We start from the raw sequence: 111,278 nt of genomic DNA, 5'->3' as shown, positions 1-111,278 counted from the left end.
GCTTAACCGCACCGACGAAGCCCAGTTGGCGCCAGGCTTCAAAGACCACAGCCGCACAGGCGTTGGAGAGGTTCAGGCTGCGGCTGTCGGGGCGCATGGGTATGCGCAGCCGCTGCTCCTCGGGCAGAGCATCGAGCATCGCCTGGGGCAGGCCGCGGGTCTCGGGGCCGAATACCAGGGCATCACCCTCGCGGTAGGCGGGCTCATGATAGCCAGTCCGGCCCCGCGTCGAGAACGCAAACACCCGGGCCGGTGCCACCTCGGCCAGAAAGCTCGCCCAGTCGGTATGGACCCTGACCCGCGCCCACTCGTGATAGTCGAGTCCGGCGCGCCGCAGGCGCTTGTCATCCAGCACGAAGCCCAGCGGCTCGATCAAATGCAGCCGGAACCCGGTGTTCGCGCAGAGGCGGATCAGGTTGCCGGTGTTAGGGGGAATCTCGGGTTGGTAGAGCACCACATCGAGCATCAACGACTCCTGATATGAAGGGCTCACAACGCACTCGGGCCCCGTGCGGGGCCCGAGAGACGACTGGCAAGCACCGGCAGCACGCCGCGTGACGCTCAGTCGCCTCCCTCACCGTAGCGAGCGCGATAGGTGCGGATCGCCTCGGCATGGGGCCGCATCACCTCGCCGGTATGCTCTTCGAGATACTCGAGCACCAGGTCCAGGGTGACAATGCTGACCACCGGCATCCCATAGGCAGACTCGACCTGCTGGATGGCGCTGCGCGGATCGCTGTCGTCACCACCACGCTCCTGACGGTCCAGGGCGATCAGCACTCCGGCCGCTCGGGCACCCGCGGCCTCGATCAGGCCCATCGCCTCGCGAATGGCGGTGCCGGCGGTGATCACGTCGTCGATGATCAGGACCCGCCCCTCGAGCGTGGCACCGACGATGTTGCCACCCTCGCCGTGGTCCTTGGCCTCCTTGCGGTTGAAGGCGTAAGGCAGATCACGATCATGGTGGTCGGCCAGCGCCACGGCGGTGGTAGCCGCCAGCGGGATGCCCTTGTAGGCCGGACCGAACAACACGTCGATCTCGAGGCCACTGGCCTGGATGGCACGGGCATAGAAACGCCCCAGTCGTGCCAGGGCACCACCGCTACGGAACAGGCCAGCGTTGAAGAAGTAGGGGCTGACCCGGCCGGACTTCAGGGTGAATTCGCCGAAACTCAACACGCCCTGTTCGATGGCAAACTCGATAAACTCCCGCTGGTAGTCTTGCATGCGCTGCTCGCCCGGCTGGTCCGCCACAGGGCCTCCTCTTCACGGTCAAGGACCCATTATTTCTCGATCAAGGGCCTATATCACGCCTATCGACCGGGGCCATTTACCCAAACGTCGAAACGTCGGGTATCATACATGCGCGACGCAAAAGGGACCATGTATGAAAATCGCCACCATCAATGTGAACGGCATCCGCGAGGCCGTAGGTCGAGGCTTCCTCGACTGGCTGGCCGGCCAAGACGCCGATGTCGTCTGCGTTCAAAATATCAAGGCCAAGAGCTTCGAGCTGGACGACAGCATCCTCTACCCGGAGGGCTACGAGGGCTATTTCCTCGATGCCGAGCAGGACGGCTTCTCTGGGGTAGGCCTTTACTGCCGCAAGATCCCCAAGGCGATCATGTACGGGTTGGGGTTTCCCCAGTGCGATCACGAGGCACGTTTCCTGCAGGCCGACTATGACCGCTTCAGCATCGCCAGCTTCCTGATGCCCGACGGCAGCGACGTTGCCGCCAAGCAGGCCTTCATGGCTCAGTATCAGGAATACCTGTCGAAGATGGCCCGCAAGCGCCGCGAGTACATCATCTGTGGTACCTGGCACATCGCCCACAAGACCCTCGACCTGGAGAACTGGGCCGACAACCAGACCACGCCCGGCTTCAAGCCCGAGGAGCGCGCCTGGATGGACCAGGTGTTCGGTCCCACCGGCTTCATCGACACCTTTCGCGAGATCAACCGCGATGCCGGCGAGTACACCTGGTGGCCCAAGCTCGACCAGGAAGTGCCGCGCTCCCGCCAGGAAGGCTGGCGCATCGACTATCAGGTGGTGGGCCCCGAGTTCCGCCGCCATGTGGTGGACGCCTGGATCGACTACGATGCCACCTTCTCGGAGTTTGCCCCGCTGATCGTCGAGTATGATCTGACGCTCTGAGCCCGCTCCCTTCGTCGCCGTTCTGGTCCGCCGGAACGCACAGTGCCGGCCACATAGGCCGGCACTGTGCGTTAGGGGGAATGGACAGGATCAGCGAGGCATGCCCAACGCCTCGCGCTGGTGCTCGAACAGCTCGTTGCCGGCCTTCTCGGCCAGGTCGAGCATGGCGTCGAGCTGGGCACGGCTGAAGGTGCCAGCCTCGGCGGTGCCCTGCACCTCGATCAGCCCGCCTTCCTCGGCCATCACCACGTTCATGTCGGTATCGGCGCTGGAGTCCTCGGGGTAGTCCAGGTCGACCACCGGCAGCCCCTTGAACAGCCCCACCGAGACCGAGCTCACCAGCTGATGGAAGGGGTCACCCTTGATCAGCTTTTCGCGCTGCAGGTGACGAATGGCATCGATCAGCGCCACGCAGCCGCCGGTGATGGAGGCTGTGCGGGTGCCGCCATCGGCCTGGATGACGTCACAATCCACGGTGATGGTGAATTCGCCGAGCTTCTTGAGGTTCACCGCCGCCCGCAGCGAGCGACCGATCAGCCGCTGGATCTCCAGGGTACGGCCGCCCTGCTTGCCGCGGGTCGCCTCGCGGCTGCCCCGGGTGTGGGTGGCCCTGGGCAGCATGCCGTATTCTGCGGTCACCCAACCCTGCTTCTTGCCACGCAGCCAGCGCGGCACGCCAACCTCGACGCTGGCGTTGCACAGGACCTTGGTGTCGCCGAACTCCACCAGCACCGAGCCCTCTGCGTGGCGGGTATAGTCGCGGGTGAGACGAATCTCGCGAGACTGGTCGGGGGCGCGTCCGCTTGGACGCCGGATCTCCGAAGACATGGCACCTCTCTTGAATCGGGATGGTGACGAGACGTCACGTGATGGAAGAGGACCATTCTACACGCTCTGATCTACACGGTCTGGGCGGGGAATCGGTTACACTGCCCGGCCCACAGAGATCACGGCGCATCGGGAGGCACCATGGCCCACAGCATGACCGCCTTTTCACGCCAGGATAGCGACACCGCCGCCGGCACCCTGCAGATCGAGCTGCGCTCGGTGAATCAGCGCTACCTCGAACCCCACTTCCGCCTGCCGGAAGCGCTGCGCGACCTGGAGCCGTTGTTCCGCGAGGCTCTGCGCAATCGCCTGGCCCGCGGCAAGCTCGAATGCACGTTGCGCTTCGAGCCCGCCGGCAACGAGGCTGCACTGACCGTCGACCGCCGTCGCCTGGCGGCGCTGGCCACGGCCCTGGGAGAGATTCGCGAAAGCGTGCCGGAGGCCGCCATGCCCGATGCCCTTAGCCTCCTCGACCACCCCGGCGTGCTGGACCGCCGCGGTCCCGACATGGAAGCCGTCAAGCAGGAGGCGCTGGCGCTGTTTCAGGCCGCCCTCGCCGACCTGGTCGCCGGCCGTGCCCGGGAGGGAGATAAGCTCGCTGCACTGATCCGCGAACGGCTGACCGCAGTGAACGCCCAGGTGGCCGAGGTGCGCCGGCTGATGCCGCATATCCTCGAACGCCAGCGGGTCCAGCTGTTGGAGCGGCTGGAAGCGATGCGTGCCGAACTGGAGCCCCAGCGGCTGGAGGCCGAGTTGGTGCTGCTCGCTCAGAAGGCCGACGTCGACGAGGAGCTCGACCGCCTGGCCACTCACGTTGCCGAAGTGGAGCGCCAGCTCGACCAGCCGGGCCCGGTGGGGCGCCGCCTGGACTTCCTGATGCAGGAACTCAACCGCGAAGCCAACACCCTCTCGTCCAAGTCGGTGGTGGCGGCCACCACCCGCTGTGCCGTGGAACTCAAGGTGCTGATCGAACAGATGCGCGAGCAGATCCAGAACATCGAATAGGCCTCCGCTACAGGCCGGCCGCCATTCTGTGCGATAATCCGCCCTCTCTGCAGCCGCTCACCATCCGTTGTAATGTCAGGGACCCCCGCTCATGGCCCAAGGTACGCTCTTCATCGTTTCCGCCCCTTCCGGCGCCGGCAAGACCAGCCTGGTGCGCGAGCTGGTCGAGAGTCTAGACGGCATCCAGGTCTCGGTCTCCCACACCACCCGGGAGCGCCGCGAAGGTGAGGTGAACGGCGTCAACTACCATTTCGTGGACGTGCCGGCCTTCGAGGCGATGATCGAGCACGGCGATTTCTTCGAATATGCCCGGGTCTTCGACAATTACTACGGCACTTCGCGCCACAGCGTAGAGGCGATGCTCGCCGCCGGCCAGGACGTGATCCTGGAGATCGACTGGCAAGGTGCTCGCCAGGTTCGTCAGCAGCTGCCCGATGCTGTCTCGGTGTTCATCCTGCCCCCCTCCCGGGAGGAGCTGGAGCGCCGACTGGCCAGCCGTGGCACCGACGAGCATGCGGTGATCGCCCGACGCATGCGCGATGCGGTGGACGAGATGTCCCACCACGACGAGTACGACTACCTGGTGATCAACGACGACTTCACCACCGCGCTGCGCGAGCTGCAGTCGCTGGTCATTGCTCGTCGTCTGACCTGCGACCGGGTAAGCGAGCATCACGCCCCGCTGCTCACGGCGCTCTTGGCCTAACTCCAGCCGCGGCGCTTGTCAGGGTAACCGGGCGTCGAGTAATCTATCTGGTCTACTCATTGGTGGAATTCCCGGGGCGCTCCCACGTCAACCGGGGTTTTGCCCGTCAGCATTATTCAGGAAGGCATCCATGGCACGTGTCACCGTCGAAGATTGTCTGGAAAACGTCGAAAACCGCTTCAAGCTGGTGATGATCTCCACTCACCGTGCTCGCCAGCTGGCCCGCGGCTCCCGCGATGCCCTCTTGCCCTGGGAGAACGACAAGCCCACGGTCATGGCCTTGCGCGAGATCGCCGACGGATTGGTGGACGTCAGCGTGCTCGACGAACCGATAGAGGCCGCGCCGGTACGCGTGCGGCCCGAGTTCGAGCCGGGCACCCACGTCGAGGAGTGATCCTGCCCCTCCCGACGCAGGAGCGCTTTCCCTCGGAGCCATCACGCAGCAGTCAGGGCGCGCCGCATGTTCACCATCGATGACCTGGCCGACCGACTCGGCGGCTACCTTCCCCAGGACGAGATCCAACAGGTCAAGCGCGCCTTCTACTATGCCGAGCAGGCCCATGATGGTCAGCGCCGTCGTTCCGGCGAGCCGTATGTCACGCATCCCCTGGCGGTGGCCAACATCCTGGCCAACATGCACATGGACCATCAGAGCCTGATGGCCGCGATGCTGCACGATGTGATCGAGGATACCGGCGTCTCCAAGACAGCCCTGGGCGAGCAGTTCGGCAAGCCCGTCGCCGAACTGGTCGACGGTGTCTCCAAGCTGACCCAGATCGCCTTCGAGGACAAGGCGGTCGCTCAGGCCGAGAACTTCCAGAAGATGGTGCTGGCGATGTCACGCGACATCCGAGTGATCATCGTCAAGCTCGCCGACCGCCTGCACAACATGCGCACCCTGGGTGCCCTGCGCCCCGAGAAGAAACGCCGCATCGCTCGCGAGACGCTGGAGATCTACGCCCGTATCGCCAGCCGGCTGGGCATCAACACCATCCGCGTCGAGCTCGAGGACCTCTCCTTCCAGGCCCTCTACCCGATGCGCGCCGAACGCATCAAGCGCGCCGTCTCCAATGCCCGGGGCCACCGTCGCTCGACGATCCGCCAGCTCCAGACCAGCCTGCAGCAGAGTCTCGACGACGAAGGCCTGCCGGGCACGGTGATCGGCCGCCAGAAACACCTGCTGTCGATATATCGCAAGATGCGCGACCAGCGGAAGTCCTTTGCCGAGATCATGGACGTGTTCGGCTTTCGAATCCTCACCGAGGACGTCGACAGCTGCTATCGCATCCTCGGGGTGGTTCACAACCTCTACAAGCCGGTACCGGGGCGCTTCAAGGACTACATCGCCATCCCCAAGGCCAACGGCTACCAGAGCCTGCACACTACCCTGTTCGGCCCTGGGGGCATGCCCATCGAGGTGCAGATTCGCACCCGCGAGATGGAGGCCCTGGCCAACAATGGCATCGCCGCACACTGGCTCTACAAGGCCGGCCAGACCGAGCACCCCATCGCCCAGGGCAGCCATGCCCGGGCACGGGCCTGGGTCAAGGGGCTGCTGGAGATGCAGCGCCACGCCGGAGATTCGCTGGAGTTCATCGAGCACGTCAAGAACGACCTCTTTCCCGATGACATCTATGTGTTCACGCCCAAGGGCGACATCATGGAGCTGCCCCAGGGCGCTACGGTGATCGACTTCGCCTACAGCGTACATACCGACATCGGCAACAGCTGCATCGCCTGTCGCATCGACCGCCACCTGGCCCCGCTCTCCACCCGCCTGGAGAGTGGCCAGACCCTGGAGATCATCACCGCTCCCGGAGCGCGACCCAACCTGGCCTGGCTCAATTTCGTGATCACTGCCAAGGCCCGTTCGGCGATCCGCCACGCCCTCAAGCATCAGCAGCATACCGAGGCGGTGCAACTCGGCCGGCGCCTGCTCAACAAGGCCTTGGCCCCCTTCGAGACCAGCCTCGAGGAGCTGCCAGAGGGCCTGCTCGACAGCCTGCTCAAGGAGCATTCACTGAAGGCAGAGGAGAGCCTGCTGGAATCCATCGGGCTGGGCACTCGGGTTGCCCATGTGGTAGCTCGCCGGTTGATTGACCTGCAACAGGGCGAGACGAGCGAACCCATGCAGCATCAGGGGCGTGCTCAGAGACCCATCGTGATCAGCGGTGCCGAAGGCATGGTGATCAAGTTTGCCCGCTGCTGCCGTCCACTGCCCGGCGACCCGGTAGTCGGCCACCTGTCGACGGGCAAGGGCATCGTGGTTCACCGCACCGAATGCCGCAATCTGGGCGAACTCAAGAACGACCCGGACAAGCTTTTCGCCCTGGAGTGGTCCGACGACATCGAGGAGGACTTCCCTGCCGCCCTGCGCCTGGAGATGGAGACCCGTCGCGGCCTGGTGGCGGAGCTCGCCGCCCTGGTCACCGATGCCGGCGCCAACATCGAGCGCATCGGCATCGAGGAGCGCGACGCGCGGCTGTCGATCGTCAATCTCGTCCTCTCGGTACGCAACCGCGTGCACCTGGCACGCATCATCAAGCGCCTGCGCAACCTCGCCAACGTAGGCCGCATCACTCGCCTCGGCAACTGAGTCCTTTCCGCTCGCTGGCCCCATGAAACGGTTGGCGGGCTGTTTTCCCATTTCGAGAAGCTGGACCGCAAGGAGAACCACCATGAGCAACAAGGCCGTTATCAACACCGACCAGGCTCCCGCCGCCATCGGCCCCTATTCCCAGGCCATCAAGGCCGGCAACACCGTGTATCTTTCCGGGCAGATCCCGCTGGACCCGGCCACCATGGTGATCGTTTCCGACGACATCGAGGCCCAGGCGCGCCAGGTCTTCACCAATCTCAGGGCCGTCTGCGAGGAGGCAGCTGGCACTCTGCAAGATGTGGTCAAACTGAACCTTTATCTGGTCGACCTGGAAAACTTCGCGGTGGTCAACGAGGTGATGGAGGAATTCTTCGAGAAGCCCTTTCCGGCCCGTGCTGCGGTAGGCGTCAAGGCGCTGCCCAAGGGAGCCCAGTTCGAGGCGGAGGGTATAATGGTCATCGGCGACTGAGCGGAAGGACGATCTTTTTGCGTTTATTCCTGGCGCTGGAGCCGCCTGATTCACTGCGCAAGCGGCTGGGGGAACTGGCCGATCTCGCCCAGGCCCACTGCGGTGGGCGACGCATGCCGGATGCAAGCCTGCACCTGACGCTGGCCTTCCTCGGCGAAGTCGAGGAGGAGCGAGCCGACGAGCTGTTCCAATGGGTCGTTGACATGACGGTACCTCCGGGCGAGTGGCGACTCGATTCCTGGGGCACCTTCCGTCGCCCCGGCATCGTCTGGGTAGGTGGCCGCTCGCCGGCGCTGGAGCAGCTCCATGCATCAGTGTGGGATAAGCTGGCGTCGTTCGGTTTCAGCGACAGGCCAGGGCACTTCGTGCCTCACATCACCCTGCTGCGCCGAGCCCGCCGACTGGAGACCCAGGACCTGTCCGAGATCGACCTGACCTGGCCCTACCGGCGGCTTTCGCTGGTGCGCTCCTTCACGGAGAATGACGGAGCCCGCTACGAGACCCTGGCCCGATCCCGAAACCACTAATTCCTAGCCACCGCGCCGGAACCCTACCGCCATCTTGGCCCTATTCATCTGGAAGAACATCTCATGACATCACGACGCCATCTAGCTGCCATCATGACCGCTGCGGCCCTGTTTTCCAGCGGCTCGGCACAGGCCGTCAATTGGGCCCTTGAAGCAGGTGCCACAAGCGAAGATACCGCAGCACTCGGCGTGATGGTGCATAACGACGAGTCACTGCTGTCGGACTGGCTCTCGGGAGCCTGGCGCCTGGGCCTTTCCACCGGCGTGCAGCTTTACGAGGGTGACCGCGAATCCGACAATGCCGCCTGGATAGTGAGACCTGCACTGCGCTACACCGCTCAGGGCGGAATACCCTGGTTCGCCGAGGCTGGCATCGGCGCGGCCCTATTTCTGGATACCCGCCTCGAGTCGCGGGACCTTGGCAGCGCTTTCCAATTCGAAGACCGACTGGCGCTAGGCATGCCCCTCGGGTCGGGCGAGCTCAGACTTAGTGTCAGGCACTATTCCAATGCCGACATCAAGCTCCCCAATGAGGGCTTCGAGGTTCTGTCACTGGGGTATCGCCTGGGCAGTTTCTGAGCCCGGCTTAGGTCTTCTGCGTCTCGAGAAAACCGCCAGCCTTCAGCACCTGGGCATAGCCCTCGCGGAAACTGGGGTAGCGGAAACGATAGCCGCTCTCGAGCAGCCGGGTGTTGTCACAGCGCTTGCTGGCGCGGCGACGCAGCGGCGACTGGATGGTTTCGGTGGCCTCGACCCTGAGCTGTGTCGCCAGCCAGGCCATCACCTCGTTGAGGGGTGCCGGCTCACAGTCGCTGCCCAGGTAGAGGACCTCGAGGGGCTCGCCGGCCAGGTCACGGCCGATCAGATGCGCCAGCACCCCAGCGCAGTCGTCACGGTGTATGCGGTTGGAGTACATGACGGGGCTCGACGGGGCGATGCGTCCTTCGCCAACCTGGTGAATCAGGCGGTCTCGACCGGGGCCGTAGATGCCCGAGAAGCGCACCACGGTGCCCGGCAGGTCATGGTTGATAAGCGCCTGCTCGGCTTCGCACATCAGCAGGCCCGAGAAGCCCGAGGGCTCGGTGGGGCTGGTCTCATCGACTACCTCGCCATCACGCTGGGCGTAGACGCTGGTCGAGGAAACGAAGAATACCCGTCCGGGCGGCTTGTCGCGGCCCGCGAACTCGCCCAGTACCGCGGTCAGGCCATCGAGATAGGCGGCGCGATAGGCCGCTTCGTCGAAGCGGTCGGCACTGACCGCGTAGACCAGGGTATCCGCGTCCGGCAACCGGGTCAGGGTGGCCGGGTCGCTCAGGTCGACCGCCACGGCCTCCAGTCCGCTGCCTTCCAGCGCGCGCAGGTTGCGGCGCGCTCCAACCACCCGATGCCCCGCCTCGAGCAGGTCGCGCCCCAGGGCCATGCCGATGTCGCCGCAGCCCAGAATCAGTGTTGTCGTCTTCACCTTTTCCTCGCCCCCTGATAAAAAGTCCCTATTGGCATTATTGTGTCCCTGTGTATAAGGCGTGGTCACTGGGACCTTCACCCGTTTCGGAAGAGGTAGCCTGCCGGCACCACCATGACTCTAACAGAACTCCGCTACATCGTGACACTGGCCCAGGAGCGGCATTTTGGACGCGCGGCGGAGCGCTGCTTCGTCTCCCAGCCGACCCTCTCGGTGGCTGTCAAGAAGCTCGAGGAGGAACTGGGCGTGGCGCTGTTCGAGCGCTCGAAATCCACCGTCCAGGTCACCCCGCTGGGTGAGAGGATCGTCGAGCAAGCCCAGCGTGTACTGGAACAGAGCAGCATCATCAAGGAGCTCGCCACGGCCGGCCGCGACCAGCTGGCGAGCCCCCTGCGCATCGGCGCCATCTACACCATTGGGCCTTACCTCTTTCCCCACCTTATCCCGGAACTCTCCCGGCGTGCCCCGCAGATGCCGCTCTACATCGAGGAGGGCTTCACCGGCAACCTGCGCCGCAAGCTGCGCAGCGGCGAGCTGGACGCCATCATCATCGCGCTGCCCTTCACCGAGACGGATGTGGTCACCAAGCCGCTCTACGAGGAGGCCTTCGAGGTACTGCTGCCTGCCGACCACCGCTGGGCCTCCCGGGAGAGCATCGACAAGGAGAACCTGCTGGAGGAGCGCCTGCTGCTGCTCGGCGAGGGCCACTGCTTCCGTGATCAGATCCTCGAGGCCTGCCCGGCCATCAGCCACCAGCTCAACAGCCCCTCGAACACCCTCACTGCCGAGGGCGGTTCGCTGGAGACCATCCGCCACATGGTGGCCTCCAAGCTCGGCATCACCGTGCTGCCCCACTCGGCCATCGGTACCGGTCACTACGAGAGCGGCATGCTGATCAGCCGCCCCTTCACCGCCCCGGCCCCCGCGCGGACCGTAGCCATCGCCTGGCGTGCCAGCTTCCCGCGGCCCCGGGCCATCGATGCCGTCACCGATGCCATCAAGCGCTGCCGCCAGGCAGAGCTCGAGCCGGCATGAGCCCTGACGCAACGGCTCTTGACGCACCCGTCACGGAGCTCAAGGGCGTCGGCGAGGCGCTAGCCGGAAAGCTCTCACGGCTGGGCATCGAACGTGTCAGCGACCTGCTGTTCCACCTGCCGCTGCGCTACCAGGACCGCACACGAATCACCCCCATCGCCACTCTGAGCGCGGGCCATGAAGCCGTCGTAGAAGGTGAGGTGGTGGCCGGCGAGGTGGTGCAAGGCCGGCGACGCAGCCTGCTGGTGCGCCTGCGCGACGGCTCCGGGATCCTCAGCCTGCGTTTCTTCCATTTCTCTCCGGCCCAGCAGCAGCAGTTCCGGCCCGGGATCCGGGTGCGCGCCTTCGGCGAGGCCCGCGCAGGCGCCACTGGCCTCGAGCTCTATCACCCGGAGTACCGCCTGCTGGCCGGCGGTGAGACGCCGGTGGAAGATCACCTGACGCCCATCTACCCGGCCACCGAGGGCCTCCACCAGAACCGCCTGCGGGCGCTGATCGATCAGGCCCTTGCTCGCCTGGATGCCACTCCGGACGCTCTGCCCGATGGCATTCCCGCGCCCTTGCGACAGCGCTTCGGTCTGCCCGAGCTTCACCACTGCCTGAACACCCTGCACCGCCCGCCGCCGGAGGCCGATGCAGAGCAGCTCGCGGCCGGCCACCATCCCGCGCGGCGACGCCTAGCCCTGGAAGAGCTGCTCGCCCACCGGCTGAGCCTGCAGGAGGTGCGCCAGCGCATCCAGGAAGACGGCGCCCCGACCCTGCCCGGCGGGCGCAGCCTGCAGGCCCGCTTCCTGACCCAGCTACCCTTCTCGCTGACCGGCGCTCAGCGCCGGGTGCTGGATGAGATCGCCGCCGACCTGGCACGCCAGGTGCCCATGCTGCGCCTGGTGCAGGGCGACGTGGGCTCGGGAAAGACGGTGGTCGCCGCCATGGCGGCGCTCTCGGCCATCGCCGCCGACTGCCAGGCAGCCGTGATGGCCCCCACCGAAATCCTCGCCGAGCAGCACTACCGCACCTTCAGCGCCTGGTTCGAGCCACTGGGCATTGAGGTGGCCTGGCTGTCCGGCAAGCTCAAGGGAAAGGCACGCCTGGACACAAAAGCGGCGATCAGCGACGGGCGGGCGCGCATGGTGGTGGGTACCCATGCACTCTTTCAGGGCGATGTTCACTTCCAGCGTCTGGGCCTGGCGATCATCGACGAGCAGCACCGCTTCGGCGTCCACCAGCGCCTGGCGCTGCGCGAAAAGGGCGAGGCCGGCGGCCTGACGCCCCACCAGCTGGTGATGACCGCTACCCCAATCCCTCGCACCCTGGCAATGAGCGCCTATGCCGACCTGGACGTCTCGGTGATCGACGAGCTGCCCCCGGGCCGAACCCCGGTGAAAACGGTGGTGATGCCCGACGAGCGCCGCCCCGAGGTGATGGCGCGCATACGCCATGCCTGCGCCGAGGGGCGTCAGGCCTACTGGGTCTGCACCCTGATCGAGGAGTCCGAAGTGCTGGAGTGCCAGGCCGCCGAGGCGACCCGCGACGAGCTCATCGAGACCCTGCCGGAACTGGCCATCGGCCTGGTCCACGGGCGCATGAAGGCCCGCGAGAAGGCCGCGATGATGGAAGCCTTCAAGGACGGCGAGCTGGACCTGCTGGTGGCCACTACGGTAATCGAGGTGGGTGTAGATGTACCCAATGCCAGCCTGATGATCATCGAGAACCCGGAGCGCCTGGGGCTCTCCCAGCTTCACCAACTGCGCGGTCGGGTGGGGCGCGGCGCCGTCGAGAGTTTCTGCGTGCTGCTCTATCACCCGCCGCTGTCGGCGCATTCCCGGGAGCGCCTGGCGGTGATGCGCGAGACCACCGACGGTTTTCGCATCGCCGAGAAGGATCTCGAGATCCGCGGCCCCGGCGAAGTCCTTGGCACCCGCCAGACGGGGCTCGCGCAGATGAAGGTCGCCGACCTGGAGCGCGACGCCGATCTGTTGGACCGCGTCGCGCCCCTGGCCGAAGCGCTGATCGACGAGCATTCCAGGGCCAGCCAGCCACTGATCCGGCGCTGGTTAGGGGAGGAAGCGGGACGTTATGGGCAGGTCTGAAAGCGGCCAAGCGGCCAAGCGGCCAAGCGGCCAAGCGGCCAAGCGGCCAAGCGGCCAAGCGGCCAAGCGGCCAAGCGGCCAAGCGGCCAAGCGGCCAAGCAGTGTATGCCACCGGGGCAAGCTACACGGGTTTGCTTGTAGCTCGGCGCTCGGCGCTTTCAGCTATAGATGCTTGAGCAGCCGCTGCAGCTTCTGCAGGTCGCCGGAGTCGCCGACCAGGCGCACGGTGCCGGCCATCATGCCATCGAGAAAAGCCTGCTGTGTGGGTTTCTTGAGGACACTGATGGCCGTGGCTTCGTCCTCGAAGCGCAGCTCCAGGTCGAGATCCACCGGCAGGCCAGAGCCCGCGCGGACACCACGAGGCGACATACGGTAATGGCGGGCGATGGTGAGGTCCTCGGTGGCGATGCCCCAGTCGAGGCCACGCATCTCGCCGAGCAGTTCGCGAAACCGCGCCTTGCGGCGCAGGGCACGCTTGAGCATCAGCCCCAGCAGCCACAGCATCAGTCGCAGTTTCATATCGGTTCCGCCACCAGAATTAGAGTGTGAGGCGACCCGCACGAAACGGGCCGCACTGCCTTACTTCGCTACGGCGTCCTTGAGGCCCTTGCCCGGCTTGAAAGCGACGGTCTTGCTGGCCGGAATGGTCAGGGGCTGGCCGGTCTGGGGGTTCTTGCCAGTGCGCGCGGCTCGCTCCCGCACGCTGAAGGTACCGAAGCCGATCAGGGTCACATCCTGCCCTTGGGAAACGCTACCGGTGATCTCGTCAAGGATGACGTTGAGCACCTGGCTCGCCTTATCCTTGGAAAGATCGGCACGCTCGGCAATCGCCGCGGCGAGTTCTGGCTTGCGCATACAGCCCTCCTGATATTGACATCATCATGCCGGCGCTCACCACCGGCGGTGTTGTTATGGCACATCACCTGTCAGTGCATCACGCGCATGCCGACTCGCTCGATCCCGGAACGTCATTCATCAGACGGAGAAATCTCGAGAAACGACATGCGGATGATGCCGGTGCTCAACGTCGCGGCCTATCGGCTCACCATCCGCGGCAGGCCCGTCGTTGACGAACCTAGCCTAGCAATGGCGGCGCGGCTCGCGCCAGTTCGACTTTCCGACGGACGCAGCGTCCTGTCAACGCAAATCCGATCAAACGTCCGTCCTCCGCTTCGGCCAGGGCGGTCAGGTCACCACCCTCCCCCTCGAGGCGCCAGCGTGACGGAGGCCGGGCTGGCGGCAGGGCAACCACCGGCAACAGTGGGGTCTTGACCAGCACCGGCCAGGGGCCATAGGTCACCGCAGTGGGAGTGCCGGTCAGGGTCCGGGCCAGGGCCTTGGCGCTGGCCAGCAGCGGCTGTACGTACATGGCATTGACACCATCGACACAGGCCGCATCCCCCAGGGCATGGATACCCGGTACGGAGGTCGCCAGGTGCCGGTCGGTATGGATGCCTGCCCCACTGGTGATGATTCCCGCCGACTCGGCCAGCCCGGTGCGCGGCCGCAGCCCCGTGGCCACCAGCACCAGGTCGGCCGACAGCGAAGCACCATCGTCCAGCTCCAGGCCGACAGAGGCATCATCGGCCCCCAGGGCTACCAGCTGACGTCCGGTGTGCAGCACCATGCCAGCCTCCCGGAAGGCCTCACCCAGGGCACGGCCCAACGGCTCCGGCAACAGGCGAGGCAGGGGAGCCGGCTCGGGGGCCACCAGCTCGACGGTATGGCCGCCGACGGCGAGATCGTTGGCGAACTCGCAGCCCACCAGGCCCATGCCGATGATCGCCACGCGCGCCGGCCGGCCCAGCGCATCCAGGGCCGCATGGAAGGCACGGTAGTCATCCAGGTCATTGATGCTGAACACCCGGTCGGCCACCGCATCAGGCACCCTGAAAGGCTGCACCGGTGCGGCACCGGTGGCCAGCACCAGCTCGCTCCAGGGTAGAGCCTCGGCGCCGATAGTCAGGGTCCGAGCCACCGGATCGATCGCCTCCACCCGAGTGTGTGTGCGCACCACGGCGCCAAGATCGTCAGCAACCTCCAGGGCCGAGCGTGTCGCCAGGCGCTGCGGTGGCAAACGCTTGACGAAGCCGGTGGAGAGTAGTGGCTTGGCGTAGTCATCTCCGCTGTCGGCGGTGATCAGCGTCACCGGTCTCGTCGGGTGGTGCTCTGCACGCAACTGACGCAGCAGGCCGAGGCCCGCCATGCCGGAGCCGATGATGGTCAGGGGTGCGCTCATAGGCCTCATCGATCGGGGTAAGAGTGATGGAGCAGCATGGTACACTAGCCGCCCCCAAAATCGATGCGGAGAGAGATGGTGAGCAATGGCCCGGGAAGCGATCCCCGTTGGCGCCCCCTGGCGGCGGCACGTCCTGCCATGAGTCCCGAGTGGTGGCAATGGATTGCCTCCCGGGACTCGCTCACCGCCCGGCTGATCAGCGCCGGCGGCCACCGGAATTTCCGGGTCCGCCTGCTTGACCAGCGCATCGGTCGTCCGCGTCGTGACGAAGCGTTGGCCCTGGGGCTGCCCCTTGCCCGCCATGCCTGGCTGCGCGAGGTGGCTCTGTGCCAGGACGAGCGCCCCTGGATCGTGGCCCGCTCGGTGGTACCCCTGAACGGGCTGCATGGCCAACGCCTCGACCGCTTGGGCGAGCGCTCGCTGGGCAGCTGGCTGTTTCGTCAGCCTGAGCTGGAGCGCGGCCCGCTCGAGGTCAGTGCCGACTCGGCCCCTTTCCATACCGACTCGGGGCCCTGGGCGCGGCGATCGCTGTTCCGCCACCGACACTTCACCGTGCTGGTCCAGGAATTCTTCCTCGACCGCATGGCGGGTGACCTCGGGCTCCCTTCGCGCTAGGCTCCCCTGCAGCCAAACTGGATATCATGAGGACGAGATGGATCGATCCCTGATGCACCCCAGGGGCCTGGCCCGGGTGCCCGACTTCCTGCACCTGACCCGCCTCGACCGTCCCATCGGCACCTGGCTGTTGATGTGGCCCACCCTCTGGGCCCTGTGGGTCGCCGCCGAGGGCATCCCCGGCCGCAAGGTGTTGCTGATCTTCATCGTCGGCGTCTACCTGATGCGCGCCGCCGGCTGCGTGGTCAACGACTACGCCGACCGCCACTTCGATGGCCACGTCAAGCGCACCCGGAATCGCCCCCTGGCCACCGGTCGGATCAGCGAAGGGGAGGCCCAGGCATTGTTCCTGATGCTGGTGATGGCCGCCTTCGTGCTGGTCTGGTTCACCAACCTCTTCACGGTGATGCTCTCGGTGGTGGGGGTGATCCTGGCCTTCATCTACCCCTTCATGAAGCGCTACACCCACCTGCCCCAGGCATTCCTCGGCGCTGCCTTCTCCTGGGCAATTCCCATGGCCTTCGGTGCCGTGTTGGGCGCGCTGCCACCGGTCGCCTGGCTGCTCTTCACCGCCAACGTGGCCTGGACGGTGGCCTACGACACCGAGTACGCCATGGTCGACCGTGAGGACGACCTCAAGATCGGTATCAAGTCCACTGCCGTGCTGTTCGGTCACGCCGACCGCCTGATGATCGGCCTGCTGCAGGGCCTGACCCTGGGGCTGCTGGCCTGGGCCGGTTGGTGGCTCTCACTGGGCGGCTTCTTCTGGCTGGGGCTGGCCGCCATGGCGGCGACCTTCGTGCACCAGCAGTTCCTGATTCGCGAACGCGACCGGGACCGCTGCTTCCAGGCCTTCCTCAACAACCACTGGTCGGGCCTGCTGGTCTTCGCCGGCATCGCGCTTTCCCTGTGGCCGGCGGTGAACGGCGGCTGATCGAGCGACAGGCAGGAGCTGTCACGCTATTGTCATCATGACGTGCTGTCATCGTCATCGATCTGTCATTGACCACGAGGCTCCGGGATGACCGCCAAGACCGTACTGATCGTCGATGATGAGGCGCCGATCCGCGAGATGATCGCGGTGGCGCTGGAGATGGCCGACTATGGCGTCCTCGAGGCGGACAATGCCCAGGATGCCCACGCCATGGTGGTCGACCACCAGCCTGATCTGGTGCTGCTCGACTGGATGATGCCCGGGACCAGCGGCATCGAGCTGGCCCGTCGCCTCAAGCGCGAGGAGGCCACCGCCGAGTTGCCGATCATCATGCTCACCGCCAAGGGCGAGGAGGATAACAAGATCCAGGGGCTCGAGGCCGGGGCCGACGACTACATCACCAAGCCCTTCTCGCCGCGGGAGCTGGTGGCACGCCTCAAGGCGGTGCTGCGCCGTACCACACCGCAGGGTGTCGAGGACCCGGTGGAAGTCGGCGGGCTGCTGCTCGACCCGGTCAGCCACCGGGTCAGCGTCGATGGCCGCTCGCTGGAGATGGGGCCCACCGAGTACCGCCTGCTGCAGTTCTTCATGACTCACCAGGAGCGCGCCTACACCCGCGGGCAGCTGCTCGACCAGGTGTGGGGCGGCAATGTCTATGTCGAGGAGCGTACCGTGGACGTGCATATACGCCGCCTGCGCAAGGCGCTGGGCGAACCCCATCACCAGCTGATCCAGACCGTGCGTGGCACCGGCTACCGGTTCTCCGCCAAGGGCTGACGTGGGGCGGCTCTGGCGACGAGAGTTCTGGCGACTGGCGACCCTGGTCGCCATCGGGGCCCTGGTCGGCTGGCCCCTCTCCGCCACGGTGGCCGGCATCGCCGCCGGCCTGCTGCTCTGCCTGGCCTTCCATCTGCGCCAGCTGCATGCCCTCTACCAGTGGCTCACCCTGCGCCCCCAGGAGGAGCCTCCCGCCGCCAGCGGCCTGTGGGGCGAGCTGTTCGACCGCCTCTACCGCTACCAGAAGAGCCAGCGCCTCACCCAGCAGCGGCTGCGGGCCACGCTGCAGCGCATCCAGGAGTCCTCCGAGGCGATGCGCGACAGCGTGGTGATGCTCGATCACCACGGCGACCTGGAGTGGTGGAACAGCGCCGCCGAGCGCATGCTCGGCCTCAAACCCCAGCTCGACCGCGGCCAGCACATCACCAACCTGCTGCGCGACCCGCGCTTTGTGAACTACTTCCATGGCCGCGACTATCGCGAGCCGCTGACCCTGCCCTCGCCCATCGACGAGTCGATGATCCTGCAGTTCCAGATCACTCTCTACGGCGACGACGAGCGCCTGGTGATGGCCCGCGACATCACTCGGCTGCACCGCCTGGAGCAGATGCGCCGGGACTTTGTGGCCAATGTCTCCCACGAGCTGAGGACACCGCTGACCGTTCTAGCCGGCTACCTGGAGACCTATGGCGACATGGCCGGCCAGCTGCCGCCGCGCATGGGTCGGGGCTTGTCCCAGATGAAGGCCCAGACCGACCGCATGCAGAACCTGGTCAACGATCTGCTGCTGCTGTCACGGCTGGAGATCGACCAGGGCGGGCGCGATGATGCCCCGCTGGCGATGGGTGAGCTGCTCAAATCCGTACAGAATGACGCCATGGCGCTCTCGGAGGGCCGCCAGTCGATCAAGGTGGAAGTCGAGGAGCCTCGCGCTCTGGTCGGCAGCGAACAGGAGATACGCAGTGCGCTCTCCAACCTGGCCTTCAATGCCGTACGTTATGCTGGGGAGGGCCGTCATATCGTGCTGCGCTGGCGCCCCCGCGGCGAGGGCGCCTGCCTGGAAGTGGAGGACGACGGCGAAGGCATCGACCCGGTGCACCTGCCGCGCCTTACAGAGCGCTTCTACCGGGTCGACAAGGGCCGCAGTACCGCCACCGGCGGCACCGGCCTGGGTCTTGCCATCGTCAAGCACGTACTGCTGCGCCACGATGCCCGTCTGGAGATCGACTCCCACCCCGGCCGCGGCGCCACCTTCCGCTGCCTCTTCCCCGCCGAGCGCCTGCGCGACACGACCGAGAGCGCTCAGCGCGCCTGAGGAGGCCCGCCGGGCGCTGCGTTGGCCTCGATGCCGCGGTAGTGACGCTCCCACATCAGCACCGCCGCGGCCACGGCGCCGGGCAGCAGGAAGAGGTTGGCCAGAGGTATCCAGGTAATCAGGGTCACCCAGCCGCCGTAGGTGAGCGTGGGCCACCAGCGAGCCTTCAGCCGGCGACGCATGTCGGCGAAACTGACCTTGTTGTTGTCCATGGGATAGTCGAGGTAGGTAATCGCCATGACCCAGGCCGAGAAGGCCGCCCACAGCAGAGGCGCCACCAGGTTGACCACCGGAATCCAGCTGAGCACGAGGAGCAGGGCCATGCGCGGCAGGATGTAGGCCAGCTTGACCAGCTCACGTCCCAGGGCATCAACAGCGGTTTTCGCCAGGCCACGGTCGTCCAGCGGTGGCCGCCCTGTCGCCTCTACCTCCACCCGGGCGGCCAGGAAGCCGTAAAAGGGCGCGGCGACGAGATGGGTCACCAGGGTGAAGGTGAAGAAGACGATCAGCACCAGGCTGATCACGAAGAGCGGCCATATAAGCCATGAGAGCCAGTCCAGCCAAGCGGGCACCATGGCCATCCAACCGTCCAGCCAGCCGCCGAAGTGGCCCAGCACATACCAGAGCATGGCAGCGTAGACCAGCAGGTTGGCGACTATCGGCAGGAACACGTAGCGCCGCAGGCCGCGGGAGTAGACCAAGCGGGTCCCACGGGTCAGCGCCGTGAAGGCATCAAGCATCCGTCATATCCTCATATTACACGGCAAGCCGCCGCCCGACGGGGCAGCGGCTTGCGTCATTGAGGGTCAAGCGACGTTCGCGGTCAACTCTTGCCTTCGAGGATATCCTTGTCGAGGTCCTCGAGATCAGTGTGGCGAATATCGAGGCCCTTGACCAGGTAGACCACGTATTCGGCGAGGTTGTTGGCGTGGTCACCGATGCGTTCGAGGGCACGCAGGATCCACATCACGCTGAGGATCGAGGAGATAGAGCGAGCATCCTCCATCATGAAGGTCATCAGCGAGCGCATGGCGCTGCGATATTCATTGTCGACCTCCTCGTCCTCGTGGACCAGCTTGAGCGCCAGCTCGGTATCGAGGCGGGCGAAGGAGGTCAAGGCATCGCGTACCATGCGCCGTACATGCTCGCTGAGCATGCGCACCTCGACGAAGCCGCGGTTGCCATTGTCGGCCTCGATCAGCTCAATGGCATTGCGGGCGATCTTGCTCGCCTCATCGCCGATCCGCTCCAAGTCGGAGGCGGCACGAATCACCGCCAGGACCAGGCGCAGGTCGGAGGCGGTGGGCTGACGGCGCGCCAGCACCTGAGTGCACTCCTCGTCGATCTTGATCTGCATGTCGTTGACCGCACGGTCATTGGCAACCACCCGCTCGGCCAGGGCGGAGTCGCTGTCGAGCAGGCCGCCCACGGCGTCCTGAACCTGCTTCTCGACCAGGCCGCCCATGGCCATCAAGTGGGTCTTGAGCTCGTCGAGCTCCTGGTTGAACTGCCGCGAGATATGCTGGCTGTGGATATCACTGGTAATGTCCATGGGACCTCTCCTTGGGGCTGACCGTCAGGCCATGCGCCCGGTGATGTAGTTCTCGGTACGCCGCAGGCGCGGGTTGGTGAACAGGGTGTCGGTGGGGCCATACTCCACCAGCTCACCGTCCTGAAGGAAGGCGGTGTAGTCGGAGACCCGGGCCGCCTGCTGCATGTTGTGGGTGACCAGCACCAGGGTCAGGTGCGACTTCAGGTTGCCGATCAGCTCCTCGATCTTCAGCGTCGAGATGGGGTCGAGCGCCGAGGCCGGCTCGTCAAGCAGCAACACCTCCGGTTCCACTGCCAGGGTGCGAGCGATCACCAGGCGCTGCTGCTGGCCCCCGGAGAGCGACCAGGCCGAGGCGCGCAGCCGGTCCTTCACCTCGTCCCACAGCGCCGCCGAACGCAGCGCCCACTCGATGATGTCATCGCGCTTGCGCTTGCTCAGCCCTCCCTGCAGGCGCAGGCCGAAGGCCACGTTGTCGTGGATCGACATGGGAAAGGGGTTGGGCGCCTGGAACACCATTCCCACTCGCCGGCGCAGCTCCGCCACCGACACGCCAGGCGCATGGATGTCCTCGCCCTCGAGCAGCACCTCACCCTCGCGCACCACCTCGTCATTGAGGTCATGAAGACGATTGAGCACGCGTAACAGGGTCGATTTGCCGCAGCCGGAGGGCCCGATAAAGGCCGTCACCCGGTGGCGCGGTATGCGCAGCGTCAGGTTACGCAGCGCCGGCTTACCCCCATAGGCGAGGCTCAGCCCCCGGATGGCCAGGCTGCTGGCCTCGGGGGAAAAATCGATGACCGCCGCCGGGTCGGACGACGGGCGCTGGTCCTGGACGAATGGCATCGAGGCTCCCGGGTGACGCGACTGTAATGGGCTCATCGGCGGGTGAGCGCCCCATGACGCGTACTGAGATGATGACGCAGAAATATTGCAGTCAGGTTAAGCACCAGAATCACCAGCACCAGCAGCAGCGCCGTGGCATAGACCAGCGGCATCGCCGCCTGGACATCGCCGCCGTGGAAGGCCGCATCGAAGATGTGGTAGCCGAGGTGCATGAACTTCCTGTCAAGATGCAGGAAGGGGAAGTCGCCGTCCACCGGCACCTGGGGCGCCAGCTTGGCCACGCCCACCAGCATAAGTGGCGCCACCTCACCGGCGGCGCGTGCCACGGCCAGGATCACCCCGGTGAGCATGGCCGGTGTGGCCATGGGCAGCACTACGCGGGTGAGCATCTCCAGCCGGGTGGCGCCCAGGGCCAAGGCACCCTCGCGCTGCTGATCGGGAATCCGCGCCAGCCCCTCCTCGGTGGCCACGATCACCACCGGCAGGGTCAACAGGGCCAGGGTCAGGGAGGCCCACAGCAGCCCACCGGTGCCGAAGGTCGGCGAGGGCAGGGCCGCGTCAAAGAACCATTCGTCCAGAGTGCCGCCGATGCCATAGACAAAGACGCCCAGGCCGAAGACGCCGTAGACGATGGACGGCACCCCGGCGAGATTGCGCACGGCGATCCTTACCAGCCGCGTCAGTCGACCCTGGTGGGCCACCTCGTTGAGGTAGATGGCCGCCAGCACCCCGAAGGGTGTCACCAGGATCGACATCAGCATCACCATCAGCACGGTGCCGAAGATCGCCGGCCATACGCCGCCGGCGGTATTGGCCGCTCGCGGCCCCTCCGATAGAAAGCGCCAGACGCCCTCCCCCCAGGCGAACAGCTTGTCGAGCGGCGACATGGCATTGGGACGCCGCGCCCGCAGTACCTGCTCCAGCGGCACCACCAGCCGCCTCCCGTCGGCGGTCTCCAGGCTCAGCTGACCGCCTTCCATGGCTGCCTGAAGCTGGCGCAGGCGGGCGTTGGCCGCGGCCAGTTTGTGCGCCACGTCGGCTCCGTCCTCGAGCGCCCGGACCCACGGAAGGATGACCTCATCACGCAGGGAATCACGGGCCTGGCGCAGGGACGTCAGCTCGGCAAGCCGTGCCTCGAGGGCCGCCCAGGCGGCCTCCCCTTCGACACGCTCTCCTGTCTCGCTCTCCAGCGCCGTGAGTCGACCGATCGCCTCCCCCCAGCGGTGTCGCTCCAGCACCACCAGATCAAGCGGCTGGCTGACCGCGGTGATGTCCGACACCGCCACCCAGTCCCAGCGGGTACCATCCAGGTCCCGGTTGCCGGTCCGGTAGAGGCGTTCACGTCCCGTATTCTCCGGCAGCGGGACCTCCCGAACCCGCTCGCCGGCGAGTTGTCGGCCATCCTCGAGTATCACCAAGGCAACGTCAGCGGGCCAGAAGTGCCCCAGGCCGCGAATCGCCAACAGCGCCAACAGCGCCAGCAGCGCTAGCAGTGAGAGCGCCACACTACCGGCCGCCAGCCAGGCGCCGGGGCCCTCGCCGCGGAACAAGCGCATCCGGTAGCCGGAATCCGACCTCATGTCCCGCCCCCCAGGCGCCGATAGCGCCGGCGCAGTCGGGTCCGCACCAACTCGGCCAGCGTATTGACCAGGAAGGTAAAGACGAACAACAGCAAGGCCGCCAACAGCAGCAGCCGATAATGCGTGCCGCCGGGGCCCGCCTCCGGCAACTCGATGGCGATGGTAGCCGCCAGGGATCGCAGCCCGTCCAAAGGGTTCCAGGTCATCAGGGCCGCGTTGCCGCTGGCCATCAGCACGATCATGGTCTCGCCTACGGCCCGTCCAGCACCGATCATCACCGCCGAGAAGATACCGGGGGATGCCGCCGGCAGAACCACCCGCCACAGGGTCTGCCAGCGGGTCGCCCCCAGTGCCTGAGCACCCTCCACGAGGCTTCGCGGCACCCCGGAGAGGGCGTCCTCGGCCAGGGCATAGACGCTGGGCATCACCGCAAACCCCATGGCCATGCCGACGATCATGGCGTTGCGCACGGCGATGTCGAGCCCCAGGTGCACCTCCAGCCACTGGCGCAGGTCGCCATCGAACGCCCAGGCCTCGAGCCAGGGCGAGAGTGCCTGGGCGACGACCATGACCAGCAGCAGCCAGGGCAGCAGCCACAGGCCCGCCCAGCCCAGCGGCACCACTTGCTGCAGGCGCGGAGGCAGGCACGACCAGAGGCCGCCGGCAAGCAGCAGCCCGGGTACCAGCAGCAGCAACATGGCAAGAACATCGGCCAGATGGCGCTCCACCCAGGGGGCGAGCACCAGACCGGCCACGAAGCCGATCACCACCCCGGGTAACGCCTCCATCAGCTCCAGCGTCGGCTTCAGGTGGCTGCGCAGGCGGGACGACACGAACAAGGCCGAGTGAGCGGCTGCGCCCAGGGCCAGTGGCACGGCGATCAGCAGGGCCCAGGCCGCTGCCTCCAGAGTGCCCCAGGCCAGGGGCACCAGGCTGACCCGGGGCGTTTCCCCTGCCGCCAGGCTGGCAGTAGGATCCCAGCGATGACCGACCGAGTCATCCGGCCCCGCCAGGGGCGACCATAGAGCCTCCGGGCTGACCGCCTGCGTCGCGCCGGTGGACCAGAACAGCGGCACCACCTCGACCACCAGGAAGACCCCGATGGCCAGCAGCGCCAGGATTACCCCGATGCCACCTGCGGTGACCAGGACGGTGGCCAGGCGATCGCGCCCCTGACGCAGGCGGCGTCGAACGGAAAGCGAGGGGGAAGAGTCGGGCATGACCGGGCCTGCGGAGAACGTGGGCTAGCGGAATCGTACGACAGCGTGATGACAGGGAGATGACAGCTTCAGCTACCGGCCTCGTCCAGCCCCAGCCCACGTCGCTGGTCCAGGCGTCTCGCCTCGGGAAGCGCCACGAACCCCAGCTCCTCGACGATCGCCTGGCCGTCCGGCGACAGCACCAGGTCGATGAAGGCACGCTCGGCGGCCGGTAGGGACTCGCCGGGGGGCAAGTTGAGATAAAGATAGAGATCTCGGGACAGCGCATAGTCGCCGCGCTGCACCGCCTCGGGGTCGGGAAAGTGGCGCCTGCCCTCGGAATCGCGGCGTGCCAGAGCTTTCACGCCTGGCGTGAGATGGTTGAGCCCGGCGTAGCCGATGGCTCGCGGGTCCTCCGCCACCGCCGCCACCACTGCGGCGGACCCCGGGTGCTCGTTGACCTCGGGACGAAAATAGCCATCACAGAGCGCGATCCGTCGGAATAGCCCATGAGTACCGGATGCCGCATTGCGGCCATGTAGACGAATGCGCCCCTCGGGCCTGTCGAGCCCAAGCTGACGCCATTGGTGAACTCCTTCACGTGCACCGCAACGCCGGGAGTCGGAAAAGATGGCATCCAGCTCGTGCCCCTCCAGGCTCTCGAGGGGGTTGTGGCGGTGGACCACGACCACCAGGGCGTCCCGGGCTACCGCCAGCTCCCGCGGCGGATAGCCCTGGCGCTCGATGAAGGCCCGACGCTCGGCCTCGCTCATGGGCCGCGACATGGGCCCCAGACGGGTGGTGCCAGCCATCAGGGCCGGCGGTGCGCTGGCTGACCCGCTAGCCTGCAGTTGCAAGCGGATACCGGGATGCTGGCGGCTCAGCGCCTCGCCCCAGCGCAGCATCAGCCCTGCCATGGTATCGGAACCCATGGCACCCAGGATACCGGCGATCTCCTCGGCCTGAACCTGAGCTTGGACCTGAGGTAGAGCGAGTGCGACCAACAGCAGCCAGGGAGCCAGGCAACGACGCAGGACGGCAGACATGACAGCTTCCTCGATGAAGGGATGAACCTGTCAGGCAAGAGGCATCTTGTCGCAACGGTGGTGAACCGATGGCCACGCCATATACCATGACGACCTGATCGACGCCCCACAACAACAACCCGAATCACTCAGGCTTCCATGACAGACATCGACGATATCCCCGCCCCCCAAGGACACTTGACCCTCAAGCAGTTGGCCAGCCGCCAGGAGACCAACCTGCACGGCGACATTCCAGGCGGCTGGCTGGTCGCACGGATGGACCAGGCCGCCGAGCTGGCTGCCGGCAGCGAGGCCCGAGGCCGCACGGCCACCGTGGCCATCGAGGCCATGGACTTCCTCTGCCCGGTGCGAGTGGGCTCGATGGTCAACATCTTCACCCGGGTCAACGAGATCGGCCACAGCTCGATCAAGATCGACGTGGAAGTATGGATCCGTGCCCTACATGAGCGCGACTCCGACGAGCTGCACAAGGTCACCGAGGCCCGCTTCGTGATGGTCGCCCTGGACGATAATGGGCGGATTCGTGCCGTGTGCCAGGACGACTGACGCCGTCGTCGAGTGATACCGCCATCCCCAGAGTGAAAATGGGCGCCGCAGGGGCGCCCATGACAAGGTGGCGAGGGATACCGGTTCTCAGACGCCAACCTTTTCGCGTGTCTTCAGGTAGGCGAATTCGCCAACGTCCGTGAAGCGCCGCACCTTCTGCTGGAAGGCGGTGTAGGAATCATAAACCTTTTTGGACTCCGCATCGGTTTCCACCTGATCCTCGAGCACCTTCTGGGAAGACGCATAGAGCGCCTTGAGAACTTCCTCCGGGAAGGTGCGCAGTTCCACGCCGTGCTCGCTGACCAGGGCATCGAGCGCCTCAGCGTTGCGCACCGCAAACTCGCTGATCATCGCCAGGTTTGAAGCCATGGCCGCTTCGCTGACCACCGCCTTGAGGTCATCGGGCAAGGCGTTCCAGGCATCCAGGTTGACCGTGCCCTCGAGGATGGCACTGGGCTCGTTCCAGGCCGAGGTGTAGTAGTACTTGGCCACCTGATGAAGGCCGAAGGCCAGGTCATTGTAGGGGCCGACCCAGTCGGCGGCATCCAGCACGCCGGTCTGCAGGGAGGTGAAGATCTCGGACCCCGGGGTGCTCACGGTGGTCACGCCGATGCCGTTCATGGCCTCCCCGGCCAGACCCGGCAACCGCAGCTTGAGGCCCTGCATGTCCTCCAGCGAGTTGATCTCCTTCTTGAACCAGCCGGCCATCTGGGTGCCGGTGTTGCCCACCGGGAAGGGCTTGAGATTGTGCTTGGCATACACCTCGTCCCAAAGCTCCTGACCACCACCATAGTAGAGCCAGGCATTGGTCTCGGTAGTGTTCATGCCGAAGGGCACGGCGGTGAAAAACTGTGAAGCCAGAGTCTTGCCGCGCCAGTAGTAGGAAGCGGAGTGGCCCATCTGGGCGGTACCCTGGGCCACCGCATCAAACACCTCCATGGCGGGCACCAGTTCACCCGCGCCATGCACACGGACCTTCATGCGGCCACCGGAGAGGCGCTCGATACGCGCGGCGAAATCGTTGGCCCCGGTACCCAGCGCCGGAAAGTTTTTGGGCCAGGAGGTCACCATGTCCCAGGTGATGGTCTCCTGGGCACTGGCGGTAGAAATGAAAGGGGCGGCGACGGCACCGGCGGCGCCGGCACTCAGGGTCTTGAGGCTGTTCTTGAGAAAGAGGCGACGTTGCATGCGAGCGTGACTCCTAGATGATTGTTATGGCCGCAACAGTTGCGGTTATCAGGCGTGTCCATGACGAGTATGCGTCAAGGCCGAATTGCCGGGCAAGTGCCTGCACCTGACGTCAACGTAAATCAGAGAGGCGTCAGCTTGGCGAACCCCAACACCAGCCACTTGTCGCCCTCGCCCTCGAAGCTGACCTGAACCCGGGCTCGCTCCCCTTCACCCTCGGCATTGAGTATCACCCCCTCGCCGAACACCGGATGGCTGACCCGCTGGCCCAGCGAGAGCGAAGGCAGCTCATTGCCCCCGTCGACCGAGGTCTGCCGCGATAGCCCCATGACGGGACGGGTAGTCACGGGCCGGGAGATCTGACCACGCAGCCGCACCTCCTCGAGAGTCTCCTCGGGCAACTCGCGCAGGAAACGCGAGGCACGCTGGAAGGTCTCCTTGCCATGAAGCCGACGCAGTTCGGCGTGGGTCAGGTAGAGCTTGCGCATGGCGCGGGTGAGGCCCACGTAGCAGAGCCGTCGCTCCTCCTCCAGGCGACCCGGCTCCTCCATGGACATCTTGTGCGGGAACAGGCCCTCTTCTACCCCCGCGATGAAGACCACCGGGAATTCCAGCCCCTTGGCCGAATGCAGGGTCATCAGCTGCACGCAGTCCTCGAACTCGTCGGCCTCATGGTCACCGGCGTTAAGCGCAGCTTCGGAAAGGAAGGCCTCCAGCGCCGCAGGTCCCTCACCGGCCTCGGGAGGGTCGAAGGATTCCCCCTGGACAAACGCCTTGGCGGCGGTGACCAGCTCCTCGAGGTTCTCGACCCGAGCCTGCCCCTTCTCGCCTTTCTCGCTGCGATGGTGCTCGATTAGGCCGGAAGTCTCGATGACATGGTCGATGATCTCGTGGAGCGCCAGGCCGGCGGTGTCGTTGTCGAGTCGCTCGATCAGGTCGGCGAAGGCCCGCACCGCCGACGCAGCCCGTCCCTTGAGCGAGGTATCCAGCAGAGCATCGGAAAGGGCCTGCCACAGCGAGACTTCGCTCTGTCGGGCGCGGGCGCGCAGCACCTCCACGGTGCGGGTGCCGATGCCGCGGGCCGGGACGTTGATCACCCGCTCCAGGGAGGCGTCGTCGTCACGGTTGAGCAACAATCTCAGGTAAGCCAGGGCATTCTTGATCTCCAGGCGCTCGTAGAAGCGCTGTCCGCCGTAGATGCGGTAGGGCACTCCCTGGCGAATCAGGGTCTCCTCCAGTACCCGGGACTGGGCGTTGGAACGGTAAAGGATGGCGATCTCGCGCCGGTTGGTGCCCTCATCGACCTTCTCGCGGATGGTGTCGACGATGAAGCGTGCCTCGTCCAGATCGTTGAAGCCCGAGTAAACGGAGATCGGCTCGCCCCTGGCGCCGTCGGTCCACAGCTCCTTGCCCATTCGCCCTGCATTGTGGCGGATCAGGGCATTGGCGGCATCGAGAATGGCGCTGGTGGAGCGATAGTTCTGCTCGAGGCGCACGGTCATGGTCGCGGGGAATTCCTGTTCGAAGCGTCGGATGTTCTCGATGCGCGCCCCGCGCCAGCCGTATATCGACTGGTCGTCATCGCCCACCACGGTCATCGGGGTCTTCATGCCGGTAAGCAGCTTGAGCCAGGCGTACTGCAGGGTATTGGTATCCTGGAACTCATCGACCAGCACATGACCGAAGCGCTCCTGGTAGTGGGCCAGCAACGCCGGGTTGTCCCGCAGCAGCTCCAGGCTGCGCAGCAGCAGCTCGCCAAAGTCCACCAGGCCGCCACGCTCGCAGGTCAGCTGGTAGCGCTCATAGAGCTCGACCATCTGGGCCAGATAGGCATCGCCATGGGCATCGACCTGGTGGGGGCGCAGCCCTTCCTCCTTGCAGCCGGAGATGAACGACTGCACCTGGCGTGGCGGGAAGCGCTCGTCATCGATGCGATGGTCCTTGAGCAGGCGCTTGACCAGCCGCAACTGGTCGTCGCTGTCGATGATCTGAAAGTGCTGGGGCAGCCGGGCGTCCTGCCAGTGGGTGCGCAGCAGCCGATGGGCGATGGAGTGGAAGGTCCCCACCCAGACATTGCGCAGGGAGATGCCCAGCAGGGCCTCAAGGCGGGTGCGCATCTCGCGGGCCGCCTTGTTGGTGAAGGTCACGGCGAGCACCGCATAGGGCGAGAGCCCCTCGGCCTGCATCAGCCAAGCGATACGGTGTACCAGTACCCGGGTCTTGCCCGAACCGGCCCCCGCCAGCACCAGCATGTTGCCCTGGGGCGCGCTGACGGCCTCGCGCTGGGCCGGATTCATGTGGTCGAGAATCGCCGTGACGTCGTCCATGGGGAGGGCATCGCTGCTCGGAAAATGGGCAAACATCTTAGCATACTGGCCGCTTCAGAGCCGGCCCCGCCACGAACAGGAAACACTCGGGGCTTATCCCCGGCGCCCCGTTCTACGGCTTCCCGTCCTGCTCGGGGAAACGCAGCGGGTTGAGGCTCTTCTTCACCTCGCGGAGCTGCTCGGCGAGTTTCGGGCCGCGGGTCTTGGCCACGCCCACCGCCAGCACGTCGACCAGCACCAGATGGGCGATGCGCGAGCTCATCGGGGTATAGATCTCGGTATCCTCGTGGACGTCGATGTAGAGCGGCAGGGTGACCTCCTCGGCCAGCGGCGAGCCGCTGGGGCAGAGGCCGATTACCGTGGCGCCGGCCTCGCGGGCCATGCGCACGCTGGCTACCAGCGCCCGGGTGCGGCCGGTCTGGGAGATCGCCACCACCACGTCACCCTCGTTCAGGGTCACCGCCGACATGTTCTGCATGTGCGGGTCGGTGTAGGCCGCGGTGGAGATCTGCAGTCGGAAGAACTTGTGCTGGGCATCGAAGGCCACGGCCCCGGAGGCGCCGAAGCCATAGAACTCTACGCGGTTGGCCATGGTCAGGGCGTTGATGGCCTGGCTCAAGGCCTGGTTGTCGAGTCGATCGCGCACCGAAAGCAGGGTGCCCACGGTGGAGTCGAAGATACTCTGGGAGAATTCCGCCACCGAATCGCTGTCGTTCATCGAGAACTGAGCGAACTGGCTGCCCGAGGCCAGCATCTGCGCCAGTTGGAGCTTGAAGTCCTGGAAACCATTGCATCCCAGGGCGCGGCAGAAGCGTACCACGGTGGGTTCGCTGACCTTGGCCTCGGTGGCCAGGTCGACAATGCGCATGTGGATCACTTCTTCGGGCTGGCGCAGCACGAAGCGCGCGACCTTCTGCTCGGAGCGGCGAAAGTGCTCCATGCGACGTCTCATCTCATCGAACAGGGCGCGGCTCACGCGGAACTCCTTGCGGACTGGCCATCCCGCGACGAAGGCGAGGCGGCGAAAAGATTCACGGACTGATGCCTCCAGTATGCCCCAAGCCGGCGGCCAATGCGTCCTTCAACGCCAGCGCAAGGCCGTGGCCATGACATCAGCGAGCGTTGGCACAGCGTTGTTCACTCACAATCCATGCCGTCATCATTCTGTCAAGTGGGGTATAGTAAAAAGTGCAGTGTCGCGAAGTCTTATGGAGAGTCGGTCATGCGCAATGTCGAACGGGTATCCTCCCTCAAGAATGAGCTCCTCGACATCTACATGAGTATGGAAGTCGTCGAACATGAGCAGCGTTCTCGCACCGCCGCCCAGCGCAATAGGCGCGCCCGGCGCGGCATCGAACTGCACAATGAATTCAAGCGACTGAGCCGGGACATCGCTCCGCTCCCCGACGAGGAACTGGCGGAAGACGAGATGCACTGACGCCGCATCATGCGATGAGCCCCGCCAGGGCGGGGCTCATCGGGGACTTTTCGCACCGGGCTGTCCGGTGGTCAGGTCTCATAGGCTCGAGACGAACACCAAGACCACGCCGATTGGGGCCACGAAACGGGATACCACGTGCCACAGCGTCGCCTGCCCACCGGAGAGATTCAGCTCGGTGGTAACGCTGTCGCGATCCAGTTGCCAGGCCACGAAAAGGATGGCCCCCAGACCGGTCAACGGCAGCAGGAACTTGCTGGTAAAGGTATCCAGCAGGTCGAAGACGTTCAGACCCAGGATCAGGAAGCCGTCCCAGACGTTGAACGACATCAGCGCTGCAATGCCCAGCGCCCATACCGCCACACCGCTCACCAGGGTGGCCGCCATCCGCGAGAGTGGGGTGCGCTCCTCCATCAGTTCCACCACTGGCTCCAGCAACGAGATCGCCGAGGTCAGCGCCGCGAAGGTCAGCAGCAGGAAGAACATCAGGCCGAGGATCATGCCACCGGTCATGTTGCCGAAGGCCAGCGGCAGGGTGACGAAGATCAGGCCGGGACCCTCGCCCGGGCTCAGTCCATTGGCGAAGACAATGGGGAAGATGGCCAGCCCCGCCAGCAGGGCGATGGCGGTATCCAGGATGATCACCGTGCGGGCAGTACCAATCAGGTTGACGTCCTCGCCCAGATAAGAGCCATAAGCCATCATGATGCCCATGCCCAGCGACAGGGTGAAGAAGGCCTGGCCCATGGCCGCCAGCACCACCTCGCCGGTCACCGCACCCCAGTCGGGGCTGAACATGAAGGCCAGTGCTTCGCCGAAGTGGCCGGTGGTCATGCCGTAGCCCACCAGCACCAGCATCAGCACCACCAGCGCAGGCATCAAGGTGCGCACGGCGCCCTCCAGGCCCTTGGTAACGCCACGCGCCACGATCCAGATCACCAGTGCCATGAAGGCGGTATGCCATAGGGTCAGTGCCACCGGGTTGCCCAGTAGACCGGTGAATATCTCGCTGACACCATCGGCATCCTGGCCGCTGAAGGCGCCGGTCACCGAACCGAGGGTATAAGAGAGCGACCAGCCACCGATCACGCTGTAGAAGGAGAGAATCAAGAAGGCGGCTAGCACCCCGCTGGCCCCGACCAGCGCCCAGGCGGGCAGTCGGCCATTCTTGCGGGCCAGGTCGAGCATGGAATTGATCGGGTTCTCCTGGCCGCGGCGGCCGATCAGCCATTCCGCCACCAGGATCGGTAGGCCCACCAAGGCCACGCAGGCCAGGTAGATGAGCACGAAGGCCGCGCCCCCGCTATCACCCACCATGTAGGAAAAGCGCCAGATATTGCCTAGCCCCACCGCCGAACCGGTGGCAGCCAGGATGAAGGCCATCTTCGATGACCACTGTGCGTGGGAAAGTTTCGACATGTTTCACCCTGAGAGTACGTGTCGCCAACGGCCGATCTGGCGCGATGACGGCTTGTGCTTGTCATTGCCACGTCCAGGACGTCATGGGTCACACGACGCCGTCCAGAGCATGACAGGATCCAGGCAGGATCGCTGCCGTGTCGCGTCTCGCGCGATCCGACCGGTAAAACTATCCGATCAAACGCTCGGTGACCAGCCATGGAGGCGAGATTCTCCCCCCGACTTTGGGCGTAGAGCGAGGGCCTGGCGCTACCCCTGAACAGCCTCACCTGGCGCTCACCGGCGAAGGCCTCGTAGGCAGAAATGAACAGTGTTCGAAAAGCCGGAAATACTGGCGAGGTACCTATTCCGGTGCCTCGCGATTGTCCAAGGTATACACCATCAGGCAAGAGGTTTTCCCCTGATTTATCCACAGGATGTGACGTTCAATCCAGGGAGAGTAACAGCGGTTTTTAAGGGCAACATCCAGATGGACGAGGAAAAATACCGGCGGGCAGTCTCCCGTGGAAAGCACGTGTAATGGGGCTCTCGGCTTTTCGGGCTGGGCGTGCTGGTCCTTCGACTAGGCACCGGACGAGGTAGCGAAGAGTACGCGCAGGCCAGGCACCACGAGCTTCGCGCCGTAAGTTATCAACATTCGGTCAAGGGCCTTCTCGACCCTCCCCCTGTGGAAGAATTTCCTGTGGCGCGCGCTCCACTGCGCAAGGTATCCCTGCCAGGCCGCGTGCCAACGGTTGGTCCAGCCAGGATAGCTCGGCAGGACCGAAATTCCTTGGCAGCAGTACCATCATCGGACCAAGCCGGTCATGCAGCGGAGAGAGCACTTCAAGGAAAGCATCGAGATCCGCGATGCCAGCGAGACACCGCGCTACTTCACTCCACGGTGACGGACTTGGCCAGGTTGCGCGGCTGGTCCACGTCGGTGCCCTTGAGCACAGCCACGTGGTAGCTGAGCAACTGCAGCGGCACGGTATAGAGAATCGGCGCCAACGCCTCGTGCACATGAGGCAGATGAATCACCCGTATCCCCTCGGCCTCCTCGAGGCCGACGCCCTCGTCGGCAAAGACGAATAATTCACCGCCACGGGCCCGCACCTCCTGGAGGTTGGACTTGAGCTTGTCGAGGAGCTCGTCGTTGGGTGCCACGGAGACGACCGGCATCTCGCTGTCGACCAGCGCCAGGGGTCCATGCTTGAGCTCTCCCGCCGGATAGGCCTCGGCGTGGATGTAGGAGATCTCCTTGAGCTTGAGCGCACCCTCCAGGGCGATGGGAAAATGAGCACCGCGCCCCAGGAAAAGCGCATGGTGCTTCTCGGCGAAGGCCATGGAGAGCCGCTCGATGGCCGGGTCCAACTCGAGCACCCGTGCCACCAGGCCAGGAAGTCCGCGCAGTGCCGTCACCAGATCGGCCTGGACCCCCGCGTCGAGCCCCTTCACCCGACCCAGCGCCAGGGTCAGCAGCATCAGAGCCGTAAGCTGAGTGGTGAAGGCCTTGGTCGACGCCACGCCGATCTCGGGGCCGGCCCGGGTCATCAGGGTCAGGTCCGATTCGCGCACCAGCGAACTGCCCGGCACGTTACAGATCGCCAGGCTGGCAAGATAGCCGCGCTCGCGGGCGAAGCGAAGTGCGGCCAAGGTATCGGCGGTCTCGCCGGACTGGGAGAGGGTCACGAAGAGGGTTCCTTCGGGAACCACCACCTGGCGATAGCGATACTCCGAGGCGACCTCCACCTGCACCGGCACCCCGGCATAGCGCTCCAACCAGTAGCGAGCCACCATGCCCGCATGATAGCTGGTGCCGCAGGCAACGATGTGGATCTGTCTGGCCTGCCGAAAGAGTGCCTCGGCCTCGGGACCGAAACTCTCCACCAGCGCCAAACGCTCGCCGAGGCGCCCCTCCAGGGCGGCGGCGATCACCATCGGCTGCTCGTGAATCTCCTTGAGCATGAAGTGGCGATAGTCGCCCTTGCTGGCGGCGCCGTCGCCATGCTCGAAGGTCTGTACCTCACGCTCGACCGCACTGCCCTGGGCATCGAACACCTCGATGCGACCGCCGGCAGAGAGGCGCACCGCATCGCCCTCATGCAGGTAGATGAAACGGTCGGTGACCTGCAGCAGGGCCAGGGGATCGGAGGCCAGGAAGGCCTCTTCAATACCCACTCCCACCACCAGAGGGCTGCCCTTGCGGGCCCCGATGACGGCGTCGGGCTCCTCGGCATGAATCACCCCCAGTGCATAGGCACCATCCAGCCGGGCCAGCACCCGCCGCACGGCGGTGAGCAGGTCGCCTTCCTGGCGGCTCTCCCTCTCCAGCAGATGGGCGATCACCTCGGTGTCGGTCTCCGAGGTGAAAGTGTAGCCCTCGGCCTCGAGATCACGACGCAGGGCCTCGTGATTCTCGATGATGCCGTTGTGCACCACTGCCAGGCGCTCGCCGGACTGGTGGGGATGGGCGTTCGCCTCGCTGGGGCGGCCATGGGTCGCCCAGCGGGTATGGGCGATCCCGCTGCGTCCCGGCAGCGGCTCGTTGACAAGGCGCTCCTCCAGGGCCGCCACCTTGCCCAGGGCACGACGCCGCTGCAGGTTGCTATCTGGCGCGAGCACCGCCATCCCGGCGGAGTCATAGCCGCGATATTCCAGGCGCTTCAGCCCCTCCAGCAGGATGCCCTGGACGTTGCGTTCGGCAACGGCACCGACGATTCCACACATACGAACACTCTCCTCAGGGTTCCTGGCGCTTGGCCGGCCGCGGCCAGTCGGCCTTGCTGATCTGGCGACCCCGGGAGACGGCCAGGGCGTTGTCGGGGACGTCCTTGCTGAGGGTCGAGCCGGCGCCAACGGTGGCGCCCTTGCCGACGCTGACCGGCGCCACCAGGGCGGTATTGGAGCCGATGAAGGCCTCATCGTCGATCTCGGTACGGTGCTTGTTGACGCCGTCGTAGTTGCAGGTGATGGTCCCGGCGCCAATATTGACGTCGCGCCCCAGACGGGCGTCGCCCACATAGCTCAGGTGGTTGATCTTGCTGCCCTCGCCCACCTCGACGTTCTTGGTCTCTACGAAGTTGCCGATCCTGGCGCCCACCGCCAGTCGTGAGCCGGGCCGCAATCGGGCGAAGGGGCCGATGCGGTTGTGACCCGCCACCACCGCCCCATCGAGAACGCTATGAGGTTCAATCACACTCTCGGCACCAACATGGCTGTCGCGGATCACGCAGTGGGAACCTATACGCACCCCTTCGCCCAATTCCACCTCACCCTCGAAGACACAGCCCACATCGATCTCCACATCGTGGCCACAGGTCAGGCGTCCGCGCACGTCGAGGCGCCCCGGGTCGGCGAGCGCGACGCCCTGCTCCATCAGCCGTTCGGCGATGTCGTGTTGGAGGGCGCGCTCTAGGCGGGCCATCTGGGCACGATTGTTGACGCCCTCCACTTCAAGAGGGCGCGCCGGCTGGACGGTGGCGATATTTACGCCCTCGGCGGCGGCCATGGCGATAATGTCCGTCAGGTAGTACTCGCCCTGGGCATTGTCGGCGGAAAGCCTCGGCAGCCAGCGCCGAAGCTGGGTAGCTGTCATGGCCATGATGCCAGTGTTGCACTCGCGCACGGCCCGTTCGCTTTCCGAGGCATCCTTGTGCTCGACGATGGCCACCACCTCTCCGGCCGAGTTACGCAGGATGCGCCCGTAGCCCGTGGGGTCTGACAGGGTCACGGTGAGCAGGCCAAGGTGCTGATCGTCAACGTGGGCCAACAGCTCGGCCAGGGTCTCGCGACGGGTCAGCGGCACATCACCGTAGAGCACCAGCACCCTACCTGCGCCGAGCGCTTCGAGGGTCTGAGCCACGGCGTGACCAGTGCCCATCTGCTCGGCCTGCAGGGCGAAGCGAAGCTCGCAGTCGTCCAGCGCTTCACGGACCTGCTCGGCTCCGTGACCGACCACCACATGGGTCCGCTCGGCCTCGAGCCCCCGGGCGGTATCGATTACGTGTCGCACCATCGGCTTGCCGGCCAGGCGATGCAACACCTTGGGCCGGTTCGAGCGCATGCGGGTTCCCTGCCCCGCTGCCAGTATCACCACGTCGAGCGTCATCATGACTCCTTGTCCTGGTTCGTCTTACCAGGCCTATTCTAGGGGGCGCTCGGTATCCCGCGCCATGTCGGATGCCGGTTCATCGATCACGGCCACGCCGAGCTCGTCGATGGTCTCGCGCCCGAAATGGTCCACGAAGGCTGGGCTGGCGAGGCTCGTCCAGCCTTCTCCCTGGCGCACCAGCATCAGCACCGCGAGCGAGCGCTCACGGGCCAGTGACATCCCCGCCTCCTCGCCCAGTACCAGCAGGGCGGTGGCCCAGGCATCGGCCCAGGCATCCGAGGGGTGGATGACGGTCACCGAGGCCAGGCGATGATCGATGGGCCTTCCGGTGCGCGGGTCCAGGGTGTGAGAGTACCGCTGGCCGTTGTGTTCGAAGTAGTTGCGGTAGTCGCCGGAGGTGGCGAGCGCGATATCCTGCAGCGGCAGCACATGCCGGGCGTTCTGGGGACCATCACGGGGAGCCTCGATACCGATACGCCAAGGGGCGGACTCTCCGTCGCGATGGCCGCGTACCTTGACTTCACCACCCAGGTTGACCAGGAAATTGGCGAGTTCCTGCTGGGTCAGGTAGGCCGCCACCCGGTCGGTAGCATGCCCCTTGGCCACGGCAGAAAGATCAACGAACACATCGCGCAGCCGGCGAGCCTGAAGCGCCTGCGCATCGATCTCCAGGCTGTCGGGGCCGATCTCTTTCAGTCGTGCCGTCAGGGTGACCTTGTCCGGAATCTCCCGGGGGCGTGCCTCGGGACCGAAGCTCCACAGGTTCACCAGGCCACCGATGGTCATGTCGAAGGCCCCGTCGCTGGCTTCGGCCACCGACTGGCCAATGGCCAGTACCTCGAGCAGCTCATCGGAAAGCGGCTGCCACTCGCCCAGCGGTGCTTCGTTGAAGACCATAAGCTCGGAATCATCGCGCCAGGTAGACATGGCGGCATCCACCGACTCGAGTTCATCGAGGATACCCGCCTCGAGCTCATCAGCCTCTCGGCGCGTCAGGGGATCGGCGATGACCACCTGGTAGAAGGTGCCGAAGATCTCGCCCTCGAGGGTCACCGGTGAGTCCAGCGGCCGATCGCGTTCAGAACAGCCAACCAGCAGAGTGATCAGCAGAAGCAGCCACAAGAGACGACACACGCTCATGACGGGGAACCTCCGAATAGCCAGATCAGGGCCACACCCAGCACCAGGCGATAGACCACGAAGGGCTGCATGCCGATGCGCTTGATGAAGACCAGGAAGAAGTGAATGCACAGATAGGCACTGACGCCCGAGAGCAGCGATCCAGCCACCAGAGCACCCCAGTCCACCGGACCAGTGGAGCCGGCGAGCCCGACGATCTCCAGGCCACCGGCCAGCACGATCACCGGGATCGACAGCAGGAAGGAGAAGCGCGCAGCGCCCTCACGGTTCAGCCCCAGCAGCAGCCCCGCCGTCATGGTGATGCCGGACCGGGAGGTACCGGGGATCAATGCCAGGGCCTGGGCCAGGCCGATCCAGAGAGCATCCTGCCAGCCAAGGTGGTACTCGTTGCGCGTTCCTCGGCGCCGCCAATCGGCATAGGCGAGCAGCAGGCCGAACCCGATCAGGCCACCGGCGATGACCAACGGCGAGCGCATGACCCCCTCGATGGTGTCCTGGAAGGCCAGTCCCGCAAGCCCCACCGGAATGGTGGCCAGAATAACCCACCAGGCCAGTCGCGCATCCTCATCACAGCCCTGTCCCTCCACGCTGCGACACCAGCTGGCGGTCATGCCGACCAGCTCATGGCGGAAGTAGAGCACGACCGCGCTCAGGCTGCCGATGTGCAGGGCGACGTCGAAGACCAGGCCCTGATCGGTCCAGTCGGTGAAGACCGGCACCAGGATCAGATGGGCTGAGCTGGAGATCGGCAGGAACTCGGTCAAACCCTGAACGATAGAGAGGACGAAGATCTGTAGCCAGTCCATGTAACGGTCCATGTAGGTGGAAGGCGCCGGCACTTTGGCGGTAGCAGAGGATACACATCAGCGGCCCGACTGTCCGCTATCAGGGGCTCAGACTCCCGACAGCAGGGCAGTGGCAATACTGAAATAGATCAGTACGCCGGAGGCGTCTATCAGGGTGGTCACCAGCGGTGCCGAAGCGGTGGCCGGGTCCCAGCCCAGGCGGTCGAGCACGAAGGGCAGGCACATGCCCAACAGGCTGCCGAACAGCACGATGATCACCATGCTCATGGCCACCACCATCGCCACCGCCTCGCCGCCACGCATCACCCCGATGGGCGCCACGGCGAGCGCCATGGTCAGCCCCAGTGAGCCGGCCACCAGCAGTTCGCGGCCCAGCATCTTGCCCCAGTCCTTGACACCCACGTCGCCGGTGGCCATGCCACGCACCATAAGGGTCGCGGCCTGGGCCCCGGCATTGCCGCCGCTGCCGATCAGCAGCGGCAGGAAAAATACTAGGGCCACTTGGGCGGCAATCGTCTCCTCGAAATAGGCGATACCGGCCCCGGAGAAGAGATTGGCGAACACCAGCAACACCAGCCAGGTGACGCGCTTGCGGTAGAGGCTCCACAGTGGCACTCGGCTGACTCCATCCTCCAGCGCGCCGATGGACATCCCCTTGTGGATATCCTCGGTGGCCTCGGACTCGACCACGTCCATGGCATCGTCGTGGGTGACGATGCCCACTAGACGACGATCTGCATCGACAACCGGCAAGGCAAGCAGATCGTAGCGGGCAACGGTTCGTGCCACCTCTTCCTGGACCTCGTCTACGCCCGTGCAGATCACGTCCTTGATCATCATGTCGTCGATCAGCGCCCCAGGAGGCGCGACCATCAGCTGGCGCAGCGACAGGGTACCGGCGAGGCGTCCCTCCGCGTCGATGATATACAGTTGGTAGACCGTTTCGGCATCCGGGGCCGTCTGCCTCACCCGCATCAAGGCGCGGGAGACCGTCATCCCCGTCGGGATGGCCACGTAGTCCGCGGTCATTATCGCTCCGGCGGTGCCCTCCTCGTAGCTGGCCAGCCGCTTGAGCTCCTCACGCTCGCGGTGGGCCATGCGCCGCAGCAGTGCCTCGCGACGATTCTCGTCCAGCACCTTGAAGAGGTCGGTCCGCTCGTCGGAGCCCATCTCCTCGAGCAGCAGCAGCAGCGCCTTGTCCTCCATCGCCTCGGTGACGGCTCGCTGCTCATCACCGGGCAGATAGCCCAGCACATTGGCACGCCGCTCGAGGGGCAAACTGTCGAGCAGCGCCAGGGCTACTGGCAGGCCGAGCTCGTCCTCCTCCAGGGCGTCCTCGACGATTTCGCCGATATCCGCCGAACGCAGCTCGCGCAACAGGTTATCCAGACGCTCGGTGTCTTCTTCCTCCAGGGCAGCCAAAAGAGCCGTACGATACGGCTGCACGGTATCGTCGAGGGACATGGTTATCTTCCTGTGAGTGCCGTGTCATCGGCCGGAAAGAGAGCGAGAAGACGATGAGGCGACGACCAGAGACAACAACGCCCCCCGGACGCTGGGTGCGGGGGGCGCAGTCGACGGCTCAAGGCTGGATCAGCCCTTGCCGGCCTTCTTGCGCAGTTGCTGAATGGTACGCAGCTGAGCCACGGCTTCGGCCAGTTCGGCCGAGGCACGTGTGTAGTCCAGCTCGGCGGACTTGTCGCTCAAGTTCTTCAGCGCCTGCTGGCGTGCCTCTTCAGCCGCTGCTTCATCGATGTCATGAGCACGGGTGGCTGCGTCGGCCAGGATGGTCACCACCTCGGGCTGGACTTCCAGGAAGCCTCCCGAGACGTAGTAGTTCTCCTCCTGACCGCCATTATGAAGCACGCGCACCGGCCCGGGCTTGAGCTCGGTCAGCAGCGGTGCGTGGCCGGGAAGAATCCCCAACTCGCCCATGCGACCGGTGGCGATGATCCGCTCGATCTCGCCGGAGAAGATACCCTCCTCGGCGCTGACGATCTCGCACTTGAAGCTTTTCGTCATGACGACGTCTCCCAGGTAGACGGGATTACTTCATCTGGTTGGCTTTCTCGACGGCCTCGTCGATAGTGCCGACCATGTAGAAGGCCTGTTCCGGCAGCTCGTCGTACTCACCGTCGAGGATGCCCTGGAAGCCGCGGATGGTGTCCTTCAGGGACACATACTTGCCGGGCGCACCGGTGAACACCTCGGCGACGAAGAACGGCTGCGACAGGAAGCGCTGGATCTTGCGCGCCCGGTACACGGCCAGCTTGTCCTCGTCGGACAGCTCGTCCATGCCCAGGATCGCGATGATGTCCTTGAGCTCCTTGTAGCGCTGCAGCACGTTCTGCACGCCGCGGGCGGTGTTGTAGTGCTCATCACCCACGACCAGCGGGTCCAACTGACGCGAGGTGGAGTCCAGCGGGTCGATGGCCGGATAGATGCCGAGCTCGGCAATCGAACGCGCCAGTACCACGGTAGCGTCCAGGTGCGAGAACGTAGTTGCCGGCGACGGGTCTGTGAGGTCGTCCGCGGGCACGTAGACGGCCTGCACGGAGGTGATCGAGCCGGTCTTGGTGGAGGTGATGCGCTCCTGGAGTACACCCATCTCCTCGGCCAGCGTCGGCTGATAGCCCACCGCAGAGGGCATCCGGCCCAGCAGGGCGGAAACCTCAGTACCGGCCAGGGTGTAGCGGTAGATGTTGTCGACGAACAGCAGCACGTCGCGGCCATCGTCGCGGAACTTCTCGGCGATGGTCAGGCCGGTCAGGGCCACGCGCAGGCGGTTGCCGGGCGGCTCGTTCATCTGGCCGTAGACCAGTGACACCTTGTCGATGACGTTGGACTCGGTCATCTCGTGGTAGAAGTCGTTACCCTCACGGGTACGCTCGCCGACACCCGCGAAGACCGAGTAGCCACTGTGCTCGGTGGCGATGTTGCGGATCAGCTCCATCATGTTGACGGTCTTGCCGACACCCGCACCGCCGAACAGGCCAACCTTGCCGCCCTTGGCGAACGGGCAGACCAGGTCGATGACCTTGATACCGGTCTCCAGCAATTCGTTGGAGACTGCCTGATCGGCATAGCCTGGAGCCTTACGGTGGATCGGCATACGCTCCTGCTCGCCGATCTCGCCCACCTCATCGATGGGCTCGCCGAGCACGTTCATGATGCGACCCAGCGTCTCCTTGCCTACCGGCACGGAGATGGCCGCACCGGTGTTGGTGACGTCCATGCCCCGCTTTAGCCCTTCGGTGGAGCCCATAGCGATGGTACGCACCACACCGTCACCCAGCTGCTGCTGAGTCTCGAGAATTGTCTCGACATCCGAGACCTTCAGCGCGTCGTAGACCTTGGGAACATCGTCCCGCGGAAACTCTACGTCAATCACCGCGCCGATGATTTGTACGATACGTCCGCTCATCTTGGTTCCTCTCAAATACCTGAAAATGAAACCTGCATGCCGGGAGGGCCATGGCCTCCCCTGGCGCTATACGGCGGCGGCACCACCGACGATCTCGGAGATTTCCTGGGTAATGGCCGCCTGACGGGCCTTGTTGTAGACCATCTCCAGGTCGTCGATCAGATTGCCGGCGTTGTCGGTGGCACTCTTCATGGCGATCATCCGCGCGGCCTGCTCGCAGGCCCCGTTCTCGACCACCGCCTGGTAGACCTGCGATTCAATGAAACGCACCAGCAGGCTATCCAACAGCGCCTTGGCATCCGGCTCATACAGGTAGTCCCAGCTACCGGGACGCGTGTCTTCTTCGTCGTGCGATTCCGCACCCATGTCGGGCGACAGAGGCAACAGCTGGCGGACCACCGGCTTCTGCGTCATGGTGTTGATGAATTCGTTGTACACCACGTACAGGCGGTCCAGCTCGCCCTCGTCATAGGCATCCAGCATGACCTTGACGCTACCGATCAGGTCCTCGACCTCGGGCGACTCGCCCAGGCCGCTCTTCGCGGCGACGAGGTTGCCCCCGTAACTCTTGAAGAAGCTGCCGGCCTTGCTGCCCAGGGCACAGAAGTCGAGCTCCGCCCCCTGGTCGCGCCACGCCTTGGCATCCGTTACCACGGCCTTGAACATGTTCACGTTCAGGCCGCCACACAGGCCGCGGTCGGTGGATACCACGATATAGCCGACCCGCTTGGCGTCACGCTCGACCATCCAGGGGTGACGGTATTCCGGGTTGGCATCGGCGACATGTGAGACCACATTGCGGATCTGACGCGCGTACGGCTGGCTGGCCTTCATCAGGTCCTGAGCCTTGCGCATCTTCGACGCCGCGACCATTTCCATGGCGCTGGTGATCTTCTGCGTGTTCTTGATGCTCCCGATCTGGGTGCGTATCTCTTTTGCAGCTGCCATAGCGATCTACTCCGTTCGTGGCACTCAGAAAGCTCCAGGCCCATCCCGCAAACGGGACGAGCCAACGGGATTACCAGCTCTGAGTCGCCTTGAACTTGTCGAGACCCTCTTTCAGCCCTTGCTGGATCTCGTCGTTGTAGTCGCCGGTCTGGTTGATCTTGTCGAGCAACTCGGCGTATTCGGCCTTCATGAAGTCACGCAGTGCGCGCTCGAAGTCCAACACCTTGTTGACCTCTACCTCATCCAGGTAGCCCTCGTTAGCGGCATACAGTGAGAGGGCCATTTCGGCCACGGACATCGGCGAGTACTGGTTCTGCTTCATCAGCTCGGTGACGCGCTGACCGTGTTCCAGTTGCTTGCGGGTGGCTTCATCCAGATCGGAGGCGAACTGGGCGAAGGCCGCCAGCTCGCGGTACTGGGCCAGGGCCAGACGCACACTGCCGCCGAGCTTCTTGATGATCTTCGTCTGGGCCGAACCGCCCACACGGGAAACCGAAAGGCCGGCGTTAATGGCCGGACGGATGCCCGAGTTGAACAGGTCGGTCTCGAGGAAGATCTGACCATCGGTGATGGAGATCACGTTGGTCGGCACGAACGCCGAGACGTCACCGCCCTGGGTCTCGATGATCGGCAGGGCCGTCAGTGAGCCGGTCTTGCCCTTGACCTCACCATTGGTGAACTTTTCGACATAGTCGACGTTCACACGAGCGGCACGCTCAAGAAGACGGGAGTGCAGGTAGAAGACGTCACCCGGATAAGCTTCGCGGCCCGGCGGACGACGCAGCAGCAGGGAGACCTGGCGATAGGCAACGGCCTGCTTAGAGAGGTCATCGTAGACAATCAGCGCGTCTTCACCGCGGTCGCGGAAGTACTCACCCATGGTGCAACCGGAATAGGCCGCGAGGAACTGCATCGGAGCTGGGTCAGCGGCACCGGCAGCGACCACGATGGTGTGCTCCATCGCGCCGTGCTCCTCGAGCTTGCGCACCACGTTGGCAATGGTCGACTGCTTCTGGCCGATGGCCACGTAGACGCAGGTGATGTCCTTGCCTTTCTGGTTGATGATCGCATCGATGGCGATGGCCGATTTACCAATCTGGCGATCACCGATGATCAGCTCACGCTGACCGCGGCCGATCGGCACCATGGCATCGATGGACTTGAGACCGGTCTGTACCGGCTGGTCAACAGACTGGCGAGTGATGACGCCGGGGGCGACCTTCTCTACCGCATCGGTCAACTTGGTGTTGATCTCGCCCTTGCCATCGATGGGGTTGCCCAGGGCATCGACCACGCGGCCGGCCAGCTCGGGTCCCACCGGCACCTCGAGGATACGGCCGGTACACTGGGCGGTCATGCCCTCTTCGAGCTGCAGGTAGTCGCCCAGCACCACGGCACCCACGGAGTCGCGCTCGAGGTTGAGCACCATGCCGAAGATGCTGCCGGGGAACTCGATCATTTCACCGAACATCGCATCCTCGAGACCGTGAACTTTCACGATACCGTCGGAGACGCTGACGATGGTGCCCTGATTGCGGGCTTCGGATGCGACATCCAGCTTCTCGATACGCTGTTTGATGATGTCGCTGATCTCGGAAGGATTCAGTTGCTGCATGCCATGTCCCTCAGACTCAAGCGGTAAGGGCTTCGGAGAGGCGTGTCAGTCGACCGCGTACCGACCCGTCGATGACGGTGTCGCCGGTACGCAGGATGACACCACCGAGAAGCGCGGAGTCCACCTGAGTGGTAATGGAGATTTCACGATTCAGGCGCTTCTGGAGCGCACCGGCGAGCTTGTTCTGCTGATCGTCGTCGAGCGGATAGGCCGAAACCACGGTGACATCGACGCGCCTCTCGACCTCTGCGCGCAGCCGCTCGAACTGTTCGGCAATAGCCGGCAGAGCCGGCAGGCGGCCCTTCTCGCCCAGGGTATCAAGGAAGCGACGCGACGCCTCGTCGATGTCGGCTTCCGCCAGTTCCAGCAGCAGAGCGACCTTGCGCTCGGCAGCCAGGCCCGGATGGGTCAGAAGCTTCTCGACATCACGTACAGCGACGACGCGACCCAACGTGACAAGCCACTCGGACCAGGCATCCAGTGCCTGCTGATCATGGGCGTAGTCAAACGCTGCCTTGGCATAGGGTCGTGCGACGGTAGACAGTTCCGCCATGGGTCACCTCCTCACAGTTCGGCCGCAAGCTTGTCGAGCAGCTTGCGATGTGCCTTCTCGTCGACGGAGGCTTCAAGAACCCGCTCGGCCCCGGAAATCGCCAGATGCGACACCTGGGCGCGCAGGTCATCCTTAGCACGCTGGACTTCCTGGTCGATCTCGGCACGCGCGGAAGCCACGATACGCTCACCTTCGGCGCGGGCCTGCTCACGAGCTTCCTCTATCATCTGCGAGGAGCGCTTGTTGGCCTGCTCGAGGATCTGGGAAGCCTGCTCCTTGCTTTCGCGAAGGGTAGCATCCGCCCTTTCCTGGGCAAGCTCGAGATCACGTGAAGCCCGGCTGGCCGCATCGAGGCCATCGGCGATCTTGCGCTGACGTTCGTGGAGCGCATTGCTGATCGGCGGCCACACAAACTTTATGCAGAACCAGACAAAGATCGCGAAGGCGATCGTCTGCCCGATAAGCGTCATGTTGATATTCACAGGGATGTACCTCTGACGTGTTCGTGGCGACCGGAAACAGGCAAACCGAGCGCGGTGCGCCCGGTATGCAGCACGTTAACCGGCAACAACGAAGATCAGGTACATCGCGATACCCACACCGATCATCGGCACGGCGTCGAGCAGGCCGGCCATCAGGAAGGTCTTGGTCTGCAGCTGATCACCCAGCTCCGGTTGCCGTGCGGTGGATTCCAGCAGCTTTCCGCCGAGGATGGCAAAGCCAATACCGGTGCCCAGGGCGCCCAGACCGATCATGAGTGAGGCAGCAATGTAGACGAGTTCCATGGTGGTGCTCCTAGTTTCTCGAGTTGAGTTTCAAGGTTGAGGGTTGATCAAGTGTTGCGCGTTTCAGTGATGTTCGTGCGCCTGGCTCAGGTAGACGACGGACAGCACGGTGAAGATGAAGGCCTGAAGGCTGATGACCAGGATATGGAATATCGCCCAGGGCACGTTCAGCGTCCACATCACCCAGAACGGCAGCAGGGCAATGAGGATGAAGATCACCTCGCCGGCAAACATGTTGCCGAAGAGACGCAGACCGAGACCAAGCGGCTTGACCAGCAGGCCGATGATCTCGAGAACCAGGTTGAACGGGATCAGCGACCAGTGATTGAACGGGGTCAGGGAAAGTTCCTTGGCGAAGCCGCCGACGCCCTTGACCTTGAGGTTATAGAAGATGATCAGCAGGAAGACGCCAAATGCCATACCCAACGTCGCGTTGGGATCGGTGGTCGGCACCATCTTCATGTAATCGACGCCGAGGCGAAGGAAGATCTCGGGCACATAGTCCACGGGGATCAACTTGAGCAGGTTCATCAGGAAGATCCAGACAAACAATGTCAGGGCCAGCGGGGCAATTACCGGGTTGCGACCGTGGAAAGCGCCGTGAACGGTATTCTCGACGAACTCGAAGACCATCTCGACGATGTTCTGCAATGTGCCGGGGACTCCGGTGGTCGCTACCTTGCCGGCCTTGCGGAACAACCAGATGAACAGCACGCCCATGGCGATGGACCAGCCCATGGTGTCCAGGTGCAGAGCCCAGAAACCCATTTCCTGGGCTTCGGCGGCAGAGTGCGCCATCGACCAGCCGTTTTCGGGGTGATAGCCGAAGGTCAGATTCTGCAGGTGGTGCTGAATATACTCGGTCGGCGAGGGGTTGTTACCAGCCATGGATCTGCCTCTCGTTGGGGTCGGTCATCCACGCAACAGCCAGGGAGCCAGCCAGTGCATGAAGTGGACCGCCACGTATGCGCCAAAGAAAAAAGCCAGGTTTGAGGGGGGCACTGACACGAACACCAGGGCGAACAGTGTCACCGTCAAACCGAGCTTGCCCGCTTCGGCCCGATAGAAGCTGGACACGAAGCGCCTTGCTTGCCGGCGGCTTCCCAGTACGCCGAGTCGCCATATGAAAAACAGATTTGGAAGAAGACAAACCAGCCCGCCGGTCACTGCCGATATGGCTGCCTTCTGCCCGCCTGTCGCTAGGGCAAGGAGCGTGACGACGATGACTACTCCCGCCTGAGCTTGCAACAGTCGGCGATAATTCGGTCGCCGTTGCATCGCCGCAAGGCTAGCCATGCATCACTCGCCATGCCTCTCGCATCGGGCTCAGACCCATAGGCAAACAACCGCGGATTATAAGGAACCCCCCCGGCCCCTTCAACCGGAGTGTCGGTGATTCCGGCGATATGGCATCCATCTTCGACCAAAGGGGTACACGTTGACGACAGCGCCGAGGGCGGCCCATGGTCGAGCGTTTCATCGGATATGCTCCAGGATACCGTCAAGCTCGTCGAGGCTGGCGTAGCGGATGGTCACTCGTCCCTTGCCACCGCGGCCGTGCTGGATTTTCACGGGCGCCCCGAGTACCTCGGCGAGACGCGTCTCCAATCCGGCCACATCCGCGGATGGTGCCTCGCGCTGCGGCTTGGCGGGTGCACCGCTGGCCAGCCGCTTGACCAACGCCTCGGTGTCACGAACCGTGAGATCCTTGTTGACCACCTCATGAGCCGCCTTGCGCTGGCGTGCCCCGGACAGCGCCAGCAGCGCCCGGGCGTGGCCCATGTCCAGATCACCGCGCTCGAGCAGCGTCTGCACCTCGGGGTCCAGCGTCAGCAGCCGCAGCAGGTTGGCCACCTGGGCACGGGAGCGGCCCACGGCATCGGCTACCTGCTGCTGGGTCAGGGCGAACTCCTCGAGGAGGCGCTTGAGGGCCATCGCCTCCTCGACGGGATTGAGGTCCTCGCGCTGGATGTTCTCGATCAGTGCCAGGGCCAGCGCTACCTCGTCGGTGACCTCGCGAATCACCGCGGGAATGACGTCGAGTTCGGCGAGTTGGGCAGCGCGCCAGCGACGCTCGCCGGCGATGATCTCGTAGCGCGCCTCACCGACGGGACGAACCACGATGGGCTGCATCACGCCCTGGGCGCGAATCGAATCGGCCAGTTCCTCCAGAGCCTCTGGCTGGATGTCACGACGCGGCTGGTACTTGCCGCGGGAGAGCTGCCCCAGCGGAAGCCGTTCGAGGCGCTCTTCGGCGGGTTTGTCCGAGGGATCCGCGACCGGTGTGGCCTCGGACGTATCGACCTCGGGCAGATCAAGGCTTTCATGACGGCGGGCATTGGCACCGATCAGAGCATCCAGGCCGCGTCCCAGGGCGCGTTTACGCGTCATCGACATTCCCTCATCACTACCAGCAGTATCGGCGGACAGCCTACAGAGACAGTCGCCGGATCAGTTCCTTGGCCAGCACCCGGTGGGCCTGGCTGCCGCGCGAGAAGCGGGCGTACTTGGTCACCGGCAAGCCGTGACTCGGGGCCTCGGCGACCCGTACGTTGCGCGGAATGGTGGTCTTGAGCAGTGCATCGCCGAAGTAGTCGCGCAGTTGCTTGCTGACATCGCGGGTGAGGCTGTTGCGAGCATCGAACATGGTGCGCAGGATCCCGTAGATCTCGATCTGTGGGTTAACGCTGTCCTTGATCTGCTCCACGGTATCGAGCAGCGCCGATAGCCCTTCGAGGGCGTAGAACTCGCACTGAAGCGGAATCAACACACCATCGGCGGCCGTCAGGGCATTAACGGTGAGCATGTTCAGCGACGGTGGGCAGTCGATCAACACCACGTCATATTCGCCGGCTACCTCGTCCAGGGCCTTCACCAGACAACGCTCACGGCCCTCGCGGCGGTCGAGCAGTTCCACCTCGGCGGCGGTCAGGTCGCCATTGCCGGGCAGCAACGCATAGCCCGCCTGGGGGCAGTCGAGGATCACCTCGGTGGGACGCTTCTCGCCCAGCACCACGTCCAGCACACTGCCATCCAGATCATGCTTGTCGGCGCCGCTGCCCATGGTGGCATGGCCCTGGGGATCAAGGTCGACAAGCAACACGCGGCGATCCAGCGACGCCAGGCTGGCGGCAAGATTGACGGCAGTAGTGGTCTTGCCCACCCCGCCTTTCTGGTTGGTCAAGGCTATGATCTTGGTCACTGGCAACTCCCTTGCTGGGGAAACAGACGCATCTGGGTCAGGCCTGGGTCACGTTCCGGTGCCGAAGGATTACGAGCTGTCGACCGCCGTTCTGGAAGGGCACCGCAAGGTCGTGTCGTGCTGCCACGACGATCTCCTCGGGAAGGTCGGCCAATTCATCATCCACGGCGGGCCCCTTCATGGCCAGCCATTCACCGCCCGGTTCCACCAGGCGCACGGTCAGTGCGATGAAATCGCCCAGGCTCGAAAAGGCCCGCGAGATTACCTGGGCATAGCCCCCGGCGATGGGCTCGAAGGCTTCGACCCTGGCCTGTACTGGCGTGACGTTGCCAAGGCCCAACTCCATCACGGCCTGGCGCTGGAAGCGTACCTTCTTACCGTTGCTGTCGACTAGCGTGACTGAAAGCGTCGGCTCGAGAATCGCAAGCACCAGGCCAGGTAAGCCCGGTCCAGAGCCCACGTCGAGCAGTTGCGTTCCCTTGACGAAAGGCAGCACCGCGGCACTGTCGAGGATGTGACGGATCACCATCTCCTCCGGCGTGCGTACCGCGGTGAGGTTATAGGCGCGATTCCACTTGTGCAACAGCGCCACCAACGCCAGCAGCTGACGACGCTGCTCGTCATCCACGGCGATGCCCAACGCTTCCAGCCCGCTATCGAGGCGCGCCTCGGGGGTCTGCTCGGCGGTCGTCATGCGCTGGCCGCCCGGCCGTCGTCGAGTAGCCGTCGCTTCTTTAGGTGGATCAGCAGGATCGAGACCGCCGCCGGGGTCACGCCGGAGATGCGTCCTGCTTGGGCCAATGTTTCGGGACGTGTCTCCTCGAGCTTCTGACGAATCTCGTTGGAAAGCCCCTCGACGCACCGGTAGTCGAGGTCGGCCGGCAGCGGCGTGGCCTCGTGGCGCTTGAGCTTGTCGATCTCGTTCTGCTGTCGCTCGATGTAGCCCTGGTACTTGGCCTGGATCTGCACCTGGTCGGCCACCGCCTCGTCCTCAACCGCTTGCCCTTCCATGTCGGGCAGCTCAGCGAGGTCACCATAGGCAAGCTCCGGGCGCCGCAGCAGGTCCATCAAACTGTATTCTCGGGCCAACGGCGTGCCGGTCCTGGCCTCGACGCGAGCAGCCGCGGGAGTACTCGGTTGCACCCAGCTGGCCCGGAGCCGCGCACTCTCGCGCTCCACCGCCTCGCGCTTGGCCGCAAAAGCCGACCAGCGGGTATCGTCCACCAGTCCCAGTTCGCGACCGGTCTCGGTGAGACGCATGTCGGCGTTGTCCTCGCGCAGCAGCAAGCGGTATTCGGCCCGCGAGGTGAACATGCGGTAGGGCTCCTTGGTTCCCAGGGTGATCAGATCATCGACCAGCACGCCCAGGTAGGCTTCATCGCGCCGTGGTGTCCAGGCATCCAGCCCGCGGGCCCGCCGAGCGGCATTGAGCCCGGCCAGCAGCCCCTGAGCCCCCGCCTCCTCATAGCCGGTGGTGCCATTGATCTGGCCAGCGAAATACAGGTTGTGGATAAACTTGGTTTCGAGGGAGTGACGCAGGTCCCGAGGATCGAAGAAATCGTACTCGATGGCGTAGCCCGGCCGAGTGATATGGACGTTCTCCAGCCCCGCGATGGAACGAACCACCTGCAACTGAACATCGAAAGGCAGCGAAGTGGAGATGCCATTGGGATAGAGCTCGTGGGTATCGAGCCCTTCCGGCTCGATGAACACCTGGTGACTCGCCTTGTCGGCAAAGCGATGCACCTTGTCCTCGATGGAGGGGCAGTAACGCGGCCCGATCCCTTCGATCACTCCCGAGTACATCGGCGAACGATCCAGGTTGGCGAGGATGATGTCGTGGGTGCGCTCGTTGGTGTGCGCGATGTGGCAGCTGACCTGCCTAGGGTGCATCTGGCGGTTGCCGAGGTAAGACATCACCGGTGTCGGACTGTCACCGGGTTGCTCTTCGAGATGCGAGAAATCAACGCTCTTGGCATCGAGCCGCGGTGGCGTGCCCGTCTTGAGGCGATCGACCCTGAACGGCAGCGCTCGCAGCCGTTCGGCCAGGGCATTGGAGGGCGGATCACCGGCGCGACCGCCACGGCTGGTGTCGAGGCCGATATGAATCACCCCACCCAGGAAGGTTCCGGTGCACAGCACCACGCTCTCGGCCAGGAGGCGGATGCCGGTCTCGGTGACCACGCCGCGCACGGTATCGCCCTCGACGATCAGGTCACCTGCCGCTTGCTGGAAGAGCGTCAGATTGGCCTGCGTCTCCAGCATGCTGCGAATTGCCGCCTTGTAGCGAATGCGATCGGCCTGGGCACGAGTGGCACGTACCGCCGGCCCCTTGCGGGCATTCAGAACACGAAACTGGATGCCGCCCAGGTCGGTTGCCAGCCCCATGGCACCGCCCAGGGCATCGATTTCCTTGACCAGGTGACTCTTGCCGATCCCGCCGATGGCGGGATTGCAGGACATCTGGCCGAGGGTCTCGATGTTGTGGGTCAGCAGAAGGGTCCGGCAGCCCATGCGGGCCGAGGCCAGGGCGGCTTCGGTTCCGGCATGGCCGCCGCCGATGACGATGACGTCAAAGCGCTCGGGATACTCCAAGGGTCACCTCACGGCGCAATGCGCCGATATTGCAGTCATGAGTGGAAATCAGCGAGCCAGTATAAACCTCCTGTGGGTAATCGTCAGGGTTTTCCACACCTGATCTCATGAATCACCCACCAGCTCTCCACTCCTAAACAATAAAATAGAATATATAAAAGAAGTTCTGTTGTGGTAGTAACTACTGGTGTGGACATTTTCCGTGGATAACCGAATAAATCTGTATTTTTTCAATGCTTTACATTGTTGACTGCTGATCGGAAAAGAGGGTGACTGCCTGCGCATGAGGTGTCAGGAGGCTGTGGACGGAAAGCTCGCTTATCCACAGCTCGCTTCGAACACGGCTTGTCCACCGCTGGCTACCTGGCTTGTTACCGTGACGGTGAACAACCGACACGATTCGTCCATTGCCCCGTATGATGGGTGCTGCAGGCGACTCGGGCCTGGTTTCCCAATTTTTTTGTCCACAACCAAAAAAAGGCCCTGTCGATAACGACAGGGCCTTTGCGAGACGCGCGATAAGAGTTGAATCAGTGCTTGAGTACCCTCGACAGGAACTGCTGGGTGGGCTTGTTGCGGGGACGATCCAGAACTTCTTCGGGCGGCCCCTCCTCGGCGATCTCGCCTTGGTGGATGAAGATCACCCGGTCGGCAACTTCCCGGGCGAAGCCCATCTCATGGGTCACGATCATCATGGTCATGCCCTCTCCCGCCAGCTTGCGCATGGCATCGAGGACCTCACCGATCATTTCAGGGTCGAGCGCCGAGGTCGGCTCGTCGAACAGCATCAGGCGAGGCTCCATCGCCAGGGCGCGTGCCAGTGCCACACGTTGCTGCTGACCGCCCGATAGTTGCCCGGGATGCTTGGCCGCCTGGTCACTGATACCCACTCGCTCGAGCAACCGCTCGGCCGTTTCTATGGCGTCCAGGCGGCTCCAGCCGCGGACCTTCATGGGCGCCAGAGTGACGTTGTCGAGCACGCTCAGGTGCGGGAATAGGTTGAACTGCTGGAAGACCATGCCGACCTCGGTGCGGATTTTCTGCAATGCCTTACCGGCCTTGCCATGGGGCAGCAACTCGTTGCCATCGACTTCGATATGGCCCTGCTGGAACTCCTCGAGGCCATTGATGCAGCGGATCAGCGTCGACTTGCCCGAGCCGCTGGCACCGACGATCACAACGACCTCCCCGGGTGAGACCTCCAGGTTGATGTCTTTCAGCACATGCAGATCGCCGAAGAACTTGTTCACCTTGTCGAGGCGCACGATGGGGTGGGCGTCGGAAGGGGACTTGTCATGGTTCATGTCGCGCTTTCCTTATTGTCCGGCCAGACCCCTGCTTTCGATGATGCGTAGCACCAGCGACAGGGTGAGCGTGATCGCCAGATAGAGCATGGCGACCATCAGGTAGACCTCCAGGGCGGTGAAGGTGGTGGCGATGTAGACCTGACCCTGACGGACCAGCTCGCCGACCCCGATCACCGAGAACAGCGAGGTGTCCTTGATGCTGATGATGCCCTGGTTGCCGAGGGCCGGGATCATGCGCCGGAAGGCCTGGGGCCAGATGATGTAGCGGAAGGTCTGGCGTCGGGAGAGTCCGAGCGAGAGACCGGCCTCCTTCTGGCCACGGTCAATGGACTGCACGCCGCCGCGGACGATCTCGGAGATGTAAGCGCCGGAGTTGACCGCGATGGCGGCGATGCCGGCCACCAGGGCATTGATCGGCCCGCCCAGCAACTGAGGCAGGCCGTAGAAAATGAACAGCACCTGGACCAGTACCGGGGTGCCACGGAAGATCTCGATATAGGTGATTGCGGGAACCCGCAGCCAGGCGAAGGGGCTGATGCGCAGCAGGCCGAAGATGATGCCTATGATGAAGCCGATGGCCAGTCCCGCGAAGGAGATCAGCAGGGTGTAGGGAATCCCCGGAAGCAGGTGGGGAATGGAGCCAAAGGCCGCCTGCCAGTCGAATTGGAAGGTGACGTCCACAAGGTTTCTCCGTCAAGACACAAGGATGACGACAGGGGGGAGCGTGCCGGTTGCATAACGCAACGGGGCCGGGTCGAGTGCCCGGCCCCGTGATCACAAGGCGAAGCGTTATTCGTCGCTGGCGCTACCGAACCACTTGGCGTGAATCTCGTCGTAGGTGCCATCTTCCTTCATGGCGGCCAGGGCCTCGTTGACCGGCTCGACCCACTCGCTACCTTCCGCCAAGGCGATGCCGTACTGCTGGCCCTCGTAGAGATTTCCTACGACCTTGACCCGGCCTTCACCGCGGCTCTGGGCAAAATAGCCGACATTGGGGGCGTCATAGAACACGGCATCGACACTACCGCCCAAAAGGGCCATGTACATGTCGCTGCTGCCCGGGTAGGGGGTGATGTCGGCCTCGTCGCCCAAGTTCTCCTCCAGGAAGTCATAGCTGGTAGAGCCGATCTTGGTGCCGATCTTCTTGCCTTCCAGGTCTTCCAGTTCCTGGACGCTGTCGTCGTTGGCGCTCACCAGAATGCGCAAACCACTGTCGTAGTAGGGGTCGGAGAAGTCGACGATCTTCTCGCGTTCCTCGGTGATGGTGATGCCGGCAATCGCCATGTTGACGTTTCCGGTCTGCACGGCGGGAATGATGCCGTTGAAATCCATCGTGCGCAGGTTGTACTCGAAGCCCGCACGTTCGGATATCTCCTGGAGGATATCCATGTCGAAACCGATCATCTCGCCGGTCTCGGTGTCCAGCATTTCGAAGGGCACGAAGCTTGGGTCGGTGACGACCTCGAGAACGTGGTTATCGGCGCTTGCCGCACCGGAGAGCCCCAGCCCGAAAGCGATGCTGGCAGCTAGAGAGGCGGTCTTCAGTTGACGTTTCATAGGGTTCCCCATGGAAGAAGTTGTTTGTGGAGTACGCCTTAAACCATGGCGAGTTCCCGGGGAAGCGTCAAGTGGAAGGAAGAGCGTTCTGTCGCCGTTGAGCTAACGCTGGCGGTCATACCATGAAAGAGGCACCGCAGCCGCAGGTGGTGGTAGCGTTGGGGTTCTGGACCAGGAAGCGGGCACCGGCAAGCCCCTCCTCGTAGTCGACTGTGGAGCCGACCAGGTACTGGTAGGAGAGCGGGTCGACCACCAAGGCCACTTCCCCGAACTCGACGAGGGTGTCGTCGTCGGCGATCTCCTCGGCGAAGTCAAAACCGTACTGGAAGCCCGAGCAGCCTCCGCCGGTGACGTAGACCCGCAGCTTCAGCCGGGGGTTGTCCTGTTCCTCGATGAGTGCTGCGAGACGGGCACGGGCCCCATCCGAGAGCATCAAGGGGGTGGGAACGAAGGATGCGGCACCACTCATGGGTGACCTCCCCTGGATCGATGAATGTCTTGCAAAGGGGGATTATCCACAATCCCTAGCAAAAGGGTCAACTTTGTTGGGGATGCCCTTCCCCCGGCGCCCTTGGGTGTTTGGATTTGAGTCGTGCCACTAGGGCATGATGGCTGGAGCGTCGAGGCCGGCCAGCTCGTCGAGGTCGAACATCAGGTTGAGGTTGTGCACGGCCTGACCCGAGGCGCCCTTGACGAGATTGTCGATTACCGAGAGGACCACCACGGTGTCGCCGTTACCGGGACGGTGGATCGCCAGGCGGCAGAAGTTGGATCCTTTTACGCTGCGTGTTTCGGGGTGGCTGCCGGGCGGCATCACGTCGACGAAGGGTTCGTTGGCGAAGCGCCGCTCGAAGAGCGCCTGGAGGTCGTCGGGGTCAGCGGTCAAGCGGCCGTACAGCGTGGCGTGGATACCGCGGATCATCGGTGTCAGATGAGGCACGAAGGTCAGGCCAACAGGGCGCCCAGCGGCATCGGCCAGCCCCTGGCGAATTTCCGGAAGGTGGCGGTGGCCCGAAGCGCCATAGGCCTTCATGGATTCGCTGGCTTCTGCCAGCAAGGAGGGGACCTTGGCACCGCGGCCGGCACCGGTGACGCCGGATTTGCAGTCGGCGATGATTTGGTCGGCATCGATCAGTTCCGCCTCCAGCAGTGGCAGCAGGCCCAGCTGCACGGCGGTGGGATAGCATCCGGGTACGGCGACTAGCCGTGCCTGGCGAATGCGCTCACGATTGACCTCGGGCAGGCCATAGACCGCTTCGCCGAGCAACTCGGGGGCCCCGTGAGGTTGGTCATACCAGCGGGCCCACTCCTCGTCGTCGCGCAGCCGGAAGTCGGCCGAGAGGTCGATGACCCGGGTCCCTCTTTCGAGCAGCTCACCGGCGAGTGCGTGAGCCACGCCATGGGGCGTGGCGAAGAACACGGCATCGCAGCGTGCCAGTCGGTCGGCATCGGGTTCGCTGAAGGCCAGGTCGTCGTAGTGACCGCGCAGGTTGGGGTATAGCTCGCTGACGGCGATGCCGGCCTCGGAGCGAGAGGTGATGGCATCTACTGCCACGTCGGGATGACGGGCCAGTAGCCTGAGCAGTTCGACGCCGGTATAACCGGTGCCGCCGACGATTCCGACCTTGATCATGATGGCCTCCTGGGGTTGTTGACGTGACGCTGGGACCTATGGCTGCGGATATGATACACAAGAGAAACGTGACCTACCCAGGCCCAGTCTGGCGGGTCTTCCCCAGCAAGGCCGAACAGGAGCGTCGCCGTGCCGCGTCTCTCGCTACCCGACTTCAGCCTGGAAGGCTTTCGTCGCCAGTTGGCCAATGTCGATGCCCTGCCTCAGCTCTGCGTACTGGGTGTGCTGTCGGGTCTTGTGACAGGTGGGCTGATGGTGGTGTTCCGCCTGCTGCTGTCACTGGGTGGCATTCTGCTGTTTCCCGACGGCGATCCCGAGGCCTTCGAGGCGCTGCCATCGGTCCTGCGAGTGCTGATGCCCCTGGTCGCGGCGGCCCTGATCGGTGTGTGGCTTTTTCATCAGCCTCCCAGAGGACGGCGTATCGGCGTGATCCACGTCATCGACCGATTGACCTACCATCAGGGACGCTTTCCGTTGCGCAACTGGCTGACCCAATGGTGGGTTGGCGTGGTGTCGGTGATCGGTGGTCTCTCCGCAGGCCGTGAGGGACCGGCTATCCACCTTGGGGCGGCGGCCTCGACCGGCCTGGGGCAATACTTGCGGCTGCCCCATAACAGCCTGAGGGTATTGGTGGCTTGCGGAACGGCTGCGGGCATTTCGGCCTCGTTCAATACGCCTATCGCCGGGGTCATCTTCGCCATGGAAGTGGTGATGATGGAGTACACGATCATCGGTTTCATGCCGGTGATCCTGGCCTCGTCCATGGGCGCCGTAGTGGCCCAACTGGTCTATGGTGCCGAACCCGCCATCGGCATTCCCGACCTGCACCTTAAGTCCTTGCTGGATATTCCCTGGATCCTGGCCAGCGCCCTGCTTATCGGCCTGTTAGCGGCACTTTTCGTACGAGTGGCCCGAGGGCACGAACGGCTTCAGCGGTTGCCGATGGCGTTGCGCTTCGCCCTGGCGGCGCTGGCGGTAGCGGGCGTGGCCTGGTGGTACCCCGAAGTACAGGGAATGGGCTACGACACCCTGCAGATGGCGCTGGGTGGCACCGCCGCAGTGGATGTTCTGCTGGTGGTGGCGATCGGCAAGTTGTTGCTGACCGCCTTCAGCGTGGCATGCGGTATCCCGGTCAGCGTCATCGGCCCCATCCTGGTGGTCGGCGGGGCGGCCGGTGCCTTGTGCGGCCTGGCAGGCCAGGCGTTGTTACCGGTAGGAGCCTCGGAACCCGAGGTCTATGCCTTGCTGGGCATGGCAGCGATGATGGGTGCCGTGCTGCAGGCTCCCCTGGCGGCCCTGATGGCGCTGCTCGAGCTCACGCACACTCCAGGCATCATCATGCCGGGCATGCTGGCAGTGGTGGTGGCCAGCCTCACGGCGCGGCAGCTGGGACGCAGTCAGGGCTTCTTCCTCACCCAGACCCGTTCGGGACAGCATCCGCTTCAGCAGCCACTGATGCAGGCTCTGTCCCGGGTATCCGTGCCGGCGGTGATGGAACGCAATCTGGTGCGTACCTCGCGCATGGTGACGCGTGATCAGGCCAGCGCTCTCCTCAATTCCAATCCTGTCTGGGTGCTGATCGAGCGTTCCAGGGACGACAAGCCGACTCTGGCGCTCAAGGCAGCCGACCTGGCCCGCTGGCTACTGGAGCACGACCAGCTTGGGTCGGAGAACGATAGCGCCTTGCTGGATTTGCTCGAGATCCCCGGCCAGCGCCTGGACATGGCACCGATCCACCTGCAGGCAACGCTCTCCGAGGCTTTCGAGCGACTCAACGACAAGGCCCTGGATGCTCTCTATGTGGAGCACGGTCACCGGCCGAAGCAGAAACGGATTTCGGGTATCATCACCCGTGATGCCATCGAGCGCTATTACCGCTTTTCCGAATCGACCCACGGCTGAGGAGTCGTCATGTATCTGTGGATGAAGGCCCTGCACCTGGTGGCCATGGTGACCTGGTTTGCTGCCCTGTTCTATCTGCCCCGCCTTTACGTCTACCACGCCATGGCGCGGGACAAGGGAGAGCAGCAGGCCATCGACCATTTTCTGGTGATGGAGCGCAAGCTCTATCGCGGGATCATGACCCCGTCGATGATCGCCGTGCTGCTGTTCGGTGGTGCACTGTTGGTGCTCAGTCCTTCCTGGCTCACCCAGGGTTGGATCCATGCCAAGCTGTTGCTGGTCGCACTGCTGGTGGGATATCACCACATCTGCTTGATCTATCTGAAACAGTTTGCCGAATCGCGCTGCCGACGCGGGCATGTGTTCTTTCGCTGGTTCAACGAGCTGCCGGTGATCGCCCTGCTGCTGATCATCTTCCTGGCCGTGTTGAAGCCGTTCTGATGGCCGAGACCCGTGAACTGAAGCCTCATTTGCCTACTGTGCTGGTGTTGGCCGGCCACGATCCCACTGGTGGTGCCGGTCTGGTCGCCGACAGCGAGGCGGTGGCTGCCTGCGGCGGCTGGGCGTTGACCGTGCCCACGGCGCTGACGGTGCAGAACTGCCGGGACGTGAGGACGGTGAGGCCCGTGCCAGCCGATGACCTGGTTGCCATGGTGGCGGCCCTGGATGAGTTCGAGATTGCCGCCATCAAGATCGGCCTGATACCGGATGGCATCTTGCTGGATGCGGTGGTGGATATCCTGCGGCACCGGCCGGGGGTTCCGGTGGTGGTGGATCCGGTGCTCAGGGCCGGTGGAGGCAGTGACTTGTCCACAGCCGAGCTCATCGATGCCATGCGTCTCCATTTGCTGCCGCTTGTGGATATTCTGACCCCCAACCGACAGGAACTGGCCCGGCTGGCCGGGGCCGAATTCCGCGATGACACCGAGCGAGCGGTGAGGCTGATGTCTCTGGGCTGCCAGTCGCTGCTGGTCACCGGCACCGACCACCCCGCGGGACGGGTGCCGGCGGATCGGGTGGAGCATACCCTGCATGCGCCTGACGTCAGCCGACAGTGGACCTGGCCGCGACTCGCGGGGAGTTTCCACGGTTCCGGCTGTACCCTGGCGAGCGCACTGGCGGCGCGCCTGGCGGCGGGCGAGTCACTGGTCACGGCCTGTGAGCAGGCGCAGGCTTTCACCTGGCAGGCGCTGGCTCGCGGCTGGCAACCGGGACATGCTCAGTGGCTACCACGGCGTCTCTGGCAGTTGCCGGCCATACCCTCCTTCCTCACCATCAATGCCGCTACCCCGCCGGGATGACCCGACGGGCTGGTCATCGACTCTCCGGCAGACGAGAATGGGGCGAATCAAGCAGAGGAGCAGACAGGTGTCATTCGACGAGATTCACTGTCGGTTCACCGGCTATCACGAGGTTATCCAGGAAACTATCCACAAGCCCGCCTGGTCGGGCATGTATCTACAGGGCAAGAGGTTGACATGACCACATCCGCACAGCTCTTCGAGCAGGCCTGCCGCCACATTCCTGGCGGGGTCAACTCGCCGGTTCGCGCCTTCAAGGGGATGGACCGTCCTCCGGTGTTCATGGAGCGTGCCCAGGGCGCCTATCTCTTCGATGTGGAGGGCAAGCGCTATGTCGATTATGTCGGCTCCTGGGGGCCCATGATCACCGGCCATGCCGATCCCGAAGTGCTGGAAGCGGTGCGCGAGCGGCTCGATAACGGCCTCTCCTTCGGTACCCCCACGGCCATCGAGACCACCATGGCCGACTTGATCTGCGAGATGATCCCCAGCATCGAGATGGTGCGCATGGTCAATTCCGGCACCGAGGCCACCATGTCGGCGATCCGCCTGGCACGGGGCTATACCGGCCGCGACAAGATCGTCAAGTTCGAGGGCAACTACCATGGCCACTCCGACTCATTGCTGGTCAAGGCCGGCTCGGGTGCCCTGACCCACGGTGAGCCCAGTTCCCCGGGGGTGCCGGCCTCGCTGGCCGAGCACACCGTGACCCTCTCGTACAACGATCTGGATGCCGTGGAACAGTGCTTCGAGGAGATTGGCAGCGAGGTGGCGTGCATCATCGTCGAGCCTGTGGCCGGCAACATGAATTGCATACCGCCGCAGCCGGGCTTTCTGGAGACCCTGCGCCGTGTCTGCGACCAGCATGGCAGCGTGCTGATTTTCGACGAGGTGATGACCGGCTTCCGTGTGGCGATGGGGGGGGCTCAGGCCCACTACGGCATCGAGCCGGATCTCACCTGCCTGGGCAAGATCGTCGGCGGTGGCATGCCGGTGGGCGCCTTTGGTGGTCGTCGCGAGATCATGGAGATGATCTCGCCACTTGGCCCCGTCTATCAGGCTGGCACCCTCGCCGGCAATCCACTGGCCATGGCTGCCGGCATCACTCTGCTCGGGAAACTTCGCCAGCCCGGCTTCCACGACGCCCTGGCGCAGCGGGTCGAGACCCTTTGCCATGGTCTCCAGGAAAGAGCCGATGCCGCGGGAATCGACATGATCACCCAGCGTGCCGGCGGCATGTTTGGGGTCTTCTTCACGGGCCAGAGCCGAGTCGACAACTTTGCCCAGACCACCGCCTGCGACGCCGATGCCTTCCGTCGCTTCTTCTCCCTGATGCTCGATCAGGGGGTCTATCTGGCGCCGTCTGCCTTCGAGGCCGGCTTCATGTCCAGTGCCCATGCCCCGGAGGATATCCAGCTGACCCTGGATGGTGCCGAGAAGGCATTCTGGGTGATGCAGCAGGCCTGAGACTCCACTCTCCATACTGGGAGGCACCTTGATGCGCCACACAGATGTCGAACATGCGGCCCCTGAGGAGGTACTGCAGCTGGAGGAGCTGGTCGATCGGCTTGTGGCCTTCCATCGGCACTCGCTCGGCGAGGCCTGCCCCTCCAATGTCGGGCTGGTCGCCTTCAGGAAGCGATTCGAAGGAGACGTGGCGGCCCTCGAGTCGCTGCTCCCCGGCGAGGAGGATCGCCAGCGTCTGGCCTGTCTCCAACAGTGGTTGGACCAGGATCTCGAGCGTCTGGCGCCGTTTTTTCTGGCGCGTCGGGAGCGCCTGCTGGCATCCAGCTGGGCCGCCGCGCATCCCGATAGTCGGCTCTTCCACCAGGGTCGTATATTGCTGGCCAACGCCATCGGCCGCGATCTCCAGGGTCCCGGGATCGATGATCTCGTCGATCCGGGTAGCGACCTGGCCGCACTGCTGGTGGGACTGGAGGCCCACGGCGAAAGCGGACTGGCTCGCCGGGCCCTCGATGGCTACCTGCGCCAATCCGGGGATTACGACCTGGCTCGATTGCTCTCCGTCTTTCGTGTCGTCGAGGCCCTGGCGGGCGCACGACGAGCCTTGCAGCGTCATCAGGCGGCCGGTGAGGATGGCGAACGCCCTGCCCTGCTGGCCGAGACCATGCGGGAGTGTCGTGCCTATCTGGACCTGGCCGAGGCCTATGCCGAGTTCCGCTTCCCTCCGTTGATCATCGGCATCGGCGTCTCGGGCAGTGGCAAGAGCCGCTTCACCCGGACTCTGGTCGGTCGCCTGGGGGCCGTGCGACTCTGTTCGGATGTGGAGCGTCGACGACTGCATGGCATCGATCCACAGCAGGTTGTGATGGAACCTTCTGTGGATATGTTTACGCCGGAGGCCACAGAGCAGACCTATCGTCGACTGGCCGAATGTGCCGGCACGCTGCTGGAGGCAGGATTTCCGACCTGCGTCGATGGCACCTTCCTCAAACGAGAGCAACGCGACCTCCTGCGCCAGCAGGCCGAGGCCCGGGGTCTGCCGGTGCTGCTGGTCAGCTTCGAGGCCGATGAAGCCACCTTGCGCCGGCGCATAGAGAAGCGCGCTCGGCGCCATGGCGTTCCGGTCGAGCAGAGTCTCGCCATATTGGCGTCTCAGCAAGCCGACATCGAGGCCTTTGGCGACGAGGAACGCCTTCACCTGCTGCATCTCGATACCACGGCGGACAACGCCGCCGAGACCCTGGCGGGCCTGATTCAGGATCACGTGCGATTGATCTAGGAGCCGCTTACAAGGAATTCGGTTCTATATGCGATGTCTCCTGGTTCTGCATGCGAAACCATATACTTGTTTATACTTTATCCACATTTCTTATTCTGACCGTCTGGAGAATCGACCATGACCCCAGCCCTGCTGGTCCTGGCCAGCGGCAATGCCGGCAAGCTGCGCGAGTTCCACCAGCTGCTTTCCCCGCTGGGTTTCGATGTGAGGCCCCAGGCCGACTTCGGCGTGGCCGATGTCGAGGAGACCGGCCTGACCTTTGTCGAGAATGCCCTGCTCAAGGCTCGAGAAGCCAGTCGCCTGAGCGGGCTGCCGGCACTGGCTGATGATTCCGGTCTTGAGGTTGATGCCCTGAATGGAGCGCCTGGCATTTATTCCGCACGCTATGCCGGCGAGCCGAAGAGCGATGCGCGCAACAACGCTCGGCTTCTGGCGTCCCTGGCCGAGGTGCCGGAGGGTAGCCGCCGGGCTCGCTACTGGTGCGTACTAGTGTTGCTGCGGCATGCCGAGGACCCGGTACCGTTGATTGTTCAGAGCAGTTGGGAAGGCGAGATCCTGAAGTCTCCCCGCGGTGAGGGGGGCTTCGGCTATGACCCGCTCTTCTGGTTGCCCGACCAGGGAGCGAGCGCTGCCGAACTCACCGCTGAACTGAAGAATCAGCTCAGCCACCGGGGGCGGGCCCTGCAGGCGCTGGTAACGGCAATGGACGACGGGCAAGGACAGCGATGAGCGTTTCTACCCCGCCATCACCCGGAGTGCCGCCGTTATCGCTTTATATTCACGTGCCCTGGTGCGTGCGCAAGTGTCCCTACTGCGACTTCAACTCCCATGGGGTCGGGCGCAGCGCCGAGCTGCCCGAGGCGAGCTACCTCGCGGCGCTGATCGCGGACCTCGAGGCCGACCTGCCGCTGGCCGCGGGGCGTGAGCTCGTGAGTATCTTTATCGGTGGCGGCACACCGAGCCTGATGTCGGCCGGCTTCTACGAGCGATTGCTGCAGGCCGTAGCTGACCGGCTTCCTCTGGCTGCAGATGTCGAGATCACCCTGGAAGCGAATCCCGGTACCCTCGAGCGGGGACGATTCGCCGCCTATCGAGCGGCGGGGATCAACCGGCTGTCGTTGGGAGTGCAGAGCTTCCAGGACGTGCAGCTGGCGGCGCTGGGGCGCATCCATGGCGGTGACGATGCCGTGGCAGCCATCCAGGAGGCGCGCCAGGCGGGCTTCGACAACCTCAACATCGATCTGATGCACGGTCTTCCCGAACAGACGCCGGCGCTGGCGCTGGCCGATCTCGACCAGGCCCTGTCCTTCTCCCCGGAGCATCTGTCCTGGTATCAGCTGACTCTGGAGCCCAATACCGAATTTTACACTTTTCCCCCTGAGCTGCCTCTGGAGGAGGTCCTGTGGGACATCCAGGACATGGGACATGAGCGGCTGGAATCCGCCGGCCTGGAGCGCTACGAGATTTCCGCCTATTCCCGTGCCGGTCGCGGCTCGCGTCACAATCGCAACTACTGGCACTTCGGTGATTATCTGGGAATCGGGGCCGGAGCCCATGGCAAGCTCAGCGTTGCGGGGAGCGATGGTCTGCAGATTCAGCGTCGCTGGAAATCGCGGTTGCCCGACGCCTATTTACGCCGGGTCAACGACCCACGTGGTTTCGTGGCCGGCCAATGCGATATCGATGAGCGAGAGCTGCCGCTGGAATTTGCCATGAATGCTCTGCGCCTGGTGGAGGGTGTGCCGCTGTCGACCTGGAATGCCCATACCGGGCGCGGCTCGCAGGCACTGCTTTCCCGACTGGTTACGGCCCGTGAAAAAGGACTTCTCGTGGAAGATGCCGATAGGCTGCAGGCATCGCCACAAGGTCTGCTATTCTTAAATGAGTTACTGGTCTTGATCAGTGAGTATCGGCCAGGCAAGGAAGAACTTGTCTACTCGTAGGAGATAATGACCCATGATGAAATCATTTCGCTTTATTGCACCCTTCGCCGCAGCCTTGCTGCTGGTAGGATGCACCACCACTGACCCCTATTCCGGCCAGACTCAGCGTAGCCAGACCGGCACCGGTGCGGCCATCGGCGCCGCCGTCGGCGCCGCTGCCGGTGCCCTCAGTGGCGACGGCAGCACAAGTCGCCGCGATCGTGCTCTGATCGGTGCCGCCGTCGGCGCCGCCGCCGGTGGGGGTATCGGCGCCTACATGGATCGTCAGGAGGAGCAGCTACGGCAGAGCACCCAGGGAACCGGCATCGGAGTCGATCGCCGTGGTGACGACATCGTGCTCAATATGCCGAGCGAAGTGACCTTTGGTTTCGATTCTAGCGACCTGACACCCAGCGCGCGCAATGCCCTCAATGATGTTGCCGCGGTGTTGCAGCAGTATCCCGATACCCGGGTCAATATCGCCGGCCATACCGACAGCACCGGCGACGCCGGCTACAATCAGCGGCTTTCCGAGCGGCGTGCCGAATCGGTGGGCAACTACCTGGCTCAGTCCGGTGTATCAGGTAACCGCTTGAGCATGCGCGGCTATGGCGAGAACCAGCCGGTAGCCAGCAATAACACCGAGCAGGGCCGGTCCCAGAACCGTCGGGTGGAAATCACCTTGACGCCCATCGAGGATCGCTTCCAGCAGCAATAAGAGAGTTTCCTGAAGCCTTACCACCCGGGCCCGCCACTGGCGGGCCCTTTTTGTATTGCCGACTCACGGACCTCCTTCCATGCTTTCCTATCAGCATGCCTATCATGCAGGAAATTTCGCCGACGTTCACAAGCATCTGACGCTTTTCGCGATCATTGATCATTTATTACGTAAGAAATCTGCTGTTACGTACATAGATACTCATGCCGGTCGCGGTCTCTATCCACTGGCAGCAGAGGAGACGGCGAGACTCGGTGAGTACCGTGAGGGCATTGATCGGCTATGGCAGGCGAGGGCGCTGCTGGGTAACGCCCCGCTGCTAGACGACTGGCTCGCTGCCGTCGAACGGGTCCAGGCTCGTAGCGACAGGCTCGATCACTATCCTGGCTCGCCCTGGTGGCTGTCAGATCGGTTGCGTGCCCAGGATAGCTTGATGCTCTTCGAACTCCATCCCGGCGAACATGGTTACCTGGCCCGACAGGTAATGCCTGACAATGTGCAGCGTATTCATAGTGACGGATTGCAGGGGCTGGTGAAGCGTCTGCCGGTGGCCACGCCACGCCTGTGCGTACTGGTCGACCCCAGCTACGAGCGCAAGGCAGAGTATGGCCAAGTAGCCAAGGCCGTACTCGAAGCCATGCGAAGGGCGCGTCATGCTGTCGTGCTGGTTTGGTATCCCCTCTTGCCGGCCGGTCATCATCATGAGCTGCTGGAGGAGCTCCGAGTGGGCGGGCTGCGCAAGATCTGGCGTAGCGAGCTGAGGTTGCGTGAGGCAGCTGAGAGTGAACGCGGTATGGTCGGTAGTGGCATGCTGGTGATCAACCCGCCCTGGGGGCTCGAATCGCGGCTGGAAGCCGCCATGCGGCAGGTCACGCCGCTGCTGGGTGCTACCTGCCGTTATCGCAGCGACTGGTGGGTGGGGGAGTAGGGGAACCGCTTACTTGCCGATGCAGAAGCTGCTGAATATCTCACCCAGCAGGTCATCCGCACTGAACTCGCCGGTGATCTCGCCCAGGGCCTGCTGGGCATCGCGCAGGTCCTCGGCGAGCAGTTCACCCGCCCCGTAGCCGGCGAGCTGTGCTGCGCCGTTGCAGAGAGCCTGTCTGGCACGGTCCAGGGCCTCCAGGTGCCGGCGGCGGGCCGAGAAGCGTCCTTCAGTGGTGGCGGCATAGCCCATTACCGACTTGAGGTGCTCCTTGAGGCTTTCCAGCCCCGCGCCGCTCTTCGCAGACAGCCGGATCACCGGGGTGGCATCGTCAGCAGCGATCCCGGGGGATTCGTGGCTGGCGTCAATCTTGTTGCGCACCAGCGTCAACCTTGAGGGATCACGAAGGCGTGCCACGAATTCGGGCCAGATGACCATGGGATCGATGGCATCGGTAGTAGCAGCATCCACCAGCAACAGTACCCGGTCGGCCTGTTCGATTTCTTCCCAGGCGCGGGCCACACCGATCTTCTCCACGGCATCCGGGGTATCGCGCAGCCCGGCCGTATCAATGACGTGCAGTGGCATGCCATCCAGATGGATATGCTCGCGGAGGACGTCCCGGGTGGTGCCCTCGATGTCGGTGACGATGGCCGTATCCTGCTCGGTCAGCGCATTGAGCAGGCTCGACTTGCCGGCATTGGGGCGCCCGGCGATCACCACGCTCATGCCTTCGCGCATCAGGGCCCCCTGTCCGGCTGCGGCACGCACCTCGGCCAGTTCTGACTGGACCTCAGCCAATCTACCGGCGACATGCCCGTCGGCGAGGAAGTCGATCTCCTCTTCGGGGAAGTCGATGGCCGCCTCGACATAGATGCGCAGTTCGATCAGCCGTTGGACCAGTGATGCCACGCGATTCGAGAACTCGCCCTGCAGGGAGCGCAGGGCGTTCTCTGCCGCCCCTCGGGAACTGGCCTCGATCAGGTCGGCGATGGCCTCGGCCTGGGCCAGATCCAGCTTGTCGTTGAGGAAGGCACGCTCCGAGAACTCGCCAGGGCGGGCGAGACGTGCACCCAGCTGGACGCAGCGCTCGAGCAACAGGTCCATGATCACCGGGCCGCCGTGACCCTGTAGTTCCAGCACGTCTTCGCCGGTGAAGGAGTGGGGGCCGGGAAAGAACAGCGCGATACCCTCGTCGATTACCGTGGATTCGCCCCGGAAGGGGCCATAGTGGGCGTATCGCGGAGCAGGACAGTGGCCGACCATGGCCTCGGCGATCGTCGCGCAGGCAGGGCCGGAGACGCGAATGATGCCTACCCCGCCGCGTCCCGGTGGCGTGGCCAGAGCGGTGATGGTGTCTTGATCGTGGAGACTGGCGCTCATCGGCGGTTCCTCGGCTGGAAGGGGATATTGTCCGGGGTGGGTCCCGTAAACGCCAGACCCCCGCCGTGGCGGGGGTCTGGACGTCGGGAAGAAGTACCGCGCTACTTGGTCTTCATGCCCTTGCCGATACTCGGATCGGCCTCGATCTTGCGGGTGATCGCATACTGCTGAACGATGGAGATGCAGTTGTTGACCACCCAGTAGATGACCAGGCCGGCCGGGAACCACAGGAAGAAGAAGGTGAAGACGATCGGCAGCATCTTCATGATCTTCGCCTGCATGGGATCCGGAGGCGTCGGGTTGAGCATCTGCTGGACGAACATCGAGGCGCCCATCAGGATCGGCAGGATGAAGTACGGATCCTTAACCGACAGGTCCTGGATCCAGAACATGAAGGGTGCGTGGCGCAGCTCCACGGACTCCAGCAGCATCCAGTAGAGGGCGATGAACACCGGCATCTGCACCAGGATCGGCAGGCAGCCACCCAGGGGATTGATCTTCTCCTTCTGGTAGAACTTCATCATCTCCTGAGACATCTTCTGGCGGTCGTCGCCGAACTGCTCCTTGAGGCGCTGCATCTCCGGTCCCAGCTTGCGCATGCGGGCCATGGACTTGTAGGCCTTGGCGGAGAGCGGCCACAGGGCCAGCTTCACCAGCAGGGTCAGCAGTACGATGGACCAGCCCCAGTTGCCGATCAGGTCGTGGATCTGGTCCAGCAGCCAGAACAGCGGGTTGGCGATGAACCACAGCCAACCGAAGTCCACCGTCAGCTCCAGGTGAGGCGCCACCTCCTCCAGGCGATCCTGTATCTTGGGCCCCATGTAGAGCGTTGCTCCCAGCGTTGCTTCGCCGTTAGCCGTTACGTTACTGGTGGGTCCGGCGAAGGCGGCCACGTTGCGATTGCGGGAATCGGTGGTCGCGTAGTAGAGGTTCTGCTGGTTCTGGGGGGGGGCCCAGGCCGAGGTGAAATAGTGCTGGATGATGGCGACCCAGCCACCCTCGACGTCGCGGTTGTTGAAGGCGCCTTCTTGTATCTCCTCGAAATCGACCTTCAGATAGCGATCTTCCGGTGTGGAGTAGGCCGCGCCGAGGAAGGACTGCATGCCCAGCGCCGGACCGCTGGAGGGGTCGCTGCTGTTGTCGCGGGCCAGTTGGCCGATGAAGCGGGCCGTGACCGGCTCCTCGGTGTTGTTGGCCAGGAAGTAGTTCACGTCCACCGCGTAGCTATCACGCTCGAAGGTGAAGCGCTTGATCACGTCGACGCCATTCACTTCGGCAAACAGATCGACCTCGAGACGCTTATCGTTATCACCCAGCCGGTACTCGGTCTTCTCGGGGGTGAAGGTGATGCGGCCCTCATGGCCCTCGAGCTGAAGGCCGGAACGTGCCACATAGCTGCGGCTCTCGCTGTCGGACAGCAGCACATAGGGTCGTTCGGAGTTGAGGCTGAAGCGATGCTGGGGAAGCGCCGCATAGACAATATCCCCACCTTGTGGGTCGATGCGTACATCGAGCACGTCGGTGACGACGGCTACCAGATCACGGCTGCCCGACGGAGAAACGGCTTCGCCGGGGATGTCTCCGGTCATGTCGTCCGCCGAACTGGCGGTTGCGGGTACCGAAAGGTCGTCTCTACCCGAGGACGCCGTGTCCTGGCGAGCCCCTTCCGGGGCTTTGCTCGAGATGGCGGGAGATTGCGGCTCAGGGGTCACCTGTCCGTAGTCCTGATTCCACTGGACGATCAACAGGTAGGCGAGTACCGCCAGAGGAATCACGAGGAGAAGTCGTTTTACGTCCATGAGGGGTCTGCCCGATGGGGAGTGAACATTCCGATGGCGCAACGCAGGTCGCACACCCGAGATACACGAAAGCCTGCCGGAGGCAGGCTAGATAATGCGTGCAGGCTGGCTGCATTCGATGCATCAGCGTGGAAGATCGCAACGAAGATGGCAGTGGTGATGCTCATGCAGGCTCCGGCATAAACGGGCACGCTGGGGTACCTGTCATCGCTTGAGGCCTGCTCCACTGGTCTCCTGGCTGGACAAGTCTGTCCCAGGGGGCGACTTTCGCGCTTCTTTCTCCAGTCGCCGCCACATCCCGTGGAGCTGACGATGCACGGTGGCATTGTCCAGTTCATGGACTCCTCGTCTTGCCAGCACCACGATATCCACCGAGGGCAGTCGATGCTGCTGAAGCCGGATGGATTCGCGGACGATGCGCTTTAGGCGGTTTCGGTCAACGGCTCTGCGAACATTCTTCTTGCTGAAGATCAGGCCGAGACGCGGGTGACCAAGCTCGTTGGGAGAGGCCAGGGCCATCAGCCCTTTGCCGTGGACCTTGAATGCAGCCGTTTCGAAGACATGTCGATAATCCCCGGCTGTCAGCAGTCGCAACTGCCGGGGATAGCCCTGACGAGACACGCGAGGGCCGCGTTCAGGCGCTCAGACGCTTGCGGCCCTTGGCACGACGACGGGCCAGTACAGCACGGCCATTCTTGGTGGCCATGCGCGCACGAAAGCCATGCATGCGCTTGCGCTTGAGGACGCTGGGTTGAAAAGTACGTTTCATAACTCGTTATTCCCACGTGGTTTTCGGAACGAATCGATTATTCGAAGGCATCCGGATGCCGCTGGCGGACCCGGGGGTATTCGGTTCAAGACCGGAAATTGTAGTGATTTCAGCCCCGCGGTGCAATTCTTCCGTGCTTCCCTATGCCATAGGCAGGGTTTGGGAGCCGGTTACTCGGACTCAGGCGCTATAGGAGACTCTCAAGAAAGGTGTGATCTTGTTATCACTATTGGGGATATACATTGTGGGTAACATGTTATTAATGATAAATATCAGATGGTTGAACGGAATTTTTGGTTGTGGACAAGGTGGGGATGTCAAGGGGGCAACCTTGCCCGGGCTATTGGCAGATCAGGTTGAATCCGTGAGTTTCGGATGTCCCGGCGTCACGGTCTCTGCGGGTCGCCGATAGGTTTTCCACAGCACGTTACGCGGCGCCAGGCATGTGGATAACCCGTTGGCTGAACGATACAATGGGCGGCCGTTTTCAATGCAATGGTGAGGTCGCGTGTCACTGGCTCTCTGGCAACAATGTCTGGATACCCTGCAGGATGAACTGAATTCCCAGCAGTTCAATACCTGGATCCGTCCGCTGCAGGCGGAGGAAGGGGAGTCCAACCAGTTGCGCCTGCTGGCGCCGAACCGCTTCGTGCGTGACTGGGTTAGCGACAAGTATGCCAAGCGGATCAGCGAACTGATGCGTGAGCTCTCGCCCGCCAAGCCGCCGAAGGTGGTGCTGACCGTCGGCAGTCGGCGCGCCGCGCCCAACCCTCAGCCTCGTGAGTTGGGCAATCCCGTTTCGGCGGCGCGTACCCCCGTCGCACCCTCGGTTCAAGTCCCGCCGCGGGTGGATGTGGGGGACGAGCGCGAGATCGATCAGTTGCGCGAGGAGAAGAGTGGCCAGCGACGTGGTGGCGAGCGTCAGGTGCAGGTGGAAGGTAGCCTCAAGCACAACAGTGGCCTCAATCCCAACTTTACCTTCGAGACTTTCGTCGAGGGCAAGTCCAACCAGCTGGCCAGGGCCGCGTCTCGCCAGGTATCCGAGAATCCTGGTGGCGCCTACAATCCGCTGTTCCTCTATGGGGGGGTCGGCCTAGGCAAGACCCACCTTATGCATGCTGTGGGGAATGCCCTGGCCGAGCATCGTTCTAACGCCCAGGTCATCTACCTGCATTCCGAGCGCTTCGTGGCCGACATGGTCAAGGCGTTGCAACTCAATGCCATCAACGACTTCAAGCGCTTCTATCGCAGCGTCGATGCGCTGCTGATCGATGACATCCAGTTTTTTGCCGGCAAGGAACGCTCCCAGGAAGAGTTCTTCCATACCTTCAATGCGCTGCTCGAGGGTGGCCAGCAGATGATCCTGACGTCGGACCGATATCCCAAGGAAATTAGTGGGGTAGAGGAGCGTCTGAAGTCCCGTTTCGGCTGGGGGCTGACGGTGGCCATTGAGCCACCGGAGCTTGAGACCCGGGTAGCGATCCTGATGAAGAAGGCCGATCAGGCCAAGGTCGATCTGCCCCACGACGCAGCCTTCTTCATTGCCCAGAAGATCCGCTCCAATGTGCGCGAACTCGAGGGCGCCCTGAAGAAGGTGATCGCCGACTCTCACTTCATGGGCAAGACGATCACCCAGGACTTCATTCGCGAGTCACTCAAGGACCTGCTGGCGCTTCAGGACAAGCAGGTCGGAGTGGACAACATCCAGCGCACGGTAGCCGAGTACTACAAGATCAAGCTTTCCGACCTGCTCTCCAAGCGTCGTTCCCGTTCGGTGGCCAGGCCACGGCAGGTGGCCATGGCCCTGGCCAAGGAGCTCACCAATCATAGCCTGCCCGAGATCGGTGATGCCTTCGGTGGCCGAGATCACACCACCGTCTTGCATGCCTGCCGCAAGGTGAAGGCGTTGCAGGAGGAGAGCTCGGATATTCGCGAAGACTACAAGAATCTGCTGCGGCTGTTGACCAGCTGAATGGAACACCAGCGGTCGGGTCGCCGGCCTCAATCTCTCCAGTACAAGTAGTGGAGCCGTCATGAAATTTTCCATCTCCCGAGAAGCGCTGCTGCGCCCGCTGACGCTGGTTGCCGGCGTGGTGGAGCGACGCCAGACTCTGCCGGTACTTTCGAATGTGCTGATTCAGGTCGACCAGGATCAGGTGTCCCTCACCGGTACCGATCTCGAGGTCGAGCTGATTGGCCGCACCGCCGCTAGCCTGGTGGAAGAGACTGGTTCGGCTACCGTGCCGGCCCGCAAGCTCATGGACATCTGCAAGTCGTTGCCCGATCAGTCCGAGATACAGCTATCTCTCGAGGAGGGGCGAGCCGTACTGCGCAGTGGTCGCTCACGCTTCACCCTATCGACCCTGCCGGTGGCCGAGTTCCCCAACATCGAGCAGGACCAGAGCAATGTGGAGCTCAGCCTTCCGCGGGGCACCCTCAAGCACCTGATCGATGCGACCTCCTTCGCCATGGCTCAGCAGGACGTTCGCTATTACCTCAATGGCATGCTCCTGGAGCTCGGCAACAACCTGGTGCGTACCGTGGCCACCGATGGCCATCGCCTGGCCGTGTGCTCGCGCCCGGTCGAGATCCAGGTGGAACCGTCCCAGAAGCTGATCGTGCCGCGAAAGGGGATCCTGGAATTGGTCCGCCTGCTAGATGACGGCGAGGAGCCGGTGAGTCTGACCCTGGGTACCAGCCATGTACGCGCCCATACCGGTGACTTCACCTTCACCTCCAAGCTGGTGGATGGCAAGTTCCCCGACTATGAGAGGGTAGTGCCACGTGGTGGTGATAAGGTCTTAATCGCCGACCGTGCCGAGCTACGCCAAGTTCTGTCCCGCACGGCCATTCTCTCCAACGAGAAGTACCGTGGTGTACGCCTGAATCTTGAGGAGGGTAATCTGCGAGTGATGGCCAACAATCCCGAGCAGGAAGAGGCCGAGGAGAGCGTCACCATCGAGTACAGCGGGCCGGCCATGGAAATCGGCTTCAATGTCGGCTATCTCGTCGATGTGCTCGGTGTGCTGGACGAAGATCGTGTGCAGATGACCTTGGCCGATCCCAACAGCAGTGCGCTGATGGAAGAGCCCGGCGGCGGCGACGCCATGTACGTCGTCATGCCGATGCGTCTCTGAAGCGACGGCGGACGGTGCCTGTGCTGCGTGCCGTCTCCGTCGAGGTCGATCCTGCCTGATGCCTCTCGAACGCCTCGCCTTTCATGGCCTGCGAAATCTGCAGGCCGTGGACCTGACCCCGGGTCCGCGCATCAATCTCTTTACCGGCGCCAACGGCAGCGGAAAGACCAGCCTGCTGGAAGGTATCCATGTCCTCGGCATGGGGCGTTCCTTTCGTGCTCGCCAGCTACGCCAGGCCATCACGCACGACACCGATGCGATGACACTGCATGGCCGCCTGACAGGCAATCCGCCGGTGACCATCGGTATACGTCGTCATCGCGAGAGGGGTGAGTTGGAAATGCGCCTGTCAGGTGAACGCCTGGAACGTGTCTCGCGCCTGGTGGAAACCCTGCCGTTGCAGTTGATCAACCCAGACACCTTCCGTCTTCTGGAGGGCCCACCCGCCGGTCGCCGCGAGTTTCTCGATTGGGGTGTGTTTCACGTGAAACATGATTTTCTCGATGCCTGGCGGCGTTTCCGGCGCGCCCTGAAACATCGGAATGCCCTTCTCAGACATGGTAGAATATCTGACGCTTCCTTGGATGCATGGGAACAAGAGCTGGTGCACTGGAGCGACCGGCTGGATGCTATGCGCCGTGAATGGGTCGAACTTTTCCTGCCGGTGTTTGAGGACACGCTGACCGAACTGATCGCGTTGCCCGAGCTTTCGCTACGCTATTCGCGTGGCTGGGACCGTAAGCGACAACTGGCGGACATTCTACGCCACGGACGTGACACCGATCACCAGATGGGGTTTACCCAGCAGGGGCCGCAGCGGGCAGAGTTGGGTATTCGTCTTGGCAAGCGTCCAGCGGTGGAAGTGCTTTCTCGCGGACAGCAGAAGTTGGTGGTAAGTGCCCTGAAACTGGCTCAGGGGCGTCTTCTCGAAGAAATGACCGGTCGTACCTGCATCTACCTGATCGACGACCTGCCTGCAGAGCTGGATAACGACCATAGACGGGTCTTCTGCGGATGGCTAGAGCGCATGTGCTGCCAGGTGTTCATCACCAGCGTCGATCCCCATGCCCTAGCGGATCTCTGGCAGCCGGACACCCAGGTAACGATGTTCCACGTGAAACATTCCGAGTCGGGGCAGGGGCAGTTGCTGCCAATGGACAGACAGACTTCATGACGGAGTAGTCAATGAGCGAACAGGCTTACGACTCATCGAGCATCAAGGTCCTCAAAGGGCTGGATGCCGTACGCAAGCGGCCAGGCATGTACATCGGTGATACCGATGACGGAACGGGCCTGCACCATATGGTGTTCGAACTGGTGGACAACTCCATCGATGAAGCCTTGGCCGGGCACTGCAGTGAAATCAGAGTCATCATCCATCCTGATGAAACGATCACGGTAACCGACAACGGTCGTGGTGTTCCGACAGATCTCCACGAAGGAGAAGGTGTGTCGGCGGCCGAGGTGATCATGACGGTGCTGCATGCCGGCGGCAAGTTTGATGACAATTCCTACAAGGTGTCAGGTGGTTTGCACGGCGTGGGGGTCTCCGTTGTCAATGCCCTGTCCGAGGAGTTGAAGCTGACTATCTGGCGTGCGGGCCAGGTGCATGAGCAGATCTACCACCATGGCGTTCCCGATGCCCCCCTGGCGGTGGTAGGAAAGACGGAAAAGAGCGGAACGCGCGTACACTTCCGTCCTTCGACCGAGACCTTCCACAATATCGAATTTCACTACGACATCCTGGCCAAGCGGCTGAGGGAGCTTTCCTTCCTCAACTCTGGTGTGGCCATTCGACTGATGGACGAGCGTAGCGGAAAGGAGGAACTGTTCCACTACGAGGGTGGACTCAAGGCCTTCGTCAATCACTTGAATACCAACAAGACTGTGCTCAATCCGGTGTTCCATTTCAATGCCGAACGCGAGGACGGTGTCGGTGTGGAAGTGGCGATGCAGTGGAATGACACCTTTTCAGAGAACATCTTCTGCTATACCAACAATATCCCTCAGCGGGATGGCGGCACCCATCTGGCCGGTTTTCGCGCAGCACTTACCCGCTCGCTGAATCACTACATAGAGGTCGAGGGACTCCTCAAGAAGGCCAAGGTCAACACCTCCGGTGACGATGCCCGTGAGGGTCTGACCGCGATCATCTCTGTAAAAGTGCCAGATCCCAAGTTCTCGGCTCAGACAAAAGACAAGCTGGTCTCCTCCGAGGTCAAGACCGCGGTCGAGCAGGAAATGGGCCGACTCTTCTCCGAGTATCTGGTCGAGAAGCCCAATGAAGCCAAGGCCATCGTCAACAAGATGCTGGATGCGGCCCGTGCCCGTGAGGCGGCGCGCAAGGCGCGTGACATGACGCGCCGCAAGGGGGCCCTGGACATCGCGGGCCTGCCCGGCAAGCTGGCCGACTGTCAGGAGAAGGACCCAAGTCTCTCAGAGCTCTTCCTCGTCGAGGGTGACTCGGCCGGGGGTAGTGCCAAGCAGGGTCGGGATCGGCGTACCCAGGCGATACTGCCGCTCAAGGGCAAAATCCTCAACGTCGAGAAGGCGCGCTTCGACAAGATGCTCTCCTCAGCCGAGGTCGGCACCCTGATCACGGCCCTGGGCTGCGGTATCGGTCGGGAGGAGTTCGATCCCGACAAGTTGCGTTACCATTCCATCATCATCATGACCGATGCCGACGTGGACGGCTCGCACATCCGAACTCTGCTGCTGACCTTCTTCTTCCGTCAGATGTCGCAGCTGATCGAGCGAGGTCATGTTTTTATCGCCCAGCCGCCTCTCTACAAGATCAAGCGTGGAAAGCAGGAGCTCTATCTCAAGGATGAGCAGGCGATGATCGATTATCTCACGACGACGGCTCTTGACGGAGCGCGATTGCATGTCAACGCCGATGCGCCTGGTATCGCCGGTACTCAGCTGGAAGCGCTCGTCAACCAGTACCGTGACGTGATGAAACGCATCGATCGGCTATCGCGCGTCTACCCCAATGTGGTTCTGCGCAAGATCGTCCATGCGGCGCATCTCGAGGGCGAACAGAGCCTGCGTGATCGCGTCACCATGCAGAATTGGATCGAATATCTTCAGGGAGAGATGGATGCCCTGGTCTCCTACGAGGGTGGTCCCCGCTATACCTTCCGCCTCGAGGAGGAGAATGAGCGTGGCGTTTTCCTGCCGGCGGTGTCGCTGACCGCGCATGGTGTCACTACCGACTATGTCTGGGGTATTGAGTTCTTCACCAGTGCCGATTATCGCGCCATGGCAAGCCTTGGAGAGACGCTGGACGGCCTGCTGGAAGCAGGTAGCTATGTGGCCCGCGGGGAGCGACATAAGCCTGTCTCGAACTTCTATGATGCCCTGGAGTGGCTGATGGCCGAGGCACAGCGTGGCCTCTCCATTCAGCGCTACAAGGGGCTGGGCGAGATGAACCCGGATCAGCTCTGGGAGACGACCATGAATCCTGATACTCGACGCATGCTGCGTGTCTCTATCGAGGATGCGGTCGCTGCCGACATGATGTTCAATACCTTGATGGGTGACGAGGTCGAGCCCAGGCGCGACTTCATCGAACGCTATGCGCTGGTGGCCAACCTGGATATATGATGGCCGAGGTGGCATGTTCCACGTGAAACATTGCTGAAAGCGCCCAGCGCCGAAGAAAAGCCCCACCATCACTTGATGGTGGGGCTTTTCTATATGCTGCAGGCGAGGTTTCCTTGCTCCTTACTCCTTACTCCTTACTCCTTACTCCTTACTCCTTGCCCCTTGTGTCAGTGCCTAGTCAGTGCGCCAGCAGCCAGTCAACGAAGGCCGCTAGATCATCGAAGACCAGCGCGTCTTCAAGTCCCTCTCCCTTCTCTTCCGTCCTGCACCCCTTGCCGGTACGGACCAGCACCGACCGGCAACCCAGCGGCTCGCCGGCCTGCAGGTCGCGCAGGCTGTCGCCTACCATCCAGCAGCCCTTGAGGCTTTTCAGCGCCAACGCTTCTCGAATCTCCTCCAGCAGTCCGGGAGAGGGTTTGCGGCACTCGCAGTTATCTTCCGGTCCATGAGGACAGTAGGCGATATGGGCGATCTCACCGCCTGCCTCATGGACCAGCTCGCGGAGGCGATCATGCATGGCCTCCAGGGTTTTGGTGTCGTAATAACCGCGGGCCACGCCCGACTGGTTGGTGGCGACGGCCACTGTCCAGCCGGCATGGCCGAGTTTAGCAATGGCCTCGATGGCGCCAGGGTAGGGTATCCACTCGGAAAGGGATTTCACATACTCGTCGGAATCGTGATTGATGACACCATCGCGGTCGAGGATCACGAGCCGGTCGGCGGTGGTCATGGGGCCGAGCTCCTTGGCAGACATTCTTGAATTCAGGAGTGTTTCACGTGGAACAATTTCTGCCAAGTGGTCTCCTCGAGGCTGCGATGTTTCACGTGGAACAGGGGCCGGGCATCAAAAAAGCCGGCGATTGCTCGCCGGCCTCGGTGTCGCAGAGGAGGGGCTTTACTGCTGGAGCAGGGCGATATCCGCCACTTCCAGGAAAAGAGCCTGGAGGCCGGCGAGCAGTGCCAGGCGGTTGCGGCGCACGGCAGGTTCCTCGGCCATGACCATGACCTGATCGAAGAAGGTGTCTACCGGTTCCCGAAGGCCGGCCAGGACGTCCAATGCCTCGCTGTAGCGAGCCTCGGTGAAGAGAGGCATCACCGTCTGGCGACGCGAATCCAGAGCGTCGTAGAGCGTCTTTTCGGCAGTTTCCTGGAGCAGGGCGGGTTCTACCTCGGTAGTGTCGTCGTGCTGCTGCTTGGTCAGGATATTGGAGACCCGCTTGTTGGCGGCAGCCAATGCCGCGGCTTCCTCGCGACGAGAAAAGCCCTGAACGGCGCGCAGGCGTCGCGCGAAATCGAGGGGCTCGGTTACCGGACGAGCACGTACGGCGAGGTAGACCTCGGTATCGATACCTTCATCGCGTGCCCACGCACGGAAGCGGTCGAGCATGTAGGTGAGCACCTCGTCCACCAGCCCTGCGGCGTAAGGCAGCTCCTGGTGCTGTGCTGCGGCCAGCTCCAGCAGCTCCCGCAGGTCGAGGGCCAACTCACCCTTGACCAGGATGTTGATCACGCCGATGGCGGCGCGGCGCAGGGCGAAGGGATCCTTGGTGCCGCTGGGTCGCTGGCCTATACCGAAGATGCCAGTGAGAGTATCCAGGCGATCCGCCAGGGCCAGTGCCAGGCCGGTACGGGTCTGGGGGATCGCGTCACTGGCGAAGCGGGGCAGGTACTGCTCCTCGAGGGCCTGGGCCACCTCGGCGGCCTCTCCGTCGTTGGACGCATAGTAGCGACCCATGATGCCCTGGAGTTCCGGAAACTCGAGTACCATCTCGGTGAGGAGATCGCACTTGCCGAGTTCTGCGGCCCGTCGTGCCTGTGTCACGTCGCCGTCGATATGGCCGGCGATGAAGGCCGCCACGGCGGCGCTACGATGTGCCTTGTCGGCCAGGGTGCCGAGCTTCTTCTGAAATATCACCCCCGCCAGTTCAGGTGCGCGGTCCGCCAGCGGGCGCCGGCGATCGGTGTCGTAGAAGAAGGCGGCATCTGCCAGGCGAGGGCGGATCACCTTCTCGTTGCCCTGGATCACCTGCTCGGGCTCCAGGCTGTCGATGTTGGAGATGGTGATGAAAAGCGGCTTGAGGTGGCCTTCGTGGTCCAGTAGGTGGAAATATTTCTGGTTGGCCTTCATGGAGGAGATCAGGCACTCGGCCGGTACCTCGAGGAAGCGCTCGTCGAAGCTGCCGGACAGAGCCACGGGCCATTCCACCAGTCCGCTCACCTCGACGAGCAGATCTTCGTCGATCACTGCCGTGGCGTCCTGCACCTCGGCCTCGGCCAGCACCTGCTCGCGAATACGCTCTAGGCGCTTGTCGCGGTCGGCCAGCACCCAGGCCTGTTCCAGGGCGCCGAGGTAGTCGTCGGCGTGGGCCAGTTCGATGGGGGCCGGCGCGTGGAAGCGGTGGCCGCGGGTGGTGCGCCCTGCCTGCAGGCCCAGGGCGCTGGCCTGAACGACCTGGCTGCCGTAGAGCATGACCAGCCAGTGGACGGGCCGGGAGAACTCCACCCGTGAGGCACCCCAACGCATGTTTTTGGGTACCGGCAGGGCGCCGATGGCCTTCTCGACGATGGCGGGGAGCAGGGCCGTGATCGCCTCGCCCTGCTGCTCCTCGCGGTAACCCAGCCAGGTGCCCTTGTCGGTCTCCAGGTAGATCAGGTCGTCGACGCTGACGCCGCAGGAGCGGGCGAAGCCTTCGGCGGCGCGTGTCGGCTGACCCTCCTTGAAGGCGGCAGCCAGGGCCGGGCCACGACGCTCGACCTCGCGGTCGGGCTGCTTGTCGGCCAGCTCGCCCACTTGGATGGCCAGCCGGCGCGGGCCGCCATGGGCGAGGACTTCGCCGAAATCGATGTCGGCCTCGACGAGCCCCCGGCGGATGCTCTCGGCAAGGGCGTCGGAGAGGTCATCGATGGCGCCCGGTGGCAGCTCCTCGACGCCCAGTTCGACCAGTAGGGTATTGGCAGCCATCAAGCGTCTCCCTGTTCGGCAATCAGTTCGTGGCGCAAGGCCTCGGGGGCCAGCGGGAAGCCGGCGGCCTTGCGCGAGTCGTAGTAGGCCTGGGCCACGTCACGGGCCATGGTGCGCACGCGCAGGATATAGCGCTGGCGTTCGGTCACCGAGATGGCGTGGCGGGCGTCCAGCAGGTTGAAGGTGTGCGATGCCTTGAGCACCTGTTCGTAGGCGGGCAGCGGCAGGCTGGCATCCAGCAGTTTGGTGCACTCGCGTTCTTGGTGGTCGAAGGAGGCGAAGAGGAAGTCGACGTCGGCATGCTCGAAGTTGTAGGCCGACTGCTCGCGTTCGTTCTGCAGATAGACGTCGCCGTAGGTGACGCGACTGCCATCCGGAGCCACCGTCCATACCAGGTCGTAGACGCTATCGACATCCTGCAGATACATGGCGATCCGCTCCAGGCCGTAGGTGAGCTCGCCGGTGACCGGGTAGCACTCGAGGCCCCCGGCCTGCTGAAAGTAGGTGAACTGGGTTACTTCCATGCCGTTGAGCCAGACCTCCCAGCCCAGGCCCCAGGCGCCAAGGGTGGGGGACTCCCAGTTGTCCTCGACGAAGCGGATATCATGAACCAGAGGATCAAGACCCAGGTGCTTCAGCGATCCCAGGTAGAGCTCCTGCAGCTCGGTGGGGGAGGGCTTCATCACCACCTGGAATTGGTAGTAGTGCTGCAGACGATTCGGATTTTCGCCATAGCGACCATCGGTGGGGCGACGGGAAGGCTGTACGTAGGCGGCGTTCCAGGTCTCGGGGCCGATGGAGCGCAGGAAGGTGGCGGGGTGAAAGGTGCCGGCCCCTACCTCCATGTCCAGGGGTTGCAGGATCACGCAGCCCTGTTCGGCCCAGTACTGCTGCAGGGCGAGAATCAGGCCCTGGAAGGTTGTCACGTCTGGCATCGACGGGGGTGTCGAGGGAGTCATTGGAAGCACCGTTGGCCATGAATTCACGAGCCGTCAAGTATACAATCACAGGCAGATCGGTTATAGGCACAGGCCCGGAGACGAGAGGATTCCCATGATCGTAGTGACAGGCGGGGCCGGCTTTATCGGCTCGAATCTGGTCAAGGCACTCAATGCCCGCGGCCGTGATGATGTACTGGTGGTCGACGATCTCAGCGATGGCACCAAGTTCGTGAACCTGGCCGACTGCACTCTCGGGGATTACTTGGACAAGGATGACTTTCTTTCCCGGGTGAAAGCAGCGATGAGTGGCGAGGAATCGCATCTTCCGCCCATCGAGGCCATCTTTCACGAGGGCGCCTGCTCGGACACTACCGAGTGGGACGGTCGCTTCATGCTCGAGAACAACTTCGAGTACTCCAAGGTGCTGCTGCACTTCTGTCAGGGAGAAGGGATACCTTTCCTGTACGCCTCCTCGGCGGCCACCTACGGTGGCAGCGAGGTGTTCTTCGAGGCCCCGGAGCACGAGAAGCCCCTCAACGTCTACGGGTACTCGAAGCTGCTGTTCGATCAGTACGTGCGTGCCCGCCACGATGAATTCACCAGCCAGGTGGTAGGGTTTCGCTACTTCAATGTTTACGGGCCCCGGGAGCAGCACAAGGGCAAGATGGCCAGCGTTGCCTATCATCACCATACCCAGATCAGCGCGGGTCAGAATGTGAAGCTGTTCGGTGCCTGGGATGGCTACGAGGCCGGCATGCAGAGTCGCGACTTCATTTATGTGGGGGACGTGGTGGACGTCAACCTGTGGTTCCTGGATCACCCCGAGGCTTCCGGTATCTTCAACCTGGGCACCGGCCGCGCCGAGCCCTTCAAGGCCATTGGCGAGACCGTGGTCGACTATTATGGTCGTGGCATGATCGATTACATCGACTTTCCCCAGGAACTCAAGGGTCGCTATCAGAGCTATACGCGCGCCGATATCACCCGTTTGCGCGAGGCCGGCTACGATCGGGAGTTCCTCACTGTGGCCCAGGGAGTACGCGAGTATCTGGAGTGGCTTAATGGCTGAGGCCCGGCGGATGTCTATCTCCGGGGAGCCACGCATCCTGGTGGTGGGGCCTTCCTGGGTCGGCGACATGGTCATGGCGCAGAGCCTCTTCAAGACCCTGAAGGCAAAGCAGCCAGGCAGCCGGATCACCGTGGTGGCGCCTGCCTGGTCACGGCCGATCCTCGAGCGGATGGATGAGGTCGATGAGGTGGCCTGCCTTGAGGTGGGACATGGCCAGTTCGGTCTGGCCACCCGGCGACAACTCGGTCGTTCCCTGCAAGGACGTTTCGATCATGCCATTGTGCTGCCACGCTCCTGGAAGTCGGCGTTGGTACCCTTCCTGGCACGTATCCCCCTGCGTACCGGCTTCACCGGCGAGCAGCGCCTTTGGCTGCTCAACGACCGCAGGCGACTCGACAAGGCAGTGCTGGACCAGACCGTGAAGCGCTTCGTGGCCCTGGGGCTGCCGGCGGAAGAAGCCGCCCGGGGAGACTTTCCCCTTCCCCGACCCCGACTGCGCCTGGACACCGATAACCTGGTTGAGCGTCGCGTCGAACTGGGGCTCTCGTCGCGCCCGGCCATCGGCATGATGCCGGGGGCAGAATATGGCCCCGCCAAACAGTGGCCACTAGCGTACTTTCGTGAACTGGCGAGATTGCTGGTGTTGGAAGGGTTCGAGGTCCGTGTGCTCGGGGGGCCCAAGGACGTGGATGCCGGCGAGGTGATCGCCGATGCGCTTCCCCACACGCACAATCTTTGCGGCAGGACGCGGCTGGCGGATGCCGTCGACCTGCTGGGAGATTGTCAGCAGGTGGTGACCAACGATTCCGGGCTGATGCACGTGGCGGCAGCAGTGGGAACCCGGATACAGGCCATCTACGGGTCGTCATCGCCCGCCTATACGCCACCGTTGACCGAGAATGCCGAGGTGCACTATCTCGGCCTCGACTGCTCGCCCTGTTTCCAGCGTACCTGCCCGCTGGGGCACACCAACTGCCTGAAGCAGCTTATGCCCGAACGGGTCCTGCAGGCGATACTAGCGAGCGCCGGCTAGGGCAACTCCTCAGGCACCTCGAGCGCTTGGTCCTCGGGGGTCTCGACGACTTGCTCGACGACCGATTCTGGGGGTGGCGGCGGGGCTTGCGGGGGCGCCAGTCCTTCCCACAGCCGCTCCTGGAGGGCAGTTTCTTCCCTAAGGCGGGTGTTGAGGGTATCCAGCCCGTGCTCCTCGACCAGGGTCGGTTCACCGGAAAGCAGCGATACGCCAAGCCCGGCACGGTGCCAGTCGATGACGAACCCCATGGCCTCGAGTATCGTGGGCAGGATATCCATGGTCGAGGCTTCGACATCGAGCCGGCGGGGCTCGAGTTGTTCCTCCAGCAGCATGAAGGTATTGTCTCGTTCGCCGGCGACCAGTTGCTCCCAGGCGGACACACGCATGGTCAGATGGTCGCTGGCGATCACTACCAGGGTATTTTCCAGCAAGTCTGCTTCCTTGAGCCGCTCGACCAGACGGCGAGCTAGCCAGGCCGAGCATTCCACCGAATAGAGGATGTCCACGCCGTCGAACTCGCCCTGGCGCTGCCGGCATTCCCGAGCCGGATAGCCACTCGGCGCATGGCCGGTGATACTGAGATTGACCAGCCCCCAAGGGCCGTCCTGCTCATCGAGCCGGCGAATTTCCTCGAAGGTGAAGTCATAGAGGGTATCGTCGTAAAGGCCCCAGCTGTTGACATAGCCGGGGTCCTCGAGCCGTGGCACCAGTTCTTCCCGCCCCAGTACCTTGTCGAAGCCGTGGTCCCGGTAGAAGACCCCCTTGCCTGCAAAGCGTGGGCTGGCACCGCCCATATAGGTCAAGGTGTAACCTCGCTCGGCGAGCAGATCCCCCAGGCAATCGACGCCTGGCACCACCTTGCCGAGCGGCTCGAACTGGCTATCGTGCAGCAGGCCGGCTGGCATCAATGGCGTGCCACACTGGCTGGCAATCATGCCGGCCATGGTCCAGCCGGTATTGTCGACCTGACGAACTCCGTTGAAGACCACGGCCTTCTCGCCCAGGGCCTCTAGGTGAGCGTAGGCATCGCCGAAGCGTTCCTGGTCAGCATAGGTACCCTCGATGCTCTCCAGGTAGAGCAGCAGCAGGTTGGGTGGATCGCGAGGGGCATCGAGAACGATCGGCTCGACATACCGGCGCTCCAGCCAGGCACCATCCTCGGTGACGAGAGCGGCGCCGCGTTGACCCATGCCATAGAGCATAGGGTTGCTTGCCAGCAGGGCCACGGCCAGCAGACGCTCCCCTCGCCGCCAGCGATGGTCGACACGGACCAGCCAGGTGAAGGAGGCCAGCAGCATGAGCATGCTCAAGGTGTATAGCATGGCGGCGCCGATGCGGTCGCCACCGCCATGTTCTTCCATGCCGGCCTGGAGGTGAAAGAACACCGCACCGAGATCGACCATGCCGAAGCTATTGGCCAGGAAGACATAGAGCCCCCACAGGGCGATCGGCAACAGCGACCAGGGCCATACTTTGCGCGGGGATTTGGGCTGCTGCGGCGCACCCCAGCGGTACCAGCGGGCCAGCAGCAGCCACCCGCCGGCGACCGGCACCATTGCCCAAAGCGGAACATGGGGCATGGCGGACACGGCAAATCCCAGCCACAGCCCGATCGACGAGCAGTGCCCACCAGCGGGGCTGATGTACGGGAGCATCCGGGAGAGGGCTGATCTTACAGCGATGGACTGGATAGGAAACTAGTTACCAAGTGTCAGACAGGTTACACAGCAGTTTGCCTCGCGCGATGCTCAGCACGAAAGTATTCCATTGGGTGGAAGGCCTTCCTATCAAGTAGGCACGTTGGCCATGGCCAGGAGAATGGCGCCAGCATCGATCAGAGGGCCGGCACCAGACGTGCCGGGTTCGATGCCACGGCCTCGGTACGATGATCTACCCTACGCGGGAATCACGTCATTGACAGCTGTCCCGAATCGATGAAGTACTTTTGAAGGACCAGCAGTCCGATAAGGCGTTCCCGCGCGGTATCGCGAAACGTTGCGACATAGCGGTTCGCCTGGAGGATGATCGCCTTCGCTTCCTCGGGGTTGGCCTCGTAATAGGCGATCTTGTCGTCGAGGTCTGAATAGTCGTCCTTGAGCTGTACGTAGTGATAGCCGGGCGTAGTTGCCCTTCCATGAACCAGGTCTCGAAGCGCGGCCGGCGCATCAGGCACAGAGAGTTGGAGGCCATGATCCACTTCAGGTTGGTGGCGACGTCTTTGCCTTCGATGCTGAGAATATAGCGGTAGCGCAGCTGCTCCGAAACCGAAAGGAAGTCGCCATGCCAGGGGTTGCCGGCAGCGTTGCGGTGGATATCGGCGACGTTGCACAGCGGATGATCATGGAAGTCCCGCACGAAGCGGCGACGATGCTCCTGGTGGCAAGCGCCACGCCAGACGGCTAGCGGGCGTTTCTGTTCGAAGCTCAGCTGGTCACCGGGCAGGTAGTAGTGGCGCACTCGATTGAGCTTGAGCAGGACGCTGTTGTGATTGTGCTCACCGATGGGGCGACTCTTGACCAGGGTAGGCACCTCGGGCACTTCCCTGACATCGCCGAACTGGTGGCAGAAGCGCAGCTCCGGGGGAAGTAGCGCAGTAGCGATACCAGGTCCAGATGGTGAGACCAACTCTTCTCGCGTTGAAAATGCGCGAGGCAGAGGGCGTCCTCGGGCAGGGCAACGGGGCCGGTCAGGCGGTTGTAGTAGTGCACGCGCTGCCAGATCGCCTGTCGCTCCGCCGGCGGCAGCGCTTCCACCTGACGTAGCAGCCGTTTCTGCCGATGTCGCAGCCAGCGGGAGGGGACCAGGTGCTGGGCGGCATGGCCGGCGTAGATGCTCGCCTTGTGCAGGTTCTTGTGGGCCTTGGCCGTGATCGGTTTCACCGGGATGTCTCCTGGTACTGAGGATCTAAGAGCTTCCGATAGAGGCGCATATAGGCGGCTGCCATGGTGCGAGGGCTGTAGTCTTCCAGACGTTCGCTGGCCTGTCGGCAGAGCCGGCGACGCAGGTCGGGCTCTGCCTTGAGGCGCAGGAGCCCGTCGGCCAGGGCATCTGCATCGCCGGAGGGAAACAGCAGTCCCGTTTTCTCGTGTTCGATGATGTCGGGGATGCCGCCGACCTGGCTGGCGATGATCGGTACCTCGAGTTGCATGACGTCGAGCAGCACTGAACCCAGGCCTTCGTTGCGCGAGGGAAAGGCGAAGGCATCCAGGCCGGCGATATAGTCGGCGATGTTTTCCTTGAAGCCCAGCCATTCGACATTGGCGAGGTCGGCGGATTCCTGCTCGAAGCGCCTGGGCATCTTCGCCGTTCCCCAGGAAGGAAGTGCATGTCGGGTGCCTCATCAGCCAGCCTGCGCGCCGCCTTCAACAGCACGCGCCTGGCCCTTGTGGCGGTCCACCAGGGCGCCGGCATGGCCGACCAGGAATCTGTCCGGATAGCGCAGCACGCCATGCTGCCATTTTCTCGGCATCGCCGAGAGGCCGGCATGGGCGCTGGGGATGCGCTCGACGCTTCCCGAGCCGCTGGCCTCCAGTTGGGCACTGGCATCAGCCGGGAAATCGCCACGCGACTGGCGGCTTGCCGATAGCAGAGACGGTTGATCGCCTTGTCCTTGATCGGGGTGTCAACGCGCCGTGTGATCAGATAGGGCGTGCCGGTGAGGCGATGGTGCAGCCAGGCCCAGTGGACGCCCTTGGCCTCATGGGCGTGTACCAGGTCTGTGGGCCGAGGCGTCGGTGGCCTTGTCACGGCTGGTTGGCCGTGATCAGCGAAAGGCCCGGCACGTCGCGAAGATGCTTGCGCATGGGGGAGTCGCTTCGACATACCAGCCGCTGGTGGAGCTGTGGCTCCTCGGCAAGGGCGCGAATCAGCAGCTCGGTCTGCCGCTCGCCACCGCGAAAGCCGCGGGCCAGATTGACATGGGTAACGCGCATGGTCACCAGACCCTGTTGAAGTCTTCGTTGGCGAGCACCTGCGGGTCGCGCTGATACTCGAGCAGCTTGGCGTACTTCAGGTAGCTGTTGAGGCCGGCGCTGATAGCCACCGTCATGCCATCGACGCCACCCATGAAGCCACGCTGAAATAGATACTTGCGGACGAAGGCGTTGAGACCGTGAAGGAAGGGCGAGAAGGCGTTGGCGCGCTTGCCCTTCTGATACATGATCTTGGCCGCGCGTCCGCTGAAGTTGCGTCCCGGCTTGGCGAACAGTTCGCCCAGATTGGCAAAGGAGTAGTGCAGCATGTCGGCATCGAGCCGGCAGGGGTTGGTAGCATCGACGCTGGCATGCTGTTTGACCTCGGCGAAACGCGCGCCGCGCCGGTGGTGATAGAGCCTTAGGCAGTAGTCGGGATACCAGCCGCACACGCGTATCCAGCGCGAGCCGATCATGTTGCGGCGGCGGAAGGCGAAGGCATCGTGCGGGGTGTTGGCCAGGTCGAGGTCGCGATCGCCGCGACCATCTCCGGGGTAAGGCGCTCATCGGCATCCAAACTGAGCATCCAGTCATGGCTGGCGTGGGCGAGCGCCACGTTCTTTTGCAGGCCGTCGCCCAGATAGGGCTGATGGACGACTCTGGCGCCCAGTGATTCGGCGATGCTCACGGTCTCGTCATGGCTGCCGGAGTCCACCACGATCACCTCATCGCAGACCTGTCGCACCGTGGCGATGCAATCGGCGATGTTGTCGGCTTCATTGAGGGTGATGATGTTGGCCGAGATCATGAGTCAGGCGGCTCCTGCAGAAACTTGGCGGTGACCTGTGTCGGGGAGAAGGCGTCCAACCAGCGCTCGTCGATGGTGTAGCGTCCAGCGTCCAGGGTCGTGTCCACCCGATGCGCCAGGGCCTCGGGGGTCATCTCGCTGAGATAGGCAGACAGCTCCCCGTGCATGATATCCCGTACGCCACCGGGACAGTCCACGGAGACCACCGGCGTACCGCACGCCAGGGCTTCCAACAGCACGATCCCGAGCCCTTCATGAGTAGAGCTCAACACGAACAGCCTGGCGTGCTGCATCCAGGGGTAGGGGTTGAGTTGGTGCCCGGCGAAATGGACCCGGTCGGCGATTCCCAGCGCTGTCGCCAAGGCCTCCAGATCCTTGCGCAGGGCCATCACCAACGATTACCAGGGGCAGGGAGGTCCGCATAAGCGCATAGGCCTGCAGCAGCAGGCGGTGATTCTTCTGCGGTACCAGGCGCGCCACGTTAAGCAGATAGGGAGCGTGTGCCGGTGCCGGAGAGTCTGCCTGGGCGGCGCGGCGGATATCGACGATAGGGCAGGGGTTGGTGATGGTACGCAGGGAGGCGGGAACGATGCCGAACTCCGCAGGGTGGCATCGACCTGACGCTCGACCCCGGTGGAGACGGTGACCAGGTGCTTGCCGTGAAACAGGCAGCGCGCCTTGAGGCGTGCCAGCCTGTCTCGCTGGCCGTTCATCTTCAGGATGTTTTCCAGGACGTAGCAGGCGCGGGGATCGCGGAAGGACCAGATCGCCTCGAAGGTTCCCATGCCCCGGAAGATGATGCGATCGAAGCGCCCGTGCCGCTGCTCCAGGCGATTCAGCTCGCGCTGGAAGAGTCGCCCACCCCACCAGCCAGCGATCAAGAAATGGCTCTTGCGTACCACGGCATTGCCGATCCGCGCGGCGATGTCGACGGCACCACCCAGGCCGGAGCGCCACATCGCCCGTGAGAGCGCAAAGTGATGGACGTGGACGCGTGCATCCTGGGGTGACAGGTGCGGTGGTCGCGCCTTGAAGGTCATCAGGTGGCTCTCGTGTCCCTGGGCAGCGAAGGCATCGGCCAGGTTGACGGCGACTCTTTCCATGCCGCCGATCTTCAGCGTACGAACCACCACTAGCGTGCGCATTCGTTTCCCTCTCGCCGAGGTGGTAGCGGCCCCGTACTGCCAGCGCCAGATATGCGTGACCAGTCCCCCTACCACCAGGTTGTGTACATCAGACGCCGGTCCAAAAGGCGTTGTAGGCCTCGAACTGATTGACCACCAACCAGTAGACGAAGAAGCCTGCACCGAACAGCGCTATCTGCGCCCGGCGTCGCGCCCGCCCGCCATGCCCGCCAGGTTCCTAGCCCGATCCATCAGCGCCAAGGTCGTGATCAGCGCTACCCCCAGCAGACCATAGGCTACCCAGACCTCCAGTAGATAGTTGTGCGGGTGGCCAAAATTTTCCTTTACGAAGGGGGGCAGCCACGGCGTGTGTTCGATGACCAGGCTGCGCGCCTGGCCGCCCCAACCTACCAGCGGACGCTGTTCGATCCATTCCAGGGCGGCCAGCCAGGTGTTGATGCGGATACCGATGCTGGTATACGGAACGTTTTCCACTCCCCCCTCAAGTAAGCTGTGCCAACACTCCCTCTCGGAAGTCATACGCTCTACCAGCGGCGGGTAGAAGAGAAGCAGTAATCCGCCAAGGAGCGCAACACCGAAACACAAGCTGATCGACAGCGTCCTTCTACTGGGAGGCTCGTACCCGCCTCGCCGAACATGGTAAAGCCACAGTAGCAACGTAAACGGCAGAGCCAGCGACAACGCCAACCATATCGCGCGTGTCTGACCCGATTAGAACACCGCTCAGGGCAATAGTGGTCAGTAGGCTCCATATCAAGGTTCGCATTACTCGCCATGGACCCACCGCCAAACACCGCGGCGCAAAGATCATCAACCCCAGCAGCGCGATACCGAACAACATGGGACCATGCTGATAATTGCGAATGCCGAATCCAACACGCTGACCCTGTAACCCCGCCCGCCATTCGTCCAGGCCACCACCGAGCAAGAAGCTCGCCACCACATAGCCACCTAGCGCTAGGCCCCACAGGAGTAGAGTCCGACGCGTGCTGCCGGCCAGCCACCAAGCCACCGCAATGAAGATGAAAAGCTTGCCCAGACGATCGAGCCTTGGGTTATCCGCCACCCATTCTGGGTGGTGAAAATAGCCCAGCGTCCATGACAATAGTTGCACCAACACGGCGGCACCAAGTAGCGACATTGGCGCGGAGTAACGCAGCCGCTTACCGTAGAACAGCACCGCAACCAAACCGAGCAGCGCGGTCAGTGTTTCGGCTGGCGACCCCACCGTAGGCCACAGCACGCGCAGTGCAGCGTACGTCATCAAGGCTACGCTACCTAACTGCCACAGCCAGCACGGTCTGGTACTAAAGGGCGAGGGTACCCCAGCCTTGTCATGCATCGTTGATAGTCCCTAATTTACCTTTGCCATCTTGCCCTGTTCAGACCAGTGCCTTGGCAACTGGCAAAGTTGTGTGGTGCTTGGCTCCGACAAATGCCTAACGGTGCGTAGCTCCGTTTAATTGATTCCATGTCATCGGCAGCACCGAACTTGGTCAGCGAGCGCTCGAGACGCGCGAGATTGTCGGCCTTCCAGTCACCGTCACGGCGCAGTCGGCAGCGGTCCAGATCGATCAGCCAGACCTTCCCTAGAGGGTCGACCAGCAGGTTGCGGGCGTCGAGGTCCACGTGATCCAGGCCGGCGTCATGGAAGCGGCGGATGGTGGTGCCGACATGTTGCAGTAGGGCGTCGTCGGCTACGCCTTCGATAGCAAGTTCCGCCAGGGCGCGGGCGCCGGAGATACGCTCGGTGATCAAGGCAGCTTCATAGGTGAGGCCATGGCGGGCCACCCGAGCGGCCACCGGCCGTGGCACGGGCAGGCCGCGGGCATGCAGGTCGGCGGTCAGGCGTATTTCACGAAAGGCGCGGGTTCGCTCCAGTCCGGTCCACAGGTAGCGGTCATCGCTGAGCCGGGCGATGAGCCCGCCGCGGCGATAGGGCCTGAGCACCCACTGGGCGCCCGCCTCGAAGGGGCTGGCATCGAGGAAGAGGCTGACTCCACGACCGGGGGCCTCGCCGATGACTCGGTCGGCGTTGCGCCAGTAGGCGGAATCGAAGGCACAGGGGGGGATGGGCGGCATCGTTTGTGACTCCTGGTCGGCGTCACATAAACTGTCCGCATCATATAGAATGAAAATCTTTCCCGCTCGATACGTTGCCAACCGCATGAAGCATCCTCTGCCTGCCCGACCTCAGCATATCTGCGTACTGCGGCTCTCCGCCCTGGGCGATGTCTGTAACCTGGTACCGACGGTACGTGCCCTGCAGCGTCAGTGGCCCGAGGCGCGGATCACCTGGATCATCGGCAAGGCGGAGAACAGTCTACTGTCGGGCCTCTCCGGGGTCGAGTTCGTCGTCTACGACAAGGCGACGGGACTGGCGGGCATGCGCGCCCTATGGCGCGAGCTGGCCGATACCCGCTTCGACCTGCTGCTGCACATGCAGCAGGCGCTGCGCGCCAGTGTGCTCTCCCTGGGGCTGAAGGCCGACCTCCGGGTGGGTTATGACAAGGCCCGCGCCAAGGATGTCCAGAACTGGTTCACCCAGCGCCAGCTGGCACCCCATCACGGGGGCCCATGTGCTCGAGTCGTACCTCGATTTCGCTCGCCTGCTGGGCGTCGAGGATCTCTCTCTGGCCTGGGATCTTCCGGTGCCCGGAACGGCCGTCGAAGAGGCACGTGGCATCACCGGGGAAACGCCCTACCTGCTGATCAGCCCCTGCGCCAACCCGCGCCTGCGCAATTATCGCAACTGGTCCGCCGAGGGCTATGCGGCAGTGATCGACCATGCCTGGCGGCAGCACGGGTTGAAGACGGTACTCACTGGGGGTGGCAGCACCCAGGAACGCCAGCTCGGTGAGCGTATCCAGGCTCTCTGTCCCGACGAGGTGGTGATCGACGTTATCGGTGAAACCTCGCTCAAGGGCCTGCTGGCGCTGATCCGGCAAAGTCGGGCGACGATCGCTCCGGACTCGGGCCCGGTGCACATGGCCAATGCCGTGGGCGCGCCGGTGGTGGGGCTCTACGCGACCACCAACCCCAGCCGGGCTGGCCCCTACCTGTGGCGCGATTTCGTGGTCGATCGCTACCCGGATGCCGTGCGTGCCTTCCTCCAAAAGGCGCCCGAGGATCTCCCCTGGGGCCAGCGAGTCCGTCACCCCGATGCCATGTCGTTGATTCGTGCTGAGGATGTGATCGAGCGCCTCGAAGCCGTGCTGGCCCTATCCGAGACCTCACAGGACACGGAGTTCCCTGATGAAGCTTGACCTGACGGCCCTGGAGCGCTCCCGCCTGCTGGTGGTGGGCGATGTCATGCTCGATCGCTACTGGCATGGCGGTACCTCGCGTATCTCCCCGGAGGCGCCGGTGCCGGTGGTTCGGGTCGACGAGTCGGAAGACCGCCCCGGCGGTGCCGCGAACGTGGCCCTCAACATCGCCTCGCTGGGCGCCCATGCCGCCCTGGCCGGGCTGGTGGGTGATGATGACAATGCCGATCGTCTGGTCTCCCGCCTGGAGGATGCCGGAGTAAGTACTCACTTCGACCGTAGCCCGGGTATTCCCACCATCACCAAGCTGAGAGTAATGAGCCGCAACCAGCAGCTGATCCGCCTGGACTTCGAGGAGGGGCTCGGTGATGTCGATACCAGCGGGCTGCTTTCACGCGTCGAGGCGGCCCTGCCCGACTGTGACTTGGTGATTCTCTCCGACTACGGCAAGGGAACCCTGAACCGAATCGAGGCGCTGATCCAGCTGGTCAAGGCCACCGGCAAGCGGGTGCTCGTCGACCCCAAAGGCAGCGACTTTGGCCGCTACCGCGGGGCCAGTGTGATTACCCCCAATCTGGGCGAATTCGAGGCCGTGATGGGTCACTGCCGGAACGACGCCGAGCTCGCTACCAGGGGCGAGGCGCTGCGCGCCGATTTGGAGCTGGAGGCGCTGCTGATTACCCGCAGCGAGAAGGGGATGACGCTGATTCGCGAGGGGCACGAGCCGCTGCACTTGCCCACTCGAGCCCGTGAGGTCTTCGACGTTACCGGGGCGGGCGACACCGTGATCGGCATACTGGGTCTGGCACTGGCGGCTGGGCACGGCTTCGCCGAAGCAATGACGCTGGCCAACCTTGCCGCCGGGCTGGTGGTGGCCAAGCCTGGCACCGCGACCCTGTCCATTGCCGAGCTCTATACGGCCCTGCACGGCGACAAGCTGGCCGAGTTCGGGGTGATCGAGGAACCTGCGTTGGTCGAGGCGGTGCGTGCCGCCCAGGCCCGCGGCGAGCGGGTGGTGATGACCAATGGCTGCTTCGATATCCTGCATGCGGGCCACGTTGCCTACCTGGAACAGGCCCGTCGACTCGGCGACCGGCTGGTGGTGGCCGTCAACGATGATGCCTCCATCGGCCGCCTCAAGGGCCCCAAGCGGCCCATCAATCCCCTGGCGCGGCGCATGCAGGTGCTGGCCGGCCTGGGCGCCGTCGACTGGGTGGTGGCCTTCGGCGAGGACACGCCTCAGCGGCTGATTGAAGTGGTGCTGCCCGATGTGCTGGTCAAGGGGGGTGACTATCGCCCCGAGGAGATCGCCGGCGGCGAGGCCGTTCGTGAAGCCGGAGGCGAGGTCAAGGTGCTGGGCTTCGAGGATGGCGTCTCCACCACGGCGATGATCTCCACCATCCTCGATCGTGAGGCCTGATGTCGACGCCACATCCCTGGGTCCGTCGGGGTTATGCGACGGCCCTCTACCTCATTGCGCCGCTGATCTGGCGACGCGTCTGGCGCGAGCAGCTGCCCGGGCGGTCGCGTCGTGAGCGGCTGGGTTTCATCCCTTCCACCGGCAAGGGAGGTCGCACCCTCTGGCTACATTGCGCCTCGGTGGGCGAGGTGCAAGCCGCCCGACCCTTGATCGAGGCGCTCTGCGAACGCTGGCCCGGTCATCGCCTGGTCATCACCACCATGACCGCCACCGGGGCGGAGCGAGTGCTAGCACTGGCAGAGAGTGGCGTTAAATCAAGGGATAGAGGCGAAGTGAGTCATCACTTCGTTCCGCTGGACTTCCCCGGCGCCGCCCGCCGTTTCGTCTCCCGGCTACGCCCCGAGCTTGCCATCTTCTTCGAGACTGAACTCTGGCCCAACCTGCTGGCCGCCTGCGATCGGTCGGGCGTACCGGTGGCGGTGGTCAACGGCCGCCTCTCGGCTCGTGCCTGGCGCGGCTATCGTCGAGTGCGACCGCTGATGCAGGAGGCCCTGAGCCATGTGGCCTGGCTGGCGGCCAAGTCTGAAGCTGATGCCCAGCGCTTCATTGAGCTGGGCATGGCGGGGGAACGCACCACGGTGGTGGGTTCGCTGAAGTTCGATATTGGCACCAAGGGTGAAGCTGAAGAGGTAAGTAAGCGCTTGCGTACCAGGCTCGGCAACCGGCCGGTCTGGGTGGCCGGCTCCACCCATCCCGGCGAGGACGAGCAGGTGCTGGCCGCGCATGCCCGCCTGCTGGAGCGGCTCCCCGGCGCGTTACTGGTCCTGGTGCCTCGTCACCCCCGCCGGTTCGACGCCGTGGCCTCCCTGTGCCGCCAGGCGGGCCTGACGCTGGCGCGCCGCTCCCGTGACGAGTGGCCCGGGGACGACACGGCCGTCTACCTGGGCGACACCATGGGGGATCTGCTGGCGCTCTATGGCGCATCCGACCTGGCCTTCGTCGGCGGCAGCCTGGTGCCCATCGGCGGACACAACCTGCTGGAGCCGGCCGCCCTGGGCATCCCGGTGCTCACCGGGCCGGCGCTGGCCAACTTCGAGGACGTGGCCGAGGTGATGCGCGAGGCCGGCGCCCTGGTGGAAGTCACCGATGCTGAGGCATTGGCCAAGGCATTGGTTCGGTTACTGGGTGATGACGTCGAATGCAACCGCCTTGTCGAAGCCGGTACCCGGATGATGGCGTCCAATCGGGGCGCCCTCGAGCGCACCCTGACTATCATCAAGCGCTTTTTGCCGTAGAGCTTAATACCTCATAATAGGAGGCAAATACGGAATGAACCGAACGGGTATCAGGCAGCACATAGACGATGCCGCTGGAGCGCTTGAAAAAGATTCGGGTGCGCTGGCTTCACGGTTTCAAGGTTATTATTCTCGTATGGGGAGCTTCGATTTTTTTACCAGGATAATCGATTCCGCTGAAGTGAGCGAATTCATCAAGCTTTCTGACGCTTCCCAGTCCAAAGCCTGTGCTGAGTATCTTGTTATTGATCAAGTCTGACAGTCGCAGCTCAGACGTTGCTTGTCTTTCCAGCCACTTTATCTTTCTTTTTTTCTCGATGTTTTTACTCCAATGGTGGGCAGAACTCTCAACACCCTTCTGTTTATAGAGATGCAAGAGGGGTATCTGATCATGACGAGGATGAAAAACATCCCAACCTCTTGTGTATGCTCGCAAGGCTATACCCTGTTCCTCCCCGTGAAAATAGAATTTTGGGTCATAGGGAATATCGTCCAGAAAATGGCCAAGTGTAAAGAGGAACCCACCTGCGACATGATATCCGGTTGAGTAATCACCGCCTTTATCATGAGAAACCTTGAACTTGAGTTCGTATGAATCCTGCCTAGCGAAGCCTTCGTCCTTCACCGTCAAGGAGTAGATGGATTTGGTAGGCGTATATTTCTCAAAAGGGATGCCGTTCTCATCAAATTCAAAAGGTGGAGGGTATGTACTAATAATCGGCAGATGGCTATACTTTTTCAGATTCATCAACTGCTCGGTAAGTAATGTATCCCAATGCGACTTGAACAGTGTATGCGAGTCAATCTGTAGATAAAAATCTTCTCCGTCACAAAGACCACCAACCATATTCCTAGCCCAGCAAACACCTTTCGAGTCGACAGGGCTTATATGTAGATAACGGACATTGTCTTGCCAATGAAATTCATTAAATAAAATCGTTAAATTATCGAAAGACTGGTCGAGAACTCCAACATAGATATCATTTTTTCCACTTGATCTATCAAATAAACTTCTTAATGTAAGCAAGAGGTTTCGATCACAGAACGCAGCAATGCTTACAAATATTGATTTTCTATTTTCCGAGATCATAATGTAAGACCTTATTATATTTAATGAGGACATCCGTTGGTTTACTACTAAAAAGTCAGAGTTACTGATGCTGCGCAAGGGTAGTCAGTGACTGGCGACAGGGATAGCGGCATGTCCCAACACCGAATCACTTGACCTGATAATAGGAGGCAAATACGGAATGAACCGAGCGGGTTTCAGGCAGCACATAGACGATGCCATTGGAGCGCTTGAATTCAGTATTTACTATGGTGTTAAAAAAGTGTTCCGACACATTGATACAACCATAGGAAATCCGCTTGTCTTCTCGATGGGGTGACGCCAATCGCTCCGCACGGCGCTCAATAGGATTACCGGTAATGACCGTATGAAGGGATATGGCGTTTTCATAATCCACCCAGAGTATCTGTTCACCCTTGAGATTATGCCCCAACGAGGCCACGAAGCGGCCCGCTGGCGTCGTCCGCTCATGCGGGCGTATGCTCGCCAGGGTACGCTCACCTATGCCCGGCACTGAATCATCACCCACCGCAAGACCCAGCAAGGCGGATGCCTCGCCACTGAGCTGGCCTCTCGCATCGAACATGAATACCCTTGCCTCACGCTTGTCGATAACCATGAATGGCATACCAAGATTATCTTTTGAATCGACAACCCAATCGACGATGGTTCTCACCTCCTGTGAGGCATGCTCAAGTGCGGTCACGCTCTGAGTCAAATATAGAGGGGAGGCTGCCTCTTCCCTTCCTTGAGTCAGCACCTGAAGATGCCAGAAAAATTCGGGCTGATTCCCAGTTGAGTCGCCATAGGTATTCGCCTGAACGAGTTGAGGCGCTATAAGGGCGAAAATCAGCCACCACAGACGGAGTTTTTTAGTGAGTTTCAAGGCAATGCTTCCTCGTCGTCTTCGTTGCAGGGAGGTTACGTCACCAAAAAAAGGTGACGTGTTCCGCATTTTTCGCCTCGCACAACGACTACCAACCCCCGTGAGGGGGCTGGTAGCCGTCTGCTTGCTTCTTACCATCCATCAGGCCTAATGGCGGTCCTGCCTGGGCGCAAACACCGGCGGCACATAGGCCTCGGGCGGCGCCACGGGTTCGGTTTCCTGAATCAGCTGAGCTGTCGGAAGATTGATCCCGGCGCCCACCACGGTCAGAGCCAGTCCTGTGGTCAAGGGAGGTGTCCCAAGTACCCTGCCGTCCTGATCCAATGCAAAGATGTTCGGCCTTATGGCTTCCTCAGGCAAAACTGTCTCTATCGGCAAACTCGACTCGGGCTCGGTCGGAGTCGGCTCGGTTGGAGTCGGCTCTGGTGTCGGCTCAGGCTCAGGCTCGGTCGTCGGCTCAGGCTCGGGCTCGGTCGTCGGCTCAGGCTCGGGCTCGGTCGTCGGCTCGGGCTCAGGTTCGGTCGTCGGTTCAGGCTCGGGCTCGGTTGTCGGCTCGGGCTCAGGCTCGGTTGTCGGCTCAGGGGTCGGCTCAGGGGTCGGCTCGCCGGGGTCGGCGGACGTAGAACTAACGAACAGTGCGCCATCGACATAGGTAATGGCGTAGTTACTAGGACTAAACGTCCCTCCAGTGGCATCACTGGGCGTGATGGCATAAGGGCTACCATCGACACTGGCCGTGGCGACCGCACCGTCGCTGGTAAGGCTTACGCTAGCCACCGTTTCGGCATTCACCAGCCCCTCGGAGGTAAACGCCTGGGGCGACAGGTGAAAGGTTTCCCCGAAGATCTTGGTTCCGTCATTGGCCGTAATGGTAAGCGGTGCCGGCGTGATATCCGCCCGGGTGAAATAGGTCCCAGGCGTGGTCTCATAAGGGGTAAACAGGGCATACACAGGGTCGTCAAAGCTGGCTTGATAAGTAATCGGCTTCTCGACGCCCACATCCTTGGTGTCGAACAGGGCATTGCTTGTCGTGCCTAGCGTAGCGCCTGACTGTACACCGTTTATATCTGGCTCGAGGCCACTGACGGTAGCAGCACGCGTGCCGTCGTAAACCTTGTCGTCACCCTGCCCGAATACCCAGGCCTTGGCATCCAACACTCCGCCGCCGGTCAGGTTATCGTCGTAGGCTTGGATTTCGGCACCTGTGGTAGCGTAACTGGCGGGATTGAAGCGAATGCTCAGGTCCCCGGTACCGATGGTGATGCAATTGATGCCGCAGGTAATCAGGACGGTGCCTGCATCAGCCCCCGGTCCGGTACCGTCATTGTCGGCAATCAGGATCACATCGCCGGTCGTTACCGTGACATCGGCACCCACATTGACATCCTGGCCGGCAATCGCCGTCAGATTGCCGGTAGTGATCGTTGACGCCGCCGCCAGGGTCACGTCATTTTTTGCGTCGAAGGTGAGGTTGCCGGTGGTGGTAGTGATGGCGGCAGCAACGTTTACATCGCGCTCGGCGTTGGCTTCCAGACTACCTAAAGTGCCGGTAATTGCAGCGTTGATGTTCACGTCGCGATCGGCATTGAGTGTCAGAGTCGTCGGGGCGACCCAGGTAATGGCGTCATTGACATCGATGTCGCCGTTGCCGCTGCCGCTAGCGCCGGTGTTTTCCGTAGTGACGGTGATGTTGCTGCCGCCCAGGCCGGTGACAAGGTCGGCAACATTGATATTGGCCACATTTACCCCAGAATCCGGGGCGAAGACGTTGTTGGTTTCGGTGGCGCCCGAGGTATCTTCACTGGAGATGGTGATATCGGCCGGGTCGAGCAACCACATGCCCGGGTCCCCTTTGGGCGCGCGGGTATCGACCCTGATGTCTGCCACGTCCAGCCAGCCGCCGGAGGTCTCGATCAGGCCGCCGTCACCGGCTTGTGCACCGCCACGCGCGCTGAAGCTGCCATAAGCGCGGGTCGAATTGTCCGCCCACAACACCGCCGTGCCGCCGTCACCCGTGGTGATGGCATCCGCATTGATAGTGCTATCGGCACTCATATAGGTCGCGCTGGCGTTCTGCACAGAGGGATCCTTGCCCTGGTAACCGCCACCGACCAATACGCTGCCGCCGCCGGCATTGCCGGACGCATCAATCACCGCATCATAGAGGCCAACATGCTGGCCGGTCGCCGACACGCTGCCGCCTGTCTGTCCAGCCCCCTTGCCGGAAGCATCTAGGGTGCCCCCAATATTCACGGTACCGCTGTGCATGTCTCCCGCGAGCATGATGGTGCCGTTGCGGTTTTCGATGCTCTGGGCGCGGATCACGCCGGTGTTATTGACCGCAGACTGGAACAGATCGCCCGCCGATTGAGCGGTCATCATGACCGTGCCACCATCGGCCTGAATCATCCCACCGTTCTGAACCAGCGCATCCAGCGCGCCCTGGTTGACAACCACGTTCAGCAAGCTGTCGCCAGCCACGTCGAGGGTGATGGCGTCGCCCGCCGCCAGCGCCACGGTCCCGAGATTAGCCTGAAGGGTGCCCTGGTTGCTGACATTGGCACCGAGCAGGGCGACATAGCCACCATCGGCATTGATCGTGCCCCGGTTGACGATGCTGCCGTCTCCCGTGCCCGCGAAGTGGTAGCGACCATCCATGAAGTCGTTATTGCTGATGTCCAGAGTGGAGGCCACCAGACCACCCACATTGACCGAGGAATCGGCGCCAACGAGTACCCCATTGGGATTCACCAGGAAGATCTTGCCGTTTGCAGTGAGCGTCCCCATGACGGCCGAGGGATCCGAGCCCAGGACGCGGTTGAGAGTCATCGAGCTAGTATCGGGTTGGCGAAAGTTCACCGCCTCTCCCGATGCAATATCAAACGCCTGCCAGTTGATGGCGGCATTCTGACTGCTTTGGGTGATATTCATCTGGTGTCACCGCCACCAATACTGGCACTGCCGGCAGACACCTCGCCTCCCACAGGCAGGGCCCAGGCATTACCGCCGGCAGCCAGAAGCATGGAAGCGACAAGAGGCCTCAGTGTGAATCGGACGCCGCTGGTTGCAATGTGGCTGTTACCGCCGGTAGTTTTCCGTCCGCCATTCTTGGCAAGTTCGGATACCGCAAGAAAGCTGCCGATACTATGGTTCCAGATTGTTTTATAGATTCTATTCATGATGGTCTTCCGTGTAAGTTGGCCGTATTTTTAATCGGGCGAGTAGCAATGTATTGAAAATGGCGATCAAAAATACTTGACCAGCTGTACCCAGAATTGACCGTCAGAATCTGGTGCTGAAGTGGCTTCTTCATTGCCTAGTTTATGGGCGTAGTAGGATTTTACGGAAAAATTGTTGTAATCGACCCAGTTGAACCCCACACCCGCTCCGCTCAGGGTTCGGCTGTTGTCGGCATCATCCCAGGGATCCTTGTGGGTGGTAACGGAACCGGCATCGACAAAGCCGATAAGATGCACCTGGCCGGGTACCTGTTCGGAAAGACCCGCCAGCAGCAGTCTGGCTTCCAGAGTTGCCAGATACCCCTCATCGGCAAAGGCTTCGCCCTGAGGGTAGGCGCGCACCCCATTCATGCCACCAAGTGACATCTTCTCCGAGCTATCGAGATTTCCCGAGGCGACCTGAGCACTCACCGAGCCATACAGAGATAGGATGTCGGTGAGTTGCTGCACACGCATGACATTCAAGCTCAGCTTGTCGAAATGGCCGTCGGTTCTCGCCGTAACGGCGTCTATATCGCGAACGGCGGGGGTTTCAATATCGATTTCGCCGGTATGCAGGGTAACGGAAGCCGCTGTCAGGCCACCCGCACCCCATTCATCACGGTGGTCACCGTAGAGACTCGCCATGACCACATTGGCATTCTTCTCGCTGACCGAGGGGATAGCCTCGAACCGGTCTTCGAAGGTCTTGTAGTCGTAGCCGAGTTGCGCGTAGAGATTGGTCTGGCGGGAACGGATCAGCGGGTAACGACCGAAGATACTGGTAATTTGTGCATCGCCTTCGGCACCCAGTCCACTGAATTCCTTGCCCAGATCATATTCCAGGTGACTGTAGGCAACGCCTGCGGTCGCCTTGCCAAACTGCATCTGATAGGCCGCACGAGCATAATCCAGGCCATCGAAGCTGCTCAGCACACGAAGGCTGGCCACATCGCCTCGTCCTGCCAGATTGTTGACGTGAATCGTGCCGCCCAGGCGATACTCACCGGTGTAATAGTTGCCCGCGTTATCGGCATCGATGCTGCCTGTCACCCGCTGTCCGGGGGTGACATCGACGATCAGGTCAGCCGCGCCCACCGACTCACCCGGTACCAGGGTCGATTGGATATTGACGCCGGGGATGTCCGACATCAGCAAGAGCCGGTTCTCGAGAGGCTCTCGGTTGATTACCTCGCCGCCATCGAGACCACTTTAGTAGGCTATGAGCCAGTCCGTCCGAGAGATTGCTCTGGTTGCGCAGGGTGACATCACCATAGCGACCCTCTACCACAGCGATCGTCACCACACCATTCTCGATGGTCTGTGCCGGCAGGTAGGCTTGCGCGAGAAAATAGTCGTTGCGGTGATAGAAGTCAGCAATCCGGGATGCCATTGCCTGCAGCTCGCCCAGGCTGAGCTGAACCCCAGGCTGGAAGCCGGTAAGCGCGAGCAATTCATTCTCCGAATACAGGCTCTGCCCGGTCAGGTGCAGTGAATTGACCTCGATCTTCGCCGTGCTGTCGGCACCCATCACCGGCACCTGTTGCTGTTCCACGACGATTTCCGGGGCGATTTTTTCTATGGTCGGCGAGGGGGGGATCTGTTGAAGCTGCCCGCCGGCACTGGGTAGAGTGGCGCCTTGAAGTTGCGCGGCAAACAACCCTGTGCTTAATGCAAGTAATGAAAAGGGATAAATTTTGTGTACATCATGTTCACCTTGAATTCTTCTGTTCGATTTCTGTTCGATTCGGCTAGAGCCTGTTTTGGTGCCACAGACTCTCGCATGTTGTTTTACCTGGAAATTCTTGCAAAATTTTCAGGTAACCTCTTATATTTTTCGCCCCAAAAACGTTAGAACTATAAAGATAATTATTCGACGGTTTTGATACTTTCGCCTAAGGCGGCAAGATGGCAGGAAAAAGTGACGAATTCGATGTTTTATGTTGATTATTTCTGAACTAATAAAGCTGCTCGCCTACCAAGCGCGACAATGGTTTTCTGAATATTTTCAGTATGGTAAAATAAATTCTATTCATCTGTTCGCTAACGTACATAGCGGTGTTTTTTGGCTTTCCGCCGTTGAGTCTGAAATTCGGCCCAAATACTGATTCACGCTGGGAATTTGTGACGAACGTCATTTTTTGGCGGGAGAACATCGAAGTCGACCCATGGCAGTTGGCAATCGGCGAAGGTGCGTGCGAGAATCAACGGAGGTATTCCATCACCGACCTCAAGAAAATTTTTTTATAACCTTTTGCTATGAACAGCAGCACCTGTGGGAAGGTACTGCTGTGTTGGTTGCTTCAGGCTCAGGGTTTGCTGACTTCGTGGCCGATCACGCCGCCGACGGCGGCGCCGCCCACGGTGCCGATGGCGCTACCGCCGGTGAGGACGGAGCCACCCACGGCCCCGGCGCCGGCGCCAATGGCGGTGTTCCTGTCCTGGCGCGACATGCCGGAACATGCCGTCAGGCCGAGCAGCAGGGCGGCAATGGCGACAATCGTAATCAGAGGCTTGATATGGTTCATGGTGGTGTCTCGGATGAAGAGGTGGAACTCGCAGCGGAAGTGACCATTGACGCGGTGCTGCTGCCGTTCACCGAGGTGATCACGAATAGGCGACTAAAGCGAGGAGCATCCGTCTGGTATCGCACACAAGCCATGCATGAGTCGGAGGCAGTGCGTCGCAACATCGTTTCGAAGGGGATTCCATGCCTGAACCACATGATTTCCAGCTCAATGGCTTGCTTGGCAAGCTCGTCGGGATGGAGCTGAAACGCCTGCAACCCCACCTCGAGCGGGTGACGACTGACACTGGGTCAGTCCCTCGTGTGAATCCGGCAAACAGATGAGCCATGTCTATTTCCCCCTCAATGCCATCGTCTCGCTGCTCTGCGTGATGGAGGACGGCGACTCCACGGAAATCGCCGTGGTAGGCCACGAAGGGGTCGTTGGCGTTTCCCTGTTCATGGGAGGGGAGACCACCCCCAGCCGAGCCATCGTGCAGAGTGCCGGGCAGGCCTATCGTCTCAGGGGGCAACTGCTGAAGAACGAGTTCTATCGTGCCGGTGCCATGCAACGGATGTTGCTGCGCTATACCCAGGCGCTGTTGACACAGATGGCACAGACGGCGGTCTGCAATCGTCATCATAGTGTCGATCAGCAGCTATGCCGCTGGTTGCTGCTCAGCCTGGACCGGCTCCCGGGAATGAGCTGGTCATGACCCAGGAGCTGATCGCCAACATGCTCGGCGTGCGACGCGAGGGAGTGACCGAGTCGGCTGGGAAACTCCAGAAGGCGGGCTTGATCGAGTATCGTCGTGGGCATATCACCGTGCTCGACAGGCCGGGCCTGGAAGCGCGTGTCTGTGAGCGCCATGGGGTGGTCAAACGCGAGTACGATCGCCTGCTGGCGGTGAATAACCTGAAGTAAGACGTTGGCGTGAGCGCGGCAAATAACGTCGCTTATGTACGCTGGCGAGCCGACGCCTGTCTCCTGCTACCTTGCAGAGGTACCGTCCAGGGATGACGGTGTCTGATCTGCAGCCGACATTGATCGTCATCATGCCGCTTGCCAGGTTATCCCAGCGGAGCGGCACATGCCCCCCCTTCATCGTCTGCCTAACACCAACCAACTCCTGGCCGCTCTGCCGGCCACCGAGCGGGAAGCCTTCCTGTCCCGCTGCGAGCCCGTCGAGCTCGAGTTCGGCGAGGTGCTCGTCCAACCAGGCGAGCCTATGAGCCACGTCTACTTCCCTATCGACGGCTTCATTTCCTTGTCGGCAGCCTGGACGATCACAGACGGCTGGAGGTCACGATGGTGGGGCGCGAAGGCGCGTTTGGCATCTCCCTGATCCTGGGCGTCGACGAAGCGCCGCTTGATGCCCTGGTACAGGGGTCAGGGTCGGCGTTGCGCATGGAAGCCGCCCACTTTCAGCGGCTGCTGGCAGTCCGGGATTCCATCAGCAACTGAAGCGCTACTCCACGTCGTGATCACGCAGTTGGCGAATGCGACAGCCTGTAACCATTTCCACATGGTCGAAGCGCGATTGTCACGCTGGCTGTCGATGACCCAGGACCGTGCCGGTGGTGACCGGCTGCGGCTGACCCATGAATTTCTCGCCATGATGCTCGGCGTCAGGCGTGCGGGGTGACCCTGGCGGCGATAGCGTTGCAGTCACGCGGTCTCGTCCGCTATCGCCGCGGTGTGATCAGGGTGCTTGACCGGCCAGGCCTGATCGAGGCGTCCTGCGGATGCTGTTCGGCCGACCTCGCGCTGTATTCCAGGTATTGGAGGCGTCGGTGTAGGGCGTTCCTTGTTAACGCAAGCTGAGAACGGATAATAGAGGACGATCACGACTGCGCCGACGATCCAGATGATCGCTTCATTCCTGATTACGCAGAAGGCTCAGCCATCTTCAGGAACCGATATGGCATCGGCGGGGTTTCGCCGCCACCGTGAGAAAGCGCGGGAACTACCGGCCTCGAGGTTATAGCGCTCATTGAAGCGGATCTCGAACTCGGCCAGATAGCGTGGGGCATGATTGGAGAGCCCACGCGAGAGTTGGCAGTAGGTCGTGTTACCGGCAGTCGGGGCAGGCGAAGCCTCGCGGCCAGCGAGACCGGAGGAGGGCCTCGGCGCTGCCCTTCGGTGCCGTACTGCTCCAAGAAGGCCGGCAACGACAGACCGGGCTGGAGAACCGGAATCGGGTTGCGAGCCATGACGTCGTCTCCTCTACTGGATATAACCTCCAGTATAGGACAGGTTGGCGGAATGGTGGCTGATCAACATATGGCGGGTAAGTGGGCTCTCGTCTGTACGTTAGCGTATTGAAGCCGAGATGAGCCTTCTTTCCTCTTCGAAACATCATATAGTTGATATTTTTGGTTTTTTGAACTTTTCAACGCGTGGGGCTGTTTGTCGATGACGAAAAGCTGTCGGTGAAGAGAAAGTCAGATTCGACTTAGCTGGTGGTGATCAGTCAGCGGCGGCACCAGGCGTCAGTGCCGATGGACTTACGGCGAGCCCGCGTTTTTCCCATCTTGGGCTCGTTCAGCTTAAAATGCCAGATCGCTTTCTGCTTAATTCGAGCCGTCCCCGGGCTTAGCGTTATCGCAAACAACGCCAGGCTCACAAACGCAAGGAATATTTTCTCGCCAAGCGAATTATGTGCGGTGAGAGCCAGGAACATGACGATCGTGCCCAGCGTTAGGGAGAATATAGATTTCACAATACTTCCTGATGATTTAAGTTGGTCGGCTGTTGGCCGAAGATTTTTTCCATGGCGCGCGATTCAATCACGTTCCTGCTCAGCCTGTTGTTGCTGGCTTTCGCTACCCAAGTGACCCGAAAGCGGAGAGCAGCGGGGAACTCCTCTGGTTGATATGTCGAACTCGGCCCGGCCCACTGCGTAATGCACGGTATCTTACGCGGACGTCAAAGAAGCAGACAGGTGTTACCGGCGCTGTATCGAGCTAGCAGGCCAAAAGATGCATACTTCGGCATTGGTTAGGAAAACAGAAAGGCCGCCAAACTGTCTTTCACATGAATCTATAGATTAAAGATATTGTTATGTGGCCGGTAGGTTTAGTCAATATAGGCAGTAATCGCTTTCATATAAAATAGCTGAATTTGCGCTCGTTCGCCCCAGGACTTAAGTACTTCAGCATCACATGACGTTGATTTTTTTGTTTTAAATGTATTAGAGGTAGTTTTCGTGGTTGTCATAACGGTTTCACTCCCCCCACTGTCAAGGACTGGACAATCGCGCGCATCACGCGCAGACCGCAGCCTCTCCGCTTCGCGGCGTGATCTTCACCGCGGCTGATCGTAATACAGTCAACTTTGCGGCAAAAACAGCGCAGCGCGCTGGCGAACATTGCGCTCAACAAGCTGGCAGATTGATCTTGCCTAGCATCGGTGGACACCGATCTAAGCGATCATTCGGGCCTCGAAGGCCTCTGGGCCTGATCATCCCGATGGCTCCTGCGCCGGCGCTGCCGGTTGTACGCTTGTAGCCGAACGCAATGTACTCGAACACCTGTCGCCGCATTGCGTCCCGCGTCTCGAAGCGCTCACCATGGACGGCCTCGACCTTGAGGCTGTGAAAGAAGCTTCTCGACGCACGCATTGTCGTAGCAGTTGCCCTTGGCGCTCATGCTGCACTAAAGCTCGTGCCGGATCAGCAGCGACTGTTACAGCGTCGTTCAATATTAGCTCCCACGGTCGGAGGGGATGATCACGCCGTTGGGCATTTTGCGGTTCCGACAGGGCCATCTGCAGGCATTGCCGACCAGGTCAGCGGTCATGCGCTCGCTCATCGCCCAGCCGATGACCTATGCGTGAGTACAAGTCGATCAGCACGGCCAGGTAGAGCCAGCCTCCACCGGTCGCCAGGTAGGTGATGTCGCCGACCGGTCAAAGTAGTTGACGTCTCTGATCAGCGTAGTGGCGTGACAGCGTCGCTTCCGTGCGCTAGCGTACGGAGTTGCTTTCCAATTGCATCGTCAGCGTCGACGAACGAGGATGGCGCACGGCGTTGGACATGGACACGTCCTCTTTCCTGTATATGTCAGGTTGACAGGTTCCGGATTGACAAGGAAGTAACCGCCATCACCCTGAACACCACCCCGTCAAAATCACCACCAACAACTCGGCAGCCAGGATCTTAGAAGCGCCTTGCGCCGACCCTCTAGCCAGTTCACCAACGACGTGCTTCGTTGGCTTCAAGTCCGGACGACGCCACGGCAACACTTCCTCGATGCGATCGGATCACCGGCCGGGCGCGACGACGGTAGCTCGACAAAATTGCCGTCGTCGGTACCAGGGGAATCGTGGTCGGTATTTCGCTGTTCCATGGGAGGCAAGACGACCCCGAGCCGAGCCGTCGTGCAGAGTGCCGGGCAAGCCGATCGTCTCAGGGGGCAACTGCTGAAGAACGAAGTCGATCGTGCCGGTGCCATGCAACGGATGTTGCTGCGCTATACCCAGGCGCTGTCGACACAGATGGCACAGACGGCGGTCTGCAATCGTCATCATAGTGTCGATCAGCAGCTATGCCGCTGGTTGCTGCTCAGCCTGGACCGGCTCCCGGAAATGAGCTGGTCATGACCCAGGAGCTTATCGCCAACATGCTCGGCGTGCGACGCGAGGGAGTGACCGAGTCGGCTGGGAAACTCCAGAAGGCGGGCTTGATCGAGTATCGTCGTGGGCATATCACCGTGCTCGACAGGCCGGGCCTGGAAGCGCGTGTCTGTGAGTGCTATGGGGTGGTCAAACGCGAGTACGATCGCCTGCTGGTGCGCTTGCCATGATGTTCGGTATAAGGCGTGCGGGGGTTAGCCTGGCGTCGATAACATGACAGTCGCGCGGCCTGGTTCGCTATCGCTTTTAACGTAGTCCGAGAACGGACAGGACAAACAGGACGATCACGACCGCGCCGACGATCCATACGATATTGTTCATGCTTTTTTCCTTTGGCCGAGTATGACCTGATATCGGATTGATTTCTCATCATCATACATTGTTCTAAACATACGCTATCGGCCCACTGCCTTCTGTGCGTTGGCATACATAGTGAGGTTGAAACCCCGGCGAGTTCTCAGCTCGAGGTGAGCCTTTCCACGCCGCGATCCGACCCCAGCAGCAGCACATCGGCACCCCGCGCCGCGAACAGGCCATTGGTGACCACGCCGACGATGGCATTGAGTCGTGCCTCCATGGCCACCGGATCGTCGATCATGAACTCGAAGCAGTCGATGATCTGGTTGCCGTTGTCGGTGACCACACCCTGGCGATAGACCGGATCGGCACCCAGCTTGACCAGCTCCCTGGCCACGTAGGAGCGAGCCATGGGGATCACTTCCACCGGCAGCGGAAAGTGTCCCAGCCGCTCGACCTTCTTGGAGGCGTCGGCGATGCAGATGAAGCGTTCGGCACAGGCGGCGACGATTTTCTCCCGGGTCAGGGCTGCACCGCCGCCCTTGATCATATGCAGGTGAGCGTTCACTTCGTCGGCGCCGTCGATATAGAAGGGCACGGTGCCGGCCTCGTTGAGCGCGAAGACCTCGATGCCCTGGCTACGCAACCGCTCGGCGCTGGCCTCGGAACTGGCCACGGTACCGCGGAAGTCATGGCGCAGTACCGCCAGCCTGTCGATGAAACGGTTCGCGGTGGAGCCGGTGCCGATGCCGAGGATGGTGTCTCGCTCGAGGTGGGGGCGGATTTCGTCGATGGCGGCGGCAGCCACGGCGTCCTTGAGTTCGTCCTGGGTCATGTCGTGCTCGCTGTCGGGTGGATGGCGAATGCCGCGCCATTATAGGCGATGCCGGTGGCGGGTGCTGGACGCCATGGCCGTCGCAATGCTACCAATAGAGGTTCTCTGCAGTGCAGCAACATCTGCCGCCCCGCATCACGCCTCTGGGATAACAGGATGCTCGAAGCTACCGTCAAGAAGATTCTCCAGGCCCGGGTCTATGAAGCCGCCCGGGAAACGCCGATCTCCCCGGCCTCCTTCCTCTCCCGCCGTTTCAACAACCAGATCCTGATCAAGCGTGAGGACCTGCAGCCGGTCTACTCCTTCAAGATCCGTGGCGCCTACAACAAGATGGCCCAGCTCAGCGAAGCGCAGAAGGCCCAGGGCGTGATTGCCGCCTCGGCAGGCAACCATGCCCAGGGGCTCGCGATGGCGGCCAAGTTGATGGGGGTCAAGGCGGTGATCGTGATGCCGCGCATCACACCGGAGATCAAGGTCCAGGCGGTGCGGGCGCGGGGTGCCAAGGTGGTGCTCAAGGGCGATGCCTTCGCCGAGGCGGCGGCCCATGCCCAGGAGCTGATCCAGGAGCATGGCTACACCTACATCCCGCCTTTCGACGACATCGATGTCATCGCCGGCCAGGGCACCATCGCCGTGGAGATTCTGCGCCAGCATGGCGGGCCGATCGACGCCATCTTCGTGCCGGTGGGCGGCGGCGGCCTGATCGCCGGCATGGCCGCTTATATCAAATACCTGCGGCCCGAGATCAAGGTGATCGGGGTGGAATCCGAGGACAGCGCCTGCCTCAAGGCGGCGCTGGCCGCCGGAGAGCGCGTGGTGCTGGACCAGGTCGGGGTCTTCGCCGAGGGCGTGGCCGTGGCGCAGATCGGCGAGGTGCCCTTCTCGATCATTCGCGACCTGATCGACGACGTCATCACCGTCAACACCGACGAGATGTGTGCCGCGGTGAAGGATATCTTCGAGGATACCCGAGCGGTCTCCGAGACCTCCGGGGCGCTCTCGCTGGCGGGTCTCAAGAAGTATATCCAGCAGACCGGGGCCGAGCACCAGACACTCGTCTGTATCAACTCCGGGGCCAACACCAACTTCGACCGCCTGCAGCATATCGCCGAGCGCACCGAGCTTGGCGAGCAGCGCGAGGCGATCCTTGCCGTGACAATTCCCGAGAAACCCGGCAGCTTCAAGAAGTTCTGCCGCACTATCGGCAAGCGGATGGTCACCGAGTTCAACTACCGCTATGCCGATCCGCAGAAGGCCCACATCTTTGTCGGTGTCCAGGTGAAGCCCGGTGGCGAGGACCGCCAGGCGGTGATCGACAGGCTACGCAGCGCCGGCTATCCCGTGGAGGATCTCACCGACAACGAGCTGGCCAAGCTGCATATCCGCCACCTGGGGGGCGGTCGGCCGAAGGAGCATTTCGACGAAGAGGTCTACCGCTTCGAGTTCCCGGAGCGTCCCGGGGCGCTGATGAACTTCCTCACCCACCTGCCTCATGACTGGAACATCTCGCTGTTCCACTACCGTAACCATGGGGCCGCCTACGGCCGGGTGCTTGTGGGCATGCAGGTACCCAATGGCGACCGGACTCATGTCGAGGAATACTTCGACGATATCGGCTATCGCTACTGGAAGGAGAGTGACAACCCGGCCTATCGTCTCTTCATGGCCTGACGCCGCGGAAGCCTCGACAGGCCGAGCGAGCGTTGACTCACCGTGCAGCCCGGCTCTGCCGAGTGTTTAAATATGTAATACTTCAAGTATGCCGCTTGTCATGCGTGAGCAGGAGGCCCTATAGTCACCGCGTTTCCGTTCCCATTCACGGTGACAAAACAACAACTTCCACACGACCCTCGCGGTCCTGTCTCCCACGGAGTCGACAATGAAGCGCAAGCCCGATCTGGTCATGGCACTGGTGCTGTTCTTCGGCATCGGGGTTGTGGTGACTGGCTATGCCCAGGCGTTGGCGGGCGTCTGATTCTACCGGAACCGCCTCATGACGACGGCCGATGCAGATGCATCGGCCGTCGTCGTTCGTGTGGCAGGTGCACTCAGGGACGTATCACTCGGGCATCGCTGACGATGGCGTCCAGCGGCACGTCCCAAGGGGCGGCAGGGAGGCGCTCGACCCTCTGGCAGTCATGGGCCAGGCCGAGCAATCGAGGGCGTGGTCCCGGGCGACGGGTGAAGGCCAGGGTGCGATCATAGAAGCCGCCGCCCATACCCATGCGCTGGCCTTGGTCGTCGAAGCCCACTAGCGGCAGCAGGATTACATCGAGCGCCCAGGCCGGCGTGCGCCTTGCACGGTGTGCCCCAAAGGGGGTCTCGGGTTCCGGGATGCCGTAGCGATTGACCACCATGGGTGTCCCGGCATGGTAGTGCACGAACCACAGCTGGTTGAGGGAGAGTGGCTTGAGGACCGGCAAGTGAACGCGGGTGCCGCGGCGCTCGAGCCAGGGAATCAACGGGGTGGGGTCGATCTCGCCATCATTGGGCAGGTAAAGAGCGACGCGGTTGGCACGTTGGATCTCGGGCAGTTGTCGGAGGTGTCGGCAAAGCCGTTCTGCGGCGTCACGGCGTGCGCTGACGCTCAATTCGCGCCTGCGCAGGCGCAATTCACGTCTCAGCCGGCGACGGGCGTCGTCGGTCGGAGGGGCGGCGATATCCTGCATGTGGCTCATGTCGGATGAGGGTTCCCCAGAGTGCCGCTGTCGTTCTGGCCCTTGAACCCAGTGGTTCAAGGTGGGTGGCCGCAGCCGAACCGTCAGGCTTTCCGACGCACGGACATGCACACGGGTCCGGCTAGCATTTGGCCCCCTGGGTAATGCTCATAGGCTCGAGGGACGATAACGACTGGCAAACACCCCAGGGAACCGTTTCATCCTACCAGAGGCACGGGCGGGGCCAAAGGGATGATTGTGTCGCCTCAACGCACGGGCATGGCATCCAGCGCCTTCTCCAGGCGAGCATTGAGTTCGTTGAGACTCTGTTCGCCGGCTTGCTGGTCATCCAGGGCTTCGAGCAGCTCATGGGCGATGTTGAGGGCCGCCATGATGGCGATCTTCTCCCGGTCGACCACCCGGCCACGGGCGTGAATGCCCTGCATGGCGCGGTCGAGATAGCGCGCAGCACGTTCGAGCTTTTCCTGCTCTTCCGGCGGGCAGGCAATGGCATAGCTGCGCTCCAGGAGGGTGATATCGGTGGTGGGCCGTTTAGGCTCGGTCATGACAGGCTCCGGGAAGGGCCAGGGGAAGGAGGATCGCACGCCGGGTGCGCGTCACGGGGGACCGATGCGTTAACATCGAGGCCAGATGAAGAATGCCAGTCACTATAAGAGAGCCGTTTGCGGGCGGTCAACGCGCCCGGCGGCCCCACCAGCGGATCTTGTCATGTCACTGATCAATGAACACCAGGACTTCTCGACCATTGCCGACACCTTTCTGCTTCACGGCAGTATGCAGTCGCCAGCCTTCCTCGACGGGCGCCTCTGCGCCGAGCTTGCGCTGCATGACCTTGCCCCCGAGGCCTGGCTGGAAGAGGTTTGCCTGAGTCTCGGGGTCGACCAACCCCGTGACGAGCCCAGCGCCGAAAGGCTGCTGGGCTGGCGCCGCCAGACCCTCGAGGCCCTCTCGGCCGCCGAGCTCAACTTCGAGCCCCTGCTGCCGGACGAACTCTTCTCGCTGCCTGAGCGTGCCCTGGGTCTGCAGGAGTGGACCCTTGGTTTCCTCGAGGTGGTGGCCGATGCCGGCGACGCGATGCGTCGCTCCTGGTCGCCGGCCCTGCGCGAGGCCCTCGAGGATCTCGAGGGCCTGACGAGCATCGAGACAGATATCGAGGACAGCCCGGAAAACGAGGATGACCTCTTCGCCCTCACCGAGCACGCGCGCATGGCCGCCATGTTGCTCTATACCGAGCAGCACCCCGGCAAGCCCCAGGTCGAGCAGGTCGACGAGCCTACTCGTCACTGAGATCTGCCATAGAATCCACCCATCCAGGAGCCGTGATGCATCCCGAGATCCTGCCCCGCCCCGCCCCGATCACCAACGACGAATACCGCGCCCGACGCCGGGCGTTGATGGATCGGCTTACCGTCGATAGCGCCGTGCTTCTGCCTGGTGCGACGCTGGTCACCCGCTCACGGGACAGCGAGTTCCCCTTCCGCCAGGACAGTGACGTCCACTACCTGACCGGTTTTCCCGAGCCCGAGGCCCTGTTGCTGCTGCTGCC

General features: G+C 62.9%; 113 protein-coding genes, 1 other RNA gene and 4 pseudogenes (1 of these 118 running past the window's edge). 44 read left to right on the top strand and 74 right to left on the bottom strand.

Annotation, left to right across the window (positions count from 1 at the left end; genetic code table 11):
- Both trmL and pyrE read right to left on the bottom strand, forming a co-directional pair.
- Positions 1-466, bottom strand: partial view of a tRNA (uridine(34)/cytosine(34)/5-carboxymethylaminomethyluridine(34)-2'-O)-methyltransferase TrmL gene (gene trmL, locus U5L98_RS02515; protein WP_322556773.1) — the 5' portion only. The gene continues 8 nt to the left of window position 1, outside the view; only the first 466 of its 474 coding nucleotides appear in the window; the start codon lies at positions 464-466; its stop codon lies off the left edge, out of view.
- Positions 467-561: 95 nt separating this feature from the next.
- The gene (gene pyrE / locus U5L98_RS02510) at positions 562-1,227 is read right to left on the bottom strand and encodes an orotate phosphoribosyltransferase (RefSeq protein ID WP_322557061.1); all 666 of its coding nucleotides are present in this window, start codon (positions 1,225-1,227) and stop codon (positions 562-564) included.
- 160 nt (positions 1,228-1,387) lie between these two features.
- Between pyrE and U5L98_RS02505 the strand changes: the two genes are divergently transcribed.
- Positions 1,388-2,155, top strand: coding sequence for an exodeoxyribonuclease III (locus U5L98_RS02505; protein ID WP_322556772.1), 768 nt, complete (start codon positions 1,388-1,390; stop codon positions 2,153-2,155).
- A 90-nt stretch (positions 2,156-2,245) separates the two neighbouring features.
- Here U5L98_RS02505 and rph read toward each other — a convergent pair whose 3' ends face one another.
- Positions 2,246-2,983: a ribonuclease PH gene (gene rph / locus U5L98_RS02500; protein ID WP_322556771.1), complete on the bottom strand. Its 738-nt coding sequence runs from the start codon at positions 2,981-2,983 to the stop codon at positions 2,246-2,248.
- 141 nt (positions 2,984-3,124) lie between these two features.
- Here rph and U5L98_RS02495 point away from each other — a divergent pair, with 141 nt between their 5' ends.
- The 7 genes from U5L98_RS02495 to U5L98_RS02465 all read left to right on the top strand — a co-directional run bounded on the left by U5L98_RS02495 (position 3,125) and on the right by U5L98_RS02465 (position 8,868).
- Positions 3,125-3,988 (top strand): YicC/YloC family endoribonuclease, encoded by an 864-nt coding sequence (locus U5L98_RS02495; RefSeq protein WP_322556770.1) that lies wholly within the window; start codon positions 3,125-3,127, stop codon positions 3,986-3,988.
- A 91-nt stretch (positions 3,989-4,079) separates the two neighbouring features.
- A complete protein-coding gene (gmk, locus tag U5L98_RS02490) occupies positions 4,080-4,694 on the top strand; it encodes a guanylate kinase (RefSeq protein ID WP_322556769.1) in 615 nt (204 codons plus the stop codon).
- 130 nt (positions 4,695-4,824) lie between these two features.
- Positions 4,825-5,088 carry a DNA-directed RNA polymerase subunit omega gene (gene rpoZ / locus U5L98_RS02485; protein ID WP_151442054.1) on the top strand — a complete coding sequence of 88 codons (264 nt, stop codon included), beginning with the start codon at positions 4,825-4,827 and terminating at the stop codon, positions 5,086-5,088.
- Between the two features lie 66 nt (positions 5,089-5,154).
- Entirely contained in the window at positions 5,155-7,290 is a 2,136-nt protein-coding gene (locus U5L98_RS02480) for a RelA/SpoT family protein (RefSeq protein ID WP_322556768.1), read from the top strand.
- A gap of 82 nt (positions 7,291-7,372) precedes the next feature.
- Entirely contained in the window at positions 7,373-7,762 is a 390-nt protein-coding gene (locus U5L98_RS02475) for a RidA family protein (protein ID WP_322556767.1), read from the top strand.
- A gap of 17 nt (positions 7,763-7,779) precedes the next feature.
- Positions 7,780-8,289, top strand: coding sequence for an RNA 2',3'-cyclic phosphodiesterase (gene thpR / locus U5L98_RS02470; RefSeq protein WP_322556766.1), 510 nt, complete (start codon positions 7,780-7,782; stop codon positions 8,287-8,289).
- Positions 8,290-8,352: 63 nt separating this feature from the next.
- A complete protein-coding gene (locus U5L98_RS02465) occupies positions 8,353-8,868 on the top strand; it encodes an acyloxyacyl hydrolase (RefSeq protein ID WP_322556765.1) in 516 nt (171 codons plus the stop codon).
- 7 nt (positions 8,869-8,875) lie between these two features.
- On the opposite strand, the gene U5L98_RS02460 is transcribed toward U5L98_RS02465, so the two are convergent.
- Positions 8,876-9,751, bottom strand: coding sequence for an SDR family oxidoreductase (locus tag U5L98_RS02460; protein WP_322556764.1), 876 nt, complete (start codon positions 9,749-9,751; stop codon positions 8,876-8,878).
- A 114-nt stretch (positions 9,752-9,865) separates the two neighbouring features.
- Between U5L98_RS02460 and U5L98_RS02455 the strand changes: the two genes are divergently transcribed.
- Together U5L98_RS02455 and recG are read left to right on the top strand one after the other, a co-directional pair.
- A complete protein-coding gene (locus tag U5L98_RS02455; protein ID WP_322556763.1) occupies positions 9,866-10,786 on the top strand; it encodes a hydrogen peroxide-inducible genes activator in 921 nt (306 codons plus the stop codon).
- On the top strand, positions 10,783-12,876 hold the full coding sequence (gene recG / locus U5L98_RS02450; RefSeq protein ID WP_322556762.1) for an ATP-dependent DNA helicase RecG: 2,094 nt from the start codon (positions 10,783-10,785) through the stop codon (positions 12,874-12,876). The genes U5L98_RS02455 and recG overlap by 4 nt, the downstream gene beginning before the upstream one ends.
- Before the next feature lie 162 nt (positions 12,877-13,038).
- Here the strand turns inward: recG and U5L98_RS02445 are convergent, their stop codons facing one another.
- The 3 genes from U5L98_RS02445 to U5L98_RS02435 all read right to left on the bottom strand — a co-directional run bounded on the left by U5L98_RS02445 (position 13,039) and on the right by U5L98_RS02435 (position 15,115).
- Positions 13,039-13,395 carry a hypothetical protein gene (locus tag U5L98_RS02445; protein WP_322556761.1) on the bottom strand — a complete coding sequence of 119 codons (357 nt, stop codon included), beginning with the start codon at positions 13,393-13,395 and terminating at the stop codon, positions 13,039-13,041.
- A gap of 60 nt (positions 13,396-13,455) precedes the next feature.
- A complete protein-coding gene (locus U5L98_RS02440) occupies positions 13,456-13,731 on the bottom strand; it encodes an HU family DNA-binding protein (protein ID WP_040183570.1) in 276 nt (91 codons plus the stop codon).
- 220 nt (positions 13,732-13,951) lie between these two features.
- Complete coding sequence (locus U5L98_RS02435; protein ID WP_322556760.1) at positions 13,952-15,115, bottom strand: NAD(P)/FAD-dependent oxidoreductase; 1,164 nt, start codon at positions 15,113-15,115, stop codon at positions 13,952-13,954.
- Between the two features lie 75 nt (positions 15,116-15,190).
- On the opposite strand from U5L98_RS02435, the gene U5L98_RS02430 reads away from it, so the two are divergent.
- From U5L98_RS02430 to phoR, 4 genes are all read left to right on the top strand, one after another.
- Positions 15,191-15,730 carry a chorismate--pyruvate lyase family protein gene (locus tag U5L98_RS02430; RefSeq protein WP_322556759.1) on the top strand — a complete coding sequence of 180 codons (540 nt, stop codon included), beginning with the start codon at positions 15,191-15,193 and terminating at the stop codon, positions 15,728-15,730.
- A gap of 37 nt (positions 15,731-15,767) precedes the next feature.
- Positions 15,768-16,664: a 4-hydroxybenzoate octaprenyltransferase gene (gene ubiA, locus U5L98_RS02425; protein WP_322556758.1), complete on the top strand. Its 897-nt coding sequence runs from the start codon at positions 15,768-15,770 to the stop codon at positions 16,662-16,664.
- Positions 16,665-16,751: 87 nt separating this feature from the next.
- Positions 16,752-17,441 carry a phosphate regulon transcriptional regulator PhoB gene (gene phoB / locus U5L98_RS02420; protein ID WP_322556757.1) on the top strand — a complete coding sequence of 230 codons (690 nt, stop codon included), beginning with the start codon at positions 16,752-16,754 and terminating at the stop codon, positions 17,439-17,441.
- Position 17,442: 1 nt separating this feature from the next.
- Positions 17,443-18,756: a phosphate regulon sensor histidine kinase PhoR gene (gene phoR / locus U5L98_RS02415; RefSeq protein ID WP_322557060.1), complete on the top strand. Its 1,314-nt coding sequence runs from the start codon at positions 17,443-17,445 to the stop codon at positions 18,754-18,756.
- Here the strand turns inward: phoR and cysZ are convergent.
- The 6 genes from cysZ to U5L98_RS02385 form a co-directional block, all read right to left on the bottom strand.
- A complete protein-coding gene (cysZ, locus tag U5L98_RS02410) occupies positions 18,744-19,496 on the bottom strand; it encodes a sulfate transporter CysZ (RefSeq protein ID WP_322556756.1) in 753 nt (250 codons plus the stop codon). The genes phoR and cysZ overlap by 13 nt on opposite strands.
- A gap of 83 nt (positions 19,497-19,579) precedes the next feature.
- On the bottom strand, positions 19,580-20,308 hold the full coding sequence (phoU, locus tag U5L98_RS02405; protein ID WP_322556755.1) for a phosphate signaling complex protein PhoU: 729 nt from the start codon (positions 20,306-20,308) through the stop codon (positions 19,580-19,582).
- A 24-nt stretch (positions 20,309-20,332) separates the two neighbouring features.
- Positions 20,333-21,151, bottom strand: coding sequence for a phosphate ABC transporter ATP-binding protein PstB (pstB, locus tag U5L98_RS02400; RefSeq protein ID WP_322556754.1), 819 nt, complete (start codon positions 21,149-21,151; stop codon positions 20,333-20,335).
- Positions 21,152-21,183: 32 nt separating this feature from the next.
- Positions 21,184-22,731, bottom strand: coding sequence for a phosphate ABC transporter permease PstA (pstA, locus tag U5L98_RS02395; RefSeq protein WP_322556753.1), 1,548 nt, complete (start codon positions 22,729-22,731; stop codon positions 21,184-21,186).
- On the bottom strand, positions 22,728-23,951 hold the full coding sequence (locus U5L98_RS02390; protein WP_322556752.1) for an ABC transporter permease subunit: 1,224 nt from the start codon (positions 23,949-23,951) through the stop codon (positions 22,728-22,730). The genes pstA and U5L98_RS02390 overlap by 4 nt, the downstream gene beginning before the upstream one ends.
- A 68-nt stretch (positions 23,952-24,019) precedes the next feature.
- Positions 24,020-24,976: a phosphate ABC transporter substrate-binding protein gene (locus U5L98_RS02385; protein WP_322556751.1), complete on the bottom strand. Its 957-nt coding sequence runs from the start codon at positions 24,974-24,976 to the stop codon at positions 24,020-24,022.
- Positions 24,977-25,114: 138 nt separating this feature from the next.
- On the opposite strand from U5L98_RS02385, the gene U5L98_RS02380 reads away from it, so the two are divergent.
- Positions 25,115-25,522, top strand: coding sequence for an acyl-CoA thioesterase (locus U5L98_RS02380; protein WP_322556750.1), 408 nt, complete (start codon positions 25,115-25,117; stop codon positions 25,520-25,522).
- A gap of 87 nt (positions 25,523-25,609) precedes the next feature.
- Here U5L98_RS02380 and U5L98_RS02375 read toward each other — a convergent pair whose 3' ends face one another.
- From U5L98_RS02375 to hexR, 3 genes are all read right to left on the bottom strand, one after another.
- Entirely contained in the window at positions 25,610-26,710 is a 1,101-nt protein-coding gene (locus U5L98_RS02375; RefSeq protein ID WP_322556749.1) for a TRAP transporter substrate-binding protein, read from the bottom strand.
- Between the two features lie 122 nt (positions 26,711-26,832).
- Positions 26,833-29,037 (bottom strand): DNA helicase II, encoded by a 2,205-nt coding sequence (gene uvrD, locus U5L98_RS02370; protein ID WP_322556748.1) that lies wholly within the window; start codon positions 29,035-29,037, stop codon positions 26,833-26,835.
- Between the two features lie 112 nt (positions 29,038-29,149).
- The gene (gene hexR, locus U5L98_RS02365) at positions 29,150-30,013 is read right to left on the bottom strand and encodes a transcriptional regulator HexR (protein ID WP_322556747.1); all 864 of its coding nucleotides are present in this window, start codon (positions 30,011-30,013) and stop codon (positions 29,150-29,152) included.
- Positions 30,014-30,259: 246 nt separating this feature from the next.
- Between hexR and U5L98_RS02360 the strand changes: the two genes are divergently transcribed.
- Entirely contained in the window at positions 30,260-30,475 is a 216-nt protein-coding gene (locus U5L98_RS02360) for a PA3496 family putative envelope integrity protein (protein ID WP_322556746.1), read from the top strand.
- Positions 30,476-30,553: 78 nt separating this feature from the next.
- On the opposite strand, the gene U5L98_RS02355 is transcribed toward U5L98_RS02360, so the two are convergent.
- The 24 genes from U5L98_RS02355 to argC all read right to left on the bottom strand — a co-directional run bounded on the left by U5L98_RS02355 (position 30,554) and on the right by argC (position 55,552).
- On the bottom strand, positions 30,554-31,894 hold the full coding sequence (locus U5L98_RS02355) for a sodium-dependent transporter (RefSeq protein ID WP_322556745.1): 1,341 nt from the start codon (positions 31,892-31,894) through the stop codon (positions 30,554-30,556).
- Positions 31,895-32,767: 873 nt separating this feature from the next.
- Positions 32,768-34,603, bottom strand: a complete 1,836-nt coding sequence (glmS, locus tag U5L98_RS02350) for a glutamine--fructose-6-phosphate transaminase (isomerizing) (RefSeq protein WP_322556744.1) — start codon at positions 34,601-34,603, stop codon at positions 32,768-32,770.
- Positions 34,604-34,616: 13 nt separating this feature from the next.
- Positions 34,617-35,984, bottom strand: a complete 1,368-nt coding sequence (gene glmU / locus U5L98_RS02345) for a bifunctional UDP-N-acetylglucosamine diphosphorylase/glucosamine-1-phosphate N-acetyltransferase GlmU (RefSeq protein WP_322557059.1) — start codon at positions 35,982-35,984, stop codon at positions 34,617-34,619.
- 33 nt (positions 35,985-36,017) lie between these two features.
- Positions 36,018-37,127 (bottom strand): FAD:protein FMN transferase, encoded by a 1,110-nt coding sequence (locus U5L98_RS02340; RefSeq protein WP_322556743.1) that lies wholly within the window; start codon positions 37,125-37,127, stop codon positions 36,018-36,020.
- On the bottom strand, positions 37,124-37,933 hold the full coding sequence (locus U5L98_RS02335; RefSeq protein ID WP_322556742.1) for an undecaprenyl-diphosphate phosphatase: 810 nt from the start codon (positions 37,931-37,933) through the stop codon (positions 37,124-37,126). Before U5L98_RS02335 ends, U5L98_RS02340 begins: the two co-directional genes overlap by 4 nt.
- A gap of 87 nt (positions 37,934-38,020) precedes the next feature.
- Entirely contained in the window at positions 38,021-39,397 is a 1,377-nt protein-coding gene (mgtE, locus tag U5L98_RS02330) for a magnesium transporter (protein WP_322556741.1), read from the bottom strand.
- 129 nt (positions 39,398-39,526) lie between these two features.
- Positions 39,527-39,955, bottom strand: coding sequence for a F0F1 ATP synthase subunit epsilon (locus U5L98_RS02325; RefSeq protein WP_322556740.1), 429 nt, complete (start codon positions 39,953-39,955; stop codon positions 39,527-39,529).
- Between the two features lie 25 nt (positions 39,956-39,980).
- The gene (atpD, locus tag U5L98_RS02320; protein ID WP_322556739.1) at positions 39,981-41,357 is read right to left on the bottom strand and encodes a F0F1 ATP synthase subunit beta; all 1,377 of its coding nucleotides are present in this window, start codon (positions 41,355-41,357) and stop codon (positions 39,981-39,983) included.
- A gap of 66 nt (positions 41,358-41,423) precedes the next feature.
- Positions 41,424-42,305, bottom strand: a complete 882-nt coding sequence (gene atpG, locus U5L98_RS02315) for a F0F1 ATP synthase subunit gamma (protein WP_322556738.1) — start codon at positions 42,303-42,305, stop codon at positions 41,424-41,426.
- Positions 42,306-42,375: 70 nt separating this feature from the next.
- A complete protein-coding gene (atpA, locus tag U5L98_RS02310) occupies positions 42,376-43,920 on the bottom strand; it encodes a F0F1 ATP synthase subunit alpha (protein WP_322556737.1) in 1,545 nt (514 codons plus the stop codon).
- 16 nt (positions 43,921-43,936) lie between these two features.
- Positions 43,937-44,473, bottom strand: coding sequence for a F0F1 ATP synthase subunit delta (locus U5L98_RS02305; RefSeq protein WP_322556736.1), 537 nt, complete (start codon positions 44,471-44,473; stop codon positions 43,937-43,939).
- Between the two features lie 11 nt (positions 44,474-44,484).
- Positions 44,485-44,955: a F0F1 ATP synthase subunit B gene (locus U5L98_RS02300; protein ID WP_322556735.1), complete on the bottom strand. Its 471-nt coding sequence runs from the start codon at positions 44,953-44,955 to the stop codon at positions 44,485-44,487.
- 75 nt (positions 44,956-45,030) lie between these two features.
- Entirely contained in the window at positions 45,031-45,258 is a 228-nt protein-coding gene (gene atpE / locus U5L98_RS02295; RefSeq protein WP_023006402.1) for a F0F1 ATP synthase subunit C, read from the bottom strand.
- Between the two features lie 63 nt (positions 45,259-45,321).
- On the bottom strand, positions 45,322-46,146 hold the full coding sequence (gene atpB, locus U5L98_RS02290; RefSeq protein ID WP_322556734.1) for a F0F1 ATP synthase subunit A: 825 nt from the start codon (positions 46,144-46,146) through the stop codon (positions 45,322-45,324).
- Positions 46,147-46,170: 24 nt separating this feature from the next.
- Complete coding sequence (locus U5L98_RS02285; RefSeq protein WP_322556733.1) at positions 46,171-46,554, bottom strand: ATP synthase subunit I; 384 nt, start codon at positions 46,552-46,554, stop codon at positions 46,171-46,173.
- A 180-nt stretch (positions 46,555-46,734) separates the two neighbouring features.
- A complete protein-coding gene (locus U5L98_RS02280; protein ID WP_322556732.1) occupies positions 46,735-47,649 on the bottom strand; it encodes a ParB/RepB/Spo0J family partition protein in 915 nt (304 codons plus the stop codon).
- A gap of 40 nt (positions 47,650-47,689) precedes the next feature.
- Positions 47,690-48,460, bottom strand: a complete 771-nt coding sequence (locus U5L98_RS02275; RefSeq protein ID WP_322556731.1) for a ParA family protein — start codon at positions 48,458-48,460, stop codon at positions 47,690-47,692.
- Positions 48,461-48,497: 37 nt separating this feature from the next.
- Positions 48,498-49,154 carry a 16S rRNA (guanine(527)-N(7))-methyltransferase RsmG gene (gene rsmG, locus U5L98_RS02270; RefSeq protein ID WP_322556730.1) on the bottom strand — a complete coding sequence of 219 codons (657 nt, stop codon included), beginning with the start codon at positions 49,152-49,154 and terminating at the stop codon, positions 48,498-48,500.
- A complete protein-coding gene (mnmG, locus tag U5L98_RS02265; protein WP_322556729.1) occupies positions 49,151-51,055 on the bottom strand; it encodes a tRNA uridine-5-carboxymethylaminomethyl(34) synthesis enzyme MnmG in 1,905 nt (634 codons plus the stop codon). Before mnmG ends, rsmG begins: the two co-directional genes overlap by 4 nt.
- 530 nt (positions 51,056-51,585) lie before the next feature.
- On the bottom strand, positions 51,586-52,359 hold the full coding sequence (locus U5L98_RS02260) for an amino acid ABC transporter ATP-binding protein (RefSeq protein WP_322556728.1): 774 nt from the start codon (positions 52,357-52,359) through the stop codon (positions 51,586-51,588).
- A 12-nt stretch (positions 52,360-52,371) separates the two neighbouring features.
- Positions 52,372-53,043, bottom strand: coding sequence for an amino acid ABC transporter permease (locus U5L98_RS02255; protein ID WP_322556727.1), 672 nt, complete (start codon positions 53,041-53,043; stop codon positions 52,372-52,374).
- A 108-nt stretch (positions 53,044-53,151) separates the two neighbouring features.
- On the bottom strand, positions 53,152-53,919 hold the full coding sequence (locus U5L98_RS02250; protein WP_322556726.1) for a transporter substrate-binding domain-containing protein: 768 nt from the start codon (positions 53,917-53,919) through the stop codon (positions 53,152-53,154).
- Positions 53,920-54,034: 115 nt separating this feature from the next.
- Positions 54,035-54,388, bottom strand: a complete 354-nt coding sequence (gene erpA / locus U5L98_RS02245; protein WP_322556725.1) for an iron-sulfur cluster insertion protein ErpA — start codon at positions 54,386-54,388, stop codon at positions 54,035-54,037.
- Between the two features lie 129 nt (positions 54,389-54,517).
- Positions 54,518-55,552, bottom strand: a complete 1,035-nt coding sequence (gene argC / locus U5L98_RS02240; protein WP_322556724.1) for an N-acetyl-gamma-glutamyl-phosphate reductase — start codon at positions 55,550-55,552, stop codon at positions 54,518-54,520.
- A gap of 129 nt (positions 55,553-55,681) precedes the next feature.
- Between argC and U5L98_RS02235 the strand changes: the two genes are divergently transcribed.
- From U5L98_RS02235 to U5L98_RS02195, 9 genes are all read left to right on the top strand, one after another.
- Positions 55,682-57,454 (top strand): chloride channel protein, encoded by a 1,773-nt coding sequence (locus U5L98_RS02235; RefSeq protein ID WP_322556723.1) that lies wholly within the window; start codon positions 55,682-55,684, stop codon positions 57,452-57,454.
- A gap of 9 nt (positions 57,455-57,463) precedes the next feature.
- Complete coding sequence (gene hemJ, locus U5L98_RS02230; RefSeq protein ID WP_322556722.1) at positions 57,464-57,895, top strand: protoporphyrinogen oxidase HemJ; 432 nt, start codon at positions 57,464-57,466, stop codon at positions 57,893-57,895.
- Positions 57,895-58,755 (top strand): hydroxymethylpyrimidine/phosphomethylpyrimidine kinase, encoded by an 861-nt coding sequence (locus U5L98_RS02225; protein ID WP_322556721.1) that lies wholly within the window; start codon positions 57,895-57,897, stop codon positions 58,753-58,755. Before hemJ ends, U5L98_RS02225 begins: the two co-directional genes overlap by 1 nt.
- Before the next feature lie 177 nt (positions 58,756-58,932).
- Positions 58,933-60,222, top strand: a complete 1,290-nt coding sequence (hemL, locus tag U5L98_RS02220; protein WP_322556720.1) for a glutamate-1-semialdehyde 2,1-aminomutase — start codon at positions 58,933-58,935, stop codon at positions 60,220-60,222.
- A 31-nt stretch (positions 60,223-60,253) separates the two neighbouring features.
- Complete coding sequence (locus tag U5L98_RS02215) at positions 60,254-61,498, top strand: AAA family ATPase (RefSeq protein ID WP_322556719.1); 1,245 nt, start codon at positions 60,254-60,256, stop codon at positions 61,496-61,498.
- 117 nt (positions 61,499-61,615) lie between these two features.
- Positions 61,616-62,227: an RdgB/HAM1 family non-canonical purine NTP pyrophosphatase gene (rdgB, locus tag U5L98_RS02210; RefSeq protein WP_322556718.1), complete on the top strand. Its 612-nt coding sequence runs from the start codon at positions 61,616-61,618 to the stop codon at positions 62,225-62,227.
- Positions 62,224-63,441, top strand: a complete 1,218-nt coding sequence (gene hemW / locus U5L98_RS02205) for a radical SAM family heme chaperone HemW (protein WP_322556717.1) — start codon at positions 62,224-62,226, stop codon at positions 63,439-63,441. Before rdgB ends, hemW begins: the two co-directional genes overlap by 4 nt.
- Positions 63,442-63,454: 13 nt before the next feature.
- Positions 63,455-64,138 carry an OmpA family protein gene (locus U5L98_RS02200; protein WP_416208166.1) on the top strand — a complete coding sequence of 228 codons (684 nt, stop codon included), beginning with the start codon at positions 63,455-63,457 and terminating at the stop codon, positions 64,136-64,138.
- A gap of 79 nt (positions 64,139-64,217) precedes the next feature.
- A complete protein-coding gene (locus U5L98_RS02195; protein ID WP_322556716.1) occupies positions 64,218-65,066 on the top strand; it encodes a 23S rRNA (adenine(2030)-N(6))-methyltransferase RlmJ in 849 nt (282 codons plus the stop codon).
- A 9-nt stretch (positions 65,067-65,075) separates the two neighbouring features.
- Here the strand turns inward: U5L98_RS02195 and mnmE are convergent, their stop codons facing one another.
- The 4 genes from mnmE to rpmH form a co-directional block, all read right to left on the bottom strand.
- Positions 65,076-66,446, bottom strand: a complete 1,371-nt coding sequence (gene mnmE, locus U5L98_RS02190; RefSeq protein WP_322556715.1) for a tRNA uridine-5-carboxymethylaminomethyl(34) synthesis GTPase MnmE — start codon at positions 66,444-66,446, stop codon at positions 65,076-65,078.
- 101 nt (positions 66,447-66,547) lie between these two features.
- Entirely contained in the window at positions 66,548-68,245 is a 1,698-nt protein-coding gene (gene yidC / locus U5L98_RS02185; protein WP_322556714.1) for a membrane protein insertase YidC, read from the bottom strand.
- Between the two features lie 204 nt (positions 68,246-68,449).
- On the bottom strand, positions 68,450-68,866 hold the full coding sequence (gene rnpA, locus U5L98_RS02180; RefSeq protein WP_322556713.1) for a ribonuclease P protein component: 417 nt from the start codon (positions 68,864-68,866) through the stop codon (positions 68,450-68,452).
- A gap of 13 nt (positions 68,867-68,879) precedes the next feature.
- Positions 68,880-69,014 (bottom strand): 50S ribosomal protein L34, encoded by a 135-nt coding sequence (gene rpmH / locus U5L98_RS02175; RefSeq protein WP_027960517.1) that lies wholly within the window; start codon positions 69,012-69,014, stop codon positions 68,880-68,882.
- A gap of 508 nt (positions 69,015-69,522) precedes the next feature.
- Here rpmH and dnaA point away from each other — a divergent pair.
- From dnaA to gyrB, 4 genes are all read left to right on the top strand, one after another.
- The gene (gene dnaA, locus U5L98_RS02170) at positions 69,523-70,986 is read left to right on the top strand and encodes a chromosomal replication initiator protein DnaA (RefSeq protein ID WP_322556712.1); all 1,464 of its coding nucleotides are present in this window, start codon (positions 69,523-69,525) and stop codon (positions 70,984-70,986) included.
- Positions 70,987-71,047: 61 nt separating this feature from the next.
- The gene (gene dnaN, locus U5L98_RS02165) at positions 71,048-72,151 is read left to right on the top strand and encodes a DNA polymerase III subunit beta (RefSeq protein WP_322556711.1); all 1,104 of its coding nucleotides are present in this window, start codon (positions 71,048-71,050) and stop codon (positions 72,149-72,151) included.
- 58 nt (positions 72,152-72,209) lie between these two features.
- Complete coding sequence (gene recF / locus U5L98_RS02160) at positions 72,210-73,325, top strand: DNA replication/repair protein RecF (RefSeq protein ID WP_322556710.1); 1,116 nt, start codon at positions 72,210-72,212, stop codon at positions 73,323-73,325.
- Between the two features lie 11 nt (positions 73,326-73,336).
- Positions 73,337-75,757, top strand: coding sequence for a DNA topoisomerase (ATP-hydrolyzing) subunit B (gene gyrB, locus U5L98_RS02155; RefSeq protein WP_322556709.1), 2,421 nt, complete (start codon positions 73,337-73,339; stop codon positions 75,755-75,757).
- A 178-nt stretch (positions 75,758-75,935) separates the two neighbouring features.
- On the opposite strand, the gene gmhB is transcribed toward gyrB, so the two are convergent.
- The 3 genes from gmhB to glyQ form a co-directional block, all read right to left on the bottom strand.
- Positions 75,936-76,487: a D-glycero-beta-D-manno-heptose 1,7-bisphosphate 7-phosphatase gene (gmhB, locus tag U5L98_RS02150; RefSeq protein WP_322556708.1), complete on the bottom strand. Its 552-nt coding sequence runs from the start codon at positions 76,485-76,487 to the stop codon at positions 75,936-75,938.
- 165 nt (positions 76,488-76,652) lie between these two features.
- Complete coding sequence (glyS, locus tag U5L98_RS02145; RefSeq protein WP_322556707.1) at positions 76,653-78,719, bottom strand: glycine--tRNA ligase subunit beta; 2,067 nt, start codon at positions 78,717-78,719, stop codon at positions 76,653-76,655.
- Positions 78,719-79,678 (bottom strand): glycine--tRNA ligase subunit alpha, encoded by a 960-nt coding sequence (gene glyQ, locus U5L98_RS02140; RefSeq protein ID WP_322556706.1) that lies wholly within the window; start codon positions 79,676-79,678, stop codon positions 78,719-78,721. The genes glyS and glyQ overlap by 1 nt, the downstream gene beginning before the upstream one ends.
- A gap of 94 nt (positions 79,679-79,772) precedes the next feature.
- Here glyQ and rfaD point away from each other — a divergent pair, with 94 nt between their 5' ends.
- Both rfaD and waaF read left to right on the top strand, forming a co-directional pair.
- Positions 79,773-80,729 carry an ADP-glyceromanno-heptose 6-epimerase gene (gene rfaD / locus U5L98_RS02135; RefSeq protein WP_322556705.1) on the top strand — a complete coding sequence of 319 codons (957 nt, stop codon included), beginning with the start codon at positions 79,773-79,775 and terminating at the stop codon, positions 80,727-80,729.
- Positions 80,722-81,762, top strand: a complete 1,041-nt coding sequence (gene waaF, locus U5L98_RS02130) for a lipopolysaccharide heptosyltransferase II (RefSeq protein WP_322556704.1) — start codon at positions 80,722-80,724, stop codon at positions 81,760-81,762. The genes rfaD and waaF overlap by 8 nt, the downstream gene beginning before the upstream one ends.
- Here the strand turns inward: waaF and U5L98_RS02125 are convergent.
- The 4 genes from U5L98_RS02125 to U5L98_RS02105 form a co-directional block, all read right to left on the bottom strand.
- Positions 81,759-83,342 (bottom strand): sulfatase-like hydrolase/transferase, encoded by a 1,584-nt coding sequence (locus U5L98_RS02125; RefSeq protein ID WP_322557057.1) that lies wholly within the window; start codon positions 83,340-83,342, stop codon positions 81,759-81,761. The genes waaF and U5L98_RS02125 overlap by 4 nt on opposite strands.
- Before the next feature lie 331 nt (positions 83,343-83,673).
- Positions 83,674-84,219, bottom strand: coding sequence for a glycosyl transferase family 90 (locus U5L98_RS18645; RefSeq protein WP_416208165.1), 546 nt, complete (start codon positions 84,217-84,219; stop codon positions 83,674-83,676).
- Entirely contained in the window at positions 84,186-84,641 is a 456-nt protein-coding gene (locus U5L98_RS02110) for a hypothetical protein (protein WP_322556701.1), read from the bottom strand. Before U5L98_RS02110 ends, U5L98_RS18645 begins: the two co-directional genes overlap by 34 nt.
- Positions 84,638-85,060: a glycosyltransferase family 4 protein gene (locus U5L98_RS02105; protein WP_322556700.1), complete on the bottom strand. Its 423-nt coding sequence runs from the start codon at positions 85,058-85,060 to the stop codon at positions 84,638-84,640. Before U5L98_RS02105 ends, U5L98_RS02110 begins: the two co-directional genes overlap by 4 nt.
- Positions 85,061-85,087: 27 nt before the next feature.
- Here U5L98_RS02105 and U5L98_RS02100 point away from each other — a divergent pair, with 27 nt between their 5' ends.
- Positions 85,088-85,348 carry a hypothetical protein gene (locus tag U5L98_RS02100; RefSeq protein WP_322556699.1) on the top strand — a complete coding sequence of 87 codons (261 nt, stop codon included), beginning with the start codon at positions 85,088-85,090 and terminating at the stop codon, positions 85,346-85,348.
- A gap of 157 nt (positions 85,349-85,505) precedes the next feature.
- Here the strand turns inward: U5L98_RS02100 and U5L98_RS02095 are convergent, their stop codons facing one another.
- The 8 genes from U5L98_RS02095 to U5L98_RS02060 all read right to left on the bottom strand — a co-directional run bounded on the left by U5L98_RS02095 (position 85,506) and on the right by U5L98_RS02060 (position 89,795).
- On the bottom strand, positions 85,506-85,694 hold the full coding sequence (locus U5L98_RS02095; RefSeq protein WP_322556698.1) for a hypothetical protein: 189 nt from the start codon (positions 85,692-85,694) through the stop codon (positions 85,506-85,508).
- A 2-nt stretch (positions 85,695-85,696) separates the two neighbouring features.
- Positions 85,697-86,149, bottom strand: a complete 453-nt coding sequence (locus U5L98_RS02090) for a hypothetical protein (protein ID WP_322556697.1) — start codon at positions 86,147-86,149, stop codon at positions 85,697-85,699.
- Positions 86,146-86,481: a glycosyltransferase family 2 protein gene (locus U5L98_RS02085; RefSeq protein ID WP_322556696.1), complete on the bottom strand. Its 336-nt coding sequence runs from the start codon at positions 86,479-86,481 to the stop codon at positions 86,146-86,148. The genes U5L98_RS02090 and U5L98_RS02085 overlap by 4 nt, the downstream gene beginning before the upstream one ends.
- Positions 86,478-86,870, bottom strand: coding sequence for a glycosyltransferase (locus U5L98_RS02080; RefSeq protein ID WP_322556695.1), 393 nt, complete (start codon positions 86,868-86,870; stop codon positions 86,478-86,480). The genes U5L98_RS02085 and U5L98_RS02080 overlap by 4 nt, the downstream gene beginning before the upstream one ends.
- Before the next feature lie 9 nt (positions 86,871-86,879).
- Entirely contained in the window at positions 86,880-87,626 is a 747-nt protein-coding gene (locus U5L98_RS02075) for a glycosyltransferase (RefSeq protein ID WP_322556694.1), read from the bottom strand.
- Between the two features lie 171 nt (positions 87,627-87,797).
- Complete coding sequence (locus U5L98_RS02070; RefSeq protein ID WP_322557056.1) at positions 87,798-88,283, bottom strand: O-antigen ligase family protein; 486 nt, start codon at positions 88,281-88,283, stop codon at positions 87,798-87,800.
- A complete protein-coding gene (locus tag U5L98_RS02065; RefSeq protein WP_322557067.1) occupies positions 88,231-88,890 on the bottom strand; it encodes a hypothetical protein in 660 nt (219 codons plus the stop codon). The genes U5L98_RS02070 and U5L98_RS02065 overlap by 53 nt, the downstream gene beginning before the upstream one ends.
- A gap of 95 nt (positions 88,891-88,985) precedes the next feature.
- Positions 88,986-89,795, bottom strand: coding sequence for a 3-deoxy-D-manno-octulosonic acid kinase (locus U5L98_RS02060; protein WP_322556693.1), 810 nt, complete (start codon positions 89,793-89,795; stop codon positions 88,986-88,988).
- On the opposite strand from U5L98_RS02060, the pseudogene U5L98_RS02055 reads away from it, so the two are divergent.
- From U5L98_RS02055 to waaA, 3 genes and pseudogenes are all read left to right on the top strand, one after another.
- Positions 89,794-90,892: pseudogene (locus U5L98_RS02055) on the top strand (glycosyltransferase family 9 protein). The gene U5L98_RS02060 and the pseudogene U5L98_RS02055 overlap by 2 nt on opposite strands.
- Entirely contained in the window at positions 90,882-92,312 is a 1,431-nt protein-coding gene (gene hldE / locus U5L98_RS02050) for a bifunctional D-glycero-beta-D-manno-heptose-7-phosphate kinase/D-glycero-beta-D-manno-heptose 1-phosphate adenylyltransferase HldE (protein ID WP_322556692.1), read from the top strand. Before U5L98_RS02055 ends, hldE begins: the two are co-directional and overlap by 11 nt.
- Positions 92,312-93,607 carry a lipid IV(A) 3-deoxy-D-manno-octulosonic acid transferase gene (gene waaA, locus U5L98_RS02045; protein WP_322556691.1) on the top strand — a complete coding sequence of 432 codons (1,296 nt, stop codon included), beginning with the start codon at positions 92,312-92,314 and terminating at the stop codon, positions 93,605-93,607. Before hldE ends, waaA begins: the two co-directional genes overlap by 1 nt.
- Positions 93,608-93,716: 109 nt before the next feature.
- Here the strand turns inward: waaA and U5L98_RS02040 are convergent, their stop codons facing one another.
- The 7 genes from U5L98_RS02040 to U5L98_RS02015 all read right to left on the bottom strand — a co-directional run bounded on the left by U5L98_RS02040 (position 93,717) and on the right by U5L98_RS02015 (position 101,308).
- On the bottom strand, positions 93,717-94,697 hold the full coding sequence (locus U5L98_RS02040) for a GlcNAc-transferase family protein (RefSeq protein ID WP_322556690.1): 981 nt from the start codon (positions 94,695-94,697) through the stop codon (positions 93,717-93,719).
- A gap of 127 nt (positions 94,698-94,824) precedes the next feature.
- Positions 94,825-95,562 carry a hypothetical protein gene (locus U5L98_RS02035; RefSeq protein WP_322556689.1) on the bottom strand — a complete coding sequence of 246 codons (738 nt, stop codon included), beginning with the start codon at positions 95,560-95,562 and terminating at the stop codon, positions 94,825-94,827.
- Positions 95,563-95,709: 147 nt separating this feature from the next.
- Positions 95,710-98,493 (bottom strand): filamentous hemagglutinin N-terminal domain-containing protein, encoded by a 2,784-nt coding sequence (locus tag U5L98_RS02030; RefSeq protein ID WP_322556688.1) that lies wholly within the window; start codon positions 98,491-98,493, stop codon positions 95,710-95,712.
- A complete protein-coding gene (locus U5L98_RS18640) occupies positions 98,490-98,741 on the bottom strand; it encodes an ESPR domain-containing protein (RefSeq protein ID WP_416208164.1) in 252 nt (83 codons plus the stop codon). Before U5L98_RS18640 ends, U5L98_RS02030 begins: the two co-directional genes overlap by 4 nt.
- Positions 98,742-98,807: 66 nt before the next feature.
- Positions 98,808-99,932 (bottom strand): ShlB/FhaC/HecB family hemolysin secretion/activation protein, encoded by a 1,125-nt coding sequence (locus U5L98_RS02025; protein WP_322556687.1) that lies wholly within the window; start codon positions 99,930-99,932, stop codon positions 98,808-98,810.
- Entirely contained in the window at positions 99,883-100,335 is a 453-nt protein-coding gene (locus U5L98_RS02020) for a POTRA domain-containing protein (RefSeq protein WP_322556686.1), read from the bottom strand. Before U5L98_RS02020 ends, U5L98_RS02025 begins: the two co-directional genes overlap by 50 nt.
- Positions 100,336-101,089: 754 nt before the next feature.
- A complete protein-coding gene (locus U5L98_RS02015; RefSeq protein ID WP_322556685.1) occupies positions 101,090-101,308 on the bottom strand; it encodes a glycine zipper 2TM domain-containing protein in 219 nt (72 codons plus the stop codon).
- Between the two features lie 319 nt (positions 101,309-101,627).
- Here U5L98_RS02015 and U5L98_RS02010 point away from each other — a divergent pair, with 319 nt between their 5' ends.
- The 4 genes from U5L98_RS02010 to U5L98_RS01995 all read left to right on the top strand — a co-directional run bounded on the left by U5L98_RS02010 (position 101,628) and on the right by U5L98_RS01995 (position 102,751).
- Positions 101,628-102,002: a hypothetical protein gene (locus U5L98_RS02010; RefSeq protein WP_322556684.1), complete on the top strand. Its 375-nt coding sequence runs from the start codon at positions 101,628-101,630 to the stop codon at positions 102,000-102,002.
- The gene (locus tag U5L98_RS02005; RefSeq protein WP_322556683.1) at positions 101,999-102,211 is read left to right on the top strand and encodes a helix-turn-helix domain-containing protein; all 213 of its coding nucleotides are present in this window, start codon (positions 101,999-102,001) and stop codon (positions 102,209-102,211) included. The genes U5L98_RS02010 and U5L98_RS02005 overlap by 4 nt, the downstream gene beginning before the upstream one ends.
- A gap of 166 nt (positions 102,212-102,377) precedes the next feature.
- Positions 102,378-102,632: a hypothetical protein gene (locus U5L98_RS02000; RefSeq protein WP_322556682.1), complete on the top strand. Its 255-nt coding sequence runs from the start codon at positions 102,378-102,380 to the stop codon at positions 102,630-102,632.
- Positions 102,596-102,751 carry a hypothetical protein gene (locus U5L98_RS01995; RefSeq protein ID WP_322556681.1) on the top strand — a complete coding sequence of 52 codons (156 nt, stop codon included), beginning with the start codon at positions 102,596-102,598 and terminating at the stop codon, positions 102,749-102,751. The genes U5L98_RS02000 and U5L98_RS01995 overlap by 37 nt, the downstream gene beginning before the upstream one ends.
- Before the next feature lie 422 nt (positions 102,752-103,173).
- Here the strand turns inward: U5L98_RS01995 and U5L98_RS18635 are convergent.
- From U5L98_RS18635 to U5L98_RS01980, 4 genes and pseudogenes are all read right to left on the bottom strand, one after another.
- Positions 103,174-103,324, bottom strand: a pseudogene (locus tag U5L98_RS18635) (IS1595 family transposase); the annotation flags it as partial.
- Positions 103,325-103,327: 3 nt separating this feature from the next.
- Positions 103,328-103,500 (bottom strand): annotated as a pseudogene (locus tag U5L98_RS01990) (transposase); the annotation flags it as partial.
- Positions 103,501-103,760: 260 nt separating this feature from the next.
- The gene (locus U5L98_RS01985; protein WP_322556680.1) at positions 103,761-104,009 is read right to left on the bottom strand and encodes a hypothetical protein; all 249 of its coding nucleotides are present in this window, start codon (positions 104,007-104,009) and stop codon (positions 103,761-103,763) included.
- 701 nt (positions 104,010-104,710) lie between these two features.
- Positions 104,711-105,193, bottom strand: a pseudogene (locus U5L98_RS01980) (DDE-type integrase/transposase/recombinase); the annotation flags it as partial.
- A 441-nt stretch (positions 105,194-105,634) separates the two neighbouring features.
- Here U5L98_RS01980 and U5L98_RS01975 point away from each other — a divergent pair.
- Together U5L98_RS01975 and U5L98_RS01970 are read left to right on the top strand one after the other, a co-directional pair.
- Positions 105,635-105,889 (top strand): hypothetical protein, encoded by a 255-nt coding sequence (locus U5L98_RS01975; RefSeq protein WP_322556679.1) that lies wholly within the window; start codon positions 105,635-105,637, stop codon positions 105,887-105,889.
- A complete protein-coding gene (locus U5L98_RS01970; protein WP_322556678.1) occupies positions 105,886-106,092 on the top strand; it encodes a helix-turn-helix domain-containing protein in 207 nt (68 codons plus the stop codon). Before U5L98_RS01975 ends, U5L98_RS01970 begins: the two co-directional genes overlap by 4 nt.
- A gap of 287 nt (positions 106,093-106,379) precedes the next feature.
- Here U5L98_RS01970 and rpiA read toward each other — a convergent pair whose 3' ends face one another.
- Positions 106,380-107,054 (bottom strand): ribose-5-phosphate isomerase RpiA, encoded by a 675-nt coding sequence (gene rpiA, locus U5L98_RS01965; RefSeq protein ID WP_322556677.1) that lies wholly within the window; start codon positions 107,052-107,054, stop codon positions 106,380-106,382.
- Between the two features lie 156 nt (positions 107,055-107,210).
- Between rpiA and ilvA the strand changes: the two genes are divergently transcribed.
- Positions 107,211-108,725 carry a threonine ammonia-lyase, biosynthetic gene (gene ilvA / locus U5L98_RS01960; protein WP_322556676.1) on the top strand — a complete coding sequence of 505 codons (1,515 nt, stop codon included), beginning with the start codon at positions 107,211-107,213 and terminating at the stop codon, positions 108,723-108,725.
- A 377-nt stretch (positions 108,726-109,102) separates the two neighbouring features.
- Here the strand turns inward: ilvA and U5L98_RS01955 are convergent, their stop codons facing one another.
- The 3 genes from U5L98_RS01955 to U5L98_RS01945 all read right to left on the bottom strand — a co-directional run bounded on the left by U5L98_RS01955 (position 109,103) and on the right by U5L98_RS01945 (position 110,277).
- Positions 109,103-109,732: a 5-formyltetrahydrofolate cyclo-ligase gene (locus tag U5L98_RS01955; protein WP_322556675.1), complete on the bottom strand. Its 630-nt coding sequence runs from the start codon at positions 109,730-109,732 to the stop codon at positions 109,103-109,105.
- A gap of 9 nt (positions 109,733-109,741) precedes the next feature.
- A non-coding RNA gene (ssrS, locus tag U5L98_RS01950) (6S RNA) lies at positions 109,742-109,926 on the bottom strand.
- Between the two features lie 51 nt (positions 109,927-109,977).
- The gene (locus U5L98_RS01945; protein WP_322556674.1) at positions 109,978-110,277 is read right to left on the bottom strand and encodes a cell division protein ZapA; all 300 of its coding nucleotides are present in this window, start codon (positions 110,275-110,277) and stop codon (positions 109,978-109,980) included.
- Between the two features lie 163 nt (positions 110,278-110,440).
- On the opposite strand from U5L98_RS01945, the gene U5L98_RS01940 reads away from it, so the two are divergent.
- On the top strand, positions 110,441-111,019 hold the full coding sequence (locus U5L98_RS01940; protein ID WP_322556673.1) for a YecA family protein: 579 nt from the start codon (positions 110,441-110,443) through the stop codon (positions 111,017-111,019).
- 35 nt (positions 111,020-111,054) lie between these two features.
- On the top strand, positions 111,055-111,278 hold a 224-nt coding region (locus tag U5L98_RS01935; RefSeq protein ID WP_322556672.1), incomplete at its 3' end, for an aminopeptidase P N-terminal domain-containing protein.

The organism is Halomonas sp., from assembly GCF_034520545.1.
Taxonomy (GTDB): domain Bacteria; phylum Pseudomonadota; class Gammaproteobacteria; order Pseudomonadales; family Halomonadaceae; genus Halomonas.
Note: the sequence above shows the minus strand (reverse complement) of the source record. Positions and strands in the feature narration are given on the sequence as shown.

Excerpts from the sequence above, each read along its gene's own strand:
- pyrE (WP_322557061.1), bottom strand. The coding sequence starts at position 1,227 with ATGCAAGACTACCAGCGGGAGTTTATCGAGTTTGCCATCGAACAGGGC.
- U5L98_RS02505 (WP_322556772.1), top strand. The coding sequence starts at position 1,388 with ATGAAAATCGCCACCATCAATGTGAACGGCATCCGCGAGGCCGTAGGT.
- rph (WP_322556771.1), bottom strand. The coding sequence starts at position 2,983 with ATGTCTTCGGAGATCCGGCGTCCAAGCGGACGCGCCCCCGACCAGTCT.
- U5L98_RS02495 (WP_322556770.1), top strand. The coding sequence starts at position 3,125 with ATGGCCCACAGCATGACCGCCTTTTCACGCCAGGATAGCGACACCGCC.
- gmk (WP_322556769.1), top strand. The coding sequence starts at position 4,080 with ATGGCCCAAGGTACGCTCTTCATCGTTTCCGCCCCTTCCGGCGCCGGC.
- rpoZ (WP_151442054.1), top strand. The coding sequence starts at position 4,825 with ATGGCACGTGTCACCGTCGAAGATTGTCTGGAAAACGTCGAAAACCGC.
- U5L98_RS02480 (WP_322556768.1), top strand. The coding sequence starts at position 5,155 with ATGTTCACCATCGATGACCTGGCCGACCGACTCGGCGGCTACCTTCCC.
- U5L98_RS02475 (WP_322556767.1), top strand. The coding sequence starts at position 7,373 with ATGAGCAACAAGGCCGTTATCAACACCGACCAGGCTCCCGCCGCCATC.
- U5L98_RS02465 (WP_322556765.1), top strand. The coding sequence starts at position 8,353 with ATGACATCACGACGCCATCTAGCTGCCATCATGACCGCTGCGGCCCTG.
- U5L98_RS02455 (WP_322556763.1), top strand. The coding sequence starts at position 9,866 with ATGACTCTAACAGAACTCCGCTACATCGTGACACTGGCCCAGGAGCGG.
- recG (WP_322556762.1), top strand. The coding sequence starts at position 10,783 with ATGAGCCCTGACGCAACGGCTCTTGACGCACCCGTCACGGAGCTCAAG.
- U5L98_RS02445 (WP_322556761.1), bottom strand. The coding sequence starts at position 13,395 with ATGAAACTGCGACTGATGCTGTGGCTGCTGGGGCTGATGCTCAAGCGT.
- U5L98_RS02440 (WP_040183570.1), bottom strand. The coding sequence starts at position 13,731 with ATGCGCAAGCCAGAACTCGCCGCGGCGATTGCCGAGCGTGCCGATCTT.
- U5L98_RS02435 (WP_322556760.1), bottom strand. The coding sequence starts at position 15,115 with ATGAGCGCACCCCTGACCATCATCGGCTCCGGCATGGCGGGCCTCGGC.
- U5L98_RS02430 (WP_322556759.1), top strand. The coding sequence starts at position 15,191 with ATGGTGAGCAATGGCCCGGGAAGCGATCCCCGTTGGCGCCCCCTGGCG.
- ubiA (WP_322556758.1), top strand. The coding sequence starts at position 15,768 with ATGGATCGATCCCTGATGCACCCCAGGGGCCTGGCCCGGGTGCCCGAC.
- phoB (WP_322556757.1), top strand. The coding sequence starts at position 16,752 with ATGACCGCCAAGACCGTACTGATCGTCGATGATGAGGCGCCGATCCGC.
- cysZ (WP_322556756.1), bottom strand. The coding sequence starts at position 19,496 with ATGCTTGATGCCTTCACGGCGCTGACCCGTGGGACCCGCTTGGTCTAC.
- phoU (WP_322556755.1), bottom strand. The coding sequence starts at position 20,308 with ATGGACATTACCAGTGATATCCACAGCCAGCATATCTCGCGGCAGTTC.
- pstB (WP_322556754.1), bottom strand. The coding sequence starts at position 21,151 with ATGCCATTCGTCCAGGACCAGCGCCCGTCGTCCGACCCGGCGGCGGTC.
- pstA (WP_322556753.1), bottom strand. The coding sequence starts at position 22,731 with ATGAGGTCGGATTCCGGCTACCGGATGCGCTTGTTCCGCGGCGAGGGC.
- U5L98_RS02390 (WP_322556752.1), bottom strand. The coding sequence starts at position 23,951 with ATGCCCGACTCTTCCCCCTCGCTTTCCGTTCGACGCCGCCTGCGTCAG.
- U5L98_RS02385 (WP_322556751.1), bottom strand. The coding sequence starts at position 24,976 with ATGTCTGCCGTCCTGCGTCGTTGCCTGGCTCCCTGGCTGCTGTTGGTC.
- U5L98_RS02380 (WP_322556750.1), top strand. The coding sequence starts at position 25,115 with ATGACAGACATCGACGATATCCCCGCCCCCCAAGGACACTTGACCCTC.
- U5L98_RS02375 (WP_322556749.1), bottom strand. The coding sequence starts at position 26,710 with ATGCAACGTCGCCTCTTTCTCAAGAACAGCCTCAAGACCCTGAGTGCC.
- uvrD (WP_322556748.1), bottom strand. The coding sequence starts at position 29,037 with ATGGACGACGTCACGGCGATTCTCGACCACATGAATCCGGCCCAGCGC.
- U5L98_RS02360 (WP_322556746.1), top strand. The coding sequence starts at position 30,260 with ATGCGCAATGTCGAACGGGTATCCTCCCTCAAGAATGAGCTCCTCGAC.
- U5L98_RS02355 (WP_322556745.1), bottom strand. The coding sequence starts at position 31,894 with ATGTCGAAACTTTCCCACGCACAGTGGTCATCGAAGATGGCCTTCATC.
- glmS (WP_322556744.1), bottom strand. The coding sequence starts at position 34,603 with ATGTGTGGAATCGTCGGTGCCGTTGCCGAACGCAACGTCCAGGGCATC.
- glmU (WP_322557059.1), bottom strand. The coding sequence starts at position 35,984 with ATGACGCTCGACGTGGTGATACTGGCAGCGGGGCAGGGAACCCGCATG.
- U5L98_RS02340 (WP_322556743.1), bottom strand. The coding sequence starts at position 37,127 with ATGAGCGTGTGTCGTCTCTTGTGGCTGCTTCTGCTGATCACTCTGCTG.
- U5L98_RS02335 (WP_322556742.1), bottom strand. The coding sequence starts at position 37,933 with ATGGACTGGCTACAGATCTTCGTCCTCTCTATCGTTCAGGGTTTGACC.
- mgtE (WP_322556741.1), bottom strand. The coding sequence starts at position 39,397 with ATGTCCCTCGACGATACCGTGCAGCCGTATCGTACGGCTCTTTTGGCT.
- U5L98_RS02325 (WP_322556740.1), bottom strand. The coding sequence starts at position 39,955 with ATGACGAAAAGCTTCAAGTGCGAGATCGTCAGCGCCGAGGAGGGTATC.
- atpD (WP_322556739.1), bottom strand. The coding sequence starts at position 41,357 with ATGAGCGGACGTATCGTACAAATCATCGGCGCGGTGATTGACGTAGAG.
- atpG (WP_322556738.1), bottom strand. The coding sequence starts at position 42,305 with ATGGCAGCTGCAAAAGAGATACGCACCCAGATCGGGAGCATCAAGAAC.
- atpA (WP_322556737.1), bottom strand. The coding sequence starts at position 43,920 with ATGCAGCAACTGAATCCTTCCGAGATCAGCGACATCATCAAACAGCGT.
- U5L98_RS02305 (WP_322556736.1), bottom strand. The coding sequence starts at position 44,473 with ATGGCGGAACTGTCTACCGTCGCACGACCCTATGCCAAGGCAGCGTTT.
- atpE (WP_023006402.1), bottom strand. The coding sequence starts at position 45,258 with ATGGAACTCGTCTACATTGCTGCCTCACTCATGATCGGTCTGGGCGCC.
- atpB (WP_322556734.1), bottom strand. The coding sequence starts at position 46,146 with ATGGCTGGTAACAACCCCTCGCCGACCGAGTATATTCAGCACCACCTG.
- U5L98_RS02285 (WP_322556733.1), bottom strand. The coding sequence starts at position 46,554 with ATGGCTAGCCTTGCGGCGATGCAACGGCGACCGAATTATCGCCGACTG.
- U5L98_RS02280 (WP_322556732.1), bottom strand. The coding sequence starts at position 47,649 with ATGACGCGTAAACGCGCCCTGGGACGCGGCCTGGATGCTCTGATCGGT.
- rsmG (WP_322556730.1), bottom strand. The coding sequence starts at position 49,154 with ATGACGACCGCCGAGCAGACCCCCGAGGCGCGCCTCGATAGCGGGCTG.
- U5L98_RS02260 (WP_322556728.1), bottom strand. The coding sequence starts at position 52,359 with ATGAACCATGACAAGTCCCCTTCCGACGCCCACCCCATCGTGCGCCTC.
- U5L98_RS02250 (WP_322556726.1), bottom strand. The coding sequence starts at position 53,919 with ATGAAACGTCAACTGAAGACCGCCTCTCTAGCTGCCAGCATCGCTTTC.
- erpA (WP_322556725.1), bottom strand. The coding sequence starts at position 54,388 with ATGAGTGGTGCCGCATCCTTCGTTCCCACCCCCTTGATGCTCTCGGAT.
- argC (WP_322556724.1), bottom strand. The coding sequence starts at position 55,552 with ATGATCAAGGTCGGAATCGTCGGCGGCACCGGTTATACCGGCGTCGAA.
- hemJ (WP_322556722.1), top strand. The coding sequence starts at position 57,464 with ATGTATCTGTGGATGAAGGCCCTGCACCTGGTGGCCATGGTGACCTGG.
- U5L98_RS02225 (WP_322556721.1), top strand. The coding sequence starts at position 57,895 with ATGGCCGAGACCCGTGAACTGAAGCCTCATTTGCCTACTGTGCTGGTG.
- hemL (WP_322556720.1), top strand. The coding sequence starts at position 58,933 with ATGACCACATCCGCACAGCTCTTCGAGCAGGCCTGCCGCCACATTCCT.
- U5L98_RS02215 (WP_322556719.1), top strand. The coding sequence starts at position 60,254 with ATGCGCCACACAGATGTCGAACATGCGGCCCCTGAGGAGGTACTGCAG.
- rdgB (WP_322556718.1), top strand. The coding sequence starts at position 61,616 with ATGACCCCAGCCCTGCTGGTCCTGGCCAGCGGCAATGCCGGCAAGCTG.
- hemW (WP_322556717.1), top strand. The coding sequence starts at position 62,224 with ATGAGCGTTTCTACCCCGCCATCACCCGGAGTGCCGCCGTTATCGCTT.
- U5L98_RS02200 (WP_416208166.1), top strand. The coding sequence starts at position 63,455 with ATGATGAAATCATTTCGCTTTATTGCACCCTTCGCCGCAGCCTTGCTG.
- U5L98_RS02195 (WP_322556716.1), top strand. The coding sequence starts at position 64,218 with ATGCTTTCCTATCAGCATGCCTATCATGCAGGAAATTTCGCCGACGTT.
- mnmE (WP_322556715.1), bottom strand. The coding sequence starts at position 66,446 with ATGAGCGCCAGTCTCCACGATCAAGACACCATCACCGCTCTGGCCACG.
- yidC (WP_322556714.1), bottom strand. The coding sequence starts at position 68,245 with ATGGACGTAAAACGACTTCTCCTCGTGATTCCTCTGGCGGTACTCGCC.
- rpmH (WP_027960517.1), bottom strand. The coding sequence starts at position 69,014 with ATGAAACGTACTTTTCAACCCAGCGTCCTCAAGCGCAAGCGCATGCAT.
- dnaN (WP_322556711.1), top strand. The coding sequence starts at position 71,048 with ATGAAATTTTCCATCTCCCGAGAAGCGCTGCTGCGCCCGCTGACGCTG.
- recF (WP_322556710.1), top strand. The coding sequence starts at position 72,210 with ATGCCTCTCGAACGCCTCGCCTTTCATGGCCTGCGAAATCTGCAGGCC.
- gyrB (WP_322556709.1), top strand. The coding sequence starts at position 73,337 with ATGAGCGAACAGGCTTACGACTCATCGAGCATCAAGGTCCTCAAAGGG.
- gmhB (WP_322556708.1), bottom strand. The coding sequence starts at position 76,487 with ATGACCACCGCCGACCGGCTCGTGATCCTCGACCGCGATGGTGTCATC.
- glyS (WP_322556707.1), bottom strand. The coding sequence starts at position 78,719 with ATGGCTGCCAATACCCTACTGGTCGAACTGGGCGTCGAGGAGCTGCCA.
- glyQ (WP_322556706.1), bottom strand. The coding sequence starts at position 79,678 with ATGACTCCCTCGACACCCCCGTCGATGCCAGACGTGACAACCTTCCAG.
- rfaD (WP_322556705.1), top strand. The coding sequence starts at position 79,773 with ATGATCGTAGTGACAGGCGGGGCCGGCTTTATCGGCTCGAATCTGGTC.
- waaF (WP_322556704.1), top strand. The coding sequence starts at position 80,722 with ATGGCTGAGGCCCGGCGGATGTCTATCTCCGGGGAGCCACGCATCCTG.
- U5L98_RS02125 (WP_322557057.1), bottom strand. The coding sequence starts at position 83,342 with ATGCCCCATGTTCCGCTTTGGGCAATGGTGCCGGTCGCCGGCGGGTGG.
- U5L98_RS02105 (WP_322556700.1), bottom strand. The coding sequence starts at position 85,060 with ATGCCCAGGCGCTTCGAGCAGGAATCCGCCGACCTCGCCAATGTCGAA.
- U5L98_RS02100 (WP_322556699.1), top strand. The coding sequence starts at position 85,088 with ATGTCGGGTGCCTCATCAGCCAGCCTGCGCGCCGCCTTCAACAGCACG.
- U5L98_RS02095 (WP_322556698.1), bottom strand. The coding sequence starts at position 85,694 with ATGCGCGTTACCCATGTCAATCTGGCCCGCGGCTTTCGCGGTGGCGAG.
- U5L98_RS02090 (WP_322556697.1), bottom strand. The coding sequence starts at position 86,149 with ATGATCGGCTCGCGCTGGATACGCGTGTGCGGCTGGTATCCCGACTAC.
- U5L98_RS02085 (WP_322556696.1), bottom strand. The coding sequence starts at position 86,481 with ATGATCTCGGCCAACATCATCACCCTCAATGAAGCCGACAACATCGCC.
- U5L98_RS02080 (WP_322556695.1), bottom strand. The coding sequence starts at position 86,870 with ATGGCCCTGCGCAAGGATCTGGAGGCCTTGGCGACAGCGCTGGGAATC.
- U5L98_RS02075 (WP_322556694.1), bottom strand. The coding sequence starts at position 87,626 with ATGCGCACGCTAGTGGTGGTTCGTACGCTGAAGATCGGCGGCATGGAA.
- U5L98_RS02065 (WP_322557067.1), bottom strand. The coding sequence starts at position 88,890 with ATGACGTACGCTGCACTGCGCGTGCTGTGGCCTACGGTGGGGTCGCCA.
- U5L98_RS02060 (WP_322556693.1), bottom strand. The coding sequence starts at position 89,795 with ATGCGGTTGGCAACGTATCGAGCGGGAAAGATTTTCATTCTATATGAT.
- hldE (WP_322556692.1), top strand. The coding sequence starts at position 90,882 with ATGAAGCTTGACCTGACGGCCCTGGAGCGCTCCCGCCTGCTGGTGGTG.
- waaA (WP_322556691.1), top strand. The coding sequence starts at position 92,312 with ATGTCGACGCCACATCCCTGGGTCCGTCGGGGTTATGCGACGGCCCTC.
- U5L98_RS02040 (WP_322556690.1), bottom strand. The coding sequence starts at position 94,697 with ATGATCTCGGAAAATAGAAAATCAATATTTGTAAGCATTGCTGCGTTC.
- U5L98_RS02030 (WP_322556688.1), bottom strand. The coding sequence starts at position 98,493 with ATGAATATCACCCAAAGCAGTCAGAATGCCGCCATCAACTGGCAGGCG.
- U5L98_RS18640 (WP_416208164.1), bottom strand. The coding sequence starts at position 98,741 with ATGAATAGAATCTATAAAACAATCTGGAACCATAGTATCGGCAGCTTT.
- U5L98_RS02025 (WP_322556687.1), bottom strand. The coding sequence starts at position 99,932 with ATGTCGGACATCCCCGGCGTCAATATCCAATCGACCCTGGTACCGGGT.
- U5L98_RS02015 (WP_322556685.1), bottom strand. The coding sequence starts at position 101,308 with ATGAACCATATCAAGCCTCTGATTACGATTGTCGCCATTGCCGCCCTG.
- U5L98_RS02010 (WP_322556684.1), top strand. The coding sequence starts at position 101,628 with ATGAGCCATGTCTATTTCCCCCTCAATGCCATCGTCTCGCTGCTCTGC.
- U5L98_RS02005 (WP_322556683.1), top strand. The coding sequence starts at position 101,999 with ATGACCCAGGAGCTGATCGCCAACATGCTCGGCGTGCGACGCGAGGGA.
- U5L98_RS02000 (WP_322556682.1), top strand. The coding sequence starts at position 102,378 with ATGCCCCCCCTTCATCGTCTGCCTAACACCAACCAACTCCTGGCCGCT.
- U5L98_RS01995 (WP_322556681.1), top strand. The coding sequence starts at position 102,596 with ATGGTGGGGCGCGAAGGCGCGTTTGGCATCTCCCTGATCCTGGGCGTC.
- U5L98_RS01975 (WP_322556679.1), top strand. The coding sequence starts at position 105,635 with ATGGGAGGCAAGACGACCCCGAGCCGAGCCGTCGTGCAGAGTGCCGGG.
- U5L98_RS01970 (WP_322556678.1), top strand. The coding sequence starts at position 105,886 with ATGACCCAGGAGCTTATCGCCAACATGCTCGGCGTGCGACGCGAGGGA.
- rpiA (WP_322556677.1), bottom strand. The coding sequence starts at position 107,054 with ATGACCCAGGACGAACTCAAGGACGCCGTGGCTGCCGCCGCCATCGAC.
- ilvA (WP_322556676.1), top strand. The coding sequence starts at position 107,211 with ATGCTCGAAGCTACCGTCAAGAAGATTCTCCAGGCCCGGGTCTATGAA.
- U5L98_RS01955 (WP_322556675.1), bottom strand. The coding sequence starts at position 109,732 with ATGAGCCACATGCAGGATATCGCCGCCCCTCCGACCGACGACGCCCGT.
- U5L98_RS01945 (WP_322556674.1), bottom strand. The coding sequence starts at position 110,277 with ATGACCGAGCCTAAACGGCCCACCACCGATATCACCCTCCTGGAGCGC.
- U5L98_RS01940 (WP_322556673.1), top strand. The coding sequence starts at position 110,441 with ATGTCACTGATCAATGAACACCAGGACTTCTCGACCATTGCCGACACC.